General features: G+C 42.4%; 106 protein-coding genes, 2 tRNA genes, 2 rRNA genes, 1 pseudogene and 1 riboswitch (2 of these 112 running past the window's edge). Of the genes and pseudogenes, 30 read left to right on the forward strand and 81 right to left on the reverse strand.

Annotated features, from left to right (window positions below):
• The 4 genes from SJ2017_RS20380 to SJ2017_RS20395 form a co-directional block, all read right to left on the reverse strand.
• Positions 1-2,688 (reverse strand): 23S ribosomal RNA (locus SJ2017_RS20380) (it extends 204 nt beyond the left edge of the window).
• 319 nt (positions 2,689-3,007) lie between these two features.
• A tRNA-Ala gene (locus SJ2017_RS20385) sits at positions 3,008-3,083 on the reverse strand.
• Positions 3,084-3,147: 64 nt separating this feature from the next.
• Positions 3,148-3,224: transfer RNA gene (locus tag SJ2017_RS20390), tRNA-Ile, on the reverse strand.
• A gap of 73 nt (positions 3,225-3,297) precedes the next feature.
• Positions 3,298-4,840: ribosomal RNA gene (locus SJ2017_RS20395) — 16S ribosomal RNA — on the reverse strand.
• Together the 16S and 23S rRNA genes with 2 tRNA genes alongside form the textbook arrangement of a ribosomal RNA operon.
• 674 nt (positions 4,841-5,514) lie before the next feature.
• Between SJ2017_RS20395 and SJ2017_RS20400 the strand changes: the two genes are divergently transcribed.
• Positions 5,515-5,970, forward strand: a complete 456-nt coding sequence (locus SJ2017_RS20400; protein ID WP_055024226.1) for an RNA recognition motif domain-containing protein — start codon at positions 5,515-5,517, stop codon at positions 5,968-5,970.
• Positions 5,971-5,978: 8 nt separating this feature from the next.
• Here SJ2017_RS20400 and murI read toward each other — a convergent pair whose 3' ends face one another.
• Positions 5,979-6,767, reverse strand: coding sequence for a glutamate racemase (murI, locus tag SJ2017_RS20405; RefSeq protein ID WP_156003398.1), 789 nt, complete (start codon positions 6,765-6,767; stop codon positions 5,979-5,981).
• Positions 6,768-6,909: 142 nt separating this feature from the next.
• Between murI and trmA the strand changes: the two genes are divergently transcribed.
• Positions 6,910-8,007, forward strand: a complete 1,098-nt coding sequence (gene trmA / locus SJ2017_RS20410) for a tRNA (uridine(54)-C5)-methyltransferase TrmA (RefSeq protein WP_065110546.1) — start codon at positions 6,910-6,912, stop codon at positions 8,005-8,007.
• Between the two features lie 66 nt (positions 8,008-8,073).
• Here trmA and fabR read toward each other — a convergent pair whose 3' ends face one another.
• Positions 8,074-8,688, reverse strand: coding sequence for an HTH-type transcriptional repressor FabR (fabR, locus tag SJ2017_RS20415; RefSeq protein ID WP_080917167.1), 615 nt, complete (start codon positions 8,686-8,688; stop codon positions 8,074-8,076).
• 144 nt (positions 8,689-8,832) lie between these two features.
• Here fabR and SJ2017_RS20420 point away from each other — a divergent pair, with 144 nt between their 5' ends.
• The gene (locus SJ2017_RS20420; RefSeq protein WP_080917169.1) at positions 8,833-9,936 is read left to right on the forward strand and encodes an acyl-CoA desaturase; all 1,104 of its coding nucleotides are present in this window, start codon (positions 8,833-8,835) and stop codon (positions 9,934-9,936) included.
• 130 nt (positions 9,937-10,066) lie between these two features.
• Here the strand turns inward: SJ2017_RS20420 and SJ2017_RS20425 are convergent, their stop codons facing one another.
• From SJ2017_RS20425 to nudE, 4 genes are all read right to left on the reverse strand, one after another.
• The gene (locus tag SJ2017_RS20425; protein ID WP_080917170.1) at positions 10,067-11,932 is read right to left on the reverse strand and encodes an MFS transporter; all 1,866 of its coding nucleotides are present in this window, start codon (positions 11,930-11,932) and stop codon (positions 10,067-10,069) included.
• Positions 11,926-12,546 carry a TetR/AcrR family transcriptional regulator gene (locus tag SJ2017_RS20430; protein WP_080917172.1) on the reverse strand — a complete coding sequence of 207 codons (621 nt, stop codon included), beginning with the start codon at positions 12,544-12,546 and terminating at the stop codon, positions 11,926-11,928. The genes SJ2017_RS20425 and SJ2017_RS20430 overlap by 7 nt, the downstream gene beginning before the upstream one ends.
• 162 nt (positions 12,547-12,708) lie before the next feature.
• Entirely contained in the window at positions 12,709-13,518 is an 810-nt protein-coding gene (gene cysQ, locus SJ2017_RS20435; RefSeq protein ID WP_055024210.1) for a 3'(2'),5'-bisphosphate nucleotidase CysQ, read from the reverse strand.
• 111 nt (positions 13,519-13,629) lie between these two features.
• On the reverse strand, positions 13,630-14,178 hold the full coding sequence (nudE, locus tag SJ2017_RS20440; protein ID WP_065110542.1) for an ADP compounds hydrolase NudE: 549 nt from the start codon (positions 14,176-14,178) through the stop codon (positions 13,630-13,632).
• Between the two features lie 79 nt (positions 14,179-14,257).
• Between nudE and yrfG the strand changes: the two genes are divergently transcribed.
• Positions 14,258-14,923, forward strand: a complete 666-nt coding sequence (yrfG, locus tag SJ2017_RS20445) for a GMP/IMP nucleotidase (RefSeq protein ID WP_080917173.1) — start codon at positions 14,258-14,260, stop codon at positions 14,921-14,923.
• A 67-nt stretch (positions 14,924-14,990) separates the two neighbouring features.
• On the opposite strand, the gene SJ2017_RS20450 is transcribed toward yrfG, so the two are convergent.
• The 12 genes from SJ2017_RS20450 to gspC form a co-directional block, all read right to left on the reverse strand.
• Positions 14,991-15,752 (reverse strand): type II secretion system protein N, encoded by a 762-nt coding sequence (locus SJ2017_RS20450; RefSeq protein WP_080917175.1) that lies wholly within the window; start codon positions 15,750-15,752, stop codon positions 14,991-14,993.
• Between the two features lie 12 nt (positions 15,753-15,764).
• Positions 15,765-16,241: a type II secretion system protein M gene (locus SJ2017_RS20455; protein WP_080917176.1), complete on the reverse strand. Its 477-nt coding sequence runs from the start codon at positions 16,239-16,241 to the stop codon at positions 15,765-15,767.
• 1 nt (position 16,242) lies between these two features.
• Positions 16,243-17,445 (reverse strand): type II secretion system protein GspL, encoded by a 1,203-nt coding sequence (gene gspL, locus SJ2017_RS20460; protein WP_080917178.1) that lies wholly within the window; start codon positions 17,443-17,445, stop codon positions 16,243-16,245.
• 63 nt (positions 17,446-17,508) lie between these two features.
• Positions 17,509-18,510, reverse strand: a complete 1,002-nt coding sequence (gspK, locus tag SJ2017_RS20465; protein ID WP_080917541.1) for a type II secretion system minor pseudopilin GspK — start codon at positions 18,508-18,510, stop codon at positions 17,509-17,511.
• Entirely contained in the window at positions 18,510-19,244 is a 735-nt protein-coding gene (gene gspJ, locus SJ2017_RS20470) for a type II secretion system minor pseudopilin GspJ (RefSeq protein WP_055024204.1), read from the reverse strand. Before gspJ ends, gspK begins: the two co-directional genes overlap by 1 nt.
• Positions 19,225-19,593: a type II secretion system minor pseudopilin GspI gene (gene gspI / locus SJ2017_RS20475; protein WP_055024203.1), complete on the reverse strand. Its 369-nt coding sequence runs from the start codon at positions 19,591-19,593 to the stop codon at positions 19,225-19,227. Before gspI ends, gspJ begins: the two co-directional genes overlap by 20 nt.
• Positions 19,580-20,155, reverse strand: coding sequence for a type II secretion system minor pseudopilin GspH (gene gspH / locus SJ2017_RS20480; protein WP_065110537.1), 576 nt, complete (start codon positions 20,153-20,155; stop codon positions 19,580-19,582). Before gspH ends, gspI begins: the two co-directional genes overlap by 14 nt.
• Positions 20,156-20,175: 20 nt before the next feature.
• The gene (gene gspG, locus SJ2017_RS20485) at positions 20,176-20,610 is read right to left on the reverse strand and encodes a type II secretion system major pseudopilin GspG (protein ID WP_055024201.1); all 435 of its coding nucleotides are present in this window, start codon (positions 20,608-20,610) and stop codon (positions 20,176-20,178) included.
• A gap of 65 nt (positions 20,611-20,675) precedes the next feature.
• On the reverse strand, positions 20,676-21,899 hold the full coding sequence (gspF, locus tag SJ2017_RS20490) for a type II secretion system inner membrane protein GspF (protein ID WP_055024200.1): 1,224 nt from the start codon (positions 21,897-21,899) through the stop codon (positions 20,676-20,678).
• Between the two features lie 3 nt (positions 21,900-21,902).
• Positions 21,903-23,450 carry a type II secretion system ATPase GspE gene (gspE, locus tag SJ2017_RS20495; RefSeq protein WP_174567627.1) on the reverse strand — a complete coding sequence of 516 codons (1,548 nt, stop codon included), beginning with the start codon at positions 23,448-23,450 and terminating at the stop codon, positions 21,903-21,905.
• 7 nt (positions 23,451-23,457) lie between these two features.
• A complete protein-coding gene (gene gspD, locus SJ2017_RS20500) occupies positions 23,458-25,587 on the reverse strand; it encodes a type II secretion system secretin GspD (RefSeq protein ID WP_080917181.1) in 2,130 nt (709 codons plus the stop codon).
• 25 nt (positions 25,588-25,612) lie between these two features.
• Positions 25,613-26,533, reverse strand: a complete 921-nt coding sequence (gspC, locus tag SJ2017_RS20505; RefSeq protein ID WP_055024197.1) for a type II secretion system protein GspC — start codon at positions 26,531-26,533, stop codon at positions 25,613-25,615.
• 248 nt (positions 26,534-26,781) lie between these two features.
• Between gspC and hslR the strand changes: the two genes are divergently transcribed.
• From hslR to SJ2017_RS20525, 4 genes are all read left to right on the forward strand, one after another.
• Positions 26,782-27,180 carry a ribosome-associated heat shock protein Hsp15 gene (hslR, locus tag SJ2017_RS20510; protein ID WP_055024196.1) on the forward strand — a complete coding sequence of 133 codons (399 nt, stop codon included), beginning with the start codon at positions 26,782-26,784 and terminating at the stop codon, positions 27,178-27,180.
• A 32-nt stretch (positions 27,181-27,212) separates the two neighbouring features.
• The gene (hslO, locus tag SJ2017_RS20515) at positions 27,213-28,073 is read left to right on the forward strand and encodes an Hsp33 family molecular chaperone HslO (RefSeq protein WP_080917182.1); all 861 of its coding nucleotides are present in this window, start codon (positions 27,213-27,215) and stop codon (positions 28,071-28,073) included.
• A gap of 256 nt (positions 28,074-28,329) precedes the next feature.
• Positions 28,330-29,871 (forward strand): phosphoenolpyruvate carboxykinase, encoded by a 1,542-nt coding sequence (locus SJ2017_RS20520; protein WP_080917184.1) that lies wholly within the window; start codon positions 28,330-28,332, stop codon positions 29,869-29,871.
• A gap of 175 nt (positions 29,872-30,046) precedes the next feature.
• Positions 30,047-31,906 (forward strand): M14 family metallopeptidase, encoded by a 1,860-nt coding sequence (locus SJ2017_RS20525; protein WP_080917186.1) that lies wholly within the window; start codon positions 30,047-30,049, stop codon positions 31,904-31,906.
• 66 nt (positions 31,907-31,972) lie between these two features.
• Here SJ2017_RS20525 and SJ2017_RS20530 read toward each other — a convergent pair whose 3' ends face one another.
• Positions 31,973-32,311: a GIY-YIG nuclease family protein gene (locus tag SJ2017_RS20530; protein WP_080917187.1), complete on the reverse strand. Its 339-nt coding sequence runs from the start codon at positions 32,309-32,311 to the stop codon at positions 31,973-31,975.
• A gap of 135 nt (positions 32,312-32,446) precedes the next feature.
• Here SJ2017_RS20530 and moeA point away from each other — a divergent pair, with 135 nt between their 5' ends.
• From moeA to SJ2017_RS20545, 3 genes are all read left to right on the forward strand, one after another.
• Entirely contained in the window at positions 32,447-33,697 is a 1,251-nt protein-coding gene (moeA, locus tag SJ2017_RS20535) for a molybdopterin molybdotransferase MoeA (RefSeq protein ID WP_080917189.1), read from the forward strand.
• A gap of 9 nt (positions 33,698-33,706) precedes the next feature.
• Positions 33,707-34,489, forward strand: a complete 783-nt coding sequence (gene moeB / locus SJ2017_RS20540; RefSeq protein WP_080917190.1) for a molybdopterin-synthase adenylyltransferase MoeB — start codon at positions 33,707-33,709, stop codon at positions 34,487-34,489.
• Between the two features lie 73 nt (positions 34,490-34,562).
• Entirely contained in the window at positions 34,563-34,859 is a 297-nt protein-coding gene (locus SJ2017_RS20545; RefSeq protein ID WP_055024190.1) for a putative hemolysin, read from the forward strand.
• 21 nt (positions 34,860-34,880) lie between these two features.
• On the opposite strand, the gene SJ2017_RS20550 is transcribed toward SJ2017_RS20545, so the two are convergent.
• Together SJ2017_RS20550 and SJ2017_RS20555 are read right to left on the reverse strand one after the other, a co-directional pair.
• Positions 34,881-35,090 carry a DUF2986 domain-containing protein gene (locus SJ2017_RS20550; protein WP_080917192.1) on the reverse strand — a complete coding sequence of 70 codons (210 nt, stop codon included), beginning with the start codon at positions 35,088-35,090 and terminating at the stop codon, positions 34,881-34,883.
• A gap of 202 nt (positions 35,091-35,292) precedes the next feature.
• Positions 35,293-35,460 carry a YqaE/Pmp3 family membrane protein gene (locus tag SJ2017_RS20555; RefSeq protein WP_065110529.1) on the reverse strand — a complete coding sequence of 56 codons (168 nt, stop codon included), beginning with the start codon at positions 35,458-35,460 and terminating at the stop codon, positions 35,293-35,295.
• A 153-nt stretch (positions 35,461-35,613) separates the two neighbouring features.
• On the opposite strand from SJ2017_RS20555, the gene SJ2017_RS20560 reads away from it, so the two are divergent.
• The gene (locus SJ2017_RS20560) at positions 35,614-36,780 is read left to right on the forward strand and encodes a GGDEF domain-containing protein (RefSeq protein WP_080917193.1); all 1,167 of its coding nucleotides are present in this window, start codon (positions 35,614-35,616) and stop codon (positions 36,778-36,780) included.
• A 42-nt stretch (positions 36,781-36,822) separates the two neighbouring features.
• On the opposite strand, the gene SJ2017_RS20565 is transcribed toward SJ2017_RS20560, so the two are convergent.
• The 11 genes from SJ2017_RS20565 to moaA all read right to left on the reverse strand — a co-directional run bounded on the left by SJ2017_RS20565 (position 36,823) and on the right by moaA (position 45,167).
• Complete coding sequence (locus SJ2017_RS20565) at positions 36,823-37,518, reverse strand: TIGR01621 family pseudouridine synthase (RefSeq protein ID WP_080917195.1); 696 nt, start codon at positions 37,516-37,518, stop codon at positions 36,823-36,825.
• Between the two features lie 54 nt (positions 37,519-37,572).
• Positions 37,573-38,847: a sensor histidine kinase gene (locus SJ2017_RS20570; protein WP_244899817.1), complete on the reverse strand. Its 1,275-nt coding sequence runs from the start codon at positions 38,845-38,847 to the stop codon at positions 37,573-37,575.
• A 31-nt stretch (positions 38,848-38,878) separates the two neighbouring features.
• The gene (locus SJ2017_RS20575) at positions 38,879-39,556 is read right to left on the reverse strand and encodes a response regulator transcription factor (protein ID WP_055024186.1); all 678 of its coding nucleotides are present in this window, start codon (positions 39,554-39,556) and stop codon (positions 38,879-38,881) included.
• 42 nt (positions 39,557-39,598) lie between these two features.
• Complete coding sequence (locus SJ2017_RS20580) at positions 39,599-40,123, reverse strand: hypothetical protein (protein WP_080917196.1); 525 nt, start codon at positions 40,121-40,123, stop codon at positions 39,599-39,601.
• A gap of 84 nt (positions 40,124-40,207) precedes the next feature.
• Positions 40,208-41,314, reverse strand: a complete 1,107-nt coding sequence (locus SJ2017_RS20585) for an ABC transporter ATP-binding protein (RefSeq protein WP_055024184.1) — start codon at positions 41,312-41,314, stop codon at positions 40,208-40,210.
• Entirely contained in the window at positions 41,295-41,975 is a 681-nt protein-coding gene (gene modB, locus SJ2017_RS20590) for a molybdate ABC transporter permease subunit (protein WP_065110524.1), read from the reverse strand. Before modB ends, SJ2017_RS20585 begins: the two co-directional genes overlap by 20 nt.
• Positions 41,976-41,978: 3 nt before the next feature.
• The gene (modA, locus tag SJ2017_RS20595; protein ID WP_080917198.1) at positions 41,979-42,854 is read right to left on the reverse strand and encodes a molybdate ABC transporter substrate-binding protein; all 876 of its coding nucleotides are present in this window, start codon (positions 42,852-42,854) and stop codon (positions 41,979-41,981) included.
• A gap of 17 nt (positions 42,855-42,871) precedes the next feature.
• Entirely contained in the window at positions 42,872-43,357 is a 486-nt protein-coding gene (gene moaE, locus SJ2017_RS20600; RefSeq protein ID WP_080917199.1) for a molybdopterin synthase catalytic subunit MoaE, read from the reverse strand.
• A 1-nt stretch (position 43,358) separates the two neighbouring features.
• A complete protein-coding gene (gene moaD / locus SJ2017_RS20605) occupies positions 43,359-43,607 on the reverse strand; it encodes a molybdopterin synthase sulfur carrier subunit (protein WP_055024180.1) in 249 nt (82 codons plus the stop codon).
• A 39-nt stretch (positions 43,608-43,646) separates the two neighbouring features.
• Positions 43,647-44,129: a cyclic pyranopterin monophosphate synthase MoaC gene (moaC, locus tag SJ2017_RS20610; protein WP_055024179.1), complete on the reverse strand. Its 483-nt coding sequence runs from the start codon at positions 44,127-44,129 to the stop codon at positions 43,647-43,649.
• A gap of 57 nt (positions 44,130-44,186) precedes the next feature.
• Positions 44,187-45,167, reverse strand: coding sequence for a GTP 3',8-cyclase MoaA (gene moaA, locus SJ2017_RS20615; RefSeq protein WP_055024178.1), 981 nt, complete (start codon positions 45,165-45,167; stop codon positions 44,187-44,189).
• Positions 45,155-45,288: riboswitch (molybdenum cofactor riboswitch) on the reverse strand. (Overlaps the previous gene by 13 nt.)
• A gap of 208 nt (positions 45,289-45,496) precedes the next feature.
• On the opposite strand from moaA, the gene SJ2017_RS20620 reads away from it, so the two are divergent.
• Together SJ2017_RS20620 and SJ2017_RS20625 are read left to right on the forward strand one after the other, a co-directional pair.
• Positions 45,497-47,146, forward strand: coding sequence for an electron transfer flavoprotein-ubiquinone oxidoreductase (locus SJ2017_RS20620; protein WP_080917201.1), 1,650 nt, complete (start codon positions 45,497-45,499; stop codon positions 47,144-47,146).
• Positions 47,147-47,328: 182 nt separating this feature from the next.
• Positions 47,329-49,251 (forward strand): methyl-accepting chemotaxis protein, encoded by a 1,923-nt coding sequence (locus tag SJ2017_RS20625; protein WP_080917202.1) that lies wholly within the window; start codon positions 47,329-47,331, stop codon positions 49,249-49,251.
• Positions 49,252-49,331: 80 nt separating this feature from the next.
• On the opposite strand, the gene SJ2017_RS20630 is transcribed toward SJ2017_RS20625, so the two are convergent.
• The 16 genes from SJ2017_RS20630 to SJ2017_RS20705 form a co-directional block, all read right to left on the reverse strand.
• Positions 49,332-50,039 (reverse strand): MOSC domain-containing protein, encoded by a 708-nt coding sequence (locus SJ2017_RS20630; RefSeq protein WP_055024175.1) that lies wholly within the window; start codon positions 50,037-50,039, stop codon positions 49,332-49,334.
• Between the two features lie 29 nt (positions 50,040-50,068).
• Positions 50,069-51,526: a sensor domain-containing diguanylate cyclase gene (locus SJ2017_RS20635; RefSeq protein WP_080917543.1), complete on the reverse strand. Its 1,458-nt coding sequence runs from the start codon at positions 51,524-51,526 to the stop codon at positions 50,069-50,071.
• Between the two features lie 402 nt (positions 51,527-51,928).
• A complete protein-coding gene (locus tag SJ2017_RS20640) occupies positions 51,929-52,780 on the reverse strand; it encodes a PfkB family carbohydrate kinase (protein ID WP_080917203.1) in 852 nt (283 codons plus the stop codon).
• Positions 52,781-52,952: 172 nt separating this feature from the next.
• A complete protein-coding gene (locus tag SJ2017_RS20645) occupies positions 52,953-54,290 on the reverse strand; it encodes a coproporphyrinogen III oxidase family protein (RefSeq protein WP_080917205.1) in 1,338 nt (445 codons plus the stop codon).
• A 306-nt stretch (positions 54,291-54,596) separates the two neighbouring features.
• Positions 54,597-55,586: a formate dehydrogenase subunit gamma gene (locus SJ2017_RS20650; RefSeq protein ID WP_055024172.1), complete on the reverse strand. Its 990-nt coding sequence runs from the start codon at positions 55,584-55,586 to the stop codon at positions 54,597-54,599.
• A 74-nt stretch (positions 55,587-55,660) separates the two neighbouring features.
• A complete protein-coding gene (gene fdh3B, locus SJ2017_RS20655; protein WP_055024171.1) occupies positions 55,661-56,230 on the reverse strand; it encodes a formate dehydrogenase FDH3 subunit beta in 570 nt (189 codons plus the stop codon).
• Positions 56,231-56,258: 28 nt separating this feature from the next.
• Positions 56,259-59,114, reverse strand: coding sequence for a molybdopterin-dependent oxidoreductase (locus tag SJ2017_RS20660; protein WP_080917206.1), 2,856 nt, complete (start codon positions 59,112-59,114; stop codon positions 56,259-56,261).
• 17 nt (positions 59,115-59,131) lie between these two features.
• Positions 59,132-59,329, reverse strand: a complete 198-nt coding sequence (locus SJ2017_RS20665) for a twin-arginine translocation signal domain-containing protein (protein WP_055024169.1) — start codon at positions 59,327-59,329, stop codon at positions 59,132-59,134.
• Between the two features lie 800 nt (positions 59,330-60,129).
• Positions 60,130-61,140, reverse strand: coding sequence for a formate dehydrogenase subunit gamma (locus SJ2017_RS20670; RefSeq protein ID WP_055024168.1), 1,011 nt, complete (start codon positions 61,138-61,140; stop codon positions 60,130-60,132).
• Between the two features lie 50 nt (positions 61,141-61,190).
• Entirely contained in the window at positions 61,191-61,787 is a 597-nt protein-coding gene (fdh3B, locus tag SJ2017_RS20675; RefSeq protein WP_055024167.1) for a formate dehydrogenase FDH3 subunit beta, read from the reverse strand.
• A gap of 26 nt (positions 61,788-61,813) precedes the next feature.
• Positions 61,814-64,663, reverse strand: a complete 2,850-nt coding sequence (locus SJ2017_RS20680; protein WP_055024166.1) for a formate dehydrogenase subunit alpha — start codon at positions 64,661-64,663, stop codon at positions 61,814-61,816.
• Between the two features lie 17 nt (positions 64,664-64,680).
• The gene (locus SJ2017_RS20685; protein WP_055024165.1) at positions 64,681-64,881 is read right to left on the reverse strand and encodes a twin-arginine translocation signal domain-containing protein; all 201 of its coding nucleotides are present in this window, start codon (positions 64,879-64,881) and stop codon (positions 64,681-64,683) included.
• A gap of 131 nt (positions 64,882-65,012) precedes the next feature.
• A complete protein-coding gene (locus tag SJ2017_RS20690; protein WP_055024164.1) occupies positions 65,013-65,702 on the reverse strand; it encodes a TorD/DmsD family molecular chaperone in 690 nt (229 codons plus the stop codon).
• A 10-nt stretch (positions 65,703-65,712) separates the two neighbouring features.
• Positions 65,713-67,386, reverse strand: coding sequence for a 4Fe-4S binding protein (locus SJ2017_RS20695; RefSeq protein ID WP_080917208.1), 1,674 nt, complete (start codon positions 67,384-67,386; stop codon positions 65,713-65,715).
• A gap of 165 nt (positions 67,387-67,551) precedes the next feature.
• Positions 67,552-68,169 (reverse strand): DUF3306 domain-containing protein, encoded by a 618-nt coding sequence (locus tag SJ2017_RS20700; protein ID WP_080917209.1) that lies wholly within the window; start codon positions 68,167-68,169, stop codon positions 67,552-67,554.
• Positions 68,170-68,634, reverse strand: a complete 465-nt coding sequence (locus SJ2017_RS20705) for a DUF3305 domain-containing protein (protein WP_055024161.1) — start codon at positions 68,632-68,634, stop codon at positions 68,170-68,172.
• A 420-nt stretch (positions 68,635-69,054) separates the two neighbouring features.
• Here SJ2017_RS20705 and SJ2017_RS20710 point away from each other — a divergent pair, with 420 nt between their 5' ends.
• Positions 69,055-69,903 carry a formate dehydrogenase accessory sulfurtransferase FdhD gene (locus tag SJ2017_RS20710; RefSeq protein ID WP_055024160.1) on the forward strand — a complete coding sequence of 283 codons (849 nt, stop codon included), beginning with the start codon at positions 69,055-69,057 and terminating at the stop codon, positions 69,901-69,903.
• Between the two features lie 135 nt (positions 69,904-70,038).
• Here the strand turns inward: SJ2017_RS20710 and rlmF are convergent, their stop codons facing one another.
• Positions 70,039-71,178 carry a 23S rRNA (adenine(1618)-N(6))-methyltransferase RlmF gene (rlmF, locus tag SJ2017_RS20715; RefSeq protein WP_080917211.1) on the reverse strand — a complete coding sequence of 380 codons (1,140 nt, stop codon included), beginning with the start codon at positions 71,176-71,178 and terminating at the stop codon, positions 70,039-70,041.
• Between the two features lie 16 nt (positions 71,179-71,194).
• Positions 71,195-71,596, reverse strand: a complete 402-nt coding sequence (locus SJ2017_RS20720) for a flagellar basal body-associated protein FliL (RefSeq protein ID WP_055024158.1) — start codon at positions 71,594-71,596, stop codon at positions 71,195-71,197.
• Between the two features lie 78 nt (positions 71,597-71,674).
• Between SJ2017_RS20720 and SJ2017_RS20725 the strand changes: the two genes are divergently transcribed.
• Entirely contained in the window at positions 71,675-72,265 is a 591-nt protein-coding gene (locus SJ2017_RS20725) for a chorismate--pyruvate lyase family protein (protein WP_080917212.1), read from the forward strand.
• A 70-nt stretch (positions 72,266-72,335) separates the two neighbouring features.
• On the opposite strand, the gene SJ2017_RS20730 is transcribed toward SJ2017_RS20725, so the two are convergent.
• The 3 genes from SJ2017_RS20730 to SJ2017_RS20740 all read right to left on the reverse strand — a co-directional run bounded on the left by SJ2017_RS20730 (position 72,336) and on the right by SJ2017_RS20740 (position 76,320).
• Positions 72,336-75,200, reverse strand: a complete 2,865-nt coding sequence (locus tag SJ2017_RS20730; protein WP_080917214.1) for an immune inhibitor A domain-containing protein — start codon at positions 75,198-75,200, stop codon at positions 72,336-72,338.
• Positions 75,200-75,484: a hypothetical protein gene (locus SJ2017_RS20735; RefSeq protein WP_080917215.1), complete on the reverse strand. Its 285-nt coding sequence runs from the start codon at positions 75,482-75,484 to the stop codon at positions 75,200-75,202. Before SJ2017_RS20735 ends, SJ2017_RS20730 begins: the two co-directional genes overlap by 1 nt.
• A 242-nt stretch (positions 75,485-75,726) precedes the next feature.
• Positions 75,727-76,320 (reverse strand): YhgN family NAAT transporter, encoded by a 594-nt coding sequence (locus SJ2017_RS20740; RefSeq protein WP_055024154.1) that lies wholly within the window; start codon positions 76,318-76,320, stop codon positions 75,727-75,729.
• Between the two features lie 225 nt (positions 76,321-76,545).
• On the opposite strand from SJ2017_RS20740, the gene SJ2017_RS20745 reads away from it, so the two are divergent.
• The gene (locus SJ2017_RS20745) at positions 76,546-78,147 is read left to right on the forward strand and encodes a metal transporter (RefSeq protein ID WP_080917217.1); all 1,602 of its coding nucleotides are present in this window, start codon (positions 76,546-76,548) and stop codon (positions 78,145-78,147) included.
• A 161-nt stretch (positions 78,148-78,308) separates the two neighbouring features.
• Positions 78,309-79,070, forward strand: a complete 762-nt coding sequence (locus SJ2017_RS20750) for an NRDE family protein (RefSeq protein ID WP_080917218.1) — start codon at positions 78,309-78,311, stop codon at positions 79,068-79,070.
• 92 nt (positions 79,071-79,162) lie between these two features.
• Here SJ2017_RS20750 and SJ2017_RS21795 read toward each other — a convergent pair whose 3' ends face one another.
• Positions 79,163-79,585, reverse strand: a complete 423-nt coding sequence (locus SJ2017_RS21795) for a YybH family protein (RefSeq protein ID WP_240433852.1) — start codon at positions 79,583-79,585, stop codon at positions 79,163-79,165.
• A gap of 574 nt (positions 79,586-80,159) precedes the next feature.
• On the opposite strand from SJ2017_RS21795, the gene SJ2017_RS20760 reads away from it, so the two are divergent.
• Positions 80,160-80,732, forward strand: a complete 573-nt coding sequence (locus SJ2017_RS20760; protein ID WP_055024151.1) for a lysophospholipid acyltransferase family protein — start codon at positions 80,160-80,162, stop codon at positions 80,730-80,732.
• A gap of 27 nt (positions 80,733-80,759) precedes the next feature.
• Here the strand turns inward: SJ2017_RS20760 and SJ2017_RS20765 are convergent, their stop codons facing one another.
• On the reverse strand, positions 80,760-82,028 hold the full coding sequence (locus SJ2017_RS20765) for a mechanosensitive ion channel family protein (RefSeq protein ID WP_080917221.1): 1,269 nt from the start codon (positions 82,026-82,028) through the stop codon (positions 80,760-80,762).
• Between the two features lie 227 nt (positions 82,029-82,255).
• Between SJ2017_RS20765 and SJ2017_RS20770 the strand changes: the two genes are divergently transcribed.
• Entirely contained in the window at positions 82,256-82,795 is a 540-nt protein-coding gene (locus tag SJ2017_RS20770) for a TonB-dependent receptor (RefSeq protein WP_080917223.1), read from the forward strand.
• 104 nt (positions 82,796-82,899) lie between these two features.
• Here the strand turns inward: SJ2017_RS20770 and hutH are convergent, their stop codons facing one another.
• The 3 genes from hutH to hutC form a co-directional block, all read right to left on the reverse strand.
• Entirely contained in the window at positions 82,900-84,441 is a 1,542-nt protein-coding gene (gene hutH / locus SJ2017_RS20775) for a histidine ammonia-lyase (RefSeq protein ID WP_065110500.1), read from the reverse strand.
• Positions 84,441-86,114, reverse strand: coding sequence for a urocanate hydratase (hutU, locus tag SJ2017_RS20780; protein ID WP_055024147.1), 1,674 nt, complete (start codon positions 86,112-86,114; stop codon positions 84,441-84,443). The genes hutH and hutU overlap by 1 nt, the downstream gene beginning before the upstream one ends.
• Before the next feature lie 79 nt (positions 86,115-86,193).
• Positions 86,194-86,901, reverse strand: a complete 708-nt coding sequence (gene hutC, locus SJ2017_RS20785) for a histidine utilization repressor (RefSeq protein WP_080917224.1) — start codon at positions 86,899-86,901, stop codon at positions 86,194-86,196.
• A 227-nt stretch (positions 86,902-87,128) separates the two neighbouring features.
• Here hutC and hutI point away from each other — a divergent pair, with 227 nt between their 5' ends.
• Together hutI and SJ2017_RS20795 are read left to right on the forward strand one after the other, a co-directional pair.
• Positions 87,129-88,355, forward strand: coding sequence for an imidazolonepropionase (gene hutI, locus SJ2017_RS20790; protein ID WP_065110498.1), 1,227 nt, complete (start codon positions 87,129-87,131; stop codon positions 88,353-88,355).
• Positions 88,356-88,540: 185 nt separating this feature from the next.
• On the forward strand, positions 88,541-88,912 hold the full coding sequence (locus SJ2017_RS20795) for a metalloregulator ArsR/SmtB family transcription factor (RefSeq protein ID WP_055024145.1): 372 nt from the start codon (positions 88,541-88,543) through the stop codon (positions 88,910-88,912).
• A gap of 62 nt (positions 88,913-88,974) precedes the next feature.
• Here the strand turns inward: SJ2017_RS20795 and arrB are convergent, their stop codons facing one another.
• Complete coding sequence (gene arrB, locus SJ2017_RS20800) at positions 88,975-89,679, reverse strand: arsenate respiratory reductase iron-sulfur subunit ArrB (RefSeq protein WP_080917226.1); 705 nt, start codon at positions 89,677-89,679, stop codon at positions 88,975-88,977.
• A gap of 11 nt (positions 89,680-89,690) precedes the next feature.
• Complete coding sequence (gene arrA, locus SJ2017_RS20805; protein ID WP_244899740.1) at positions 89,691-92,255, reverse strand: arsenate respiratory reductase molybdopterin-containing subunit ArrA; 2,565 nt, start codon at positions 92,253-92,255, stop codon at positions 89,691-89,693.
• A 376-nt stretch (positions 92,256-92,631) separates the two neighbouring features.
• Between arrA and SJ2017_RS20810 the strand changes: the two genes are divergently transcribed.
• Positions 92,632-93,405 (forward strand): DNA/RNA non-specific endonuclease, encoded by a 774-nt coding sequence (locus tag SJ2017_RS20810; RefSeq protein WP_080917227.1) that lies wholly within the window; start codon positions 92,632-92,634, stop codon positions 93,403-93,405.
• 97 nt (positions 93,406-93,502) lie between these two features.
• Here the strand turns inward: SJ2017_RS20810 and SJ2017_RS20815 are convergent, their stop codons facing one another.
• Positions 93,503-93,952 carry a dCMP deaminase family protein gene (locus SJ2017_RS20815; RefSeq protein WP_055024142.1) on the reverse strand — a complete coding sequence of 150 codons (450 nt, stop codon included), beginning with the start codon at positions 93,950-93,952 and terminating at the stop codon, positions 93,503-93,505.
• A 207-nt stretch (positions 93,953-94,159) separates the two neighbouring features.
• Between SJ2017_RS20815 and mtnC the strand changes: the two genes are divergently transcribed.
• Positions 94,160-94,843 carry an acireductone synthase gene (mtnC, locus tag SJ2017_RS20820; RefSeq protein ID WP_055024141.1) on the forward strand — a complete coding sequence of 228 codons (684 nt, stop codon included), beginning with the start codon at positions 94,160-94,162 and terminating at the stop codon, positions 94,841-94,843.
• A 98-nt stretch (positions 94,844-94,941) separates the two neighbouring features.
• Here the strand turns inward: mtnC and SJ2017_RS20825 are convergent, their stop codons facing one another.
• Together SJ2017_RS20825 and SJ2017_RS20830 are read right to left on the reverse strand one after the other, a co-directional pair.
• Complete coding sequence (locus SJ2017_RS20825; RefSeq protein WP_080917229.1) at positions 94,942-95,961, reverse strand: Solitary outer membrane autotransporter beta-barrel domain; 1,020 nt, start codon at positions 95,959-95,961, stop codon at positions 94,942-94,944.
• Between the two features lie 2 nt (positions 95,962-95,963).
• Positions 95,964-97,193: a hypothetical protein gene (locus tag SJ2017_RS20830; RefSeq protein ID WP_080917230.1), complete on the reverse strand. Its 1,230-nt coding sequence runs from the start codon at positions 97,191-97,193 to the stop codon at positions 95,964-95,966.
• 153 nt (positions 97,194-97,346) lie between these two features.
• Here SJ2017_RS20830 and SJ2017_RS20835 point away from each other — a divergent pair, with 153 nt between their 5' ends.
• A complete protein-coding gene (locus SJ2017_RS20835) occupies positions 97,347-97,781 on the forward strand; it encodes an acyl-CoA thioesterase (RefSeq protein ID WP_055024138.1) in 435 nt (144 codons plus the stop codon).
• A gap of 255 nt (positions 97,782-98,036) precedes the next feature.
• Here SJ2017_RS20835 and SJ2017_RS20840 read toward each other — a convergent pair whose 3' ends face one another.
• The 10 genes and pseudogenes from SJ2017_RS20840 to SJ2017_RS20880 all read right to left on the reverse strand — a co-directional run bounded on the left by SJ2017_RS20840 (position 98,037) and on the right by SJ2017_RS20880 (position 106,354).
• On the reverse strand, positions 98,037-98,441 hold the full coding sequence (locus SJ2017_RS20840) for an acyl-CoA thioesterase (protein ID WP_080917232.1): 405 nt from the start codon (positions 98,439-98,441) through the stop codon (positions 98,037-98,039).
• A gap of 103 nt (positions 98,442-98,544) precedes the next feature.
• Positions 98,545-99,069: pseudogene (locus SJ2017_RS21800) on the reverse strand (lipase family protein); the annotation flags it as partial.
• 27 nt (positions 99,070-99,096) lie between these two features.
• Positions 99,097-99,333 (reverse strand): hypothetical protein, encoded by a 237-nt coding sequence (locus SJ2017_RS21805; protein ID WP_244899741.1) that lies wholly within the window; start codon positions 99,331-99,333, stop codon positions 99,097-99,099.
• Between the two features lie 153 nt (positions 99,334-99,486).
• Positions 99,487-99,984: a hypothetical protein gene (locus SJ2017_RS20850; protein ID WP_080917233.1), complete on the reverse strand. Its 498-nt coding sequence runs from the start codon at positions 99,982-99,984 to the stop codon at positions 99,487-99,489.
• Complete coding sequence (locus SJ2017_RS20855; protein WP_156003400.1) at positions 99,984-100,916, reverse strand: Ssp4 family T6SS effector; 933 nt, start codon at positions 100,914-100,916, stop codon at positions 99,984-99,986. Before SJ2017_RS20855 ends, SJ2017_RS20850 begins: the two co-directional genes overlap by 1 nt.
• 155 nt (positions 100,917-101,071) lie before the next feature.
• Positions 101,072-101,683, reverse strand: coding sequence for a GyrI-like domain-containing protein (locus SJ2017_RS20860; protein WP_080917545.1), 612 nt, complete (start codon positions 101,681-101,683; stop codon positions 101,072-101,074).
• A gap of 168 nt (positions 101,684-101,851) precedes the next feature.
• Positions 101,852-103,651 carry an AMP-dependent synthetase/ligase gene (locus SJ2017_RS20865; protein ID WP_080917236.1) on the reverse strand — a complete coding sequence of 600 codons (1,800 nt, stop codon included), beginning with the start codon at positions 103,649-103,651 and terminating at the stop codon, positions 101,852-101,854.
• A gap of 117 nt (positions 103,652-103,768) precedes the next feature.
• A complete protein-coding gene (locus tag SJ2017_RS20870) occupies positions 103,769-105,094 on the reverse strand; it encodes a hypothetical protein (protein ID WP_080917237.1) in 1,326 nt (441 codons plus the stop codon).
• Positions 105,091-105,936 (reverse strand): ABC transporter ATP-binding protein, encoded by an 846-nt coding sequence (locus SJ2017_RS20875; protein ID WP_080917239.1) that lies wholly within the window; start codon positions 105,934-105,936, stop codon positions 105,091-105,093. The genes SJ2017_RS20870 and SJ2017_RS20875 overlap by 4 nt, the downstream gene beginning before the upstream one ends.
• A 43-nt stretch (positions 105,937-105,979) precedes the next feature.
• Positions 105,980-106,354, reverse strand: coding sequence for a GntR family transcriptional regulator (locus SJ2017_RS20880; protein ID WP_080917240.1), 375 nt, complete (start codon positions 106,352-106,354; stop codon positions 105,980-105,982).
• 92 nt (positions 106,355-106,446) lie between these two features.
• Between SJ2017_RS20880 and SJ2017_RS20885 the strand changes: the two genes are divergently transcribed.
• The 4 genes from SJ2017_RS20885 (at position 106,447) to SJ2017_RS20900 (ending at position 110,292) form a co-directional block, all read left to right on the forward strand.
• Complete coding sequence (locus tag SJ2017_RS20885; RefSeq protein WP_420876292.1) at positions 106,447-107,997, forward strand: alpha/beta hydrolase; 1,551 nt, start codon at positions 106,447-106,449, stop codon at positions 107,995-107,997.
• A gap of 2 nt (positions 107,998-107,999) precedes the next feature.
• Entirely contained in the window at positions 108,000-108,734 is a 735-nt protein-coding gene (locus SJ2017_RS20890; protein WP_080917242.1) for an ABC transporter ATP-binding protein, read from the forward strand.
• Positions 108,735-108,840: 106 nt separating this feature from the next.
• Positions 108,841-109,989: an ABC transporter permease gene (locus SJ2017_RS20895; RefSeq protein ID WP_080917243.1), complete on the forward strand. Its 1,149-nt coding sequence runs from the start codon at positions 108,841-108,843 to the stop codon at positions 109,987-109,989.
• Positions 109,990-110,055: 66 nt separating this feature from the next.
• Entirely contained in the window at positions 110,056-110,292 is a 237-nt protein-coding gene (locus SJ2017_RS20900; RefSeq protein WP_055024129.1) for a hypothetical protein, read from the forward strand.
• A 27-nt stretch (positions 110,293-110,319) separates the two neighbouring features.
• Here the strand turns inward: SJ2017_RS20900 and SJ2017_RS20905 are convergent, their stop codons facing one another.
• From SJ2017_RS20905 to SJ2017_RS20920, 3 genes are all read right to left on the reverse strand, one after another.
• Positions 110,320-111,327 (reverse strand): GlxA family transcriptional regulator, encoded by a 1,008-nt coding sequence (locus tag SJ2017_RS20905; RefSeq protein ID WP_055024128.1) that lies wholly within the window; start codon positions 111,325-111,327, stop codon positions 110,320-110,322.
• Positions 111,328-111,733: 406 nt separating this feature from the next.
• Positions 111,734-112,267, reverse strand: a complete 534-nt coding sequence (gene mog / locus SJ2017_RS20915; RefSeq protein WP_055024127.1) for a molybdopterin adenylyltransferase — start codon at positions 112,265-112,267, stop codon at positions 111,734-111,736.
• Between the two features lie 131 nt (positions 112,268-112,398).
• Complete coding sequence (locus SJ2017_RS20920; protein ID WP_080917246.1) at positions 112,399-112,887, reverse strand: C40 family peptidase; 489 nt, start codon at positions 112,885-112,887, stop codon at positions 112,399-112,401.
• A gap of 368 nt (positions 112,888-113,255) precedes the next feature.
• On the opposite strand from SJ2017_RS20920, the gene SJ2017_RS20925 reads away from it, so the two are divergent.
• On the forward strand, positions 113,256-114,275 hold the full coding sequence (locus SJ2017_RS20925) for a LysR family transcriptional regulator (RefSeq protein ID WP_080917248.1): 1,020 nt from the start codon (positions 113,256-113,258) through the stop codon (positions 114,273-114,275).
• A gap of 111 nt (positions 114,276-114,386) precedes the next feature.
• Here the strand turns inward: SJ2017_RS20925 and SJ2017_RS20930 are convergent, their stop codons facing one another.
• A protein-coding gene (locus tag SJ2017_RS20930) for a LysR family transcriptional regulator (protein ID WP_055024124.1) crosses the window boundary here: on the reverse strand, positions 114,387-115,343 show its 3' portion. It continues 9 nt past the right edge of the window; the window shows 957 of its 966 coding nt (coding positions 10-966); the start codon falls outside the window, past its right edge; its stop codon occupies positions 114,387-114,389.

The following is a 115,343-nucleotide window of genomic DNA, read 5'->3' on the forward strand; positions in this document are numbered from 1 at the left end:
TAACAACCCGAACACCAGCGGTTCGTCCACTCCGGTCCTCTCGTACTAGGAGCAGCTTCCTTCAATCATCCAACGCCCACGGCAGATAGGGACCGAACTGTCTCACGACGTTCTGAACCCAGCTCGCGTACCACTTTAAATGGCGAACAGCCATACCCTTGGGACCGACTTCAGCCCCAGGATGTGATGAGCCGACATCGAGGTGCCAAACACCGCCGTCGATATGAACTCTTGGGCGGTATCAGCCTGTTATCCCCGGAGTACCTTTTATCCGTTGAGCGATGGCCCTTCCATACAGAACCACCGGATCACTATGACCTACTTTCGTACCTGCTCGACGTGTATGTCTCGCAGTTAAGCTGGCTTATGCCATTGCACTAACCGTACGATGTCCGACCGTACTTAGCCAACCTTCGTGCTCCTCCGTTACTCTTTGGGAGGAGACCGCCCCAGTCAAACTACCCACCAGGCACTGTCCCGAACCCCGATTAGGGGCCGCGGTTAGAACATCAAAACTACAAGGGTGGTATTTCAAGATTGACTCCACTCCATCTAGCGATTGAGCTTCAAAGTCTCCCACCTATCCTACACATGTAGGTTCAATGTTCAGTGCCAAGCTATAGTAAAGGTTCACGGGGTCTTTCCGTCTAGCCGCGGGTATACGGCATCTTCACCGCAATTTCAACTTCACTGAGTCTCGGCTGGAGACAGCGTGGCCATCATTACGCCATTCGTGCAGGTCGGAACTTACCCGACAAGGAATTTCGCTACCTTAGGACCGTTATAGTTACGGCCGCCGTTTACTTGGGCTTCGATCATGAGCTTCTCCGAAGATAACCCAATCAATTAACCTTCAAGCACCGGGCAGGCGTCATACCGTATACGTCATCTTGCGATTTTGCACAGTACTGTGTTTTTGATAAACAGTTGCAGCCACCTGGTATCTGCGACTCCCAACAGCTTAGAGAGCAAGTCTCATCACCGTCAGGAGCGTACCTTCTCCCGAAGTTACGGTACCATTTTGCCTAGTTCCTTCAGCCGAGTTCTCTCAAGCGCCTTGGTATTCTCTACCCGACCACCTGTGTCGGTTTGGGGTACGATTCCTACTAACCTGAAGCTTAGAAGATTTTCCTGGAAGCATGGCATCAACTACTTCATCACCTTAGTGACTCGTCATCAGCTCTCAGCCTAATGTTCACCCGGATTTGCCTAAGTGAACAGCCTACAACCTTAAACGCGGACAACCAACGCCGCGCTAGCCTAGCCTTCTCCGTCTCTCCATCGCAGTTAGCAAAAGTACAGGAATATTGACCTGTTTCCCATCGACTACGCCTTTCAGCCTCGCCTTAGGGGTCGACTCACCCTGCCCCGATTAACGTTGGACAGGAACCCTTGGTCTTTCGGCGTGGGGGTTTTTCACCCCCATTATCGTTACTCATGTCAGCATTCGCACTTCTGATACGTCCAGTGTGGGTTACCCCTTCACCTTCAACCGCTTACAGAACGCTCCTCTACCGCTTGCTCCTAAGAGCAAACCCATAGCTTCGGTGTATTGCTTAGCCCCGTTAAATCTTCCGCGCAGGCCGACTCGACTAGTGAGCTATTACGCTTTCTTTAAATGATGGCTGCTTCTAAGCCAACATCCTAGCTGTCTAAGCCTTCCCACATCGTTTCCCACTTAGCAATAACTTTGGGACCTTAGCTGATGGTCTGGGTTGTTTCCCTTTTGACGACGGACGTTAGCACCCGCCGTCTGTCTCCCGAGTAGTACTCACTGGTATTCGGAGTTTGCAAAGGGTTGGTAAGTCGGGATGACCCCCTAGCCTTAACAGTGCTCTACCCCCAGTGGTATTCGCTCGAGGCGCTACCTAAATAGCTTTCGAGGAGAACCAGATATCTCCGAGTTTGATTGGCCTTTCACCCCCAGCCACAAGTCATCCGCTAATTTTTCAACATTAGTCGGTTCGGTCCTCCAGTTGATGTTACTCAACCTTCAACCTGCCCATGGCTAGATCACTCGGTTTCGGGTCTACGCCTTGCAACTAAACGCGCAGTTAACACTCGGTTTCCCTACGGCTCCGCTATTCGCTTAACCTCGCTACAAAACGTAAGTCGCTGACCCATTATACAAAAGGTACGCAGTCACGGTCTCAAGAACCGCTCCCACTGCTTGTACGTATACGGTTTCAGGTTCTATTTCACTCCCCTCACAGGGGTTCTTTTCGCCTTTCCCTCACGGTACTGGTTCACTATCGGTCAGTCAGGAGTATTTAGCCTTGGAGGATGGTCCCCCCATATTCAAACAGGATGTCACGTGTCCCGCCTTACTCGATTTCATCTATGGTTAGTTTTCGTGTACGGGGCTGTCACCCTGTGCCGCTGTGCTTTCCAACACATTCCACTAACACCCCATAGACTTAAGGGCTAATCCCCGTTCGCTCGCCGCTACTAGGGGAATCTCGGTTGATTTCTTTTCCTTCGGGTACTTAGATGTTTCAGTTCCCCGAGTTCGCCTCATACAGCTATGTATTCACTGTATGATGACCACTTATGTGGCCGGGTTTCCCCATTCGGACATCGTTAGCTCAAATGCTTGTTACTAGCTCGCCAACGCTTTTCGCAAGTTACTACGTCCTTCATCGCCTCTGACTGCCAAGGCATCCACCGTATACGCTTAGTCACTTAACCATACAACCCAAATAAGTTTCAAAGAAACTTAAGTTGTACCGTAACTAGCTGGTTTATTACATAATTTGCATGTGAATTAACACTACACAAATTCGCCTTAGTTTTAGAATATTCAAGACACTTAATAAAGTGTTTTGAGAACTCAATGTATTACTAAAAAGGGATTAACTTCTCAGTAATACGATTTGTAATTAATACAACGACAGACATCATCGTATTAAATACTATCAGCTTTCCAAATTGTTAAAGAGCGGGCTTAAAAAAGCCAAAGATAAAACTGTCGTTTTATCTTTGGCGTCTCTATCCATGAGCAAGTAAATGGTGGAGCTATGCGGGATCGAACCGCAGACCTCCTGCGTGCAAGGCAGGCGCTCTCCCAGCTGAGCTATAGCCCCATTTACATGCAGTCAAACAAATTTACGTTAATACAAAATCTTGTTTAGGAGAAAACAAAGATTTTGGTGGGTCAGAGTGGACTTGAACCACCGACCTCACCCTTATCAGGGGTGCGCTCTAACCAGCTGAGCTACAGACCCAACGTAATTTGCTCTTACTTTCTATCAAGTAATCTGTGTGAACACTCAACAAACATTAAGTTAGTCGTATAGGTAAGGAGGTGATCCAGCCCCAGGTTCCCCTAGGGCTACCTTGTTACGACTTCACCCCAGTCATGAACCACACCGTGGTAAACGTCCTCCCGAAGGTTAGACTATCTACTTCTGGTGCAGCCCACTCCCATGGTGTGACGGGCGGTGTGTACAAGGCCCGGGAACGTATTCACCGTAGCATTCTGATCTACGATTACTAGCGATTCCGACTTCATGGAGTCGAGTTGCAGACTCCAATCCGGACTACGACGAGCTTTATGAGATTAGCTAGACCTTGCGGCTTTGCAACCCTCTGTACTCGCCATTGTAGCACGTGTGTAGCCCTACTCGTAAGGGCCATGATGACTTGACGTCGTCCCCACCTTCCTCCGGTTTATCACCGGCAGTCTCCCTAGAGTTCCCGCCATTACGCGCTGGCAAATAAGGATAGGGGTTGCGCTCGTTGCGGGACTTAACCCAACATTTCACAACACGAGCTGACGACAGCCATGCAGCACCTGTCTCAGAGTTCCCGAAGGCACCAATCCATCTCTGGAAAGTTCTCTGGATGTCAAGAGTAGGTAAGGTTCTTCGCGTTGCATCGAATTAAACCACATGCTCCACCGCTTGTGCGGGCCCCCGTCAATTCATTTGAGTTTTAACCTTGCGGCCGTACTCCCCAGGCGGTCTACTTAATGCGTTAGCTTGGGAGCCCAGTGCTCAAGGCACCAAACTCCGAGTAGACATCGTTTACGGCGTGGACTACCAGGGTATCTAATCCTGTTTGCTCCCCACGCTTTCGTACATGAGCGTCAGTCTTTGTCCAGGGGGCCGCCTTCGCCACCGGTATTCCTTCAGATCTCTACGCATTTCACCGCTACACCTGAAATTCTACCCCCCTCTACAAGACTCTAGTTCACCAGTTCCAAATGCAATTCCCAGGTTGAGCCCGGGGATTTCACATCTGGCTTAATGAACCGCCTGCGTACGCTTTACGCCCAGTAATTCCGATTAACGCTTGGACCCCTCGTATTACCGCGGCTGCTGGCACGAAGTTAGCCGGTCCTTCTTCTGTAGGTAACGTCACAGTAACAACGTATTAAGCTGCTACCTTTCCTCCCTACTGAAAGTGCTTTACAACCCGAAGGCCTTCTTCACACACGCGGCATGGCTGCATCAGGGTTTCCCCCATTGTGCAATATTCCCCACTGCTGCCTCCCGTAGGAGTCTGGGCCGTGTCTCAGTCCCAGTGTGGCTGATCATCCTCTCAGAACAGCTAGGGATCGTCGCCTTGGTAAGCCATTACCTTACCAACTAGCTAATCCCACCTAGGTTCATCCAATCGCGAAAGGCCCGAAGGTCCCCTCCTTTCCCCCGTAGGGCGTATGCGGTATTAGCAGTCGTTTCCAACTGTTATCCCCCTCGACTGGGCAGATCCCTAGGCATTACTCACCCGTCCGCCGCTCGTCAGCAAAGTAGCAAGCTACTTTCTGTTACCGCTCGACTTGCATGTGTTAGGCCTGCCGCCAGCGTTCAATCTGAGCCACGATCAAACTCTTCAATTAAAGTTTTTTTGAGACTAGGTCTCGGCTCAATGAATTCTGATTACATTATGCAGACTCGGAAGAATCTACATCCTGTTTGTTACATATTGCTATGAACACTCATCACTTACGTGATTCAGAAAATATTGATAATAATTTTGATTGCTGCATTCTTTACGAGAAAGAGTGAGCAATTTCGATTAACTCAACACCTGTGAGTGTCCACACAGATTACTTGATAAATTGTTAAAGAGCGTTAGCGCATCTCGGTAAGCCCGAGTGGCTAGGGATGCGTATTTTACGCAATTCCCGTATCGCGTCAAGTGATTTTTAAACTAATTTAAAAACTCTTTTCAGCGTCACTTTTCAGTGAACTGATTTGGCGTGTACACCATGCTATTGCGTGGTTTGCCGTGTCAGTGGATGCGCATTATAGGGAGATTATGAAACCGTGCAAGGGCTTTTTGCAAATTTTAAGATCGAATGAGGATCTTTTGTGCAGATCGTTTTATTTTTAACTATTATGACTGTTTTTATAGCAGTTTTATTCTATTTCCCTGACTTGTTATGAACTAATTATCGTGTTTTAAGGTCATTTTTTCGTCAGAGTATGGTGAAAGCGCTAATAATTCATTACCATAGCTATGCTTTTTAACAGTTATTTATCATTTTTCATTTTTATTAGAGATAAACTTATGCAGAAGTCATTTGTTATTACCTTAGTTACAGCGCTCATTGGCGCAGTTATCATTTATGCTCTATCTAGTAATGTTCAACTTGTTATATCTTTTATTGCAGGTGCAATGTTAGCTAGTCTTATTTTTACTTTCGTTCCTACTTCAACCGCAGCGGCTTCAAATGAGCCTTATGTTGGCCCAACTATGACACTGTATGTGGGTAACTTGCCATACCGTGTACATGAAGGTGAAGTGAAGAGTCTTTTCGGGGAGTATGGTCCTGTCAATTCAGTACGCTTAGTGAGAGATAGAAAAACAGGTCGCCGTAAAGGTTTTGGTTTCGTTGAGATGTCAGAAGCCGGTGCTAAAAAGGCGATGAACAAACTAAATGATTACAGTTTCCAAGAACGTACTTTAAAAGTAAGAGAAGCTAAATCACAAGAATCAGATCCAGCGGATCAAAATAAAGATTAGTTATATCGTTAGCTGGCTATGGAAAGACACTCAAGTTGTGTAAAGCCATAGTCAGTTAATGTCTGTTTTAGCCCATCCCCAATCTCAGCTGTATACCCAGCTTTTAAAATCACATCACAATTCTGACTCTTACTTTGACTACCTATCAAAAACAACACTCGTGTAGCAATCGCACTACCTGAATCAAGTAGTAATATTTTAGCACCTAAAACTTGTGCTATTTCTTGGCGTAAAAACGGAAAATGAGTGCAACCCAACACCACGGTATCGATAGATGAGTTTTGGATAGGCTGTAAAATCTGTTCAATTTTCTTTATATCAACACATTTTCGTCCCGCTTTGTCTTCTGCTATTAATACTAATTCAGAAGAGCCAATTAAATCTACTTGGCAACCACCCGCAAATTCAGTGATCAATTCTTGGGTATAGGCTCTATTGACAGTGCCTGGTGTAGCAAGCAATGCAATATGCTGGCTTGTGGTTTGTTGTGCTGCTGGTTTTATTGCTGGCACGACACCAACAACTGGAATGCTAAGTTGTTTTCTTAGTTCAGGTAACACTAAGGTACTTGCACTATTACAGGCCACAACAACTATCGAAGCGTTTAACTGTTTTGCTTGTGTAACAACTAACTTAACGCAGCCATCAATTAACTCTTGTTCACTTAAATCTCCATATGGCAAACGAGCATTATCAAATAAGTAATAGATATCATGCTGAGACAATTTTTTATGAACATGTTCAAACACAGATAAGCCACCTATGCCTGAATCGAAAATGAGTATGGGACCGCCCAAGTTAATCTCCATTGAATGGGGTTAATAAGTGAAATTCATCGATTTCTGTTGTTAATATTCTAAGACTTCGCCGTTCTACTGGACATCAACGGTGTGTAGTATAATATTTGCGCCCTTATTTTACAGCATATGGTGGAACAAAATGAATTTAGCAGCAATGGATCCTAAGAACTATGATGCGCAACTCGAACAAAAACGTGTCAAGCTTGAAGCTGCGTTTGCTGAGTTTACTCCGCCAAGTTTAGAAGTTTTTGGATCTGAGCCAGCTCACTACCGTATGCGAGCGGAATTTCGAGTCTGGCATGATGGTGACGACTTATACTATTACATGTTTGACAAAGCATTGAATGAAAAAGTTCGTTGCGAGCAATACTTACCCGCTGGAGCGCTTATCAATGAGATGATGACAGCATTGATGGAAGAACTTCGTCCAAACCATGCACTTCGCTTTAAATTATTCCAAGTCGATTTTTTATCTACTCTTAGTGGCGAGATCTTAGTCTCACTTCTTTATCATCGTCAATTGAATGATGAATGGCGAGAAGAAGCTGAACTCATGAAGCAGCGTCTATCTAAAAAATTTAATGTGAATTTTATCGGCCGTGCCCGCAAACAAAAAATTGATTTAGATAAAGATTTCGTGGTTGAGTCCTTAACTGTCAATGGTAAAGAATTACAGTATAAACAAATTGAAAATAGCTTTACTCAACCTAATGCTAAAGTGTCAGTTAAAATGCTTGAATGGGCTATTTCAACGACTCAAAATAGTACGGGTGATTTATTAGAGCTTTATTGTGGTAATGGCAATTTTTCAATTGCGTTAGCGCAAAACTTTGAACGTGTATTAGCAACTGAGCTAGCAAAGCCTTCTGTGGACGCTGCGCAATATAACATTGCTATAAATGATGTCGATAACCTTCAAATTATCAGAATGTCAGCTGAAGATTTTAGTGATGCAATGGCTAAAAAACGTCGCTATCGTCGTTTAGAAGGTATCGATTTAGACAGTTATAACTGTAATACCATATTTGTTGACCCACCGCGTGCAGGTATTGACGACAATACGCTTAGCTTAATGCAAAACTATGACCGAATTTTGTATATTTCGTGCAACCCTGACACGTTGAAAGCAAACTTAACCAAACTGAGTGAAACACATAAAATCACTCGATTTGCACTGTTCGACCAATTCCCATATACCGATCATATGGAATCAGGTGTACTTTTAGAGCGTAAATAATCACACTGCAATAAAAAGGCGATGCTGTGTAAACAGCATCGCCTTTTTATTGCCTGACAGCTTAATTTATTTAGTTTCTACTTTATGCTGTAGCGCTTCAGCACCTTTAGCAACCATGCGTAATTGTAAAACCAAATGATCCGCTAATACTTTTCTATCAGCTCGTTTCATATCTAATGCCGATGCGCCAGCATTAAACACTAAGGTCACTAAGGCTTCAGCTTGAACTCTCGCTAACATAGGTGTTCTACCAGCGGTAGCTTCAGTGTAATGAGACAACTCCGAAATAAAGTGCTCAATCTCTCTCGCAACAGCAGCACGAAATGCCGCAGAAGTCCCTGAACGTTCATGCAAAAGAATACGAAAAACATTGGGATTTGATTCTAGCACTTCAATGAAAGTATCAACTGATATACGAATAACACTGCCACCTGCTTCGGCACGCTGGCGACCTTTACGCATCATTTGTCGCAATGTCAGACCACCTTCATCGACCATGGTTAAACCGAGTTCATTCATGTCTTTAAAGTGACGGTAAAAAGAAGTTGGCGCTATGCCAGCCTCTCTTGCAACCTCACGTAAACTTAAGTTTGAAAAGCTACGCTCAGCACTGAGTTGATTAAAAGCGGCATCTACCAATGCACGACGGGTTTTTTCTTTCTGTAATGCTCTTACACCCATGTAAAGATCCATTTAGTAAATGATAGTGCACAGATAATACCGTTTTTAACAAAGAAACACAGCCCCATAAGGGTTGACCATATATTGAGGGTAAGTTAAATTAGCGTACAACTGTACGCCCAATAAGATTTTTGGATTATCTTAATGAAAAAACCACCGATTATTTGGTTAAACACATCACTATTTGCACTCACGCTATTAGGCGCTATTACTTTGGTTCCATGGCGTGGCATGATCCATGGATTTGAGGCCATCGAATGGATAGCATTTGTCGTGCTTGCTTTTGCAAGTGGCTTATCGATTACTGCGGGGTATCATCGCCTTTGGTCCCATAAAGCTTATAAAGCACATCCTGTTATGCGATTCTTATTTGCGTTGGGCGGAGCTCTTGCACTACAAAATAGTGCGCTGCATTGGTCTTCAGATCATCGAGTTCATCATAAGCACGTCGATAACAACGATAAAGATCCTTACTCTGCTAAAAAGGGGTTTTGGTACAGCCATATTGGTTGGATGCTACGCGAGTACCAAGCTAGTCGCTACCATGACTACAACAATGTTCGTGATTTACAAAAAGATGCCATTGTTATGTGGCAGCACAAACATTACTTATCATTGGTTGTCATAATGAATATTGGCCTGCCTGCATTTTTAGGCTGGTTAAATGGTGACATTATTTCAATGGTATTAATGGCAGGATTACTTCGCTTGGTTGTCGTACATCACTGTACTTTCTTTATTAACTCACTGGCTCACATTTGGGGCAGTCAGCCATATACCAATAAAAATACGGCTCGAGATAATGGTGTTATCGCATTATTAACCTATGGCGAGGGTTATCATAACTTCCATCATATTTTCGAAAATGATTACCGTAATGGCATTAAATGGTGGCATTACGACCCAACAAAATGGCTCATTAAGTCGATGCAATGGGTTGGCCTTGCAAGTGATTTAAGAGTGGTTCCTCAAGAACGAATAGAAAGTGCCAAATTACAAATGCAATTACTTAGAGCACAGGACAAAGTGGCGCATTTACCTAACTGTGACGAGATCATTGCTAATTTCCAAGCTGAATATGAACTCATGAAGCAGCACTTGATGGAATACTATCAAGCTAAAAAGAGTTTACTAGAAGCCAAGCGCAAAGAATTGAGCGTCCAGCAGCTAAACCTGCAAGTTGAAGAGTTAAAAGCACGCCTGTTAGCTCAAAAGAAAAACTGGAAAAGCTTAACCGCTGCATATTAACGTTAGTAATTATCAATATTGTGAAACGGCTACCTTACTCGGTAGCCGTTTTTTGTTTCGCCAGAATGAATGTCACAACACACATTCAGCACTCTGCCATGAGCATATACATTATCGGGTCATTGACCCTTTATGACTTGCGCTCAAACAACTCACTTACCTGCTGATGCAAACCATGGCGACCTAATTCAACTCCATTTACAGTCTCACCAATGTTGACTTCAACTCTTGACCAGAAACGCTTTGGTCTCGTCGTTAAAGCATGACCACCTTTATGGCTAAAGTATGATCCCCATAAGCCTTTTAACGCCATTGGTGTGACGGATACAGGGTCGGCAGCTAGGATTCTTTCAATACCAGGTCTAAACTCAGCAATATCGCCATCGGCGGATAATCGACCTTCAGGAAAAATACACACAAGCTCTTCGTTATTTAGCGCTTGATGAATGTGTTCAAATGCCTGCTCATAGGTCTTTTCACATTGTTTTGGCGAACAAATCGGAATAACACCAGCATGACGGAACAAATACTTTAAAAGTGGTATTTCACTAATAGACTTATCCATAACAAAACGCATCGGTCGCGTTGAAGATCCCATAATAATCAGTGCATCAACGTAACTCACATGGTTACACACAATAACACCTGCTCCCTGAGCTGGAATATGTTCACGGCCAGTTACGTTAACTCGGTACATGACATGGCTAAGAATATAGCTCACGAAGCGTTGAGCAAACTCAGGCACCTGTGAATAAACATACAAAGCCACCACAGTATTCAAGGCTGCAAGTAATAAGAATAGCTGTGGAATGCTCCATTCTAAGAGCCCAAGCAATACGATGGATAACACCGCTGCAGTTACCATGAAAAAGGCATTAACAATATTATTTGCTGCTATAGCTTGTGCACACTCGCCTTTTTCTGCTCTAGACTGAATAAAGGCATATAACGGAACAATGAACAGTCCACCACTTAGGCCCACCATAAATAAGTCAGCCATGACTCTATAATGCTGGGATGCAGCAATAAAAGTGCTAAAGCTATACACGGTACTCAAATCAACCGGCGCTGGCGGTATAGCAAAAATTAAATCCACACCAAATACCGTTAACCCCAACACGCCAAATGGAATGACGCCCAATTCAACATGACCATAAGAAACTCGCTCACAAATCCACGAGCCTACCGCAATGCCAATTGAAAATAACGCCAGTAATAGCGATACCACTGTCGCATCAGCATGAAGGTGTAACTTGGCAAAATTAGGAAATTGAGTCAGATAAGTTGCACCTAAAAACCAAAACCAACTGATGGCCAAAATTGCCATCCAAATACTTGGGGTTTGACGCACTTTAGCAATACTGCGCCAAGTACCAGAAAGTGGCGTAAAGCGAATTTTTTCAATCTTGCCTTGAGGTGGTAAAGCTGGAATTGCTCGACTTGATAGATAACCAATTGCAGCAAGAGTGACAACGGTTGCAGAAGCGGCTACTAAGCTATTATCACTCGCAACAATTAACCCTGCAGATAACGTCCCCACAAGAATTGAAATAAATGTCCCCATCTCAACCCAAGCATTACCAGTAACAAGTTCATTTTCTTTTAGCGTTTGTGGCAATAAAGAATATTTAACAGGGCCAAAATACGCAGACTGCGTGCCCATTAAAAACAGGAGTAATAACATCACCAAATAGCTTTGAGACAGAATAGCGACCGCAGCACATGACATGATAATAAACTCAATCAACTTTAATCGTCGTATGAGCATGGCTTTATCAACATTATCAGCCACCATACCTGCGTGGGCTGAAAACAAAAAGAAAGGTAAGATAAAAACACCCGCCGCCAGATTTACAAACATATTAACGCTAATGGGTAATTCGTTAACTTGGCTATAAGTCACCAATAGCAACAGCACATTTTTATAAATGTTGTCATTCAGTGCCCCAAGACACTGAGTAACAAAATAGGGAAAGAATCGTCTAGTGATTAACATGCTGCATCCTTGTTTTTTGTCATTCCTAAAATGTAGCCTTGTACATGACTACTGAGCATTGCTGGTAATTCGGTTTCAGTGGTAAATAACTTTCCATCAATCGCTAAGCAAGTTAATCCATGAATCCCCCCCCATAACACTCGGCTCATTAATGTAATTTGTTGTTCTGACGCTTTTCCAAAAACATGTTTTAACTGCTGCGAAATCAATCCAAATAATGAATCAATAGCGTGCTGATGACTAGATGACAATGACACATTGTCTGGCGCTGAAATTTCAAACACGAGCTTAAAGCCAGCCTTATGTTCAAAAGCAAATTGGCAATATCCATGTGCCATGGCTTCTATGATATTGATAGGTTCATCTTGAGAGCAGTCAACATCAAGATCGGCTAGGTGTTGGTATAAGTTCACCAAAACTCGCTCAGAAACACGTAAGAGTAATTGTTGATATGACCCATAGATATTAATTAAGGTACTAGGTGCATAGCCTATTTGACTGGCCACTTTGCGAAGTGACAAACCATCAAGCGAAGCTGCTTGTAAGTATTCCATGACTGCAACTATGGCCATCTCATTAATTTCTTCATGAGTATGTTCCTTCCTTCGCGCCATCATAATCCCTATTGTAATTAACTAATGTGGTTAAACTAACAACAAACAAAATAAAAAACAATGTTCATAATAATTTTTTATTCATTCAATAATCATAATGAGGCTTGTTCAGACACAAAAAAGCCCTCAATAGAGGGCTTAAGGCATAGTTGAATGCAAAAATTATTTAGTGAGAATATCATCCCAAGCTAAACTTGGACTGCCAACAACGATAAAGTTAGGGTTTTCGAGCGTTTCTCGTTCGTTATAACTCATTGGCTGTAAATTGATATCCATTAACGCGCCGCCAGCTTCTTCAAGAATAATTTGCGCTGCACCAGTATCCCACTCACCTGTTGGACCTAGGCGTACATAACAATCGGCTCGTCCTTCAGCAACAAGGCAACTCTTTAACGCTGCGCCACCAAGGACCACTAACTCACAACTATTAGGATGACTTAATAATTTAAGCACTGACTGCGGATCTTGACGACGACTCACTGCAAGTTTCAAACCTGACTGTTCAATGTCACCAATTTGTCTGCTCATGATGCGAACTTCATTCTTAGTATCACGCTTATACGCCCCAAGCCCAGCAATCGCGTAATAACAAACGTTTGTCATCGGCACGTAAACAATCCCCATAACAGGGCGATTATGTTCAACGAGTGCGATAATAACGGAAAAATCACCGCTGCCAGCGATAAATTCACCAGTACCGTCTAAAGGATCAACCAACCAATAACGCTGCCATTCAGCACGTTCTTCAAATGGAATATCGGCAGCTTCTTCACTCAAAATGGGAATATCTGGGGTTAATGCTGCGAGGCCGGCACAAATGATTTCATTTGCCGCTAAATCAGCTGAAGTGACAGGCGTATTGTCTGACTTAATTTCTCTGTCAAAGTCACCTTTGACATAAATATCTCGAATTTTTTGCCCTGCTTCAGTGGCAATTTTGATGACTTGTTCAATTACTTCTTCTGGCTTCATACCCACTCCAATCGCCAAATAATACGCTGAATACTGTCAAGTTAGTCCAACTTAGGCTTTTTTAGTAGCTTTCATCGGCTAATATTTTGTTTTTATTTTAATTAATAACCGCTATTTTGCTAAAAACTGCTGTGCAAGAAATAATGCACTGACACTTCGTGATTCAGAAAAGTCAGCATCTTCAAGCAAGGTTTGCCAATCTTCTAAAGGATATGGAATGACCTCTATTGGTTCAGGCTCATCACCTTCAAGGCGACTTTCATATAAGTCTTCTGCAATAAAAATCTGCATTTTACTGGCAAAGTAGCCAGGCGCTAAACTGAGCTCTTTTAATAAAGTCAGTTTGTTACTGGCAAAACCGATTTCCTCTTGTAGCTCTCGGTTAGCAGCCTCAGCGGCGTCTTCTCCAGGATCAATTAAGCCTTTAGGGAAACCCAGTTCATAATTATCGGTACCTGCGGCATATTCTTTGGCTAACAATAATTGACCTTGATGCACAGGGACAATCATTACTGCACCACGGCTACCGCCACTCATTCTTTCATATTGACGCTCTACGCCATTAGAAAACTTTAAGTGCAGCTGCTCAATTTGAAATAGACGACTTTTTGCTACTATTTCACGATGAAGGATGTCAGGCTTTTTATGCCGAGTTGTCATTAAAACCTCATATATGACGAATTTAGATAGACAAGTTACAATCTTACTACCCTAGCTATATTCTACAACTGGAATTTTCATGTTTCCTTGGCATAAGATAGACACAGTTTTACTCGATATGGATGGCACCCTACTCGATTTACACTTTGATAATCACTTTTGGTTATCTTTAGTGCCACAACAATTGAGCCAACAGCGGCAGATATCAGTAACCCAAGCGCAACAATTAGTCGAGCAATCTTACCAAAAGGTAGAAGGAACATTAGATTGGTATTGCATTGATTATTGGCAAGAAAAGCTTGGTTTGGATATTTTAACTTTGCATTATTCCTTGGCAGAGCGAATTCAAATGCGTCAAGACAGTATGCCCTTTCTTAATGCACTAAAAACAGCAGGGAAACAGCGGATATTAATGACAAATGCTCATCCCAAAAGCTTAGCATTAAAACTTGAACATACTGAACTTGCACACGGACTTGATGCAACTTTTTCAAGCCACGAAACAGGCTACCCTAAAGAGCACCCTAATTTTTGGGAGCATGCAATTCGTCAATTCAGTCTTAATCCAAGCCGTTGTTTATTTGTTGATGATAATGAGCACATTTTAGAAGCGTCGAAAAAAGCGGGAATTGGTTATCAACTTGGTATATCCAACCCTGACAGCCAAAAACCTCATAAAGACTTTGTCGACTTCCCTGCCATTCATGATTACCAAATGCTGCATCAGGATCTACTCGACGCGTAGATTACTTTTGGAATTAAAAACAAAAAAGGCATGTGATTAACATGCCTTTTCAATTGAAGCTGCCAGTCTACATACCTGGAATTACGCCGTTATAATTAATCGGGTAATATCCTTGGCTATCTTGCTTACCTAGGAAGGATAATGCTTGAGTAAGATCTTCTGGTTGTTCTGGTGTTGGCTTAATTTTAGCGCTGACAGAAAAGCGATTACTTTCGCCTAAACTTGCAATCCCTTCAATACCCATTTGGTTCATTGTGTCATCAGTATTTAACTGCACCATGCCATCAATACACTTCAACCCTAATGCAATGTTACCTAATGGATACTCTCCAAACTGGTTTTTTACATCAATACGATTTAAAAATAACTTACCTGACAGCTGTTCACACCATGGCTCACCTTGCTCAAGACGTTCAACAATCAAGCTAACATCACCATTCACTTTCGTTCTGAATGGCAGACGGCTATTACCTAACAAAAATGAATTTGGCGCTTCAAAACGTAAGTTTTCAGCTGATATACCTGATAACGCCCAAGTGATATCTCCTTGTCCACTAACTACTGTCGCACGATTACCAATGTTGACATCAAGATTCACTTGGCCAATAAACAATGCCCATGGGTTCATGTCCCAGCTCACTTGTTCAATTATGCGACGATCAATAGATACCAGCTCAGCATGACCTTGCCATAACGTGCCTGATACACCACTCACTTTTATGTTATTAGGTAACGGCGCAATGCCTACTACCCAATTAGCAGGAATGTAAGCCACCATAAAGGCGAGATAAATAACAACGCCTATTACTATTTTTTTAATCAAACTCACTACAATACCTGCTTACTTAGACAGCTGAATACGACGTACTTTGACAAAACCGGCCATATCAGACTCTGATAAATCCACACTTTCAAGGGTTAAGCCTTTTTGTTCAACCAGCTCATGTAAATAATTCAATAAGCTGTCAAAAGGCACATCATCCATCCACAACTGGATTTTATCACCCTGAGGCTGCATTCGTGTGATTTCTAACTTATATTGACCCGCAAGCTGATTGACCACAGAACTGAGGCTGCCAGTTGACGTTGGTTTTGAGCCTGATTGCTTCAAACCTGCGATTTTATTAGCCGTTTGTTTGACATAGTTGAGTGTTTGTAACTCTGATTGGTGCCTCATTTCAGCATTTTCAGCAGCTGAAGAAATCGGGCTCCAAATTCCCCAATATAAAATACCAATAATGACAAACACACCACAGCTGGCGACAAGCTGCTGCTCTCTGAGGGCTAAGCCTTTCCACCAAGCTTGCAAATTTTCCATCTTATTTGCCCCTCAATGTTAGGGTTGTATTCACTTCGTCTTCACCGCTATTGATTGCACCCATATCAAGGTCATATCGTGTTTCAACTAACTCTTTAAACTTATCGACTTGGTCATAAGTTTTGGCCGTCACTTGCATACGCAGTTCATTACGGTTGGCATCAAAACGTAAAGAATTTGGTTTTAAATCCGGTACCTTTTCAAAAGCATCTTTTAAGCCATCAAGCATTTCAAAAAATGCCGCTCCACCACCCTGGCCTTGCATACTGCGTAACTGAGAATCCATTTGCGAGCGGATATTAACAATACGATTAATACCTGGACTGACTCTTTTAAAAATCGCTTCACTTTGTTGCTTAACTTCAGCAGTTTGCGCTTCTAGCTGATAAATCGTTAAGCCTTTATTGACTAGAGATAAAACGATCGCTATCGCCATAATGATGGCGACATTACGCCATAACATTAAATGTTTACTGTATTCACGCTTTGGCTGATAAATGCCACTGAGTAAATTGATCGGCGCTTGGATAATGCCTTTAGCCAAAACCATCATAGGTAAATCTAAGGGTTTAGGCTCAACTTCCGCTCCCATAAAGACTAAATCTTCGCTGTAAGCTGCAATATTGAGGGGAGCTTGATCTTCTTGCTGTTCAGGCATCAGTTGAGGTAATGCAAAATCTAACCATGTTTTAGGCAGACTAACACCGCTTCCTTCACCCGTGCGTAATAACAGTTCATCACCCATATCCAGTGCCGCCCAGCGACACTGTTCTAATGGTAATGCTAAACAATCAGGTACGATACGTTTTACCTTCATACCGGCATCAAGCAGCCAAGATAACCAATCTTGCATTTGCTCATGGGCAACTGCAACCACGTTCAGTTGCTCACCATCACGTGGCCCAACGACAAAGTGCATATCTTCAACATCAGATGCAATCGTTTCTTCTAGCATAAAAGGCAATGCTTTCAATGCTTGGCGCTGGTTTTTCTCAGGTAATTCAATTTGAGTCAATGTCATGCTTGACGCTGGCACTAATACATCAACAGGGCGATTTCCAGCACGCTCAGTTAAACTTGATAGGCTTGCTGCATCACTTAACTCGCCAGAGGCGATAATTTCTTGCTCCTGCTCTGACCAAACTAGCCAAGAACATGGGCTTTCTGATGTTTTACCTAATCGGATAAAAAGCCGTTCAGACACTGTTACTCTCCACTGGCTGCAAGGGTTTCAAAAAACTGTGCAGCGGGTTGTTTCTCTTATTCATTACTGTTGCCCACCATACTGGCGAGTCAACACGTCAAATTTATCACCGCTTCGCTGTAGCACACTGTCCATTCTGAACATGGCATTATCAACTTTAGCGCCCGCTTTCAGTAAAAAGAAATTACTGTCCACTACAATACTCGATTTCATATTGCTCTCAGTCGCTAAACTGGCAAGCGTATTATTCTCCCAAAACTCTGCAGCAGTTTCGAAACCATCTGCAGGTCTTTGGTTAATCAAGCTTTCGGCATCACTCAATGAAATTTTGTTATCTAACATGCCAACAAGTAATGCGGCTTGTTCTACTTCAATGGTGTTGACATTCAATAACTGTTGGTTGTTACCTGGAATCGCGCAAATATAAGGTAATAACGTGGTATACACTTGCTGGTTATAGCCAATCACCGCCCTTAATTCACTATGATGACTCATCAAAGTATTCGCTGCTCGATACGGGATATTACGCGATTCATAATCCGCATCTTCAGCACCATAAGGCATAGAAACTGTGTCATCATCAATATAATCAACCAAGGTATGAGTCAGCCTTTCTGCACCAAACTCGTCCATCCCCAGTGCGACTAATAACGCTTTATATTGGCTTGCCGCTAAACTGAGCTTGGGCTGACCATTCTCAACCTCTGTCGAAGTCACAGATAACGCATTGATATTGAAACAGGAGCGCATATCCTGAATTTCGCCACCAATTTCACCGTACTCGGCAGGAAAAATAACATCAGCCAGTGCCCAATATTGTTGGCGATGCACAGTGCCATCACTGTCTTCCATATCTTGCTTTAAAATCTTTTTCGCTAACTCTTCTGCAGAAATAGCATACCAATATGCTTGGTCATATTGCGCCAAGTTTAACGTTCGGCGCATAGATAACTGGTTACGGCTGGTGATGTTGGTAGCGATAATCACAACCAATGCCACAATCAACAGTACAACTAATAACGCCACTCCGCGCTGTTTACGAAACCCCGGTAATTGTGACTTCATCATGTGTCGTCACCTTCAGTCTTTTCTCCGGTTTCATCAGTGTCGCTGCTATCGCTATTGTCACCGTTATTGCCACCACTATTACCACCGCTGCCGGTGCTTGAGCTATCTCCACCTTTAGGTAGTAAAAAACGACGTTCAATGGTGCCTAAGCCTTCAATCTCAACTTCCATCGCTATCGCAAGTGGTAAGGTAGAAGCATCAACTTTTCGCTCCCATTTATCACCTACAAAAAATGAATACTCAATGGAAACGACATCTTTCACGATTAAACTTTTTAACGGCTCTGCACCGACCTCTGGCTCTGGGTAAGGATAATACCAACGCTCTAAGCGGCCATCTTGAACAACATAAGCAACAGACTGCAAACTACCACGAGGTAACATGCCATCAGGATTCAACCAACCTAAGCGGAAAAACACCAAAGCTTCAGTTTCAGAATCCAGCATATTATCACCGGTTTGAAATACAGATGTTGTACGCTCACCATCAAAACCACGCTGAGTTCGCGCCACGATTTGGCCTAAGTCTCGCTCAATAATCCCAAACCCTTGTTGCAACGCTTTGAGTCGAACCGAAAACTCTTTGGTCGCTTCATCATTTTTCATCACAGTCGATAGCACAGCATTGGCGGCCAATCCGATCATGGCGAAAATGGCTATTGAGATCAGCATTTCTAATAGGGTAAACCCTAACTGATTATGCTTTTGTGATTTAACCTTCGTTGTGAACATAACTACTCACTTGGGCAACAGTTCGGTTAAACCTATCTTCATCGCTCACTAAAATTCTTATCATACGGAAATTGTCGTCTGTGGTTTTAACCACTTCTTGACGCCAATACCAATCTTTTCCTGCGAGTTCGACTTGGCCATTTTTAGTACCAAGTTCAGGAAATTGCTGAATTAATCTGGCTTCAACCATCTGATTACTCGCAACCCATTGCGCAAGGGTTCTTTCTTCTAATATCGGTAGGTTCGCCATTTGATCACCGATACTTTTCGTGACGGCAACGGCTGCAATCGAAAACACTGCTAACGCAACGATGACTTCGAGTAGCGTCATGCCTTTACAAGTCTTCATCGAAACTTCCTAGCGCTAATCGTCCCATTGCGTCACCGACAACTAAGACTTCAACTTCTTTGCCATTGGCATCATCAGTTAAAAAACTCAATTCAAATGTCGACATTTCACCGCTTGGAAATAACAAAATTTGCGGCTCTGGGTTTTTCTTCTTGTCTTCTTTGCTTTCATCAATGAGTGGCTCATCGAACCATGACTCATCTTCTTCATCGTCTTGTACTAATGGCAAACCGTCCAGTAGCAGGCTCATCATGACACCTTCCTCCATTTGTTGTGGAGCAAGCTGTCTATCGCCTGTTAGCGGTTCCCATTTACCGTCTTTGTAATATACAAATTGGTATTCATCTTCTTCTACGACAATCCCTAAAAACTGGCCACTGAGGATGGTTTCTTCAATCACTAACTCAGTGGTTGCTATAAATTGTCGAGCTGTTTTAGTTAACGCCTGCTCTGGTCCTGCTGTGCTCGTCGTCATGGTGACTGCTGCTGCAGTTAAGCCCATCAGCAGTGCAACCAATAACACCTCTAAAAGAGTGAACCCAGCTTGGCGTGTAAACTTCATTGAATTATCTCAAGCTTCCATTACTGGAAGTTTTGTAAATTCCAGTTACCAATATCGTCTTCAGTGCCCACTTGTCCGTCAGGACCTGCACTGAAAATATCGATACGACCATTCTCACCTGGGCTTAGTAGGTAATAATCATTACGCCATGGGTCTTGTGGTAAACGCTTTAAATAACCATCTGGACGGTAATTACGAGGCTCTGGCGAAGACGTTGGCTTTTGCACTAATGCATCTAAACCTTGGTCAGTTGTTGGGTATACACTGTTGTCTAAGCGGTACATATCCAATGCATTTTCTAAAGCTACAATGTCTGAAACTGCTTTTTGTAAATCCGCTTTATCTTTGTTACCCATTAAGTTGGGAACAACCATTGAGGCTAAGATACCCAGAATAACGATTACCACCATCACTTCTAAGAGGGTAAAACCACGTTGTTTACGATTGACTTGCATTGACGACTTCCTCCGATACGCACGACAAAGTGCGTGATAAAAATTACCTTAATAACCTAATCGGTTTAACCACTGATCAAGTTATTTAATTCTAAAATAGGCTGTAAAATAGCCATGACAATAAACAGCACCACTGACGCCATGCTAACAACAAGCATAGGTTCGAATACCCCTAATGCGATGTTCACATTAGATTCAAACTCACTGTCTTGGTTATCAGCAGCACGTTCTAGCATTTGCTCTAACTGACCACTTTTTTCACCCGATGCAATCATATAGAGCATCATAGGCGGGAAAAGTTTAGTATTTGTGAGCGCAGCCCCTAAACTAGTACCTTCACGTACTCTTGCAGTTGCATCATCAACTGCAGCGCGTACTTTCACATTCAATAATACTTCACTGGCAATTCTCATCCCTTCAAGAAGCGGAACAGAACTCGCAGACAAAATACTTAATGTTCGTGCAAAACGAGCGGTATTAATGCCCTTGCTGACCTTACCTATAACTGGCGCCTTTAATAACCAAGTATCAAAGTGCATCCGAAAGTTCGGTTTTTTGAGCATCTGCTTAAACAGTACAAACGCTGCGAATAACAGGCCTAGGACGACTAAGCCATATGCTTGCACAAAATCAGAAGCTAAAATCAAGAACTGGGTCGTTCCTGGTAACTCTTGCCCCATATGCTCAAATTGCCCCACAACTTTTGGGACAACGGCTGCTAATAATACGGCAATGACGCCAATCGCAACGACGGTCAATACAATTGGATAAATCATTGCTTGAGTGAGCTTTGACTTTAATTGCTGACGGCGTTCGGTGTAATCCGCTAAACGGTTCAATACCACTTCTAAATGGCCTGACTTCTCACCAGATGCCACCATTGCGCGATATAAATCATCAAAAACATGGGGATATTCGGCAAGTGAATCTGCCAAGCTATAGCCTTCAACAACACGAGAACGAACTGCCATCACTAGACTAGCAAGCCTGTCCTTTTCACACTGTTGACCTACTGCTTTTAATGATTCTTCAATCGGCAAACCAGCTGCAACCAGTGTCGCTATTTGGCGTGTAATAAGTGCTAACTCTGCAACTGAAATACCACGTTGGAATAATTTAAAGCCACCCGTTTTAGCTTTTGCTTCTTTCTCTGCAACCGGTTGTAGCTCTATTGGCATCAAGCGCTGTTCACGTAATTGACTACGTGCATGGCGAGCAGTATCAGCTTCAATGACGCCTTTTTGTTGTTTGCCATTGCTATCAAGGGCTTTATATTCAAACGCTGCCATTGATTATTCCTCGCGGGTCACGCGTAAAACTTCTTCAAGCGTTGTCACGCCATCAAGTACTTTACTCATGCCATCATGACGAATACTAGGAATGGTTTGGCGAACATACTTTTCAATGGCCAGTTCACCACGTCCACCATGAATAAGCTCTCGAACATTGTCGTCAACAACTAATAATTCATGGATACCAGTACGGCCTCGGTAACCGTTATGGCCACAGGCTTTACAACCATTGGCACGATAAATCACTCGAGTATCGTTCGCAGTGACGCCTAATAGCTCACGTTCTCGTTCATCTGGCTCATGCTCAATCTTACATTCATTACACAAGGTTCTGATTAGTCGCTGGGCCAATACACCAAGAAGACTTGAAGACACGAGGAAGGGTTCAACACCCATATCTTGTAAACGCGTAATCGCACCAGAAGCGGTATTGGTATGTAAGGTTGAAATCACTAAGTGACCAGTTAATGACGCTTGAACTGCAATTTGTGCTGTTTCTAAATCACGAATCTCACCAATCATTACAACATCAGGATCTTGACGCAGAATCGCACGTAAACCACGGGCGAATGTCATGTCGGCTTTCATGTTAACTTGCGTTTGCCCAATCCCTTCGAGTTCATACTCAATAGGATCTTCGACAGTCAAAATATTCGTATCTTTTGAGTTAATTTCAGTTAAGCCAGCATACAAGGTGGTACTTTTACCTGAACCAGTAGGGCCTGTAACCAAAATAATTCCGTGAGGCTTACGGATAATGGCATCAAATTGTTCACGAATTGACAGCGTCATACCTAACTGTTTCAAATCGAGATTACCGGTATTTTTATCCAGTAGACGCAATACCACGCGCTCGCCATGACTTGACGGCATAGTAGACACACGCACATCAACCGCTCGACCTGCTATACGCAACGAAATACGACCATCTTGAGGAACACGTTTTTCAGCAATATCAAGGCGTGCCATTACTTTGATACGTGATACCAACAGTGACGACAACTTGCGATTTGGCTTTAATACTTCTTTTAACACGCCATCGATACGGAAACGAACGACCAATTGTTTTTCGTACGTCTCAATATGGATATCCGACGCTTCTTCTTTAATCGCTTCTGATAATAATGCGTTAATTAACTTAATAATTGGCGCATCATCATCACCTTCCAATAAGTCTTCTGTTTGCGGCAATTCTTCGGCAAGAGTGAATAAATCCATCTCGTTACCTATATCTTCCATTAATTGCTGCGCTTCAGATGAATTAGCTTGGAAAGTTTGGGTTAACTTTGCTTCGAATTCTTCGACAGGTAATTGACTTAACACTAAGTCTTCACCAGCATAACGACGTACTTCTAACATCGCAGTCAGCGGCGTTTCACTGGTGTAATACAACTTCAGCGCATCGGCTTCTTTGGCTAATGCCAAGTTAAAGCGATGCGAAAAAGCAAACGGTAAGCGCTCACGACTGGTTGAGTGGAAGACCTCATCATTAAGCTCTTCCGATTCAATACCTAACTCGTTAGATACTTGCGCCAACTGCTCAGTCATTTCTGCTTCACTCATTGGCATCATCTTCTTGTTCTGCAGGCTGCTGATCTTTGGCTTTACTCTCGCTGATATGCTTTAGCGCTGGGTCGGTTTCACGCATCTTAGTTTCTAAACTCTTCCCTTCTTTGTAACGATTCAGTACTTCGTTAACTTCATCAGGCAAGTACGCTTCTTGATCCCACTCTTCAAGCATCGGCACATCAGTGTTTGGCATTAAGTTAACGCCACGTTCTTGTTGTTCAAGTTGCAATGCACGGAAGTAGTTGTACTTGCGGCCCGCAATGCCTTCCATGGTAATCCCGTCACGAATAATCGTCGGCTTAATAAATACCATCAGGTTCTTCTTTTTCACGCCACTTGAAGATGATTTAAATAAGTGACCAATGATTGGTAGGTCGCCTAAGAATGGCACTTTTTGCACTGATTCTTGAGTTTCTTCGTTAATCAAACCGCCTAAGACAACAATTTGACCTGAATCAGCCATTACAGTGGTGGTTAATCGACGAGTCGCAAATGTCACATCGACACCTGTTTTACCGTTAATACCTGACACTTCTTGTTCGATGGTTAACTTAACAGACGTTCCTTCGTTAATTTGAGGAACCACTTTTAACTTCACACCCACTTCTTTACGTTCAACCGTTTGGAAAGGGTTACTGTTACCATTACTTGAGTTTTGGCTACCTGTTAAAATCGGGACTTCATCACCAACAATGAACGACGCTTCTTGGTTATCTAGAGTTGTGATAGAAGGTGTAGCAAGTACGTTTGATTTAGTATCACTTGAAACAGCTTGAACTAGTGCACCGAAGTCACCAGCAGTGATCCCCCATGCCATACCATTCACTTTACCTAATGCTTGTGCCAATAAGGTAATATCACCACGGGTGTCTGGGTTTTCAGTACAGGTACCATTTTCAGTACAAACTGTAGTACCTTCTTCACCTTGAGCCTGCCAAACACCAGCACCGATTTCACCAATCGTTGGACCTAGGTTATTAAACTGAGTACCACCACCGGCTGTGGTTGCCCATTGCACACCAAAACCAACATCATCACCCTCGGCGACTTCTACAATGATAGCTTCAACTAATACTTGAGCACGGCGGATATCAAGTTGATTGACCACACTTTCAATTGTGCGCATTTGATCAGGATCGGCACTGATCACTAATGCGTTAGTATCAAGGTGCGCCATGATATTAATTTCTTTACGACGTTTATTACTGCTTTGACCCGCATCTTGATCAGATTGTAATTGCTCAGCAAATCCTGTTAATACTTCGACTAAATCCTCGGCTTTGGCATAACGTAAATATCTTACTTTCGTATTGCCCGTTGTTGCCTGCTCAGCATCAAGACGACGAATAAGTTCGACAACACGTTGGCGACTTTTTTCATCGCCACTAACAACGACAGCATTAGTACGCTCATCAGCAACAACTTTAGGCGCTTGACCTGGCATTTGTGCTTGATTAGCAGTTGAACGATAAAGGGTATCGATAATTCGAACGATTTCGCCAGCAGAGGCATACTCAAGCGAGACAACTTGAACTTCAGTGTCACCTTGTTTATCAACGCGGCGAACAATTTCGACTAACTTGTTGACCACGGCTGCACGACCAGAAATCATTAACACATTTGATGGGTCGTAGTTAACTACATTACCGCCACCCGCATTATCGTTTAACTGACGTAATAGTGGTGCAAGTTGTTTTGCTTCCGTGTTGTAAAGGGCAACAATACGAGTCACCATTTCATCGCCTAAACCAGGCTTACTATCATCAGCGACACGAATTGCGGCCGTTTTAGCATCTTTATCTTTAATGACCTTAATGACGCGGTTTTCCATTTCAACCACAGCATAGCCATAAACTTGCAGAACATTGAGGAAGAATTGATAGTACTGCTCATCATTTAATAAATCATAACTACGCACATTGATTTTGCCACGTACGGTCGGATCCACGATGATAGTTTTATTGAGGTTTTTGCCTACAATATTGATGAATTCTTGAATATCTGTGCCTTTAAAGTTGGCAGCATATTGTTCCGACCAAGCCGCTTGAGAAGCAAGCATTGCAATACCTGCAACAAACCCTGCTAATAACTTGCGTCGAATTCCATAACTCTTCATTATTTTCAATCCTCTACTGCCGATACTATTCAGGCAAACTAAATACTATTTCTACTAACTGCCCATCGCGTTCAACCATAACGCCGATTTCTGTTAATTCTTGTAACTGTGCCATTACTTCTAATGATTGTCCCATGTCGGTCAAATCATAGCCGTTAATGGATTTGGCTAAATCATTGGCTTTAAACCCAGCTGCGGTAAATAAGGTTTTATTCTTACCTGGGTTCAAGCGGTAGCCACTCACTCCGTCAGCTCCACGCACCGGAGAAATAGCTAAATAATCTGTTAATTTTCCTGGGTCTGCTAATAATTCATCACGCGAGTCGCTAATTTGCTGAGCAACTTCAGCATTTTGGCGGCGATCAATGCGCTGAACTTCACGATCTTTTTTAGCTTGTTGTAATGATTGGTTTGCCTGGCTTTGTGTGGTGTAGCTTAAGCCGTCTAGCATTAAGGTTTCGTAACGCCCAGCGTTAGTGATAATAATTCGGTCTGCATAGACTTCTTTTAATGAGGCCGATGTGCCTTTAATTTTATCGCCAAGACTATAGGTTTCTTGACTACCTTTCGATTCAATGACAGCAAGGCCATTGGTATCGGAAGTCGATGCAACCACACCAGTTAACAGAATAGACAGATTGGTTTTAGGGGCATCGGTAATTTGTTCGACGGGTGCAGGCTTTTTAGGGCGGCCATCGTCACTGGCATCTTTCTCACCAAATAATGACAACTTCTGAACACTACTTAGCTCCACTCGCTTCGCACTCGCAACGGATGTAGGTGAAGGTTGCCAAGCAACAGCTTGGCTATTAACTGGTATTAATTTCCAAGTAATCTGTGCTGTCAGTAATAGCACAATCACTAATCCCAACCAGAATACAGCGGTGCTTAACGGCTTTTGCGGTATCGCTGAAGCCTTCGTTATAATTTTATCTAATACATCCATATTCGGCTTGGACCCTCTATGCAGGTCGCTGTTCTAATTCTGTTAATTTAGGAAATACTGCATCATGCTAACCTACCCAGCTTATTGCAACAAGCCCGTAGCATATCGATTGGCGAAATTGCACCGAATATGCTACATTTGCGCGCCTAAAAACGCTGTGAGAAACACCGTTATTTGTGCGCTTTCCTACATTTTAAATATTAAAAATGTCAACCTTGTGAACTCATACCACTTTTGGGGGTGTTTAGATGGGCCAAGCTTCATCATCAGCAACATCAGTCAGACTCGATAAATGGCTATGGGCGGCGCGCTTTTATAAAACACGCTCGCTTGCAAAAGAGATGATCAATGGTGGAAAAGTACACTATAACGGTCAACGTACAAAATCCAGCAAGCAAGCTGAAGTCGGTGCCAAGATTCGTTTACGACAAGGCCACGACGATAAGGAAATAATTATTGCTCAATTGTCAGAACATCGACAAGGAGCGGCTATAGCACAGACGCTATATGAAGAAACAGCCGAAAGCATTAGTAAAAGAGAATTTAATGCCGAAGCCAGACGCTTAAATATTTTGAATAATCCTGCACCAGAAACCAAGCCGGATAAAAAACAGCGTCGTCAACTTATTCGCTTTAAAGATCTATAAAGACGATTAAAGCACAACAAACGAGAGTGAACATGAGCAAAGATATTTTACATCGCTACTTATTTGATAATGCCGATGTGCGTGGTGAGATGGTACAACTTGAAAAAAGCTATCAAGAGATTCTATCAGCCCATGAATACCCATTCGCATTGCAGCAACTATTGGGTCAATTAATGGCGGCAACGTCATTATTAACAGCCACAATCAAGTTTAGTGGTGACATTAGTGTGCAGCTTCAAGGTGACGGCCCTGTTTCGTTAGCCGTTATCAATGGCACTAATTTACAAGCGCTTCGTGGTGTTGCACGCTGGAAAGGTGAGTTAGCTGACGATGCATCCCTAACTGATCTAATGGGTAAAGGCGTAATGGTTATCACGCTGACGCCTGACGAAGGTGAGCGTTATCAAGGTATCGTTTCACTTGAAAACGAAAGCTTAGCAGCTTGCCTAGAAGAATATTTCAGCCAGTCAGAGCAATTACCTACTCGCATCACCTTATTTGCTGATGGCAAACAAGCTGCTGGTATGTTGCTACAAGTATTGCCGACTCAAACCGATGAAAACGAAGACTTCAACCATTTAATGGCCCTTACTGAAACCATCAAACAAGAAGAGCTTTTCACTTTAGATGCTGAAGACATTTTACATCGTTTATATCATCAAGAAGAGGTTCGCCTTTTCGATCCGGTTGATGTCACATTCAAGTGCACCTGCTCAAAAGAACGAAGTGCTAAGGCGCTAGCGACATTAGCACAAAACGAAGTAGAAACCATTTTGGCTGAAGAAGGTAAAATTGAAATGGGCTGTGAATATTGCCCAGCGGTTTACATTTTTGACAGTATCGATATTGCTGCAATTTTTGCAGGTAATTTTGAATCTACCACACAGCAATAACTGATCAACACAACACCAAAACTTTCACAAAAAAGCGCATTTAGCGCTTTTTTTGTGTAAAAAATCTATCTTAAAACTAAAAAATCACCCCAAATTACAAAAAAGTTACCAAACTGTTGGTTACCTGTATTGTTTATTACGTTACAATGACATCGCTAAATTAGCTTCAGCCTAAGCAAGCGATAACGTAAGTCATCCTAAATATAAATCGGCAACATAGACCGATAAACGACCTATTTACGACGGAGAAGACCCGATGACAGATGGAACAAACAGCGTACACTTCAACCTGACAAGCGCTGAATTAATTGAACTTGCTTTACAACGTAACGAAGGACAATTAACAGCCAATGGCGCATTAGTCGCTAAAACCGGTGAACGTACTGGTCGCTCACCAAATGATCGCTTTATCGTTCAAGAAGCCAATACCCAAGGTGATATTGATTGGGGTTCTGTTAACAAAGGTATAGCTGCAGATACTTTCGATGCCCTTTGGGGAAGAGTTGAAGCTTACCTTTCTGAAAAAGACATTTTTGTCTCAGAACTGGAAGTAGGTGCCGATGATGAGCATTATCTTCCTGTGCGTGTCACCACTGAATACGCTTGGCATCAAGTATTTGCGCGTAACCTATTTATCACTCCAACACATTTCAACCGTGGTAATAAAGACGTATGGCAAATAATGAACGCCCCAGAGTTTGTCTGTGACCCCGCTCGTGACGGTACTCACTCTGATGCGGTTGTGATGATCAACTTCGCCGATAAAAAAGTATTGCTAGCAGGGCTTAAGTACGCTGGCGAAATGAAAAAGTCGATGTTCTCTGTCCAAAACTTCTTATTGCCAGCTAAAGGTGTACTGCCAATGCACTGTTCTGCCAATGTCGGCCATGATGGTGATACAACCTTATTCTTCGGCTTATCAGGCACAGGTAAAACAACCTTATCAGCCGATCCAAAACGTTTTTTAATTGGCGATGACGAACATGGTTGGGCTCCGGGTGGCGTTTTCAATATTGAGGGCGGCTGTTATGCCAAATGCATCGACTTAAGCCAAAAAAATGAACCCGTTATTTGGGATGCGATTCGTTTTGGTACTGTACTTGAAAACGTCATGCTAGACGAAAATAGAGTGCCTGATTACACCAATACTGAACTAACCGAAAACAGTCGTGCAGCTTATCCACTTGAACATATTGCCCAACGTAAAGAAGAAAACCGCGGTGCAGAGCCTAATTCGGTCGTATTCCTAACATGCGATGTTTCAGGTGTCCTTCCGCCAGTTTCTGTGCTTACTAAAGAACAAGCAGCTTATCATTTCTTATCGGGTTATACCGCTAAGGTGGGGTCAACTGAAATGGGGTCAACATCTGCCATTCAATCGACATTCTCGACTTGTTTTGGAGCACCATTCTTCCCTCGTCCAGCAGGTGTTTATGCTGAACTATTGATGAAGCGAATCGAGTCTTTCGGTAGCCGAGTTTATCTGGTTAACACGGGCTGGACAGGTGGTCCACATGGCGTAGGTAAACGTTTTGATATTCCAACAACTCGTGCCATTGTCGACGCGATTGTCAGTGGTGAGCTTAAAGATGTGGAAACACAGCATATCGATAAGCTGAACTTAGCGGTACCCGTCGCAGTTTCTGGTGTTGATACTCAACTATTGAATCCAATTAACACTTGGGCAGATAAAGCTGAGTACAACAAATATGCACAGCAATTGGCAGAAGAGTTTACTGCAAATTTTGCCAAATATCAGGTATCTGATGCAATTAAAGCAGCAGGGCCCAATAGTTAGGTATTGCTAACTTTCATATTGTTTTATCTACACTAAGCCTCAAATGACATTGGGGCTTTTTTATTTGTTACATTTTAAACAACAAACAAAGCAACAACCTGCCCTTAACCTCTTGTCTCAATGTTGAAATAATTTATGATAAAACAACACACTTGCTCATTTTGTAGGGATATCTATGCGCCGCGTTTTACTTGCCAGCTGCATCATAAACTCACTTATTTCTTTTTCTAGCGTGGCGACACAGATCACTCCTCCTTCAGCAGGCTCTTTGCAGCTTAGTTCGGAATTTGCCAAACCGGTTTTTATTAACGATGTTATCTTGCCTCCCATTAAGCCTTGGAGTGGTTCAAGTGAAACGTTACTGCGATCTGCTGATCAATCTTGGTCAACGCCATTTGAACAAAACGGATTAACCACCAGCCCAAACTATGATGAAACTCATCAATGGATAACTAACCTTGTCGATAATAGTGAATTACTAACACAAGTTTCGATTGGGAAAAGTCCACAAGGGCGAGATATTTGGATGGTGGTTGCCTCAGAAACGGGGGCAACAACCGCCGCGGAATTATCACAAAGTAATAAGCCTACTGTGCTAGTACAAGCTGGGATACATTCTGGAGAAATCGACGGTAAAGATGCTGGGATGATGTTACTTAGAGACATCACTCAAGGTAATAAGGAACAATTACTGGATAAAGTTAACCTTCTGTTCGTGCCTATTCTGAGTGTCGATGCCCATGAACGCAGCAGTGAGTTCAATCGTGTTAATCAACGCGGGCCTGTTGATATGGGCTGGCGTACTAATGCACGCAACCTTAATCTTAATCGTGACTACGCAAAGTTAGACACCCTAGAACTACAGCATATGATACGAGCCATTAATATTTGGCAACCTGATTTATATATCGATGTGCATGTCACCGATGGCATAGATTATCAATACGATGTCACCTTTGGATATAACGTTAAAGAAGGCTACAGCCCAGCAAGTTTTGAATGGCTTGAAACCTATTACCGTCCTGAAATTGAATCGGCATTATCAGCTCAAGGGCACATTCCTGGTAAGCTAATATTTGCAATTGATAATACAGATTTATCAAAAGGCCTTTCTTATTGGAACCCAAGCCCACGGTTTTCTAATGGTTACGGTGATGCCCGACATTTACCCACTATTTTAATTGAGAACCATAGTTTAAAACCCTTTAAACAGCGTGTTTTAGGCACTTATGTCATGTTAGAGCAAACCTTGAAAACGGTAGCTAAGCATGGAACTAAACTCAAAGCCGCTATATATGAAGATAAATATCAGCATCCACAACGTATCCCCTTAACATGGGAAACCGTTGAGCAGCCTGGTTGGGACTTTAAAGGAATAGGGTACTCTTTAGAACAAAGTGAGATTAGCGGTAATGAGGTTGTTCGTTGGGACGGTCAACCAAAGTTATACCCAAATTTAACTGTCATGGGGAATACGCAGCCAGCTATTAATACCCTACGCCCCAAATATTATTACGTCCCAGCGCAGTGGCAACAAGTCATAGAAAGGCTATCAATCCACGGGGTGAGAATGACCACACTGACCAAGGCGAAAACAGTAAAAGTCGCGCAATATCAATTTTCCAATCCCGTATTTAATGCAAAAGACTACGAGGGTCGCCAACGTGTAAATGCCACCAGCAATAAAGTTAAGTTTGAAACTACACTCCCTGTCGGCACGGTTGAGATTTCGACCAATCAACCACTGGGCGATTTAGCAATATTATTGCTTGAGCCACAATCAGCAGATTCATTTTTCCAGTGGGGATTTTTCAATAGTATCTTTACTCGAACAGAATACATTGAAGATTATGCGGTAGAGCCAATGGCAGCCACTATGCTAGCAGAGAATGAAGCTTTAGCGAGTGAGTTTGCCCTTGCATTAAAAGATGAAGACTTTGCCAACGATCCTAAAGCCAGATTACGCTGGTTTTACGAAAGAAGTCCTTACTACGACAATCAATATATGAAGTACCCTGTATTACGTTCAAATTAGTCTTGGTAGGCTAAAATAGCGATACATTGCGTGCAAAAGGTAATTGTCCCAGCGCTTTGTATCGCTTTATTTCGGTTGATAGCTTGTGATTAATGCCAGCTTTTTTGTTCGAGACAGTTTTTTTACCGCAAGTTCACGTTTAGTGGCAGCACTGCGGTTGGCCACGGGTTCTTGATACACTAAATTAAGTGGCCCTTTACCACGTAAAAATTTAGCACCTTTTACTCCCTTTTCATGCTCACTAAAGCGGCGAGCAACATCTGTGGTAATCCCTGTATATAACTGCCCATCTCGACATTGAATCATATAAAGATACCAATTCGCTCCTTTCGCTTGCGACTTATCTACAGGCTTAGTTGACTGTGACGTTGACCCAATTGAGTCATCAGCTTGATTACTGCTCATCGATATAAAAAACCTTCGTTCGGATCATAGTTATCTGTGGCTATCATGGCATAATGCGGTATCAAAAATAAATCTTATGTTCTAAGCCTACCTTAGACAAACCACAACATGATGAACGTCATGTGAGGAGCAACGATGTCAACAAAATCTGATGCCTGTGCACAACCAGGCTTAATGGCACCCCAAGATGCAATTAACGCGCTTTTAGCACAAGTCAGTGTCATTGAAGATAGCGAGATGGTGGGCTTAAATGATGCTGTTGGGCGGATTTTGTCTGAAGATTTAGCATCATGTATTGATTTACCACCTTTTGACAATTCTTCTATGGATGGCTATGCCTTCCGTTTTGACGATTTAACAGGCGAGACAGCAACAACACTGACACAGGTCGGTACTTCTTTTGCGGGTCACCCATACACAGGGCCTATTAAACCCAACACTTGCATTCGAATCATGACTGGCGCCCCTGTGCCTGCTGGATATGACACAGTACAGATGCAAGAAAAGACTCAAGCGGATGGTGAAAGCATCACTATCGAACACCCTAGCGCCAAAGGCAATAGTATTCGCTATCGTGGTGAAGAGTTACTGGCAGGAACCAATGTATTAAAAAGCGGTACTCAAATTCGTGCAGCCGAAATGGGCGTACTGGCGACAATCGGAATTAGCCAAGTGCGAGTAAAGCGTCGCTTAACGGTTGCCTTCTTTTCAACAGGCGATGAACTCCGCCCTGTTGGTAGCGAGTTAGCACCAGGACAAATTTATGACTCTAACCGTTATTCAATTCAAGGTTTGCTAACTCAAGCAAATGTTGAATGGATAGACTTAGGTGTTATTGAGGATGATAAAGAAGCCATTCGTGGCGCTTTTAAAGAAGCGGCAGAAAGAGCAGATATGGTCCTTACCTCTGGCGGCGTGTCAGTTGGCGATGCTGATTACACTAAGCAAATTTTATCAGAAGAAGGTAAAATTACCTTTTGGCGTTTAGCCATCAAACCAGGTAAACCTTTTGCATTTGGTAAACTTGGCAACGCCGTATTCTGTGGTTTACCGGGTAACCCTGTTTCTTCAATGGTAACTTTTTATAAGTTCGTTTGGCCAATCATCAATAAAATGCAAGGGTTAACCCCTAAGCCAGCCTTAGTGGTCAATGCAACCCTATCAACGCCTATCCGTAAACAACCTGGCCGAGCCGAATATCAACGTGGTATTTTAAGCCGCAATGAGAACGGTGAACTTATTGTTGCTTCAACAGGTGGCCAAGGCTCAGGTATGTTGACCTCAATGAGTTTGGCAAATTGCTTTATTAACTTAGAGCAAGACCAAGGGGATATTGCCGCTGGTGCAACCGTTCACGTCGAACCATTTACCAGTGTGCTGTGCTAAGGAAATATCATGACTCAGATACCTCAAGATAATGAAGTCGATATTTTAACTGACAATGAAATGCTGCGTTATAGCCGTCAGATATCCATTAAAGCAATGGATATTGAAGGGCAAGAAAAGCTTAAACAAGCAAAAGTGTTAGTCATTGGAGCCGGTGGTCTTGGGTGCACGGTGACACAATACCTCGCTGTCGCGGGTGTAGGTGAAATGACCATTGTTGATTTTGACACTGTAGAGTTATCCAATCTACAGCGCCAAGTCTTACATCAAGATGCCAATATTGGCCAAGCAAAAGTCGACTCAGCCAAGCAAACACTTGCGCAATTAAACCCACTCATCACTATCAATACCATCAATCAATTTTTGGATGAGGATAGTATTGATGCGTTGGTTGCAGAACATGGGTTAGTACTCGATTGCACCGACAATGTTCAAGTCAGAGAGCAACTAAATCAAAGCTGCTTTAAACATAAAGTCAGCTTTATCTCAGCTGCCGCGATCAGAATGGAAGGCACTGTCACTGTTTTTGATTATCAAGCCAGCTCTCCTTGCTATCACTGTTACAGCAGTTTGTTTGGAGAACAGCAGTTGACCTGCGTCGAGTCTGGTATTCTAGCGCCAGTTGTTGGTCTCGTCGGCTGCATTCAAGCAACTGAAGCTATCAAAGCCATTAGCCAGTTTGGTCAAGGCTTAAATGGACGCATTTTAATGATTGATGCGATGACAATGGAGTTTCGAGAGATGAAACTACCAAAGCAAACTAATTGCTCTGTTTGTGGTGGAGAAAAGTAACAAAAACGGCAATTTGTGGTTATCTTGTCTATAGTTAAATAATGAAAAATAGCAGCGTAATCAGGATGCTAAAATGTTCATTGTTTTAAAGATAACCACTGTATTATCTTGCTTCAAAAAACACTGTGAGTTAATAAGCCCGCTTAGCTTGGCAATTTACAGTGTCATTTTAGGTAGCTTAACAGCCTGTTCAGGCGATGACATAACGCCGCTACATTCAACTAATCCTGCTTCGAATTATTGTTTAGATAACGATGGGACACTTGAAACCATTAAACACATCAATGGCGATATCTTGTTATGCACTTTACCTGACGGAGAAGTCATCGAAACTTGGGAATTATTTAGGCGGGATCACCAAAAAACCTAATCGATTTATAAGTGGTTAAACTTAATTTATGCCACTTTCAGCAAGTTTTACATCCTCAACACCTTGCAAATCTGCCGTTTCAGCACTAAGTAGTACTTTAGCTGCTTGTTCCTCTACTGCCCTATCCGCTTTTGAAATATATTTAGGTTTATTACTCGCGCCAGCCTTTTTCGCGTTGGCTTTTTTAGCTTTACCTTTTAGGGTTTGATTAATTTTTTTACGTCGGTTCATCTTAGTATTACCCTAAAGTACATATAAAAAAGCGGTTTCATTACAGCTCTGCCAGTCGAGGGGGGAATTTTACAATCTATACACCAAAATACCAATTCAAAATCGCTTCAACCATCGACGCAATTAAGAATTGGCCTTTCTGTTACAGCTACTCACTCATAAAAAGTGCTTGTTGCTCATTCGAGCTGTTGTCGCTAAATGCCTATTCTTGTATTACAACCCAAATGGCATGGAGTAAACCAGGAATGAAAAATAACAGACACAAGATAACGTTAATAAGTAAGTCTTTCCCCACACCTTTTTTCAAAAAAACCGCAACCGGTGGCAATAAAATAGCAATGATAATGAGTAATAGTTTATTTGTATCCATAAGTGTTTAATCCTTTATTTGTAAGTGAATCAATTTAATTACAGCTCAACTGCAACAATTTGTTAAACAGTTCAAATATCATTATGATGATTAAGAAATAAAATTTATCCTTGATTTTTAATCATTTAAGCTAATTGCTATGTAGAAGGTGCGATGATAGAAAACAGTAGCCTTATTCTCGTTCAAGTTATTTGCCTATTAAGCTTCGCAGCGACAATAGCTTGGACAGTTATGGTCACCCCAATGCGAGTTGCGCCTAGCGCAAGTTGGCGATTCGCATTAGCTAATTTTTCTATCTTGATAGGTATGTTGCTGTATACCCAGCGCACATTTGAACCCAGTTACCTGCATTGGCTCATTGCAGATAATATTATTCTAGTCGGTTTTTGCTTATTGCGCTGGGGAGCCCAGCGTTTATATCATCTCAATTCCAGTTATCAGTTTGATATTGGCGTATTACTGGTCACCTGTGGCTTCATGCTCATGGTACAACCCCAAGCAGAAAATGCGTCCTATCTCATGATCATCTTATCCTTGGCCGCCTCGGTGTTATTTTTCATGTTAGCCAAAGATCATTACACCGCTTTCAAAGCTAACTTTACCGCTTTTGCCACTTACTGGCTGGTTGTCCCTATTTTCTTAATTGGTTTATTGTTCTTTATCCGCTCGGTAATTTTAATTATCTATCCAGAAAAAGTAGCCACCTATGCAGCTTTTAACACTGAACAATCCATCCCTGTTCTTTGGACTTACATCGTCCTTATTTTAGTCGTCAACATTCTCATTATTGGCAACACCATTAATCGCCTAGTCGTTAAAATAATGACACTTGCTAACAAAGATCCTTTAACAGATCTTTGGAATCGAAATGCATTACAGAAAAAGTTAACCGCTGAACATGATCGCTGGCTGCGAGATAAAGTGATGTATAGTGTCGTGTTAATCGACATAGACCACTTCAAACAAATTAATGACACTCACGGGCATACCGCAGGGGATGAAGTATTAAAGCTGACCGCTAAACGGCTTAGTAAAGTGACTAGAAAAATAGACTTTTTGTGCCGTTTTGGCGGAGAAGAGTTTGTACTAATTTTACCTAACACCACTGAGCAACAAGTTCTTTGTGTTGCAGATAAGCTGCAACAGACGCTCGCAGAGATTGACTTTAAATGGCAAGGTACACCGATTCAAATACAAGCGAGTATTGGCTGTGTCACCATCACGGAATCACTAGCTGTAGATTCGCTATTACAGTTGGCAGATAAAGCGATGTATGAAGCAAAAGCCAGTGGTCGTAACTGTATCAAAAGTGCTAATTAGCCATACAGTCTCGGACATCAAGCTTGATTTTCCAACTTAAGCCTAAATCGCTGACGGTTTAGTTTTGGCTTTCGGCCAATCTAGTGCTGCCGGAGTCTTCCAATCACCTTGTAATTGCTTAATGACCTTTTCATTTGAAAAGATCTCACCAGAGACTGGAAATTGGTTTATGTGATAATGCTGCCCTTTGTAATAAAAATCTAATGCCATTGCATGCAAATAACAACGATCGCTTTGTTCGGCGCCATAAAGCGTGTCTCCAATTATCGGAACGCCAATACTGGCCAAGGCAACTCGTAACTGATGGGTTTTACCACTTAACGGTTTTAATAGGTACAGTCGCAAACCGTGTTCTAGCGAGTAAGAGAAAAACTGAGTGATAGCAGGATTCTCTTTGCTGCGAAGCAATTTATACATACTACGCCGAGATTTACTCATGTCACCGATAACCCAACCTTGCTTTTTTTTCGGTTTACCCTGAGCAATGGCGACATAGTATTTTTGAATACGATGATCAGTAAACAACGCGGTAAACTCCGCTGCAGCTTGGGCAGATTTGGCTAAAATAAGCAGCCCCGAGGTTGGTGTATCTAAACGATGAACACTAAATAGCTTAATACCTAAATCAGCCTCAACTTGAGCAACCACTCCTGCACTGCCATCTTGGCTGTGGAAATGCACATTAGGAGATTTATTGATCACAATAAAGTCAGGGTGTTGCTCAACGATTTGATACATAGACTGATTTCTGTTGGGGAAAATGAGTAAGGTTTATCTGTTTTACCAGCTGGCTTAAAACTGAATGTCGACAATCAAACCTGGGTGATTATCTTTAAGTTCAATAGTAGCATGATGACGGGATAAAATCGCTTTCACCATTGATAAACCAAGCCCTGTCCCCTTGTGGTGACGACTTGGGTCAAGCCTCACAAGACGCTCAAATACTCGCTCTTTGTCTTCGTCACTGATCCCGGGGCCGTTATCAATAATCTGCACAGTGCGCCCAGTTTGAACAATTTTAATCTCGGCATCTTCAGGCGCATATTTAATAGCGTTATCAACTAAGTTAAACAGCGCTTGGAATAACAAATATTTATCGCCTGAAATGGTCACATCATTAGCCACACTTAGTGACAAGGTTTGCTGCTTCGACTCCGCAACCACCTCTGCCATTTCAAACAAGTCTTCACATAATAACTGCAAACTCACAGGCTGTTTATCTAACGTCTGCTGGCCTTCTTCAATGCGTGTTAATGACAGCATCGCATCAAAAGTCGCTAAACAATGATCCAGTTCTTCAAGTAGCATAGCCGTGAGTTCTGGCACCTGTTCAGCTGGTTTACTCGGTAACTGCTCAATACCTATGCGCAAATGTGATAAAGGTGTTCGTAAGTCATGGGCAATATTATCGGTCACGCCTCGCACTGACATTAAATTATGCTCAAGCGTATCTAACACTCGGTTAAATTGTCCGGCTAACATGTCGAATTCATCTTGATTATGACTAACGGGCAAACGGGTGTCGTACTCGCCTTGTTCAATTTTCTCACTAAGTAAATTGTACTGTACCAATCGTCTTAAAATGGCTTTGGAAAACACAAAACCAACCGCAAGAGTGATGCCCAAAGTAAACGCAACCGCCCAAAAAGCAGCATTGATAAACTTCTCAATTAAGGCTGACAAATTATCGGTTCGAGTTGCAATCAGCATAGGCCCGTAATGGGTCATGACGATTCCGCCAGTGAGGATATGTAGCTTATCTGGGCCACCCGTCAAAATCGGAAAGTCACGGGTTTTAGGCAATAGCGGCATGTTGTCTGGCACAAAACTTAATGCACCAACCATATCAACACTGTTACGCCATGCTATGAGCGCAGTTTTGGGATCCGCTGCGCGTATTTGGGCTGCAAAGCTGCGACGGTCAACCGTTAAGGCTAACTGCTGATAACGTTGCATTTCTGTGGCAAGGTGCTGCTCGACTTGGTTTTCCTGTTCAATCACCAATTGCCGATAGAGCCCAAACACCAGTAACACAATGAGTAAGGTTACCAGTGTTGAGAAAATCAGCGTAATTCGCCAAGCACTACTTTGGTAGGGTTTAATTCCCTTTGCAAAGGCGATATCCAGCCCCTCGAACCGTTTCAATGATTTCAGGGTGGCCTAACTCTTCAAACTTACGACGTAATTTAGCAATGTGCACATCGATGACATTGGTGCGAGGATCAAAGTGATAATCCCATACTGCTTCAAATAACAATGTGCGACTGATAACTTGATTAGGGTGTTCCATCAGATACTTAAGCAACTGAAACTCTTTAGGTTGTAACAATAACTCGTGTTCATCAAGTGTCACTTTACGAGTCAACAACTCCATTTTTAAGTTGCCCACTTCCAAGTCTGTATTGGTTGCAGACGGAGCGTTACGCTGAATAAGCTTCTCTGCACGCACTTGTAACTCAGCAAAAGCAAATGGCTTGGTCATATAGTCATCACCACCAGCACGTAAACCTTTTACACGCTCATCCACATGGCTTAGTGCCGAAAGGATTAATACTGGAGTCTGGTTACCGTTATTACGTAATGCCGTAAGTAATGTAAGTCCATCAAGCTGAGGTAACATGCGATCTAAAATGATAATGTCATATTGATTATGTTTAGCTTGGTGCAAGCCATCATGGCCATTTGTCGCGGTATCGACTTGATATTGTTGAGCGGTAAAACCTTCAGCAACATATTGTAGCGTGGTTGCGTCATCTTCAACGATTAATACCCGCATAGTGCTATTCCTTCGTTTTACAGCATGAAATTCATTGTGAGTTTAGTCCCACTGCAATAATGGCAATGGGCGTAATTCTTCAATATCAAACGCTATCGTATGCTTACTAGAGACGTTCAGCAGTTTCAGCTCAAGATAGCTGATGGCAAGGTCGCGATCTAACTCAGCTTCAATTAAATACCCAGACTGATTTTCTTTTGCCAACTTAACTAATTCGGTAAAAGTCATGCCTTTTGAAATTAATACCTTGGCAGCCTTCACCTGATCTAAATCATCGGACTCAAGCGTCGTTAATTTCTTTTTCATCAAGGCGCCATCAACAGCAAAAAAAGACAGCTCAGTGATTTCACTGTCTTCAAGGTTGAGTACATCCACTTCATAGATTAACTGACCATTTTCCACATCCATATCAAATGAAGAAACAATACCGCGATAATCTAGTTCAATTTGTTCAATCACAGTTATCGGTTGCACGTATCCACCTTCAGACAACAAAGTATGCATACTCGGGGTTGCCATCACCATTGACGGGAACACAACTAGCAACGACAAAACGATACGGAACATGAAAGCCTCAATAAAGAGAATTGGAATAGTGATACTTTACCTAAGCCCGACAAAAGACCCAAGCTTTGTAAGATTAATAATTGATCATGATTCTAGTATATGAACTTGTTCAGATTTAAGTGCGATAGTCGTCTCTAATCCCGGTTTCAAGTTCAATTTAGTGGCCAAGTGAGAAGGAACATCCATATTAAAGGTCTCTTTCACATCCCGCATAGAGGCCTTAACACGCACAGATTCTCCCATGACCAATATCGAATCGATGACGATATCCAGTTTATTGATGCTACGGCATAATCGCCCACTGGAAATGGCATTAAAGCGAATACCTTGGTTTGGAATGACCCAACGTACCTGTTGGCCTATCGCCAACTCTGGCGCACTATCACTGGCGATGATCTGTTCGCCCATTTTCAACCAAGTGATATTGGCTTCCTCATCTCGCCCACTGACTTCGGCGTGAAATATATTACGCAGCCCCATTTGCCTTGCGACGGTTTCATTACGGGGATGGGACAATACTTCAAACGGCTCACCTTGCTGAAGCATATTTCCCTGACTGATAAGAATCATTTTATCGGCCAGCAACAAGGCTTCATTCATATCATGGGTCACCATGATAACGGGTATAGATAATTGCGATTTGAGCCGTGCAAGCTCGATATATAATCGCTCACGGGTTTCCCTATCTACGGCAGAGAAGGGTTCATCAAGTAATAACACCGAAGGCTCACGGGCTAATGCCCTCGCTAAAGCCACACGTTGACGCTGACCACCAGATAATTGCGCAGGCAACCTAGCAGGCAGTCCATGTAAGTTAACGCGTTCAAGCCAGTCTAAGGCCCTCGCTTTACGTTCGCTCTTAGGGATATGGTCTAAGCCAGAAATGACATTCTCAAGGGCTGTTAAATGTGGGAACAAGCCAAAATGCTGCGGTACATAGCCGATATGACGCTGTTGAGGCGATAAATGCAACTTAGGCTCACTCGCATACCAGTCTTGTCCGCCACATTGAATGGTGCCCTTTTCAGGTGAACTCAGACCTGCAATCATCCGCAATAAGGTGGTTTTACCTCCACCAGACGGCCCGACTACAGCCAGCACTTCGCCAGCCTTACAATCGAATTTGGCCGATAAAGGAATAGGAAGTTGCTGCGAAATATCGCAATGTAAATCAGCGTTGCGGGTTGGCATGCTGCCCCCCAATACGCTTTGATAAACTGGTAGTGATTGCCAGTACACTAATAGCAAAGACAAGCAGCACTAACGACATCGTACCCGCCGCTTCAAAGTCAAAGGCTTGCACACTGTCATAAATGGCAATTGAAATGGTTTTCGTTTCACCTGCGATATTGCCGCCTAACATCAATACCACACCAAACTCACCTAATACGTGGGAAAAACATAATACCACCGCAGTCAAAATCCCGGGCCAGATCATCGGTAATTCGATTTTGAGAAATATGCGCCACCAGCTCATACCACAGCATGCTGCGGCATCTGGAATATCATGGGGGATAGTTTCAAAAGCACGTTGAATTGGCTGAACAGCGAAGGGAATATTGACCAAGATAGACGCAATAACCAATCCGGAAAAGTTAAACACTAATTGTGCACCAGTAAATTGCTCAACCCATTGCCCAATAAGGCTTTGGCTGCCTAAGCCAACCAATAAGTAATAACCAATAACGGTCGGCGGCAACACAAGTGGCACCATAATCAAGGCTTCAACCCAAGACTTGCCTTTAAACTGGCGGTAAGCCAAAAAACGGCCAACAAATACCGCCATTGGGACTAAAATTAATACGGTTACACTGCTTAACTTGGCCGATAGCCACAATGACTGCCAATCCATAAATTACTCTTCCGCCACTTGCTGTCTTGGTTGTGGTGCACGAAGTTTAGGTTGATGCAAATGATGCTTGTCTGTCAGTGAGTCTGGAAAACCAAAACCGTAATTTTCTAATACGTCATGAGCCGCACTCGACTTCATGTATTCATAAAACGCTTTGGTGGTATCACCAGCTTTAGGGGTCATCACCATGCGTTGATTAATCGGTTTATATAAAGACTGCGGGATTTCAACATAGCGTCCCATTTTGCTGAACTGCGGCGCAGAAGCTAATGATAACGCCACAATACCACCTTGAGCAGAACCGCTAAGGGCAAATTGAGCCGCCTGAGAGACATTTTCACCCATAATGATGGTTGACTGCAGTGCTTCCCAAAGGCCTTTGTTTGTTAATAGCGCTTGAGCACGTTCGCCGTAGGGAGCGTGAGCTGGATTAGCAATCACAAAACGTTTAATTTCGCCTTGCTCAATTGCCGCTTCAAGACCTGCAAGTTGTGGATCAAGGTTTAAAGAAGAGTTATTAGGCGCAACAAGGGCAAGTTTACCAATGGCATAAATATCACCATCAGAGTCAGTTTTACCGACTTTATGTAACTGCTGTACATAAAACTCATCAGCGCTAAGCAGCATTTCAAAAGGCGCACCATGTTGAATCTGCGCAACAAAATTACCAGAAGAACCGTAAGACACTCTAAGCTTCAGGCCCGTTTCAGCGGTAAAGTTCGCCACAATTTCATCTAAGGCAAACTTGACATTCGATGCTGCAGCAATCGCAGGGGGTTTGGCTGCTTGTGCCGAGAATGACATTAAGGTCATCAAACCTATGACCCCACTCAACACTAAAGCTTGAATACCCTGCGACAAACGGCAACTCACGGTCATAAACTTAGTGTCCTTATTTACTTAACATCATTCCACATTGATGCAGCTTGTTCGTCAGAGTCGCGTGCTTCAACCCAGTTATTGCCTTCTTCACCGGCTTCTAATTTCCAAAATGGCGCTTTGGTTTTTAAGAAATCGATTAAGAATTCACACGCTGCAAATGCCGCTTTACGATGCATACTGGTGACACCGATAAACACGATTTGCTCGCCTAGTTCCATACGACCTACACGGTGAATAATCGTGACATAGTTTAGCGGCCAGCGCTCATAAGCTTGCACCGCTAATTGGACTAATACCGCTTCTGTCATACCAGGATAATGCTCAAGGGTCAGATCCGTTACCGCACTGCCATCATTAAAATCACGCACTTTACCTGCAAAGGTCACCACAGCGCCGTCACTGTTGTCAGCCGCAATAGCAGCGTATTCATCGGCGACATTAAAATCGGCCGTCTGAACACGGACGACTTGTTTTGGGTTTGTTTCTTTACTGGCCGTCATATTAACCGCCTGTCACTGGAGGGAAAAAAGCAACTTCATCACCATCAGCAACCGCAGCATCCCATGCGCTCATGGTTTGATTCACGGCAACAAGTAGTTTGTCTGAAGACAAGACTTTCGCCCATTTCTCATCAGTCGATGCCAATGCTTGGCGTAACTGCTCGGTGTTTGTGATCCCTTCAGCTGAGATTTCTGTTTTGGCTGTACCCAGTAACTCTCTAACTTGTGCAAAAAATAAAACCTGAATCATGACAATGTCTCTTTAAATATTTTGGATGCCAGCGAAAAATTAATCTTCAGCTTGGAAGTGACCTGATTTACCACCACGCTTTTCGAGTAAACGTACTTGGGAAATAATCATGTCTTTTTGAACCGCTTTACACATGTCGTAAATCGTTAACGCCGCCGTTGATGCAGCCGTTAATGCTTCCATCTCAACACCGGTTTTACCAGAAAGTTTACATAAACTGGTAATACGAACGCGGTTGTGTTCTGGTTGAGCTTCTAAGTCCACTTCAACTTTCGTCAACATAAGTGGATGACATAGTGGGATTAAATCTGAGGTTTTTTTAGCAGCTTGAATACCTGCAATACGGGCTGTCGCAAACACATCACCTTTGTGATGGCTGCCACTCATGATCATTTCTAACGTACTTGGCGCCATTTCAATGAATGCTTCAGCACGCGCTTCACGTTCAGTAATGTTTTTCTCTGTCACATCGACCATGTGCGCGTTGCCATCGGCATTGATATGGGTAAAACAATTGCTCATGCTAACTTGCCTTATAAAATCTAGATGTCAGTTAGGGATTGAATTTAGCAACCAAGATTAGCCACCAATTGATGCTAAATGTTTGGTTACGCCTGTTATCCCTTGATGTAAATAATGGGTTTCTTCTTTTTGCGCTAACTGACTGTGTAAACGCTCAATTAACTCTGCTCGTTGAGATTCGTGTTGCAATAAATCTCGTAAGTCCAAACCATTTTCGGTAAATAGACACAAGTGCAATTTACCTTTGGCTGAGACTCGCAGGCGATTACAGCTAGCGCAAAAGTTTTTGGCGTACGGCATAATCAATCCGATACGGCCTTGATAATCTGGGTGACTAAAGTTTTGTGCAGGACCATCATCTACGCTAGGTAAGTCATATAACCAGCCTTCTGACTCAAGTTTTAACTTGATATCAAGGCCAGCTAAATGGTGTGCGTTAAAATAATCATGACCCAAGCCCGTTTCCATGAGTTCAATAAAGCGCAAATCAATCGGTGTGCTTTTGATCCAATGTAAAAAACGTGGCAAATCTTTGTCATTTAAGCCTTTTAACAATACGGCGTTAATTTTAATTCGCTCAAATCCAGCATCCAATGCAGCATCGATTCCGCGCATGACCTCATCAAATTTGTTTTCACCAGTAATTTGGTAAAACATCTTAGGATCAAGGCTATCAACTGAAACATTAATGCGTCGCAAGCCTGCGTCGTACCATTCTTTAGCATGTTTTTCGAGACGATAACCGTTGGTTGTCATTGCAACAGTATTAATGTTGTCATTGTCGGCAACAATACGAACGATATCGGTAAAATCTTTTCTTAGTGTCGGCTCACCACCGGTAATGCGGATTTTTTGCGTACCTACCTCGCCAAACGCAGCCACTAAATTTTCTATTTCATTTAGCGCAAGGAACTTAGGCTTGCCATCAGGCTTGTAGCCATCAGGGAGGCAATAGGTACATTTGAAATTACAAACGTCAGTGACTGACATCCGCAGATAGTGAAATCTTCGACCAAAGCTGTCTTGTAGTTGGGACATGTTAACCTTTCCAAGTGTGGGAGGTAAGCGCATTTCTTTACTCACCCCGGTGGCATTATTACCACGGCTAAATACCCGTATCTGTGGACGTAGGATATAGAGCTCGGAGAACCGTCAACCTTGATTATAGGCCTAAAATCACTCGGATCAGTACCTTTTTATGACAATTTGTCCCAGTTTGAGCAAAATCTGTAAAGATTTGCGAGCTAGCTCACGAGCTCAAAATCGCAGTTGCTACTGTGACCTAAGTCATTTTTGAGGTAAGGTGAGTAAAACAAAAAAACAACAAACCCGCCATAAACCGGGAAACGAAGATCAAAGGTGAGATGATGGAACGCGAATCTATGGAATTCGATGTAGTAATAGTCGGTGCAGGACCTGCCGGACTCGCTACTGCATGTCGATTAATGCAAATATCACAAGATGCAGATAAAGAAATGACCGTCTGTGTGGTTGAAAAAGGCTCTGAGGTTGGAGCGCACATCTTATCAGGTGCGGTTTTCGAACCTAAAGTATTGGATGAATTGTTCACAGATTGGCGAGAATCCGATATCCCTTTGAATACCAAAGTGACTCACGACGAGATTTATTTACTTAGCTCAGAGTCAAACTCCAAGTTAATGTCGAACAGCTTAGTGCCTAAAACCATGCATAATGAAGGCAACTATATTATCAGCGTCGGGAACTTAACCCGCTGGCTAGCTGAAAAAGCCGAAGGCTTAGGCGTTGAAATTTTCCCAGGGTTTGCTGCAAGTGAAGTGCTGTTTAATCAAGATAACAGCGTAAAAGGCATTTTAATTGGCGATATGGGCGTCGGCGCTAACGGCGAAGAAAAAGACAGCTATATGCCAGGTATGGAATTACATGCCAAATACACCGTCTTTTCTGAAGGTTGTCGAGGCCACCTAGGTAAAGAGCTAATCGCAAAATATCACCTTGATAACGGAAAGACCCCACAGCATTATGGTTTAGGTTTTAAAGAGATCTGGAAAATTCCTGCCGAGCAACATCAAGAAGGTAAAGTTGTCCATACTGGTGGCTGGCCATTAAACCAAGGTACTTCAGGTGGCGGATTCCTATACCACATGGAAGACAACCAAGTTGCGGTAGGTTTAATCATCGACTTAAACTACAAGAACCCTCACGTCAGTCCATTTGACGAGTTCCAACGTTATAAGCAGCACCCTGTGATCAGCCAAACACTGACAGGTGGTGAACGCTTAACCTACGGCGCGCGCGCAATCGCGAAAGGCGGCTTAAACTCACTACCAAAAATGAGCTTCCCTGGTGGTCTTCTGATTGGCTGTGATGCTGGCACCTTGAACTTTGCCAAAATTAAAGGCACTCACACTGCAATGAAGAGCGGTATTGTGGCAGCCGAAACCTTAGGTGAAGCCTTAATGGCTGGTGTTGAAGCGGGTAAGGATCTTGATTGTTTCCAAACTCGTATCGAACAAAGCTGGTTACACGAAGAGTTATTCCAATCACGTAACTTTGGCCCTGCTCTGCATAAGTTTGGCACTTATTTGGGGGGCGCATTTAACTTTATCGATCAAAACTGGTTTGGCGGCAAGTTCCCAATCACCTTGCGAGATGAAACCCCAGATCATGCAGAAATGGGCTTAGCGAAAGACTTTACTCCTATAAAGTATCCAAAACCGGATGGTAAATTAAGCTTTGATAAACTGTCTTCTGTTTATCTTTCAAATACCTATCATGAGGAAGATCAGAAGTGTCATTTGCAACTTAAAGATGCCTCAATTCCTATCGCGGTAAACTTAATAAAATACAACGAACCAGCGCAACGATACTGCCCTGCTGGCGTGTATGAAGTCGTCGCTGAAGGTCCTGAAAACAAGTTTGTGATTAATGCGCAAAACTGTATCCACTGTAAAACCTGTGACATTAAAGACCCAAGCCAAAATATCACTTGGGTCACACCAGAAGGCGGCGGTGGTCCAAACTATCCAAATATGTAGTTGATATCCTTAGTATCACTTAAGCAAAATTGTCACTTGAACAAAACGCACTATTAATTGGTGCGTTTTTTTATTGTATAAATAACCTATTACCGCAAAATTAGCTCAAGACCACATAAAACCTATTTAATTATCCCGCAAATTGCCGATATTAAACATATCGAACTTATTAGGTTGTCCGAATGAATCAGCTAAAACATCTATCCATTAAACAAAAAATCTTATTCTCGATGATCTTTGGCGTGGTGTTTTCAACCATGCTAGTGGGAGTACTGAGCCAGCGTAGCGCGAAAGTCGTTGTTGAGCAGCGTATGATTGATTCAGAACTGCCGAGCTTATTGATGCAAATACGTCATAAATTAGAGCTTGATATTAACAACTTGCTCAATGCCGCAGAACAACTGGCAAAAAGCCGAATGCTACTGGATTGGGTAGAGCAAGGTCGTCCCAATGATAGAGAAGACGATGTGATTGCCCAGTTAGGTGATATACAAGCACAGTATCAGTTAGTACAAGCCTCCTACGCGGACCGTGAAACAGCAGCTTATTACACTCAAGATGGTTTTCTTCGCGTTCTTAATCCGCAGCAAGATAGTTGGTTTTTCGACTATCTCAATAGCGGACAGGAGCGAATGCTGAATGTCTTTACTGAAACAACTGGCGAAGTAAAACTGTTTATCAACTATCAGCAACCTAATGGCCGAGGGTTAGTCGGTTTAGCTAAATCTCTTGATGATATGGTGCAACAACTTGCTTCATTCAAGATTGAAGATAGTGGCTTTGTTTATCTTGTTGACGCATCAGGTAGCGTGAAACTTCACCCAGATCCGAACAAGATAGGTAAAGCCAATTTAAGTGGGTTTTATTCTGGCACCAATAGCCAATCTTTATTAGCTAAAAATGACTTTAACTTAATGCGCATTGAGGTTAATGGTGAAAGTAAAATGGTGGCAAGTAGTTATATTCCTGCTATGAACTGGTACTTAGTTGCGGAAGTGCCTGAGTCTGAGATTTTTGCCCTACTCGATAAAGCCGTGTACCAAATCATACTTGGTACCATCATTATCGCAGTGTTCTTTATTATCGTAGCAAGTGCTGTTGCTTCTTCAGTGAGTCGCCCTATTGCTAAGGTTGCCGAACTGTTTAAAGATATTGGCGAAGGTGAAGGTGATTTACGTCAACGTCTTCCAGTTGAAGGTCATGATGAACTGGCTCAGCTGGCAAAAGGATTTAATAGCTTTATCACGAAAATACAAGAATCCGTCATTGAAGTGGCTAGAACCAGTGAACAACTGAGTTTATCCGCCAAAGATGTTTCAGCCCAAGCAAACCAAACTTTAGATGACAGCCAGCAGCAAAAAGATAGAACCATTATGGTTGTCACCGCCATTAATGAAATGGGAGCAACGGTCAATGAAATTGCCAGTAATGCAGCCCAAGCAGCGGTAACGGCTAAAGAAGCAGATACCGAATCCTCTGATGGACAGCAAGTGGTAATGAGTGCAAGGAGCACCATTAATCAACTTTCAAATGACGTAGAACAGGTCGGTGAAGTGATTGAGTCATTGGCGACTCACACTAAGTCTATTGGCGGTATCTTAGATGTGATCCGCGCTATTTCAGAGCAAACCAACTTACTGGCACTCAACGCTGCGATTGAAGCTGCACGTGCAGGAGAAGCTGGTAGAGGGTTCGCAGTGGTTGCTGATGAAGTTAGAAGCCTTGCTTCACGTACAGCGGATTCAACTAACGAAGTGCAAACCATGATTGATAAATTACAATCTGAAGCCAGCCGTGCTGTTGTTGCAATGGAAACATCTCGTAATCGTTCTCAAGAAGGCGTTAACGCTGTGGATGAAGCGAGCCAATCACTTAGCGGTATTAGCCAGCAAATTGCATCAATCAGCGATATGAACATTCAAGTGGCAGCGGCAACAGAAGAGCAATCTACCGTTGTCGAAGACATTAATCGTAATGTCACTGAAATCAACGACATTACTCAGCGCACAGCTGATACAGCCAAGGCCGCAGCCCAAGCCAGTGAATCACTGAATAGCTTAGCAAGTCGACTTGATGTGTTAGTAGCCCGATTTAAAATTGAATAAACGGATGCTTTAATCAGAGACGAAAAACGCACTATACAGTGCGTTTTTTATTGCGATTTAATTGATGAGCAAGTTAAGATTTACTCAACAGGCTCACCTTCTGGGCCATATAAACGATACTGCCAATTCTCAATGGTTTGAGTATCGATACGCTTTTGCATACTGGTAACCCAATTATTAGCCAGTCCTTCACACTGCATCAGCAGTTGATATTGCTCGGCATCGACTTCTGGTAAGAAATAGATTTTCATTGCTTGCGCAACACTGATATCAGATTTACGCTCAATGAGGACGATGCTATCGCTAGCGTTAATCTCACCCGCTTGTAATACCCGATAAAACCAACCACACATGCGACTCTCTTGCATGGCGAGAGCAAATTTAGGATGGCCGAATTGCTGATTTAGCTTAAAGCAAGGTGAGCGTGGCTGCGTCACTTGCAACAGTACTTCGCCAATTTGAATAATATCGCCAATATTTACCTGAGACTCATCGAGTCCGACGGTACTAATATTTTCACCCATCGCTGGCACGTCTTTATGATTGCTGATGAGATCCCAGCGACGATATTGCCCATAATGTTCTCGAGGGAAATGATGTAATACTCGCTCTTCGCCACCATGATGAATCGGATCCGCTTGAGCATCTCCCTCAACTTGATGTTGATTAACCTTCAGTACTTGCATGGGCAATTTGTTGTTCATCCCACTGTCGATACTGCCTAAAGAATTAATTTTATCCCCACAAAATAATCCTGATATTTTGCTTGCTAACACATGGCCTGCCATGACTACTCTCTCATTGTTAAAGCGCTACTTTAATAAGATAAAACCACCTGATTTCGACCTTGTTCTTTCGCTTGGTAAAGGGCGATATCAGCGCGATTTACTAACTCTTCTGGTTTTTCTGTCTTGCGATGTTCAGCCACCCCACAACTTAAGGTGACACTGATTTTACTCCCATTAACCTTGATGGTTTTCGCTGCGACTGACTCTCGCATTTTTTCAGCCAACTCATTAGCTTGACTGATATTGGTATTAGCCAATAAAACTAAAAACTCTTCGCCGCCCCAGCGACATAACAAGTCGGCATCTGTTAAATGGGATTTAAGCACATTCGCTGCAGATTGAATGACAAGATCGCCAATGTTATGACCATATTGATCATTCACTTGTTTAAAGTGGTCAATATCGAGGATCAGCACTGACATAACTGTGCCATCTACCACTGAGCGAGATAGTGCCTGAGCAAAGTAATCTTCAAAAACTTGTCGATTGGCTGCACCAGTTAACTTGTCTGTGGATGCCATTAACTCTAACTTTCGCTGATATTTACCTATAGTCATATTGGCAATAAACAATATCCCTAAGGTCACAACCAAACTCAAACCAATATTAATCCAAAACGTCGTTAGTAGTTTTTTCTCTGCTTGCACTTCGTCTTGTTCTACCATCAAGTACCATTTGAACTCTTCAACTAAGCGGCTGTTTAAGTAAATCGTTCTGTTATCTCTATGGTAAGAAAATGATGCACTAGGACTGGTGAGAATTCGAGTCGCCAGCTTTTCTAGCCCTGCACTACTCTGTAATGTGGTAGCACCTTCAAATCCACTGCTGTGCAGTTTAATATTGCCCTGCCTATCGGAAAAATATACTCGGCGGTTATAACGTGTTTGGTACAGATCTATCAGTTTTTTAACTCGCTCAACGGCAAGTCCGACTCCAGTAACACCGATAAAGTTACCCTCAAAATCATAAACTTTGTAGTTTACATAAATCACGGTACGATTTTTATCAGCAGTATCGGTATCAATATTAACTTCGTAGTCTTCATCTTGCGGCAAAGAGCGCACTCGAAAATACCATGCATCGTCATTAGAGACGTCTTCTATTTTTCTCAGAACCCCTGAAGAATGATAATAATTTCGGCTCGCTTCTGATACAAAAAAACTGGTCACTGTATCGTATTTGTTTTGAATTTCTCTCAGGTAGCGCACTAGCTTTTCAGGTTGCTGCTCATCATTAATCGTCCAATCACGGACAAAGGTGTCTTGAGCCATCAAAGATGAAATAAAGATAGGGCGTAATAAATCTTGCTGAATTTCGGAATAGATATTGTCACTGGTCAGTGGCAATGTGTTGTCTTCAATCTGTTCGCTTAACGAGTCATGTGCAACTTGATAGCTAATACTGCTTGTTACTATAAATGCAGCCAAAAGTAGAATGGATAATATCCAGATAAAACGTTTTTTATCGTTCCAAACTTTATTTCCCATAATGCCCCTAATAACTTCATCGCGCATAAATTCAGGCGAACCCCAGAGAACGGGTTCCTGCGAATATGTTAACTCAATGTAAATACTAACTGAAAAGCCTAAGTGACGCACCGATTTTCCAATTAGTTTTCAATTTGCTAACCGCACTCAATTCGTCAGCGACAAAAATGAATAAAAAAAGCCCTGCAAATGGGGGAATGCAGGGCCGTAAGATCAAACAGAATAAATAGGGTTGTAATTAACTTCCAGGAAGTAGGAAGAGTACAGCTAAAACGCAATCTCCGATGAAAAAGACTAAGCTTTCAACAAATTACGGCGAAAGTATAATCTTGCAATATGACAGATTAGCGACACAAAAATGACGAAACGATGAAGCTGAATGTGTACGGCCTAGGCCCACCTCTACTCAGATTCTGGCGCAGTTAAATAGTGTTGCAAGCACTGTCCTGGTACTGAACTAGGGGTCGCAACCGCGAATGCTGCCCAACGAGCCCCTTCTTCCATCGCTTCTTTAATACCTCTTTGCTGACACAAGTAATGGATCAGTCCTGCAGCGTAGGCATCGCCAGCACCTGTTGTATCAACAACCTCAGCTAATACTGCAGGCACATGCACTTGTGCGTCTTTGCTATAAGCGACTGCACCATTTTCACCGTCTGTGACCACAAAATATTGTAAAGACTCACCAGCAATTTGCTCGGCAAACTCCCATTTATCTCCAATACAACGACCTTGCATATCAGTGATTGAAGCAATAAGCACATGACAAGGACGAACGCGTTCATCTTTGGCTAATTGAGAGACGACAAGGCAATCGTTTAACGCCGAAGTCGTCCAGCCACTAATGCCTTTTGCTGATGAATTAGTATATAGCGCATCAAACTGCTGCCATTTCGGCGGAGAGGGTAATTCAAAAACTGGCCGTTGTGGGCGAATGATTGTGCGCTCGCCATCAGGCGTCATGACCAACAACATTTCACATGTGGTTCCTTCAAAACGCTCGACAAGCCGACAATCCAACCCTTGAGTACTGGCTTGCGCCAATATCCAGTTACCCACCTTATCATTACCCACTTGGCTCACTAAAGACACCGAATGCCCTGCCCATACCAAGCCGATGCCTGTATTGGCACCGCCGCCGCCCAAACGTGAGCCGCCGTCTTGATAATGAAAGCGACCACCTGTTTGCAGTGGTTTATCAAGCTGCAGAAGTCGGTCACAATTGATATTGGCAAGGAGTAATATATTAGCCATAGCGCTCTCTGTCTGAATTATTCAACCGCAATGAAACCATCTCAATGGAACCACAGTCATTTGAGTGATATCAAAATCAGTATACTGCAAAAACAAAAAAGGCAGTGAAGATTATCACTGCCTTTAATTTCACGATATTTGCTAGACGATATCAGCTGATTATAGCGAAAGCTTATATGTCTTCTGGTCTGAGTGGTTTGCGTAATTGTGCACGGACATTATCCATACCAGAGTAAAACTCTTTCATCATCAGCAAGCCCATCATTTTACCATTATCGGTCCAAATCAAATTATCTGGATCGTTCGGGTCATTTTTAATTGCGCCAATCGCTTTCATTGAAGCCATTTCTTTAAACAAGGCAGTGTCTAAATTCACACCAAAGGTTTCACGGAAATATTTACGTGATAAACGGCCTGAGAACATACCTAATAAGAAGCGATATTGCATGACTTCTTTTTTGCCGTATTGCTTTTGTTGCTCAACGCCCATCAGGCCGTTCTCAACACGCTCTTGATACTTTTTCAGCGAGAAAGTATTCACGTATAAGGTGTCATCCAAGAAGCTGAAAGAGCCTGAACCAACCCCTAAGTACTCATCATAATCAATAACATACTCATCAAAGCCTTCGTTGTTGGCTTTACCAAATGCCCAACCTGAAAGTTGCGTATATTGACCGTTTAAGCTGTTAAGGATTTGACGATATTGACGGGCCATATCACCGTGCGGCGCAGCCAGTTTACCCTTGACGCTTTTACGTGTTTGGTGAGTAATCATCAATGGATAAGTAGTAATTTGGCGTGGGTCTAATTTAGATGCCATATCCAAATCATGCTGGATGATTTCATCTGTTTGACCACGGAAACCGAAAATCAAATCGACATTAATGATAGGGAATAGCTCTTTAGCCGCCATGATTTTATCGAACGTCTGCTGACCAGTACCAAACTTTTCAATTCGGTCTGTCATGGTCAAGATATCATCATTAAAGCTTTGTACACCAATAGACATACGGTCGACTAAGCCTTCTAACTGCTTGAAGCCTTCGCTATCGAGATGCTGAGGATCGGATTCACACGATACCTCTTTAATATTTGGGAATAAGGTTTTTGCATGTTCAATGGTACGTGCTAACTCATCTTCTAATACCGTGGTAGTCCCGCCACCGATATACATAGATTCGAAGTCATAACCTAAATTTTTCACCATATCCATTTCTTTACGTAAAGAAACAAAATAGCGACGGGCTTTGTCTTCTTTAAATAAGAAACGGTGGAAAGTACAGTAAGAACACAAGGTATGACAAAAAGGCACATGCGCATAAAGCATGTACTTTTTACCTTCAACTGGCTTTGGCATCATTTCAGCAGATACAGTGTCCAATCGTAAATTACGATCAACATAAAACTGCATCACTTTCTCCATCGCACTGATCATCCAGTCTGGCGTGGTAATGTTCGCTTGATAAGGCGACTGAATAATGGTGTCTGATGGTTTAATTATTGATGACATAGCATTTCCTACCTTAAGAATGAGCAGACTCGCAGCTCATAGCTGCAGTGTGAGCAGAATACTTTTAAATCACTGACCTTTGTGTGAACTATCTATAACTTAACGTTGAATAACAAGCCAAGGAGTTAATTTTTACCAAGGAGATCACAGATTAGCACCTGTTAAATAATTAATCACTAATAAACAATATCACTATGTTAATTATAAGAAATGTCTATGTTTAAATTTTGATCTATCAAAGTCAGATACAAAAATACCCTCAAAAGCGATGCCATTGAGGGTATTTTTACTTAAATTCCAAGACGACTAGTCTCTGTATTTAAGCTCGCCTTTTTCTTTGATTTCATCATACCAAAGGTTGTGATGCTGCTTAGCCCACTGCTCATCACAGTAACCAGACACCATACAATCCATACCACCTTCAGACATAGCTGTTGCCATGAAGATGTGAACGATAGAGAAAGCACAGATAATAATTGCACTCACTGAGTGAACAACAAGAGCAAGTAAGCTTAGGTTACGGCTTGGTTCAAATAAGTTCGGGAACAGTAATAACATTCCTGATACTGAGATGAATAGACCGAATAGAGCAAATGCCCAGAACCATAGTTTTTCACCTGCGTTAGCAAAGCCAGCGTCAGGGTGCTTACCTTTAAATGGACCGAAGTTAATGTAACCACCAACAACCATCATCCATTTAATGTCATACATTTTTGGCATTTGGTTTTTAGCCCAAAGAACAACCATTAACGCCCAACCCAACATGAATGGGATAGCCATGTAATCATGGATTTCTTTAGACAAATATACCATGCTAGACCACATTCCTTCACCGATATACGGTTGGAAGAAGAAACGGCCAGCCAATAGCACTAAACCTGTCAAAATCAATAACATACATGGAATAGCACCAAGCCAATGTATTGATACGTCAAATTTAGACCAGCGATACACCATCTTACCGGTGAAACCACCGTGTAATTTTGAAATACCGTTTATTTTGATAAACAGTAAGAAGATGATGATCATACCAAATAGCGCAGCCAATAACGCTGGCGCTAATAAGTCACTACGAAGTTCGAATACACGTAAATCATAAGTATTGATTGGTTGTGCATGGAACTCACTTGTCGATGTGGTACGTCCCTCTACACCGTCTTTAAGCTGTGCCCATAATTGCGCATTGCCATCTTGAACGGTAAGAGATTCTTCACCACTTCCACTAGCGTGTGCGAATGTCATAACACTGAACATCAATGCGATAACAACGCCAATTTGTTTGAACCACTTGTTCATATTACATCCTCTATGCTATTTGATGCCTAGGTTGCCCTAGGCATCATAGCTAAGCTGACTAACACGTCTGGAGATTAACCCCAAACACCTTTGTTAGCTCCGCGGTAAGCAACACGCTCACGGAAGATAGCAGAAACAATTTCTGCATCACCAGCAAGTAGAGACTTAGTTGCACAAAGCTCAGCACACATTGGAAGTTTACCTTCAGCAACACGGTTAGCACCGTACTTCTCACGCTCAGCATGAGAATGATCTTCTTCAGGGCCACCTGCACAGAAAGTACACTTGTCCATCTTGCCACGGCTGCCGAAAGCGCCAGACTGAGGGAACTGTGGAGCACCGAAAGGACATGCATATAAACAGTAACCACAACCGATACAAGTATCTTTGTCGTGAAGCACAATGCCGTCTTCTGTTTTGTAGAAACAGTCTGCAGGACATACTGCCATACAAGGTGCATCACTACAGTGCATACATGCTACTGAGATAGACGCTTCACCACGCTCACCATCATTGATAGTTACTACGCGACGACGTTGAATACCCCACTCTAAAGCAGAGTCGTTTTCGTTTTTACAAGCTGTGACACAACCATTACATTCAATGCAGCGCTTGGTATCACATAAAAATTTCATTGTAGCCATTTGGCAATTCTCCTAGCTTAAGCTGCAATTACGCTTTTTCAATTTGACAAAGCGACGCTTTGGTTTCCTGCATTTGTGTTACAGGGTCATAACCATAGGTCAGTGCAGTGTTAGCTGATTCACCTAGTACGTAAGGAACAGTGCCTTCTGGGTAGTTAGGTGCAAGGCTTTCACCGTGCATTTCACCCGCGAAGTGGTATGGCATCCAAGTAACACCAGGCTTAACGCGTGGAGTAACCATTGCTTTAATCTTGATGCGTCCGCCTTCAGCACCTTCTAACCACACTGTATCGCCATCACGTAGACCACGTTCTGCAGCATCAGCAGGGTTGATTTCAACAAACATTTCTTGTTGAAGCTCTGCTAACCAAGGGTTAGAACGAGACTCTTCACCACCACCTTCGTACTCAACAAGACGACCAGATGTTAGCGCAAGTGGGTACTTAGCACTGTTGTCGTTGTCTTGAATTGTTTTGTACAGCGTAGGTAAACGGTGTACTTGCATATCTGCGTACGTTGGATACTTAGATACTAAGTCACGACGAGGCGTGTATAACGGCTCACGGTGAACAGGTACTTGGTCAGGGAATGTCCAAACAATACAACGAGCTTTAGCGTTACCGTAAGGGATACAGCCGTGCTTCATTGCAACGCGTTGGATACCACCAGAGATATCAGTCTTCCAGTTTTTACCTTCAGCGTGAACTTTCTCTTCAGCAGTTAGTTCATCGAACCAGCCAAGCTGTTTAAGCATGTCTGCAGTGAACTCTGGGTAACCATCTGTGATTTCAGCGCCTTTAGAGAAGCTGCCTTCAGCAAGAAGGTTCTTACCTTTGTATTCGATACCGTAGCGTGCACGGAAGTTACCGCCGCCTTCTAACACGTGTTTGTGCGTGTTATATAGGATTTGAGTACCTGGGTGCTTCTGCTCTGGAGTACCCCAACAAGGCCAAGGTAAACCGTAAGTTTCGCCTTTAGCAGGTCCGCCAGCAGCTTCAAGTGTCTTGTTGCTGAACGTGCCCCAGTTTTGAGTGTGCTCTTTGATACGCTCAGGGCTTTGACCTGACATACCAATTGTCCACATACCGCGGTTAATTTCGCGAGTGATGTCTTCAATAACTAGAATGTCATTTGCATCTTTAGCTATACGCTTAGTGTACTGTTCAGCAAAACCAAGTTTTTGAGATAGACGGTACATGATCTCAAGGTCAGTTTTTGATTCAAATAATGGCTCAACAACTTTTTCACGCCATTGTTGTGAACGACCAGAGTTAGATACTGAACCTTCAGTTTCAAACTGAGTACAAGCTGGAAGCAAGTAAACGCCGTTTTGACGACGGTGCATAACACCAGCCATAGTTGGGAAAGGATCCACAACAACAACAGTGTCCATCTTGTCTAGTGCTTCACGAACATCATCTTGACGAGTTTCAGTGTTAACTGATTGCCCCCAGAAGAAGCCCATGCGTACACGGTCTTTTTGCGCTAATTTTTCAGGTGTTTCTAAAACACCGTCATGCCAGCGTGAACAAGGAATACCAGGAGTATTCATTGGCACACGGCCAAGGTATTCATTTTGGTCGAAACGGCTAGAAACCCAATTTCTGTCTAGGTCCCAAACGTTTGTCCAGTGATCCCATGCGCCAGAAGTCAGGCCGTAGTAACCAGGTAAGTTATCAAATAATAAACCTAAGTCAGTTGCGCCTTGAACGTTATCGTGACCACGGAAAATGTTTGTTCCGCCGCCTTTAACACCCATGTTACCTAGTGCTAATTGAAGGATACAGTAAGCACGAGTGTTCGCATTACCGACGTGATGCTGAGTACCACCCATACACCAAACAACAGTACCTGGACGGTTATCTGCCATCATTTTCGCAGCTTGGTAAACTTCTTCTTCACTACAACCAGTGATGTCTGCAACTTCTTTCGGTGGGAACTTCTTCACTTCTTCGCGAATAGTTTCCATTTCGAAAACACGTTCTTGGATGAACGCTTTGTCTTCCCAACCGTTTTCGAAGATGTGCCAAAGCATACCGTAGATGAATGGGATATCAGTACCTGGACGCAATGCACAGTGAAGATCTGAATGTGCAGCAGTACGTGAGAAACGAGGGTCAACAACGATAATCTTAGCGTTGTTTTTCTCTTTCGCGATTAAGATATGCTGCATTGCAACTGGATGCGCTTCAGCCGGGTTTGCACCGATGAAGAAGATTGCATTTGCATTCTGGATATCGTTGAAAGAGTTAGTTTGCGCACCGTAGCCCCAAGTGTTAGCAACACCAGCTACCGTGGTAGAGTGACAAATACGTGCAGAGTGGTCTACGTTGTTCGTGCCCCACATTGCCGCAAATTTACGATACATGTAGCAGCCTTCGTTCGAGAACTTAGCACTACCCATAAAGTAAACTGAATCAGGACCTGACTCTTCACGAATATCAAGCATTTTGTCGCCGACTTCGTTGTAAGCTTGTTCCCAAGATAATTTCTTCCACTTGCCATCAACAAGTTTCATTGGGTACTTAAGACGCTTTTCACCGTGACCATGTTCACGTAAAGCAGCACCTTTAGCACAGTGACCACCAGCGTTGAATGGGTGATCGAATGCAGGCTCTTGACCTGTCCAAACGCCATTTTGTACTTCAGCGTATAAACCACAACCAACAGCACATGCAGAACATACAGTACGTTTGATTTCAGTTGGCGCATCATGAGGTACATCATGAGCTTCTGCTCTACGCATCATGCCAGTGCCCATTAGTGAAGCAGCGGCGATACCACCAGTAGCAATACCTGCATTCTTCATAAATTGACGACGGTTGATACCGAGCGACTTGGTAGCAGCTTTAGGAGCTGCGGTAGACTTGCGAGTTAACTTCATCGCTTATTTCTCCTGAATTAGCCGCGTAAGCTATCGTAGTAGCTACGAATATGCGCAGTTTCTTTGTAACCGTTAGAATCTTTCTTGCTAACGTTACTCTCGGTTGCTTGAGCCACACTCACACCAGTTACGGCGATGGCTGCTGATGCAGCGCTACCTACGGTGATGGCTTTCAGCAAAGATCTGCGATTCAGATCAGGCTGTTGCTTCTTCATCTTTACTCCCGGTTTAAATCACACCAACTCTGTGGTTGATGCCCTTGTAGGCCTTTACGGTCACTAAACACCATTTGTAAACAAATGGTTAACTAAGTAGGCCAGAAAGGTAAAAACACTTCTAAATGAATAATATCCACAAATTTACGTGGCTAATATATAGAGAGATAACGAAGAAAAAATTGATCTAGCACCTGTTCATATTCCAAAAAAAGACACGGAAAGTAGAAAGCGTTAACTAGGTCAAATTTTTATCATGAGCATTATGGAAGACATCTAGAACGGGGTAAAAAATAGCCAACAACAAATGTTAAAAAAATTAACATAGTGACTGATTTATAAAGAAATAATCTCACTTTGGTATTGAGAATTCTTATTATTTACTTATAGCTATTTGAGCTTAAAAGCTTATTCAATAGTATTTTTAGCTATGAAGGAATATGACCAGGTGGAATTGATAAATGTTGATGACATCATTAACAATCACATCACCTTCTCTCTTATTACAACCGATTTTACCGGTGTGAAAAACAAGAGGCTGACAACCAATTAATCCACTATCTTCATCGTCCAGCCTAAACGGTAAACAGGAGCTCCAACACGATGCAGCAACAAGGTAATCAGACTGATTTTTTACAAACAGAAATTGGCAAGATTATTGAGTGAATGACAGGAATAACGACTGACATTATTTACAATTTTGATACGTCAGCAGCTTATTTTATATCAATCCAATAAAAACGCCCCAAAGCAATGTGTCTTTGAGGCGTTTTACTCGCTTAGTTATTTACTAATGAGCTTTAGTCTTGATATTTCAACGTACCGTTGGCTTTAATCTCATCGTACCAAAGGTTGTGATGCTGGATTGCCCAGTTTTCATCACAGTAGCCTGAAATCATAGATTCCAAACCGCCTTCACTTAATGCCGTTGCCATCCAAATATGCACAATCGTAAATGCAATTAAGATCGCCGCGCTCACTCCGTGAACCAGTAACGCAACCATAGACGCTTCACGTGGTAAGTCTAAACCAGGTAGCACTAACATCATGCCAGAAACACTGATAAATAGACCAAAGAAGACTAATGTCCAAAACCACATTTTCTCACCAGCGTTAGCAAAACCACTGTCTGGATGCTTACCTTTAAATGGACCGAAGTTGATATAACCACCTACAACTAAGAACCATTTAATGTCATACATCTTGATGGTTTGTAATGGCATCCACTTAACGATACACATAAGCCAAGACACGATAAATACTGGACCAACCCAATCATGCACTAGCTTACAAAAGGCAATAATACCAGCCCAAATGCTATTACTAACGTACGGTTGAATCGCAAATTTACCCAGTAAAATCACTAAGCCTGTCAGCATTAAGATTAAACACGCAATGGCCATAATCCAATGCAGCCAAATGTCTGCCTTCGACCAGCGCTCGACCATTTTGCCAGAGAAACCTTTGCTTAATCTTGCTGGACCATTAACAAAGTAAAAGATTAAGAAAGCACCAAATACACCCACCAACGCAAGCGCTACTGCTGGTGTAATATACTTATCTCTTAGTAATCTTCCTTCGTTGCCGCCAACATTAATTAGCACCCCAGGTTCGATACCTTGAGCTGTGGTAAAGCCTGAGTCACCGGCCTTAACTGCTCGCCATAAATCTGCTGGGTTTTCTTTCCCTGCCTGCTGCTTACTTGATTGTTCATCTGCCGCTAACGTTGTGGTCGCAAAACCCAACCCCATCACCAGAACTAACAGAGCAAATAAGCTACGCAGTGATTTGTTTAACTGATTGTTTAACATTGTCACTCCTTGCTTGGTTACGGACCACTGTCCGTAACCATTTGCACTGCCTAAACCATATCACCCGTTTTAGGATCGTAGCCCCAAATAGTATTTGGGTTACCACGTTTTGCCATACGTTCACGGTAAATGGTAGATACAATTTCAGCATCACCAGCAAGCAAGGCTTTGGTTGAACAAAGCTCCGCACACATAGGTAATTTGCCTTCAGCAATACGGTTTGCACCGTACTTCTTGCGTTCAGCTTCTGAATGGTTCTCTTCTGGGCCACCGGCACAGAAAGTACACTTATCCATTTTGCCTCGGCTGCCGTATGCAGTCTTTTTAGGGAACTGCGGCGCACCGAAAGGACAAGCATAGAAGCAATAGCCACAACCAATACACGTATCTTTGTCGTGCAAAATTAGACCGTCTTCGGTTTGATAGAAACAATCCGCCGGACAAACGGCCATACAAGGTGCATCGGTACAGTGCATACATGCCACTGAGATTGATGCTTCGCCTGGTTCACCATCATTGATAGTGACCACACGGCGACGTTGAATTCCCCACTCTAGAGCGGAATCGTTTTCGTTCTTACAAGCTGTGACGCAACCGTTACACTCGATGCAGCGTTTGGTGTCACACAAAAATTTCATGACTGCCATAATGGCTTATCTCCTCATCAAGTTAATTAGGCTTTGCTGATCTGACACAAGCTAGACTTAGTCTCTTGCATCTGAGTCACAACATCATAACCATAGGTCATCACGGTATTGGCAGACTCGCCGATAACGTAAGGAACCGTTCCTTCTGGGTAGCTCTTCTCTAGGCTCTTGCCTTCGAATACACCCGCAAAGTGGTATGGCATGAAACACTCACCAGCAATGACTCGTGGAGTCACCATTGCTTTAACTGTGATCTTAGCGCCTTCTGGACTGTGAACGAATACGTCATCACCATCACGTAAGCCGCGATCTGCTGCATCTGCAGGGTTAATCTCAATAAACATTTCTTGCTGTAATTCTGCAAGCCATGGATTTGAGCGGGTTTCTTCACCACCACCTTCATACTCAACTAAACGACCCGTCGTCACTGCCAATGGGAAGTCTTTTGAGAAATCTTTGTCTTGAATTGTCTTATACAAGGTTGGAAGACGTGCAACCATACGGTCTTCGTAAGTTGGATACTTAGACACTAAGTCACGACGAGGGGTATATAATGGCTCACGGTGAACCGGGATATCATCTGGGAAGTTCCAAACAATACAACGGGCTTTCGCATTACCGTAAGGGATACAACCATGCTTAATCGCAACACGTTGAATACCACCAGAAATATCAGTTTTCCAGTTTTTACCTTCAGCATGAACTTTCTCTTCGGCGGTTAAATCATCCCACCAGCCAAGCTGTTTAAGCATGTCAGCGGTAAATTCAGGATAACCGTCTTGAATTTCGCTGCCTTTAGAGTATGAGCCTTCAGCAAGAATGTTGTTACCTTCATGCTCAACACCGTAACGAGCACGGAAGTTACCACCACCGTCTTTCACTTCACGGCCCGTGCGGTACAAAATTTGTGTACCAGGGTGCTTCATATCTGCAGTCCCCCAACATGGCCAAGGTAAACCGTAAGTTTCACCTTTTGCTGGGCCACCTGGTGCTTCTAGGCTTTCAATATCGAACGTGCCCCAGTTTTCTTGGTGCATTTTCAAGCGCTCAGGACTTTGACCTGTATAACCAACAGTCCACATACCTTTGTTGAATTCACGAGTCATATCTTCAATCAACGGCTCATCGCCATTCACTTTAATGTGCTTACAGAATTCAGCATCGATGCCCCATTTTTTCGCCAGCTTGTACATGATTATGTGGTCAGCTTTTGATTCAAATAATGGCTCAATAACTTGAGTACGCCACTGCAGTGAGCGGTTAGATGCAGAAACAGAACCATATGTTTCAAACTGAGTCGCAGCAGGCAGTAGATATACGCCATCTGTACGCTCATGCATAACACCCGCCATGGTTGGGAATGGATCGACAACCACTACCGTATCCATTTTGTTCAATGCTTCACGCACTTCACGACCACGGGTTTCGGTATTGACTGATTGCCCCCAGAAGAATGACATACGAATGTTATCTTTCTGCGCAATCTTAGATTTGTCTTCAAGTACACCATCATGCCAGCGTGAGCATGGGATACCCGTCGAAGTCATTGGGTCTTGACCTAAGTGTTGGGCTTGGTCGAAGCGGTTTTTAACCCATTCGTAATCAAGATCCCACACATTACACCAATGCTTCCAAGAACCGGTCTTCAAGCCGTAGTAACCAGGTAAAGTATCGAATAGTAAACCAAAGTCGGTTGCACCTTGTACGTTATCATGACCACGGAAGATGTTAGTACCACCACCTTCAACACCCATGTTGCCTAGCGCTAATTGCAAGATACAGTATGAACGCGTGTTCGCATTACCGACGTGATGCTGAGTACCACCCATACACCAAACCACAGTACCAGGCTTAGTCTCTGCAAGCATTTTAGCCACACGGCGCATTTGCTTTTCAGGTACACCGGCAACATTTTCAACTTCTTGTGGATTCCACTTTTTCACTTCCTCACGGATACGTTCCATACCGTATACACGTTGGTCAATGAATGTTTGGTCTTCCCAACCGTTTTCAAAAATATGCCACAACAAACCATAAATGTAAGGAATATCCGTACCTGGACGGATATGCACGAACTCGTCAGCTTTTGCTGCAGTTCGGGTGAAACGAGGGTCGACTACGATAATTTTCGCGCCGCGCTCTTTACCTTCAAGGATGTGTTGCATTGAAACTGGGTGAGCTTCACAAGGGTTCGAACCGATGAACATCATCGCTTTCGATTTACGAATGTCATTAAATGAGTTCGTTTGCGCACCATAACCCCAAGTGTTTGCAACACCGGCTACAGTGGTAGAGTGACAAATACGTGCAGAGTGGTCGACGTTGTTCGTGCCCCACATTGCCGCTAATTTGCGGTACATATAAGCTTGTTCGTTCGAGAACTTCGCACTACCCATGAAAAATACTGAATCAGGACCTGACTCTTGACGAATATCTAAGGCTTTTTGGCCTACTTCTTCAATCGCTTGTTCCCAAGAAAGTTTTTTCCACTTACCGCCTTCAAGTTTCATTGGATACTTAAGACGCTTTTCACCATGACCATGTTCACGCAGTGCAGCACCTTTAGCACAGTGGCCACCAGCGTTAAATGGATGATCAAATGCAGGCTCTTGACCTGTCCATACACCATTTTGAACTTCAGCATAAATACCACAGCCCACTGAACAGTGAGAACAAATAGTACGTTTTACTTCGGTAGGTGCATCATAAGGTACATCTTTCGCTTCAGCTTTACGCATCATGCCTGCGCCCAGCATTGAGGCTGCAGCAATACCACCTGTTGCCAATGTGGCTGATTTCAAAAACTGGCGACGATTGAGTCCAAGTGCAGGTTTATCTGCGACTTCAACTGTCTCTGTTTTGCGGGTTAATCGCATCACATATTCTCCTTTAATTACTTACTACGTAAGGTGGCGTAGTAACTACGTACATGGTCTGTTTCTCTATAACCATCACTTTTATCCACACTTGATGTGGCTTCTGGTGAGGCAGCTAGAGCTTGTCCGCTAACAGTAGCAACTGCGCCAGCGGCACTACCGACAGCCAATGCTTTAAGCATTTGACGACGATCCATGACGGAAGCTTGCTTCTTCATAGTCTCTCCTTAATGTAACGCTAAAATAAAAGGGTCTTGTTTACCCTAGATTAAGTGGGAGTCTCCTCCCGTTTCGGTCTACGCCACTTACAATGTCAGTGGCGTAAATCTTTGCCCCATCAATCACGAAATTAAGATGCTAATTCGTTTGTTGAAGGTTCAATTTTCTCTGCTGACTCAGCGGCTTTAGCTTCAGCCTCACTGCCTGGGCAGTTCACTGGAATATCTAAGCTAAGCTGTTCAAACTCATTAGCTTCAATTTCAAAAAAGGCTTTTGCCAGTTTTGCTACTGGTGCGTAAAAGGCTGCACTGGGAGTTTGTTCTAATGTGTCGCAAAAACGCGCAATCCAACTACCAATATGGCGTTGGTAGAAAGCTAACTGACGGTAACCAGGAGCCTCTAAAATTAATGTACCCATGACTTCACATAATGCAGCCACATGATCTTCTGGCTCTTTTACTTCGTCTTCACGAGCAAAACCTAATTGCAGTAAATCTTGACGTAAAAGGGCTAATGGCTTGTCCATTAGTGAGCCTGTCATAAACCAACTTGCGTATGGCAATACTTCACCACGACCCACGCCGTAGAAAATATTGAAGTATTCTTGCTCAAGCTCTTCAGCGGTATACTTGGTCGCAGCTTCTTTCAAGCCAAGCCAAGCCGCTGTCATGTCATTGTCTTCTTCAGCATCAACTTCAAGCTCAGCTAAAAATGCGAGCAACTCGGCGTTAGGCTCGCGACGTAACAAGGCTGCCAATATTTGGTAAATATCTGCCCGTAGCTGATCGTTTTCTGAAATTTCTCTAACTAATTCGGTCATATCTGATCTCTTATCGAAGTTGCTTCTCTGGGTCTTCAAGAATGTCTTCAAACATATCTTTTACGCGGCAATCACCACACATTTTTAAACGCTCAACATTGGCATTAAATGCAGAGTGTCCACCAATCATATCTATCATTCTGTGTACCATTGACTGTGTCGCAAATGCGGTACCACAGCGAATACACTCAAATGGTGGTTCTTCTTTTAATGTTTGGCGTTGCTGACGTGAGGCTTGGTCTAAGTTGATTTGCGAAGTAATGCTAATCACATTTTCAGGACAAGATGTTTCACATAAACCACATTGAACACAGTCTTGCTCAACGAAATGTAATGCAGGTTTATCACCACCATCCGTTAAAGCTTGAGTTGGACATGTCGCCACACAAGACATACACAAGGTACATTTGTCAGCATTCACTTCCACTTTGCCGTATGGCACATTACTCATTGAAATACAGGTATCGCTTGCTGCAGCTTGCTGATTCAAATGATCCACTGCGGCGTATAACGTTTCACGCTTAGTTGTTGGCGTAAATGCTGCTGGTACCGTTAGTGGCCAGTCTAAGCTAATCGCTAATTTATCATTCAGCGCAGAAAGCATACTCGGGTCAATTAAGCTGATGCGTTGAGGCTGGCCCATTTCATCTAAAATGGTATTAGCAAGCGACAATTCACCGTTTAACATTTGCGTTAATGTTGGTGCAGTTGCGTCAGTGTTAAGAATCAACACTTGGCGAGCGCCCCAAGCAAGTGATGACATCCAATGGTCGATGCTAGCAACTGTAATTTCTTCTAACTCAACAGGGATAATGTCCCCGACTAAATCAGCTGTAATCAGCTCAGCACCAACACCACTGTCATGGAATAAAATCACTGGAGCAGCTTGGGCTTGCTCAAGGTAGCGGCTGATCAGTTTTTGAATGTAACTATGGAGAGCTTGTGGCGTAGGTAAATCAAAAGCGATGGCCCCTGTAGGACATGCGTTGGTACAACTACCCGCACCATGACACAAGTAAGGGTCAATTTCGATTTTGTCTTCAATGCTACTAATAGCATCTGCTGGGCAGAAGTTTAAACAGCGATTACAACCATTAACGCCATTGCGATTGTGGGCACAAATATCACTGTTAACTTTGACATAGCGTGGCTTATCAAACTCACCAACTAAATCAGGAATTTGTGTTAATGCATCAGCAAGCTTCTCTGCATCCTGACCTACGTAAAAATAACCTGGTGGCAGCATTTCAAGGTTCAAACATGGCGCCATGCTTAAATCTAAAACGATATCAAAATGTGGTTTACGAATAGCAACAAGGCTAAGTTCAGCAGCTTTGCTGTCTTGGCCTTCGCTTTCTACCGTCACTTGGAATTGGCCTAAAAAGCCTTTTACTGAGATAAGTTTGTTGTAATAGCTTTCACTATTAACTGCTGCATTCATTACTGCTTCAAGATGTGCTTCATCTTGGCTAGTAATGGCTTCATTTGCCAAAATGACGACATTCGCCATATTGGACAATTTGTCTGCAGCTAATCGAGCCAGATCTTCTGGGCCGATAACCAGCACATTTCCTTCAGTAGTATAACTGACGGTAGGTGGAATCAAGTTTTGAATAACTTGAGTCTGTGCTAATACCTGCTGGCGAACTTGTTGCAGTTCAAGCGGGGTTTGACTATTGCTCACATTGCATTCCTGAACAGTTTTCAACGTTTGATGGACTTACTTAGCACTGTATTCCTTTCATCATTAACTCTTTCATCAAGCGAGTTAATCACTTCTGCTAAAAACAATAAGTACGACATCTACCACGTTAAAATAGTGGACATTAAATTATCGACGTTTTCTGACCTAAACTTGGCGCTGAGGCGATATCTCTGCCTCTGAAGCCATAACCAGATCATCACTCTGGTTAGTCGGGTCAGTCTTCGCGACTAATTCACTCTTTTCACTTAATACTTCTTGCGGGGCATCAGTTGCATCACCAACTGTGTCATCTCCCTCGCTTGCTAGTAACGCTTCATCTTCAGCTTTGTCTTCATCTTTCATGACGTTGCGGAAAACTTTTTTCGCCAACTCAGCTGAAACGTCAGGGCTCAACTTAGGTTGGTTACTGTAATCAAGGGCATACTCAAGTAGGCCATCAATTTCGTTATACTGTGGTTGTTTCCATAAAGCCTTTAAGGCTGCAGATTTTGCAGCAGGAGAAACATTCGCTCCCATAAACGATGCAAAACTACCACCAACCTCGATTTTTTCTGGATCAGGTAAATCTTCAGCTTCAAGAATTTTTTCTGGTTCAGCCGTCTCAACAGTGTGCGCATCAACTGTTTCAGTGTCACCTTCAGGGCTTACCTGCTCAGTTTCAGTTGCCTGTGTTTTTGCTGCTAAATCAGCAGCAGCTTCAGCTTCAACCTGCTCACGACGCTCAGTCCAGCGAGAAAAAAATCCTCTTGGTTTATCGCTCATTTAGTGGCTCCGAAGGTGATTTGTGCTTGGGCCTTGATCCTTGCGGCGATTCACATGTTTACGGCGCTTAGCTGAAATCTCAACTTCTCCATGACGCGTTATAAAAGCTTCAACCCAACAAGCCAGCGCTTCTGGCATTGGGATATTTAATACCGGTGTTTCAGACTCTAAACAGCCTGCTGCGACGTTTTGGTCACAAGATATTGAAGTCGGAATTAACGTCCCGTCATCCAGCTCATCACAAACGATGTATAACATGGTGTTATCCATATCGAGATTGATGCGGTAACTACCACGCTCATCTTTGTGCAGCTCAAATAACACCAGCGTTGCTCCTTCTGGTGCCTGATGAGAAGCAGGGACGATTTGATCGACCTCCCACGTCACCGACGGCCAGCGACCAACCATTTTTTCCACTTTTTTCAGTGAAACGTAAATAGGCCAAACATTTTCAGTATGTTGCATAAAAGCTTTGCCTTATGAAATCAGAAAACAACAAGAAACAAACAAATAACCAATAAATACATAATGTTATTTAACAACCTTATGACTTTGAATACTGGGGTTATTAGGTTTTGTTTCCTTTATGCGTATAGTGCTGCAAAAATAGTGCCAGAAGGATTGATTACTAAAGTTTGACCTAGATCGCTAATTCCACTTTAAGAGTAGGACAATTTGTCCATATTGCTAATTTTAATAGGACATAAGGCTACGTTAATTAGCTATCACTGATAAACATTGGTGTTAGATCACGCATTTACAATCTACTTACTATTGGAGGTATAAAAGTTGCTATGCTGATAGGCAGTTAGTTTTAATCACGATTTTCGTCTTAAATACCGACATTATTGGTATCAGATGACACAGTCAGAGGCCGCTACGTAAATGACCCAAACCAATGCCACAGCAAAAGCCCCACTTAAACTTGTTAAAACCCAAGCCGAAGTCCCACTGACTTTGCCAGTAAAAGCAATCAATGAACTGGGCGAAAGTATTGATAAGTTTGTCGCCTGTGAAAGACCCTTAACTGTGTACCTCAACTGGCAACCCATTGTGACCTTAATGACACTGGGAGCTAAGCCTGAATCATTAGCATTGGGATACTTAAAAAACCAAGGTTTTGTGAGCGATGCCAGCTTGTTAGAGTCAATTATTGTTGATTGGGACGTCAATTCAGCGGCTATTTTAACCGCTGAAAAAACAGCAGATTTAGAAGAAAAACTATCAGAAAAAACCGTCACATCGGGGTGTGGTCAAGGCACGGTTTATGGTGGCTTTATGCAAGGGCTTGATGATATTAACTTGCCGACACCTCAGCTTAAACAGTCAGTATTGTATAGCTTACTTAAAAACATTAACGCCTATAACGAGACTTACAAAAATGCCGGTGCTGTTCATGGCTGCGGTATTTGCCAAGATGATCAAATTCAAGCATTTATCGAAGATGTAGGCCGTCATAATGCGGTTGATACACTCGCTGGCGATATGTGGTTAGCAGGTGAAAATGGCAACGATAAGATTTTTTATACCACTGGCCGTCTAACTTCAGAGATGGTGATCAAAGTGGCTAAGATGGGGATTCCGGTTCTGCTTTCTCGCAGTGGGGTTACACAGATGGGACTCGAATTAGCACAAAAAATGGGTATTACCATTATCGCACGTGCTAAAGGTCGTCATTTCTTGGTCTACCATGGCGCGGAAAACATCGAATTTGATGCCAATAAAGCCAAGTAATTCGCTGTGATGAGATAGGCCTGTATTTGACTATTATTGGCCTAGCTCTTTTAAGCATTTCTATTAATCAGCTCTGTTAAAGAGTGGCCCTTATTGATAACAAGCTCGCAATGGGCTTGTTATCGATTGAATAACTCACTTCATATCGCGAAATTTAGCCCACTGCTCACGCTGCTTTTCGGTTAAAAAACTCCATGCAAGTACGCGAGTAATCTTGTTTCCCTGCTGCATCTCAATGGTTTTAACCGTATCTACAGACAATTTATCGAGTAAGGCATAACACGGTTTTAAGTTTTCAGATTTAGAAATTAACGAACTAAACCATAAACATTGAGTTCCAAATTGTTGGCTTTCTTTAATCATATTAGCCAAAAACTGTTGCTCGCCGCCTTCGCACCATAACTCAGCTTTTTGTCCGCCAAAGTTCAGCTTAGGGTCTGTTTTAGATGACTCTGCACCAGTTTTACCTTGATGAAGGTTCGATTTCATTCTCTTGGCGCGATTTGCTGCGAGGTTAGCATTTTTCTTGATGCTGCCCTTAGTCGCGTCTTCAAGTGAGCGATGAAACGGCGGGTTACACATAGTCAGATCAAACCGTTCATCAGCATTGATAATGCCTGAAAAAATGGCACTCGGGTTAGCTTGTAAACGTAATGATAACTTTGAGGTTAGTGACTTATTTTGTTCAGCAATTTTAGCCACATTACTAATGGAGATAGGGTCTATATCACTGGCAACAAACTGCCAGCCATATGACTGGATACCTAATAACGGATAAATACCATTGGCACCCGTTCCAATATCTAACGCTGTCACCTTGGCACCTTTTGGCACCTTGCCGTTGACACTTAATAAATCCGCAATGTAATGCAAATAATCAACACGACCTGGCACAGGTGGACACAAAAAACCTTCAGGAATATCCCAGTGTTCAATGTCATAATCCAGCTTTAATATCGCGGCATTGAGACTCTTTACTGCTTCAGGATCTGCAAAGTCTATTGATAAATTTCCATAAGGATTAGTTTTAACAAAGTGGGACAATTTGGGACACTTTTTAATAAGTGATTCAAAATCATAACCTTGCAAATGTTTATTTCGAGGATGTAATGCTTTAGGTTGCAATCGCCCAGTGGTGAGCTTCTGCTGCGACTTTTTGCTGTGCTTATTGATCGATTTGGTCTGTCGGCGTTGACTCTTGACTGGCTTGTTATCAAGTTTAGCGTTTTTCGAATGCTTTGCTGCGCCTTTAGAAGGCGCCTTAGATGCTGTCACAGATTCAGTGCTCTATTTAATCGTACAAATACTTGGTAAACAGTAAATTCACTACTAATTCACTACCCGTTTCTTCTGCGAGAAGCCTGTTAACCGTTTCATAGCACTCACGGCGAATGTCTTCACGACCAGTGAGTGACTTCACTTTATCTTCGGCTTGATTACCTAACACTTCAACAATGGCTGAGCGTAATAAAGGGTCATGATGTTCAATTAGCAATAAATGGTCAGGATCTTTCACCATCAATTCGACACCGATTTTAACAAAACCTAACTTCTTACGATTAGAAATATAGTTAGTGACAATATCAGGTTCAAAACCATAATAAGCAAAATTTTCTAAGGCTTTTTCATCTGCGCTTTGCACATTCATTGAAAATATCAGTGAAAGAAAAATTGCGTATACGTACTTTGCCATCGTTAATCAAACTCCATTATTGATATAAGCGTTGTCGTGATAAACTGCACCCGTTTTGTAAATTTTAACGAGTAATGAATGACAGTAACCAGCTTAAGCTTTCCATACGGTGAATCTATTCAATGGTTTTCACCTGAGAACTTCCATTCTATGCCAAAAACAGCTTTAAAAGAATGGTTACTTGCCACTGGCAGTTTAACTCAAAAATTAAAAAGCTGTTGCCAAGATTTTGAAGTAAAGGTGTTAGGCGAACACCTGACGAACCCTTTAGCAGGTGAATGCCCTAATCAAAGCCGAGTATGGGTCAGAGAAGTGCTACTTTGCCTTGATGGTAAACCTTGGGTATTTGCACGCACGTTGATTCCAGAGAGCCTTACAGAACATCAGCAACATAACTTTAAACGTTTAGGCTCTAGGCCGCTTGGTGAGTTACTTTTTTCGAGTAATGATATTGTGCCAGGCAAAATCGAAGTGGCTGAATTCGAGAGCTGTAGTAAGTTAGCACAACTAGCGACGAGTTTATCTCAAGCTGTATCGGAGCCATTATGGGGACGCCGTCGCTACTTTACTTTGGCAGATCAGCAAATCATTGTGAGCGAAATATTTCTCCCTGCCGCAGTAAAAATTATCAATAGTGAATTAGCACCTTCAATGGCTTGCACGGACTGATAAATCGTTTTATTTACAACTAAAAAAGGCATGGTAAAGACCATGCCTTTTATTATTTTGCATCAGTTTATTATCTACAGCTCTGCCTTTTTCGCATCAATAAACTCAGCATGAACAGTGATAACCAGCCTAGGCTACCTCCACTACTTTCACCACTATTATCGGGTGCATCTTCAACAACTGCAGGTAAGAAAAATGTCCAGGCACTTTTTTCTACATTGCCCTTTTCATCAGTAACAGTGAGTATAATCTGATATTCACCTTCAGTTGTATAAGTGTAATTAGCAGGGTTTTCACCCGTTAATGTCGTGCCATCACCCATATCCCATGAATAATCTAATGCACCAAAGCCACCAGTTGTATTATTGGTCATTTTGACGGTCATATTGTTACTGCCCACAATGGCAATAGAAAAATCAGCTGTAAGCTCAATCACCACTTCAACAATACGACTATAACTGGCACTGATACCTGTTGAGTCTGTCACGGTTAGCGTCACAACAAACCCGTTAGAACTACTATAGATATGTGTAGGATTAGCTAAATCACTGCTAGCACCAGCTTCACCAAAGTCCCAAACATAACTGTAGTCACCATCACCTCCCTGCACTGATGCGGAAAAAGCAGCCTCAAAATCAGTCACAACAACATCAAAATCCACTGTGATTTCTGGATCGTCTGGATCTGAGACAACAATATTTCTGCTGAACTCGACAGTCGCAGTTTGGCTACTGGTCGACTGAGCGGTGACATCCATACTCAAGCCTAATTGTTGTAATACCATGCCTGATTGCGGCTGAAGCGGTGCACTAAAGTCGTTACTATCGTCAAACTGACTTTGATTACTTAAATGATTATCTGAACCATAAGCCGTTTGCGGATACAGGCTAAAACTTGCATCGCGCACTTGCACATCACTACTGCCATTCATAATCAAGTTTTGGTCAGCATCGACAACACCGATTAAACTATAGCCTGCATGCTCACTGACATTGTTGTCTTCGTAATTGCTGTTTTCTAGCCATAACAATACGCCTGGCTCATAGCCAATATTTTCTAACCCTTCGTCAAGGCCTTGATAATTGCGAAGCTGTGCAATATAGCGCTGCGGTAAGCCTGGGACGGTATCATCAATGCGAGCATAACCATCTACATTAACCGATGACACGGTTTCGGCGTCATCACTGAAGATCTCACTACCTTCAGCCGTGAGTGAAATATTGTCGACTAACATCCCAAAGCCACCTACGGCTTGATCTGTGATGTAATTAATTTGCAGTTCCACGCTTTGACCTGCATATGCAGATAAATCATATGTCAGCTCAACCCACGCATCACTGCCGCTTCCACTACTGATGTCGGATGATTTCCCTGATATATAGTGATTAACGTTGTTATATAGCGGATTATTAGCAGTTGTATGATTACCTGCGATTGCAACATTGTTAATCAGCACCTGGCTATAATCATAATCAACTTCAATATCCCACAATGCATAAAAACTCAGCATTAAGGGAGATTGCGCAGGCAAATCAAGATCAATCGTCATGGTATTGGTCATCATGTGCCCTTTACCTGAGTAGTATTGATATTCACCAGCATAAGGCGCTTTAAAAGCAATGTTAGTTACTGGTAGCGGAATCGATAATTGATTCACTTCTTCGGCATTCACCGCACTGACAAGATCAGCACTTAAGCCTGTTTCACCAATTTCTGCCCAATTAATAGTGCGCTCATTGACCCACTTCCCCTTATAACGTTCTTGCAGGTATGAACGTGCATATGGGCTAAAACCTGACGGTTTGGTGCCTGGAATATATGTCCCACCAGCAGCTTGCCCTACCCAAGTACCTCCAGCCATTAGCGACCAGCTCCCTACTGGTGAGCCATCACCGCCGTAGCTTGTATCATATTCGTCTGGCAGACCTAGATCATGGCCAAACTCGTGGGTAATCACCCCTGAGGCTGAGTCGATAGGCTGCACGGTATAACCGTAGACCTTCATTGATGTACCAGGAATCGTGGAGCCAAATGTACTTGCGCCAACAAAAAATCGATGCGACCAAATAGCATCAGTGCCTAGCACGCCACCACCGACTTCCTCACCTAAGCTAGAATGAAAAATAACGATGTGATCGATCATGCCGTCGGCTTCATCGAGATTGCCGTTATTATTTAAATCATAAGGATCTTCAATATCAAATTGCGCAAGCTCCGCCGACGTCATACCTGCAACCGCTTTCGTAACAGCTTCCATCACCAGTTCAGGCACTGCAACATCATTGTCATTATTATCAGCATCATTACCGCCATAGTAAGCAGCATTATTATCAGCGGTTACCCAGCCTTTGACTTCTCCGTTGAATGAAAAGGTTCCGCCAGATGCTTGATCAAAGTATTGATAAGCCGTTTGTAGGTTTTCACCGTTTGGTCCTGCAAAGCCGCTAGATGAAAATAAAATGTCTTCATAATGCGTTACAGCATAATCGCTGTAATACATTGCAGTGTCAGATGGGGTTAATTGATTATCGTTGTAAGGTAAGTCCGGAAAATCAACTAATACAGCCAAGACATTCACGGCTTTTTCAACATCACTATCGGCCAATGTTGATACTGCTGCGACATTTTGTTGCTGCTTTTTATTCGCTAAAACCTGATTAATTCGTTTTGTTTGATTTAAAGGAACCGCTAAGTTATTTGCCCGTGCTTTACGGGTAAACTCTGCAACAGCTTGCTGCTTTTGCAGCTCGGTAGCATCAGGGCTTAACTCACCACGTTTGGTTAGCCAGTAAATAATTTGCGGCTCATTGATAACACCGGCATCGGCAGGTGACGTGTATTTAACAGGTGCAGCGATTGAAGAAGCACTCAATGCTAATGACAAAGTCAGTGCTAACGGAGTAAAACCTAATTGAGAATGCTTAAAACTAACCATTATAACGACTTCCCTTTGTGACATTTTTTATAGGCATCATTGCGTTTAGCAATATATTCATTAATAACAGCTTGCTGTTGTGCCTCAGTCATTTCAGGCGTGATATCACCTCGGTTTAGCAAGTTGTTTCTAATCCCTTGAGTATTTAATGGAGGTGGCGTTGCACCGCATTGTATTGTTGGTTTAGGGGCAGTCTGTTGTTGCGAGGCCGATTCAGGCATTGCTGCTTGATGACTACAAGCCAACAAATTTGCGCTCAAAAGTACCAATAAAGTCCGTTTCATAATTCAACTTATAACAGTGTAGATTAACTGAACATTAACAGTTATTACCCAGCGATTACAAACAGGCAGATAAGGTTTTTTGTCTCCGCTCCAACGCCAATGTTCACACAGGTAGACAGCTGAGGTAACATACTGATTATTAAGTTAAATTACAGCCTGTTGTCATCAAACAGTAAAAACAAAAAAGGCCGCTATTGCGGCCTAATAATACGAAGTTATCCTAAAACAAGATCATTTGCTGTTTATGCAGTGCTCTTCATGTAGCTCGACACACCATCTAAGAACATTTGTACAGATATCATCACTAGCACCATTCCCATTAAACGCTCTACCGCTGTCAGGCCTTTCTCGCCTAAAATGCGGGTAAAGACTTTATAGAAGAGTAATATCACCGCACTCACCCCCCAAGCAGCGACTAATGCAATAGTCCAATCTGTCATTCGTGAGCTGTCACTATGAGCAAGCAATATCAAAGCTGCTAGCACTGACGGCCCCGCCATCAAAGGAATCGCCATTGGCACAATAAAAGGTTCTTCACCCGCTGCTAAACCTACAACCCCACCAGGCTGCGGAAAAATCATTTTAATCGCAATTAAAAATAAGATAATACCACCAGCAATACTGACGGATTCTTGGCGTAAATTAAGGAAGTTGAGAATCGCCTCACCAGCAAATAAAAACAACAACATAATCGCTAGAGCAATGAGTAACTCACGTATCAATACACGGCGACGCTTTTTAGGCTCTATGTGACGCAAAATTGATGCAAAAATTGGTAAATTCCCTAACGGGTCCATGATTAAAAACAGCATCACAGCGGCTGAAAATATGTCCATTACATTTATTCTATTAATAATTAACAAAGAATCGCCATTGTATACTTAATACTGCGATATTGGAGGTATGAGCAGTAAATTTGTTTATATACTCACGATTTTGGCTATGCTTTACCGTGTAAATTCTGATGATGATGAATAATCAAGCACCACAAGTATTAAGTTAATCCAAATACTAGGATATACTTGATTGTTTTTTCCGTTTCTTAGATTCTTTTGGATTCCATGCTCTATCTAGTTGCCAGCTGTATCGCACTTTTATTCGGTCCGCTTTTTTATCGTTATTTCTCTTCAGGAAGTGGCTTACAAAAAGGCCTGGATGGATTTATTTTCGTCTCGTTAGGCGGATTAGTGCTAATCCACATTTTGCCTGAACTCCTTGAACATGGCGGTATCATTACCCTGTTGTTTGTCGTGTTCGGTTTATGGGGACCAACTGCCAGTGAGCGCTTATTTCATCGTTATTCTGAAATCACCCACAATGTCACGCTTACATTAGGTATTGCCGGCCTTTTGCTGCATACCATTACCGATGGCGGCGCGATGGTTTTAGCCCAGCAGGAAGGTAACTCCATATTGCTAGCCTTGGGCGTCATCATGCATCGTTTGCCTGTGGGGCTCGCTATTTGGTGGTTATTGAAACCGCAAGTTGGCACGCAATGGGCCAGTGTCGTTCTTACTGCAATGATGGTATTAACAGGTGTTGGCTATTTTGCCGGAGAACAACTGCTACAACATTTGAGTATCGAAAATACCGTGTACCTGCAAGCATTTGTTACAGGTTCTATTTTGCATGTTGTATTACATCAACCACATGGCAATCAAAATGATGATCGTCAAGGACGTTACCAATATCAAGCAGGCATTGGCAGCCTATTAGGCGTAGCCTTACTAGCAGTATTATTGCTAGTGGATACGGGTGGCGACGCTCATAGCCACCATAGTCATGGCTCAGGGCAATTTTTAAATTGGATACTGACCATTTCGCCTATTTTGATATTAAGCTACCTTATTGCTAGCCTGCGCTTTAAGGCCGGATTAACACCGCAAAATGAGCGCCTTTCTAGCCGTTGGCTGCAACGTCTCGCTGGCCCAGAGGCCTTAATTATTACTTTGCTGTTATTGGGCCCTTGGTTTGCGATATATCAAGCAATTGAGTTACTAATCATTGGCGCATTACTCAGTCTAGGCAAGGTTGAGTTAACCGATCCACACGAAAATCTTCCGCAATCCAGCTGGCGCTTTGGTTTTGCTCATTTAGTGGATAGAAGCGCACCTTGGATTGCATTAAGCCTGATATTGGCTAATTTAATTGGTCACCCATCAGTACACCTTGAGCACCCAGCACTGCAAGTTTTCTTACTACTTGTTGTATTCCTACCTATGCGCTTTTGTAACCTAGGCGCTGCAGTATTGGCTTTATCGCTTGCGTATAGTGGTTGGCATAATGTGGCTGTGGCTTTTGCCTTAATCGCAGCGCCAGTGCTGAGTATCAGTCAACTTAAACTGATGAGTTGGACAATGCGTATCGCTCTAGCCTCTGTTATCGCTTTAGCATTATTATTCGCCAATATTTACTTGGTTGATTGGCATCAAATGCTCACCTTACCCGATACCGTAAATGTGGCTGCAGTGATCATTGTCGGGCTGATTTTTAGCGCTTGCTTGTTACGTTTAGGCCCAAGGAAGTTTCTCAGCCGTTTAATGATTCAGTTCAATGCTCATAATCATGACCACGCACACGGCCATTCACATAGCCATACACACAGTCATCAACATGATGATAGTCAACACACTGGCCATCAGCACAAAGAGCATAAGCACTAACAACCAGCTGCGCTCTCGAGATCATCGAGAGCGTTTGTCTGTTGCAAATCAATTGCCTCTCGCTATTAACTTAATAGTGAACTTGCTCCTCAAATAAGCAAAACTTGTCCACTACGGCTTTTAGGTTATGATGAATTATCATCCTTAAAAAAGTCGAATCTATGTGCATCTTATTCATTGCTGTCGACATGCATCCTAAATGGCCACTTATCGTATGTGCCAATCGAGATGAGTTCCACCACCGACCTACCGAGCCTGCTCACTTTTGGCCACAAGATGCCACAACACAAATTTTGGCAGGTAAAGATCTTCAAGCAGGTGGAACCTGGCTTGGGGTAAATCAATTAGGCAATTTTGCAGCGCTAACTAATATTCGCCTTCAAACCAGTGAAGATGGAATGCGCAGTCGAGGCGAATTAGTACTAAAAGCGCTCGCTGATGACAATACCTTCAACCCGCAATGGCTTGCCCAACATGCTGATAACTACAGCCCTTTTAATTTGGTCTATCAATACGACAAACACTTATGGTGCTTCAATAGCGTCACGGCAGAAAATACACAACTCAAAAAAGGGTTTCATGCCATCAGTAACGGCGCATTAGATGATGTGTGGCCAAAAATGGCTAAAGGACAAATGGCACTTGAACAACATGTACTAAAACATGCCGCTCCCGACATTCCCCACATGCTTGAGCTAATGCGAGATCAAACACAAGCGCAAGACAGCAATTTACCCGATACTGGCATTGGACTTGAGTGGGAGCGGTTACTGTCGGCTATTTTCATCAAACATCCTGAATACGGTACTCGTTCCACCAGCGTAGTACTTCAAGATTGTCGAGGAAATATAGAATTGACAGAAGTGCGTTATGACGGCAAGGGAAGAAATTTAGGCCAACAGCAATTCACTATTAGCCTCTAAGCTGAAGATAACCCTTCTGACTAAAGCCGTGACAAAGATTAGCTCCTGTACATTAAAAACGGGATCTATTTAGTGGTGCAAATAACATGTGATCAGTCCGAAGAATGATCATGGGTAATGACCCATTTATCATCAATACGCTCGATTAATAAGGTGAATACACCACTGGGTTTATCTTTCGCACGCTCAAGTGTCCAGCGTCCAACTACGAGTGCGGCATAATTACTGAGCATTTTGATTTCACGTACATTAAAGCTCAATTTCCCCATACGTTCTTGTGTCGGATAACTGCGTTTGTAGCTACTTAATATTGAGTCCCAGCCATAATTGTATTTGCCATTAGACACAAATCGCAACTTATCGCTTTTCCAATAACCTTGCATATAGGCATCAATATCACCACTGTTCCATGCTTTTTCTTGATTCGAAATAACCGCACGGATCCTATCGGTCGGAATAGCACTATTCGAATTCACCTCATCAAGGGAAATCGAGGCTGTATCTTCAGGGTTAATATCCACTGCTGCGACGGGGGTTGTCGGCGTATAGATGTCAGGTTGCTTTTCTGCCTCGCTTTTGAGTTCATTGACAGCATCATCTTGCGCTGCAGTTGCTACTTTATCAGGCGCAGTTTCGCTTTCGACAGGCGAAATTGCCCCCGTTTCTACAACTTGATCTGTCACCGGCTTTAACGGAACCGTTTTCAGCACTTGTTCGGTTTGCTCCGCCAAAACAACATCATTGTCAGATTTAGCTGCAGTCACTTGAGTATCATCGTTAACCTTAGCGTCATTCGCGACAGCCAGTACTAGCGGCGACATACAGTATGCCATTACACTAAGGCAAAAAATTGTAAGGTGCTTCACACACTCTCCTTGTCATGACTAAGTGTTGATATTCCATTTAAGGCATGCCAACTTAGTACTTTTGTATGATTATTCTCGGCCAAATAAGCACGTTCATTATCTGACTTTCTATGAGTGACAAACTAATATCATTCACTAGCACTGCAGAATTAATCATAAAATATTTCATTATCTTATCGTTAGATTCTAACGTAAATAGTAACAATAAACTGGAAAATACCCCATGTTTCGCAAATTTTGTTTATGGCTTCTCAAAATAAATCACTGGCAATTTAAAGGGAGCGCACCACATCAAGGGCAGTTCATTATGGTCGTTGGCCCACATACCAGTAATTGGGATTTCATCATTGGTATTATTGCCCGTTTCGCCTTAGGTATTAAAATTCACTTTCTAGGCAAACATCAATTGTTTTTACCCCCTTGGGGCTGGTTCTTTAAATTATTAGGTGGCAGTCCAGTAGACCGAAGGAAAAATAACAATATGGTTGATGCCGCTGTGGCATTGTTTGCAGCAGATCCACAATATAAATTGGCATTAGCTCCTGAAGGGACTCGAAGCCCTGTCACACGTTGGAAAACTGGCTTTTATCATATTGCCGCAAAAGCTAAAGTTCCGATAATTACCGTCGGCCTCGACTTTGCTCGTAAAACCATTGTGATTAATCAACCGATGAATACCAGTGGCGATATGACCGCAGATATGAATCAAATTTTAGATTTTTTTCGAGGAATTTCAGGTCAGCACCCTAAAGTTATTCCAGAATACATACCTGCAAAAACAAAAAAGTCGAGCTAGTTAAGCTCGACTTTATGCGTAATGAGATTAATGTGCAGCGCTTTCAGGCTTGATGCTGCGAATATCTTCACCTGTCGGATTTTGGAATGCTTTCAAGCCAAATTCTGGCAGAATAGCAAAAATATGATCAAATATATCCGCTTGTATTCCCTCATAAAATGCCCAACGAGTATCATTGGTAAACACATACAGCTCAATCGGTAAACCTTGAGTCGTTGGCGCTAATTGGCGCACCATTAAGGTCATATCCTTATGAAGTTTATTATTATTTTTAAGGTAAGCATCTAAATAAGCACGGAAAGTCCCGACATTGGTTAATCGTCTGCCATTCACTGGCATTTCAATATCGCTCACTTGTTCATTCGCATGGTTAATTTCAGACACCATTTTCGGGAAATAGTCTTTTAAGTAGTTCACCTTAGATAACCGCGTCATATCTTCTTCGGTTAAAAAGTGAATACTATTAACGTCGATATTGAGTGAGCGCTTGATTCGGCGTCCGCCCTTTTCTGACATTCCACGCCAATTTTTAAACGCATCAGACACCAATGCATAAGCTGGGATCATCGTGATCGTGTTATCCCAATTACGCACCTTCACGGTATTTAAAGAGACCTCGTCAACAGCACCATCGGCGCCGTATTTATCCATTTGGATCCAGTCACCTTTACTCACCATGCGGTTAGCTGCAAGCTGAATACCTGCAACAAACCCTAAAATGGTATCTCTAAATACCAACATCACTAAACCTGTAGCGACACCTAAACCACTCAAGAAATAGATTGGCGACTGATCCGCAATAACAGAGATTGAAATGATAAAACCAATAAAGAAGAGAAACAGTTTAAATAGCTGCACGAAACTTTTAACCGGTAGTCGGCGACTAATTTGTCTGACATCGGCAATTTCATTCACTGCATCAAGGCATGAATAAATAGCTCGGATAACAAAAATAACCACGAGAACACTCATGGCTCGGTCAATAATAGTGCCAAGCAAGTCTTGGTGAGTCAGAATAATGGGTATCAACAAATCTAATACCATTATGGGTATCAATAGCGCTAACTTCTCCAATACGCCGTAGCGCATAAAGATATCATCCCAAGTCACTGCTGACTTACGGATCATGGCATTGACCGCTTTCACAAACACCTTGCGAGTAATGTAATACGCAATCGCTGCAATCAGTAGACTAGCAAACAATAAAATTGAGGTTGCGAGGCCATCTGACGGCTGGCTATTTACCCCAACTTCTAATAACCATGCGGCGATATCTGAACGTAACTCGTTATCCACTATTGATTCCTTTAGCACTTGAAAACACTGACTAACATAGCATATTTCTCGCAAGAGCAATGATAATCAATTATATGACACTGACACATAAAACCGCTCACTGACATGAAACAAGTCGCTAACAATTAACCCAAAATCAACGACAATGTCGTGAAAGATACGCGCAATTATTGACCTCCAGCCTTTAGCAACTAACAATAGCGCCATCTAATCAGGTAGAGGTTTACATGAAACAAATTTGGCTCACTTTACTATTCACTTTTAGCTTAGTCGCATATAGCCAACACGCCCAAGCAAGCACAGAGGAACCTCAACAGTTCAAGCCTTCTGTTGCCCTATTAGTCGACTATATTGATACTCGTGGTGACATGTTTGGTGTCACTATTGCAGCCAAACACTTTGACCCTGATTATGCGGATTGGGGATACTATATCGGCTATGCATGGGGCAGTGAGTACGATATTGATGTTCCAGAACCTGGCGAAGGCTATGCTAAAGAGTACATGTGGCGTTTTGGTTTGAGCTATAGCTTAACTCAAGATTTAAGTGTGTACGCTGGCGCCACGGCGTTTATCTACGAAGAAAACACCACAGATAATATCGTCCCACTGATTGTTGGTGCTGAGCCTGTTTGGGAGCGTGAACGTCAAAAGGACTGGGGAGCGGAAGTCGGCCTCAGATACACCATTATGAATGGCTTTGTGATTGGTGCAGGTTACGATACCAACTCAGAAGCAGCGGTCATATCCATTGGTGTCACCATGTAATATTTCCCCAATAAAAATCCCTAATAAAAATCCCTAACAAAAAAGGACCTTGCGGTCCTTTTTGTTATCACTCTCACTTAGTCAACGCACTACATCATCGACATTTAAAAGCTCGCCAATAAACCCGCAGGCAGATAACGGTTAAAACTCGCGCTGTATAGCAAGTCTGTTGCATTATCGATATCAGGCGCAAAGAAACGGTCTTTATCATAATACTCAACAACTTCTCGTAACTGCGCTTTCGCACTCGCTACAGCTTTACTTGGCTGTAATGGCTTGCGGAAATCAAGCCCTTGCGCCGCAGCAAGTAATTCAACCGCCAATACACCTCGTGTATTTTCAGACATATCACGCAAACGTCGAGCAGCAAATGTAGCCATCGAAACATGATCTTCTTGGTTGGCAGACGTCGGCAGACTGTCTACTGATGCTGGGTGAGCATAAGTTTTGTTCTCTGATGCCAGCGCCGCAGCTGTCACTTGAGCAATCATAAAGCCAGAGTTAACCCCACCATTTTCCACCAAAAATGGCGGTAGTTTTGACAAGCTAGAGTCAATCAGTAGCGCAATACGACGCTCAGCTATCGATCCCAGTTCGGCGATGGCAATAGCAAGGTTATCGGCCGCCATAGCAACTGGCTCCGCATGGAAGTTACCACCAGAGATAATATCGCCTGTATCTTGGAATACTAATGGGTTGTCAGTCACACCATTAGATTCAACCGCCAACACCTCAGCCGCATGACGTATTTGGGTTAAGCATGCCCCTAATACCTGTGGCTGGCAGCGCAGTGAATAGGGATCTTGTACTTTTTCGCAATCAACATGGCTTTGGCTAATCTCAGACTCATCACCTAGCAAATGACGGAAAATAGCTGCTGAGTCAATTTGACCTTTTTGGCCTCGTGCAGCATGAATACGTGCATCAAATGGACTGCGACTGCCCATGGCAGCCTCGACACTCATTGCACCAATCACGGAACTGGCAGCAAAGAGGTCTTCAGCGTGGAATAACCCTTCAAGCGCCAATGCTGTTGATGCTTGGGTGCCATTTAATAAAGCTAAACCTTCTTTAGCAGCGAGCTCAATTGGCTCAAGCCCAGCAATTTCAAGCCCTTCTGTCGCTGTGATGATTTGACCTTGGTAGCTCATTTCACCTTCACCAAGTAACGGCAGACACATATGTGACAAGGGGGCTAAGTCACCTGATGCACCAACTGAGCCTTTTTCAGGAATACATGGATAAACACCCGCATTGACCAACTGAATAAGAAAGTTAATCACTTCTAATCGGATACCTGAAAAACCACGGCTCAGAGAGTTAATCTTCAATACCATCATCAATCGCACAGTGGCATCTTGCATATATTGCCCAGTACCAGCAGCATGAGAAAGCACGATAGAGCGCTGCAGTAATTGCAAATCTTCTGGCGCGATTTTAGTGTTGGCTAATAAGCCAAAGCCCGTATTAATACCATAAACCGTGCGGCCTTCATCTAAGACTTGTTGCACTAACCCAGCACTGGTATTGATGTCTGCAATCGCTTCATCTGCTAAGGTGATGTTCACTGAAGCACGGCTAATTTTACGTAACTGAGCCAGTGATAGCGTACCTGGGTTCAGTAATAATCTATGTTGTACCGTCATTACTTCACTCCTTGCATTGGTAAATCTAGACCTTGCTCTTTCGCGCAATCAATGGCGATATCGTAACCAGCATCAGCATGTCGCATAACACCTGTTGCTGGGTCATTCCACAACACGCGTCCTAAACGCGCAGCAGCGTCATCACTGCCATCTGCCACAATCACCACACCAGAATGTTGACTAAAGCCCATACCAACGCCACCTCCATGGTGCAGCGACACCCAAGTTGCGCCGCTAGCAGTATTTAATAAAGCATTCATTAGTGGCCAGTCTGATACAGCATCAGAGCCATCAAGCATCGATTCCGTTTCACGGTTTGGACTAGCAACAGAGCCAGAGTCAAGATGATCACGTCCAATCACAATCGGCGCAGATAATTCACCATTTTTCACCATTTCGTTAAATGCTAAGGCTAAACGTGCACGGTCTTTTAGCCCTACCCAGCAAATTCGCGCCGGTAACCCTTGAAACTCAATACGCTCACGGGCCATATCTAACCAATTATGCAAATGCGGGTTATCAGGAATTAACTCTTTTACCTTGGCATCGGTTTTATAAATATCTTCAGGATCACCAGATAAAGCGACCCAACGGAAAGGGCCAATCCCTTCACAAAATAATGGACGCACATATGCAGGAACAAAACCTGGGAAATCAAAGGCATTTTCAACACCTTCTTCAAATGCCATCTGACGAATGTTATTACCGTAATCGGTGGTAGCCGCGCCTGCTGCTTGCAGCGCTAGCATCGCGTTAACTTGAACAGCCATCGATTGTTTAGCCGCTTTAACTACAGCAGATTCGTCAGTTTTACGCATTTCAGCAGCGTGCTCTAACGTCCAGCCTTGAGGCAAATAACCATTTAATGGATCGTGCGCAGATGTTTGGTCAGTGACCACATCTGGCGTCACACCGCGCTCAACTAATTCCGCAAAAATGTCAGCAGCATTAGCGAGTAGTCCGACAGAAACAGGTTTGCCAATGGCATTAGCTTCATCAATCATGGCCAAAGCCTCATCTAATGAGGTCGCTTTCTTATCCACATAACGAGTGCGCAGACGGAAATCAATACGCGTTTCATCGACTTCACATGCCAATACTGAATAACCCGCCATGGTGCCAGCAAGGGGTTGTGCGCCGCCCATACCACCCAGGCCGCCCGTTAAAATCCACTTACCTGCTGCATTGCCTTCAAAGTGCTGTTTTGCCATCGCGACAAAGGTCTCGTAAGTGCCTTGAACAATCCCTTGAGTACCAATATAAATCCACGAGCCTGCGGTCATTTGGCCGTACATGGCCAAGCCTTTTTTATCCAGCTCGTTGAAGTGCTCCCAATTAGCCCAGTGTGGAACTAAGTTTGAGTTGGCAATAATCACTCTCGGTGCATTATCATGGGTTTTAAATACGCCAACAGGTTTACCAGACTGAACAAGTAAGGTTTCATCGTCTTCAAGACGTTGAAGCACTTCAATAATTTTGTCATAGCATTGCCAATCACGAGCTGCGCGGCCAATACCGCCATAAACCACTAAGTCTTCAGGTCGCTCAGCAACATCTGGGTGTAAGTTATTCATTAACATCCGCATTGCAGCTTCAGTTAACCAGCTTTTACAGGCGAGTGTCGTGCCGTGAGGTGCGATAATATTACGGCTAGGGTCGTGTCTATTACTCATTATATTTCCTTCAATTATCTTCAACTGTTAACACTCAAAGGTGCTAAAGCCTGACTTTTTTGTTTTTATAAATGACAATCTATCGGTTAAACGTTAAATGACCACCTAGTCTGAATTGACTGCCGGGGTGAGTTAATCGAGCAAAACTCACCACCCCTTTTCGAGACCAAGTGCGACGTAAAATTTGTAAGCAAGGTTCTGTAGGCTCAATGGCTAAACGCTGTTGGGTTTGCTCATTGGCAATAACGGCTTCAATGGTATGGCGAGCTTCGGTTAAGGGAGCGACTTTAGATAAATACTCGTGAGGCGTAAGCAGATTGAAATCTTGTTTTAAATAGTCGGGGATCATTTGCGGATTCACATAACGCTCTTCCACTTGCAAAGGTTTATCTTGTTCGCAATGCACCAATACTGAATAAAAAACTGGGCTGCCTTCTTCAAGCCCTAACGAAATAGCCACTGCACTGGGTGCACTTACTTGTGCCAATTCAAGTTGCTTAACACTGTAGCCATGCCCCCTGTCTTTAATCTCATCGGCAATATTGCGAATGGCTAATAACGAAGACTGCGATTTAAGCCCCGCAACAAAAGTACCTAATCCTTGACTGCGCTCTAACACTCCAGATTCCACCAATTCTGTTAATGCACGACGTGCGGTCATTCGACTACAATCAAACAACTCAGTTAACTGGTTTTCAGAAGGCACGCGATCATTCTCTTGCCATTCGCCCGCTTCAATGCGCGCTAAAATGTACTGCTTAATTTGTGCAAATTTTGCTAGTGCCATCGTCTTATCCAATTGAGTAAAATGTGTTGTAGTTGCACGCGCTAGAGGGTTTATTAGTGGCAAGCGATAAGGTTTTCATGAATAGAACTGCCTAAAACTTGCTTATTTTGGTGAATTAACCCACGTTACGATTAAAAACTCGGCGTTAACCTTACCTTGTATATACAAGTTAAAACAAGTATTGTTTTGCCTTAATCGAATAATTAATTTTACGCTCAGGAGTTGCCATGTCGTGGGACCACGTTTGGATTGACGTTAATATTGCTACTATGGATCCAGATAATTCAGCAGCTTATGGCGCTATCACTGATGCCGCTATTGCAGTTAAAGACGGCAAAATTGCTTGGCTTGGACCGCGCAAAGAATTACCTGACTTTGATGTATTTGATATGCCCGTATATCGTGGTCGTGGCGGATGGATAACCCCTGGCCTTATTGATGCCCATACTCATTTAGTGTTCGCAGGCAACCGTGCCAACGAGTTTGAAATGCGACTTGAAGGCGCAAGCTATGAAGATATTGCTCGTGCTGGAGGAGGTATCATTTCGACAGTTAATGCTTGCCGTGAAGCGGAAGAAGCTGAATTATTCGATCTCGGCCGTCAACGCCTCAATGCTCTAGCCAAAGAAGGGGTGACGACAGTTGAGATTAAATCAGGCTACGGATTAAATACCGAGACGGAAGTGAAATTACTCAAGGTTGCACGTGAACTAGGGCGCAATCATCATGTCGATGTAAAAACAACTTTTCTTGGCGCTCATGCTATTCCACCAGAATATAAACATGATACAGAGGCCTATGTGGATCTCGTCATTAACGAGATGTTGCCTGCCGTTATTGAACAAAACCTTGCTGATGCAGCTGATGTTTTTTGTGAAAACATTGCCTTCAACCTTGACCAAACAGAGCGAGTATTAACTGCCGCAAAAACGGCAGGCCTCGAAATAAAACTTCATGCCGAGCAACTGTCTAATATGGGCGGTTCGACGATGGCCGCTAAGTTGGGCGCAAAATCAGTCGATCATATTGAATACCTCGATGAAGCTGGCGTTAAAGCACTTGCAGAAAGTGGCACCTGCGCCACCTTGCTACCTGGAGCGTTTTATTTTCTGCGTGAAACGAAAATGCCACCGATTGAACTATTACGTCAATATAACGTGCCGATTGTGGTTGCTAGCGACTTTAACCCTGGCTCATCGCCTATTTGTTCCACCTTATTGATGTTGAACATGGCTTGCACTTTATTCAAACTCACCCCAGAAGAAGCATTAAAAGGAATAACGGTAAACGCAGCCAAAGCGTTAGGAATAGAACAAAATGTTGGTATGCTTGCACAAGGTATGCAGGCCGATTTCTGTCTTTGGGATATTGCCACACCAGCTCAATTGGCCTACGCCTATGGAGTGAATCCGTGTAAAGATGTCGTCAAAAATGGTGTGCTAGTTCATCAATAATCCTGCATTAATATCAACATCTGAAGAGGGAATTAGTACTCCCTCTTATTGGGCTATAGTTGGGCTATAGTTGGTCTTTAGCCGCTCTATAGGCTCACTACAACTCGCATCAGCTCAATATTTTTGAATTGACTAAATGGCCTAAAACTCATAAGGTGACCAAAATTTTTCAACCTGTTTAGACCATGACTTCTCAGCTAACACCCATTGGCCTTTTTAAATCTTTATCAGACCCAATACGTCTATCAATTGTGATGCTCTTAATTGCAGAAAAAGAGCTATGTGTGTGTGAATTTACCGAAGCACTTGATGAAATACAGCCTAAAATATCCCGTAATCTTGCTCTACTAAAAACAGCGGGTCTTGTGGTAAACCGTCGACAGGGGCAATGGATTTATTATTCTATCAATACGCAACTGCCATCTTGGGCAAAAACAGTATTATCAGAAACCTATAATGGCAATAAAGCACTGGTTGCAGGCCCGCTAGCAAAACTCAATTTAGTCGGTAAAAATGAAGATAGACCTCAAATATTATGTTGTGGTTCGACAAAGTAAATAACAGAAAACACGAGAAAGAGATGCTGGCGAACCTAGCATCTCTTTTTTCTCCAGTAACGTTAATACAGGGTTTTAACATTAAAGCTGCGAATATAATACACATTCGGTTTAGTACCAGCATCAATATTCAATTGTTGTGAAGGGTTCATTTTTATCAAACGTGCCGCCTCACTACTTGGGTCGTCAAAGTCTCCAAATACTCTTGCACCTGATGGACATGCCGTCACACAAGCTGGGCTCAATCCCTTATCTAATCGATGATCACACAAGGTACACTTTTCAGTGGTTCTTCTTGGGCGAACTTCAGGATAAGTATCACCACGCTCAGGATTCATATACGGGAAGGTTTTAATATCCACCTTCTTCAATAATGCATGTGGAGAAGCTGTCGCCCCCGCCACTAAGGCTTCATCATCTTGCCAATCACGGTGCGGTACTTGTTTGTTATAGCTAATCACGCCATATGGACAAGCACGTTCACACTTCCTGCAACCAATACATTTATCATTATCTTGCAGCGTTAATCCACGCTTGTCTTTATACATTGCACCTGTTGGACACACTTCAACACAGGCAGCATTAGTACAGTGATTACACATAGTTGGAATATAGCTGTACTTCACATCAGGGAAGCGCCCTTCTGTTTTAGTAATATGATCCGACCATTTGACGCCATCAGCAGTGTTATTTTCGGTTTTACAGGCTAAATCACAGCCACCGCAACCTACGCATTTTTGTAGGTCAATTACCATTCCGAGTCTCATAATCTCTTACCTCAGGCTTTTTTTACGTTAATGCGAATATGGCCATAGAAAGCAGATGCCCCACTTAATCTGTCATATCTATCTGCGATGATGTCGTTGTTTGAACCACCTCTCGCTTCTTTACCAAATGTTTTGCTCGCATGGCGGCCATAAGCCCAATGCCCTTGACCAAAACATTTAGCCACAGTGCCAGGTCTCACTCCCTCCCAAAGCGCGACGGTACATGTCAATTCACCTACAGGGCTGGTAACCACAATCGCATCACCGGTTTTAAGGCCGAGCTTTTCACCATCTATCGGGTTAATCTTTGCCGTGTCTTCGTTGGCAATATCCCCAGGATCGACATCTTTAAATTCATGGAACCATGGTGTATTAGCTGAGCGGCCTTCTTTGCTTAAACGAGATTTTTGATCCACTAGCAGTAATGGATATTGTTTCTCGTCACCAAAGCGATAAGGATCTTCGTAATGCGGTACAAATACCTCTTTTCCTCTTGCATGGTAGTCACACGCTTTCATTACGTCATCAACACTCACGTGATGATTTTTTGCATGCTTGTTCAGAGCTTTTTCGAGGGTTTTACTGTAAAACTCAAACTTGTGGGTTTCGGTTTTAAACTTACCCCAGCGGCTTTTGAGTTCATAAGGATGACTGTTCCACACGCCTTTATCGGTAAATTCTTTCCAAGACGTCATGTTGTCACCATATTTGGCAGCACCGTCAGTCCACAATGGTGACGTCACGTATTTCACCAATAGCTCACCAAAGTCTTTTTCAGTTTTTGCAGGCTGCTTCGTTTCTGGATCCAGTAACTGCTCGTTGATATAACGCCAAGGCATATCAAACCCTTTATCAGCCAGTTTTTTTGCTAATAAATAAGGGATTTCTGACTCATCGTCTTTGGTATTCCATAAACGATCTATCGACGGTTGCTGTACCGATACTTGATGGACACCATTACCAATAGAATCCAATACGCCCCACTTTTCAAACATATGATGGTTAGCAGGTAATATGATGTCTGCAAACCAACTGAATTCTGAAATATTGGTGGTCACATGAGCCATAAAGTCGAGTTGGCTTAATGCTTCATTCCAACGCTGGCCTTCAGGTGATGAGAAATTAAAGTTGTTGAAGTATGCCAACATGACTTTAATGTCATACGGATCAGCACTTAGCATGCCGTTAGGCGTATTGCTGGTGACAACACCACCGCCTGGCTTACCTTTTTTAAGCGCAGGAAACGCTAAGGTGCCACGCTGGTCAATTTTAGGGTGCTTAACCCCTTTTTTTGCCACCGCATCAAGGTAAGGTTTCGAATCAGGGAAGCTCTTATTCAGCTTGATTTTATTAGCAGGGAATAAACCGCCTTTATTATCAATACCACCAAATAAACCATTTAATGCATGACAAGCAAGTGAAGTGTAAGTACCACGGGTGTGCATAACAGCACCACGAGATGTCCACACTTGTACCGCGGGGGCCGCTTTGCCCATATCGCGCGCAATATTGATAATGGTATCAGCAGGAATATTAGTGACAGACTCTGCCCATTCAGGAGTGTAATCTTTTAAGCTGATGTTCCACCAATCAACCACGCCATGAGTATGTAGCTCATTAAATGCAGCAGCATCAACGTCTTGACCCGCAATGAACTGGTTTTGCTTATTAGCAAAATCCCCCACAAACGGCTTATGCCACAGACCTTCAACCAAGGCAACATGGGCAATGGCTAAGGCTAAAACGCTGTCTTGAGCTGGTTCAATTGGGATCCACTTATGTGCCTTACTGGCTGATACTGATAAACGAGGATCGACAACCACAACTTTAGCGCTATCTAATGCCGCGCCCCATATCTTTGAGTAGTATGAAACTTGACGATTACTCGCAATGGGGTCAGCACCAAATGAAAGAATAAATTTGGTATTTTCAACATCGTACTGATTGTAGCCCCAGTTACCATCTTGATAGTAAGGCCCCATTTTATGCGCTTCTGCACAAATTGAACTATGAGAGATATTATTCGGTGAACCAATCATCTGAGTAAGATGCTTATACATCAGTTCATTGATATGAGAATAGCGTCCACGAAGTAAGGCGTATTTATGAGATTCATCTGCGGCTCTTAGAGCAAGGATTTTATCTGCAAGTAAATCTAATGCCTTATCCCACGAAATAGGCTTAAACATTGGATCATGCTCTTTACCCTTTCTAGGGTTGGTTCGCATAAGTGGTGTTTTTACCCGATCTGGGTCATACACTTGTTGAAGACTTAAATGCTGTCTAGGGCAACTCGCTTCACCATGTACTTTTGAATTAACATTGCCTCGTATTTTTACTGCTCTGCCATCCATTACGTACACTTGTTTAGCACACCAAGAAGTACAGCCTTGGCAGGTTGTGCCGACCCACTGACCTGTACCTGTAACTGTATCAGCAGCTGGTAACTCATGCTCAATTCCCTTCATCACAGGTTCAATTGAACTCGAACTACTACATCCGATCCCAGACAGTGCAGCACCTGCCACCGAGGTTTTTAATAACGCTCTTCTACCTGTATCTACTTTATTGCTCATCTCAATCCCCTTTGAACACAACACATATGATGAACCATATATATAACTATTCATATATATACATTTGTAAATACTTTTTGAAAAGATATATCTAAGGAGGTAGTTCACAGTTTTAAAAATAATCAAAATTAATGCGACCTAAGTAATAAAATCGTCATAATTTTCTGATTTTTTTCTAATGAAAAAGTCGATGCTAATACATTTTTTGCTTAACCATTAACCATAAATAGACACGTAAAATAACGGGTTACTTTACGATTCATAAATTCACAGCTTAACCCCTAGCACTCACTTTCTTAAAAACGTCACACCTTTGTCATACCTATCTGCACAGAATATTAGCGTCAACTTATCTACTATTTTAAAAGGACTAAAAATGAGGATATTTTTCTTACTTGGTGCATTACTGATTAGTCATACAGCATTCGCGGCTGATAATTGCAGTCGCTACGGTTGTCCCAGTGGTGCTGCATCAAATAACGATCTGATTAATCGTGCTATATATACAATGAGTAATAACCGCACGACTAAATTTGCCGACTGGGTAGCTTATAAAGTCACCCCAAACAGTATTGATGGACCAAGTCGCTCACGCAGTTGGAAATCAGACCCCAATATAGCTAGCGCTTATACGCTAGAAGCCAGTGATTACAAAGATGCGCATGCAATATTACAGACTGACAGAGGCCATCAAGTGCCTCTAGCAAGCTTTAGTAATACCAGTTCGTGGAGCCAAACAAATTATTTATCAAATATCACTCCGCAAAGTTCTAATTTAAACCAAGGCCCATGGGTCAAACTGGAAACAGCGGTTCGCAACTTAGCCCGAAGTGGAAAGCAAGTTTATGTCGTCACTGGTCCATTATATGAATATTACTTTGGTACGCTGCCTCAAGCCGACGAAAACCATCGAATCCCTTCGGGGTACTTTAAAGTTGTCGCAACGATTAGTCATTCAGGATACGTCAAAGCAAGCGGATTTATCATGGAGCAAAATAGTGGGCGTAATGATTATTACTGCAACAAAGAAGTCACGATAGACCAAGTTGAATCACGAACTGGACTCAATATATTGCCTGGGATGTCGAACAGTAAAGCTTACGCTGTTGAATCAAAATTGGGAGGGATTAGCGCCGATATTGGCTGTTAATCAGTATAGATATTAACACTGGAGCTTACTTTAAAGCCTAATAAAATGCCGACATTTGTCGGCATTAATCATCTAAAAACACTACAAGCCAAATTGATTACTCGTCTTTTAATGCATCAACAGGTAACCAATTCACTTTAACACCTGCTTGCAAAAACATATCTTGGCTAATTTTAATTTTATCGCCCCAGCGAGATAAGAAATCTTGGCTTTGCTCTGGGCAATATACCCCAGTAATCCCTGTTTGAATGATCTTTGCAGCACAATTAGGACACGGGAAATGGGTCACCCAAATATCGCAGCCATCAAGATCACGCTTAGCAAATAAAATCGCATTCTCTTCTGCGTGCAAGGTCTTGAGTAACTTCATATCACGATCATCAGTTTCAGCGCTGTCAGAAATCCCATGGGGATAACCATTAAAGCCGACAGAAACAATACGATTATGCTTAGTGATCACCGCACCCACTTGAGTTGACGGATCTTTACTCCATGATCCTACAAGCTCAGCCATCTGAAAAAATCGTTTTGCCCATTTTGAAATCATAGCGGCTCCCCTTTTGTTTGCTGAGTGTGAACTTGGCTTTTATCTATTCATAATACCTAAAGTTAGCAACATTGGCAGCAAATTACAGTGGAATATCATTGATTTGAGTATTCCTCTACTTTGTTATTACAAATTGACTAGCCATCAGACCTAATAAAGCTTAGGATCTTGAGCAAGCACATTTAAGGATTGGAGTACGTAGACACTATGGGTATTAGAGCGATTATCGTAGATACAGCTGGCACCACGACTGATCTAGATTTTATTCACGATGTACTATTCCCTTATTCAAAAAAAGCCATGGGCGATTTTCTGAGTAAGAATCAACATAACCCATTGGTTGAATACTGTATTAGTGACGTACGTGATCTTGCTTTAGAACAAGACGCCTCTATCGAACGTGTTACAGAAATCCTGTCACAGTGGATTGATGAAGACCGTAAAGCGACACCACTTAAGACCCTTCAAGGGCTAATTTGGAAACAGGGATACGCTAGTGGTGAATTTACTGGTCATATCTACCCGGATTTTATCGATGCGATTCCACGAATTGAAGCGGCAAACATCCGTATTTACAGTTTCTCTTCTGGCTCAGCTGAAGCGCAAAAAATGCTATTCAGTCACAGCGATGCAGGTGATTTAACACCTAAATTCAGCGGTCATTTTGATACCCGTACGGGTAACAAGTTAGATAAACAAGCTTACTGTAATATTCTCAATACCGTGAGCTTAAGTCCTAAACAAGTCTTGTTTATCTCTGATGTGATTGAAGAGTTAAAAGCCGCTGACGCAGCAGGGTTACATACTTGCCAAATGGTGCGTTTTGACAATCAAAAAACCGCTAAGTTTGCACAAATTAGCGATTTCTCGGCTTTACCTATTGATTGCTAAGCCTGCAAATTCAGCGTTGTAACCCATACGCGCTTAACGCCCTAATAAAAAACGACCCAAAGGTCGTTTTTTATTATCTGGCACATAACGCTAGTGGGTTAAATCTCTTCATTAAAAAGCAACACCACACTGCCACCACTTAATACGCTATCAATATTCACCGTCACACCAATACCAATGTTGGTTAACCATGATGATAAAGACGGCGTTTCAACGAGCCAGCCTAAACCCATTTCATAATAATGATTCGTCCCCATGCTATCGACTGCATCACCGGTTAAGTCTATTCGCTTAAATAAAAAGCGCATTTCATTGCGATAACCCATCAGCTCAGGCAGTGGGTAATGATAAATAAATGTATTACTAAAACGGCCAACATGGGGAGTACCTGTTTGTTCAGGTGAGTCTGCATTGACGATATTGCCAAAAGCGTAATTAACACGGCTTATAAACTGCCACTTATTTTCCCAAAGCGTGCCTTGATAATGTAATTCAAGCGTAGGATCTACCATCCAGGCATCGAAAGAAGTATTAAATACCTCACCATCAAAGTCTTGACGCAGTCCCTCAAGTGCTGGGCTATAGTCAAAATGATTTCGATACCAAATATAATGACCACCTAAGCCAAGCTGCAACCACCAATTCGAAGATAACTCATACCGCCAGCGCTGCTCAGCAGATAATAGATAACTTTTTTCATCGAGCTTTTCAGTCATGTTCGCTTGATCAGAGAGTTGTAAAGATTGTTTCGAATTAATAAATGAGAACTTCACAAAGCTGGCCGTTTGCCAATCAGGTGATAGCTCAAGCCAATTGCTTTCCCAAGGGATCGAGTAAACGCTTAATTCCTTGCGGCGTTGAATGGATTCTTTAGACCCAGTATCGATATTATCCAGATCCACAATGTTACTGGGATCAAAATTGACAACCCCTAAGGTCACTAAGCCCGCATCCGACAACACAATCGCAGTTGCAATGTTGCCTTTAGTGATATCACTTAAACTTTGATCCACTGTGATATCCGTATTGGCAAAAGCTAAATGACTTATGAGTGCAAGAATGCAACTAAAGCCCCAGCGAATAACCATAGGAGAATTACCGATGCTGAACGTTTTCATGGCTAACCCTTTGCTGGAAATGCGGGTGAAACACAAGCTTTAACCAAAAACTCGTAACCATAACGACTAGCTTTTGCGTCAGTGGGGGTAATTTCTAAAATCTCATAGTCATTTAACTCAATCACTTTACTATTCAATTGAGACTCACAGCGAGAAAATTGATTACCCTCAAAATAATAAATAAAATTGGCAATCGTCATTCTTACCATCAAGCGATAACTCTCTCGAATAATATCGTAACGTCTCTCAGCCGCCTCATCTGCCCCAACACTCAAACGCTTCACTTCGTTTTGCTGCACTTGTTTAATTGATTGTTGTACCGCATCCTCAATCACCTTTTGAGTGCTCGAGGCGATATCTGGAGGAGTATCTTCGTTAGAAGTTGCAGTCACAGAATCAGGAACAGAAACAGGTGCAGGCTCAGTAGAGCTAAGGTTTTCTATGTCATTATTCTCAGCAGCTAAAGTTGTTTCAGCCTCTCCCTCAGCCTTACCTTCGACAATTTTCGCACCAACGGCTGACAGTTTTTGCAAACCCGCATCAATATCTTCAGGTTTTTCACCTGTTTCCTCTTCTAACAATTTGATCATTTTTGCTCTGGGATCACTACTTTCAAAGGTGTTTTCAATATCACTTAATAAATACAGGTTAGCTAACACCACATACGCCAATATCATTCGTAGCAATATCGTGCGTTTTCGATAATGCTCACTATTAGTAAAACGTATAGATTTAACACCAAGCAAGCTAAGTACTGGCATCAATACAAAATAAATTGGGATGACAGCTTGCAGCAGCATTAAGGCGACGCCGCTCACCAATACGAACCATACTGGCATATACAGCAAAATCACTAAGTTGTGGGTATAGGTTAAATGATCCGCATCAACACCTGAAACTTCATTAACGACAGAGGCTGCCCACACTAACGAAAAATTGGCAATAATGGCGTAAAATAATAGCAAAAAGGCTTTACCCGCCAAGCTATGCCAAGTCTTAGAAAACAAGGGCCAAAACTCAATCATCATTGCAATCATCGCAATGATCCCCACCATAGTCACACCTTCAGTGGTAAACATTAATATGAAGGCAATGAAGTACAGCTTTTGCGCCACTGTTAACTTATTGATGATGGATTTAAGATAGCCCAATATTGCGCTTGGCAAACTTGCTAATGTGATTCCCGGTTTATACAAAAGCTGCATAAGGCGAGGATAATTTATTGATTTCAATCGATGCATTCCATAGCAAAACATTGTTTAACATCATCAAAACATATTGCTCTTTTGATAGCAAAATATTCCCAGCTTGTTGAAGCCTTCATTGCCTGTTACTCTGAATAAAAATCAAACAAGCGTTTAACTTTAAAAGGGACAGCCAATACAATGGAACAGTTTATTCAGCAGCATTCAATTATCACTGAAATTCCAGTGGCATGGGGCGAAATGGACGCATTAAACCATGTGAATAACGTGGTGTATTTTCGTTACTTTGAAACCGCAAGAATCGATTTTTTCAGCCAAATTAATATGATGGACGATCTTGCTAAGACATCCATAGGCCCAGTACTCAGCGAGACTCATGCTCGCTATAAACGCCCAGTCACCTTTCCAGACACCTTGCTAGTCAGTGTCAGCATCAGTGATATTCAACAAGATCGTTTTGTCATGCATTACCGTATTTTCAGTAAAGCGCAACAAGCAGTGACAACAACAGGAACGGCTAACGTAGTGATGTTTAACTTTAAAACAGGTCAAAAAGCCACTTTAACGCCTGAGCTATTAGATGCCCTCAAGCAGCACGCTGAACCGAGTGAGTAACTATTGGGTAGCTATTGGGTAGTTATTGGATAGTTATTGGGTATTTATCGAGTAATCATCGAGTAAAGCTTCAATCGTCACCGAATAAATTGCGAAGAAAAGCCGCATAACATCACTGTTAATGCGGCTCTTTAAATTTGATTCAACTTGCTTTAGTTTTTTAATAGCCCAACACTGTAACTGCCCAAGCTTTGTGTTGCCACGATATTGACCAGTGACACCTGATAACGAGAAATCAAATCTACAATTGCGTTATCACTCACCCGTTAAGGCAGCAAGCTGCACCTTAACCTCATCCGACATTGGTTGACTCTTTTCCGTCTGATAGTTGTAATGCACCATAGTGGTTTTCGCTTCTGCAGTTTGGCGGCCATTTTGCCAACAGCTTTGTGCAATTTCAAAACTACTGTTACCCACTCGGCTAATGTGAGTCTTGACTGTCACGTCAGTGCCATAAAAAGTCGGCGCATTAAAGACAATATTAAATCCCGCAATAATCATGTTCCATTTAGTTAGATCTTGCCCTGGATTAACAATATCAAACACAGGATCTCGTGCGGCCTCAAACCACACTGGAATGACGGTATTATTGATATGCCCTAAGGCATCGGTTTCACAAAACCTTGGGGTAAGGTTTAGGCTAAACTGGGTGTCTGACACAGAGGAAGTCCTTTTATTATTGTTATTATCTCGCCAGCAATATCGCTAAAGTTGGCGTCTACGATCAGCAATAGCTTAAGCTACCACATCAGTAGAGTCACCCTTAAATATCATCAAAAAAATCTTTATTACGAATGTACTTATGCATGTAATGAAAGGCAAACGGCGACACAATCCAGCTTACAAAGCTCATCAAAAAGCGTTTTATCGGCGGCGTATTTTCATAGATACGTTCGTTATGCAGCCAGAGCATTTTACCCACATGAAAGAAAATTCCCGGAAGAGGCGGCAAGAAAGTCACTACGTCGATATCACAGCAAATACGATAAGTACGCCGTTGTAATAAATACGCTTTTTGGAAACTCTTAAAACCTGGAGAAGGCTGACCAAAGGTCACCACACGTTTAATTGAGTTCGGGTATAAGCGCTCTAATCTGTCAGCAGCTAAAATTGCCATTGAGCCGCCTGAAGAGTGCCCTGTCAGGGATATTCTTTTACCCGCTACAATCAATGGGTATAACACCATCTGCAGTTGAGAAAACAAACTGATATTGGGATCGTAATGAGGCGGAATCGGATTGGTTTTCTGTTCTAATAAATAATCATATCCAGCATGGACATTATACTTAGTATCAGCAAACTGTTTGGCTTTAGGTCAGCACTGGCAGTTTATCAGCCACTCATTCATGGTTTGAGAACCGCGAAATACCACCAGCACTTCTTTTTTATCTGCATGCCACATTATCCGAGCACAAATATTTCCCCAGCGGTTTGCTATCTCATGGTAATACTGACGGGAAAAACCAAGCTTCTCTGGGGCAAAATCTGCCCGATAAGTCACCTTGCATAGCACGGCATAACGTTCGTATTGATAGCGTTTCAGTTTTTTCAAAGTGACTGATTCAGTGAAATATAACTGAGTTAAGGATAAAGCGCTTTTGTGACATTAGCATGATGTGGTGATTAAAACTTGAGTTGCAAGGAAGGGACAATAAGGGAGCTTTAGCACTCCCTTTGATTAGGCCTATGAGCGAAATTTAAATCACTATTTCCGCTTCGACTTAAATGCTTTTATCTCTGCTTCCAGCTCAGCTAAAGCTTCTTTACGGTCTTCCATAGCGTCAAACTGATATTCGACAAATATTTGATAGTGCTTGCTATTTAAAAGATAGAATGTAGACAGAGCGACCCCCATACCAAAAAAATAAATGGGAATTGTTTGTGTACTTGAGTCCATGAGTAATACTGACGGTAAAAATATAACAAACAAAATTGTCAAATATCGCTTAAAAATTCTAACAGCCAAAAAGGAACCTTTCACCACTGAAAAGTTTAAACCGCTAAATATTAAAACAGTTATTAGCAAATAAAGGAGTGTCCACTCGGCATTAATATCCAAATAAAAATCTAATATGACTATATTTAAGGTTCCAACAGAAAATAACATTAACATCGTAGTCGCTAAAAAAGCCAAAATGGATTTAGTCGGTGGCAATAGACCAACAATATCATCGTCATTCTTAGGCGTATTACTCGGTTTCATTAATCAGAAACCTCTTCATACACACCAACAGCCAATGTTTTTATTGTTCCCGATAACGCACTGCCAGAAAAGCTCAATGAAGCACCTATGGCATCTTTAAGCTGCAAACGGAATGAATTTGTAATCTGTATTCCTGAATACTTTTTTATCAACCCTTTCCTGTTAAGTGACTTTATTAGTCGACTAGAAGCGCCAGGTAAATTTAGACGAGCAATCTCTTGATTTACTCTTTTTCTTTCAGGGCGAGATAAACCCTTTAATATTTCAATTGTACTTTTTGTTGTACTCAACTGCATAACTTTAATCGTTTTAATAGTAGCAACCGCTGCAGCACCTGCACCAGCTAGTGACACTAAATCCAAAGCTGTGGATGCGTTTGTATACCACTCTTGAGTGTCTAAATAATTATTAAGTTCAGGATCTTTGATTTCACCATAAGTTCGAACCATACCATTAAAGCATTGAGCAGAACTAGCTGCTGAAGCGCCGACAGCTAAATAAGTAATAGCAGCGCTCGTACCACCAGTTAAAGGTACTGCCGCACTGCTACCTAATACAACAGTCCACCCAATAACCGCTGCACCACAACTTAATACTGTACCTGCAACTTCGGATACCAGCCTAGACTCTCGAATATTACCTTGACTCCCTTTTAGGTGCGCAGCAAAAGACGATTGGTTCATTTGAGCTGGGGGCTCTCGCAAAATGATTTTGATAGGATTAATCTGGCATATCGCTTCAAATTTACGCAGCTCGACAATATTAAATTTACTGTCGATATACACAACTCCTGCTCCGGTAAGGCCTTGTATTGCGTCAATTCTGGCAAATAGGGTTTTGAAATCAATTTCTGCATTAAGTCGCGAGCTTAACTGATTTTCATAAAAAGATTGGGTGCTTGATTTAAAAAGTGATTGTCCATTTGCCGACATTCTTATGGGTCCTTCCATTTAGAATTTTGAAATGCCTATTGTACTGCCCGCCTTCTTATTGACAATTATTATAAAGTATTAGGAATTGAACTTTATACTCGCAATGGGTGTAACATTGCCTAAACGACTATTAATAAATTCTGTTCTTTTTCATGTTATGTAGAATAAGGCTGTCTAATCACTGTTTTCCAATTCTCGGGCGCTGCACGGCGAATATCGGATAAATAGATCTCGTGATGTTTCCCTGACAAAGTAAAGCCAGCTGATTCAATATAATCATGTACTTTAGCCACTGTTGGGCCTTCTTCTGAAAAGGGGCCAAGATGCAGAATTTGCGCGCATTGACCTTCACTAAAAGATTCATATCGCACCAGTTCAATCGCCGCTAATGACTTTTTCAGCTTCACTTGCCTTATCGCTTCTACCACTAATTCTTTATCCACAAGCTTTGGCTGCATGATCATCATGGTCCATTGCCAGTTGTGTTTATTGTCATTAATAAAGTCATCCATGTCGTCAGCCCACCACAAGCCTTCAAGTGGAAGTACGCCATAATCAATCGCAGTAGCTCCTTTTTTGATCATAAACTTAATCGTATAAGCAACCGAGTACAGTGCTTCAATTGCTTGCTGATATTGCTCACTCCCAGGTTCACCTTTGCCATCGACCATCAAATAATACATAGACGGCACATCCACTGTCGCCACTTGCTTTTTAGAAGGAAGATAAAGGTGTTTTAACTGTTTTTTATAATCTACTTTTTCCATTATCCACTCAAAATTAGCATGATTCATTTGTCCATTATGACGCTCAAGGTTATCCAATACCAAGAATGATTTTTAAAATAGCGCCATAAAAAAGGACACCCTGAGGTGCCCTTAAATTCAATCAATCATCAACATTTAATAATAAAGTTTAATGAATTCACATATCACTTAGTATGAAGTGCCATACATGGCGTTAATTTCAGTTTCATACTTTGAGTAAATCTTCTTACGACGCAGTTTCATGGTTGGGGTAATTAAGCCCGACTCCATCGAAAAGGCTTCTGGCAGTAAGGTAAATTTCTTAATTTTCTCAAATCCCGCTAGCTCGTGTTGTAGCTCTTTCAAACGTTGCTCAAAATGCTCTACCACTTGGCTATGGCGTAACAGCTCTATTGGGTTTTCAAACTTAATCTCATGTTCTTTAGCCCAAGATTCAAGTGACTCAAACGCAGGTACAATTAACGCCGATACATAGTTACGGGCATCTGCCACAATCGCCACTTGTTCGATGAACGGGCAACAGCTCACTTTACCTTCAACACGTTGCGGTGCGATGTATTTACCATTCGAGGTTTTCATTAGCTCTTTAATGCGGTCGGTGATGTATAGGTTACCTTCAGCATCTAACATGCCTGCATCACCGGTTTTTAACCAGCCATCTTCAAACGCTTCTTCAGTATCTTGCGGACGGTTAAAGTAACCACGCATCACGGTGTCACCACGTACTAAAATTTCGTTATTAGCACCGATTTTCACTTCCATAGCACTCAGTGGTTTACCGTTTGACCCTGATACACGGTTATCAAGGGTATTACAGGTAACAGTTGCACAGGTTTCTGTCATGCCGTATCCGCAAAGGATTGGTACACCAATACTATGGAAGAACCCGCCAACATTGACATCTAATGCTGCGCCGCCAACTGGCATAAACTTAAGACGACCGCCTAATACATTCTGTAATTTGCTGAATACTAATTTGTTGGCCAGCTTCCATTGCACAGATAATGCGGCGCTGGCTTTCTTGCGACCTTGGCCGACTTCAAACTGGCGTGAACCCACACCAATAGCCCAGTTAAATAGTTTTTGACGTATTGCTGGTGCACTGTTCACTTTGTCATGCACAGCGCTATACACTTTTTCTAAGAAGCGCGGCACGACACATAAGGTATGCGGTCGAACTTCAGCAATCGCTTCTTTAACGCGGTTGGTATCTGCAAGATAAACATTATGACCACCACGACACAGTACATAAAAACTCCAACCACGTTCAAACACATGGCTAAGTGGTAAGAATGCCAATGAGACATCACCCGCTTTAAAAGCAATTTCTGTATCGTGTTGTTCGATCATCGAGGCAATATTACGATAATCCAGCATCACACCTTTAGGAACGCCAGTCGTACCAGAGGTATAAATAAGGGTGAGTAAATCATCAAGATTGGTTTGCGATAAACGCAGCTCAAGTTCAGCTTCGCTTGCAGGCGTTGTCTCTGCAATCAGGATATCGTCAAAATGGAAATGCTCATCTGAGGCCAGCTTAACACTGCTGTCAAACACCACGACATGCTCAACAGTTGGACACTGTGCTTGGATTTTACATGCTGTTGCGTATTGACTCTCATCACCTGCAAAAATGACTTTAGCGCGGGCATCATTAACGATGAAAACAGCTTGTTCCATTGGGCTTGTTGGGTAAACAGGTACGACTACGTTTCGTGCTTTAAGTGCGCCAATATCTGCACATGTCCATTGTGGGCTGTTTTGCGCAACGATAACCACTTTTTCTTGGGCTTGTAGACCAAAATCAATTAACAGCTGTGCCACTTTATTAGTAATAGTATCAAATTGGCTCCATGAAACTTTGTTCCAAGGGGCTGCCATCTCAAATCCTTCGAGTGCGATGTTATCTTCTAATGCTGTGCTTTGCTGCTGTAGAAGTCTGACTAAATGAAATTGTTCGAGAGACATTAATAATTACCTTTTAGCTTACAAGTGTTCCGCTTTTTGGCATTCTACTTTAAGCCATACAGAAAAATAAGAGTTTTTAGTCTAAATTAGCGTCAATTCACAGATTATCGCTACATTTTACAAACTGGCAACACCATTTTTCCATAGTTTGTGTTTACTGATAACGAGTAAAAGCCCCATTAACAGCAGTAACCCGAGATCTCCCCAGTAATAGCTGGCAGTTATCATGCCTTGTTCTCGCAAGTCCACTAACGAGGTCGAAAGCCAAACTGAATGAACAATCACAATCAGCATGGTTAAACTAATTTGTAATACTGAGCGGCTCATTGCGCCCAATGCTAATGCCATACCTGAAGCCCAAATCGTGCTGGCGACGATATGTAAGCCTGCCAATAAGGTCATCTGTGCATTAAATAATGCCGACACCAATGTAATGACAGTAATGATACTCAGCACAATGACCAATAAATGAAGCTGTGCTTTGAAAAATTGATCAACTAATCCACGTTTTCCGCTAAAGGTCGGTAGCATAAATAAGGTTTCAGCTGCGCGCCAACGTTGCACACGTGTCCAGTGAATTAAACTGCACACCATAATCAACATTTGCGATAACACCATAATCACAGGGACTTCTGCATCAAAATAAGCTGACAGTAAAATAGCGATAATGCTTAATATCGGTAATACCAGCAGTAACATCCCAAGCATAGGACCAATAAAATAACTGGCGGGGTGCAAAAACTGGGTTAATTTTATAAACCAGCGATTCTGCCCTGCAATAGGGCCGATCATCCAACCGGTTTCTAACCCATTTAAGTAAATACTGCGGGCATGAGGGTTCCAACTAAAGCGTTGCAGTTTTCTATAAATTAATGCCCCTAATACCACTGGCAATAACGCTAAGAAGTGGCCAACCTCAACAGGTAAAGAGGCTATTACCTCAGGTAAGATAGGCAGAATAACAAAAACAAAAACGGAAAAGTTAAAGCGTTGAGGTCGATTCAAACACGCAAGAATAAAACCCATTCCAACGCTAAGATAAGCTAACAAAAAACCAATATTGATTGGCTGCGGGCTAAGCAATAAAACACTGATGCAAGTTAACATCATCACGATAAACACGAGTGCGGCTTGCTGCTTTACTCGTTGGTAATATCCAGGAATTAACACGCCTTGCTCATTGGCCGACAGTTTGATGAACTGCCAGGCAATTGCCACTGAAATAGACAAAATACACATGCCTAGAGCAATACTAATTACGTCAACTTGTTCAGGTTTACTAATGATTGCCAGTACAGCAAGACCGATCCCCAATAGCGCTACCAGCAAAAAACTTACACTACCAAAATCACGACACCACAATGAATAAAATCCATTAAGGCACTGTTTTACGCCGATGGATTCAGGTGATCGTTTTGTCGGGTTCACATGGGAATGATTCATCGATGTAATTCCATGAATAATTGATCCAAATTTAAGGAGCTAACTTGACTTGAACCGGGTATTTCAAGTTGATTTTCATTATCCACCAGCACCTGTTGTTGATAACGGTTTAATACTTTAACCCCTTGCGGCAGCGTTTGGTTTTCGCCTAGATGAACTAAACTCACCTCTTCACGCAATGCATCAATTTCTTTAAATAGCACCAACTCACCGCGTTTAATCAATGCAACATGACTTGCCACACGCTCTATATCTGAGGTGATGTGAGATGAAAATAACACAGCAGAACCTGACTCTAAGGCCAATTCGAATAAATCCCCCATGAATTGACGACGTACAATGGGATCTAAACTCGCTACTGGTTCATCGAGCATAAGCAATTGCGGACGATAAGCCATTGCCATAATCAAGGCTAATGATTGGCGCTGCCCAACCGAGAGCTTTTGCACTTGTTGTTTAGGGTCAAGGCCAAATCGCTCAAGCCATTCTGTTTGTAAACGTTTATCCCATTGCGGATAAAAGCTACTGTGTAACTCTAACGCGCTCGCAATAGTAAAACCTTCGTAACCAAATGGTTGCTGAGGTACGTAGCCAATTTTAGCTTTCGCTTGAATAGATAGGGATGCAGCAGGCTCGCCTAAAGTTGAAATACTACCAGACTCAATATCAACAATGCCTAATGCAGCACGCATTAACGTCGATTTACCCGCACCATTTTGACCTAATAAGCCTACGACCATGCCAGCTGACAAGCTAAAACTTAACTGTTTAAGCACCACATTATCGTCAAAACACTTGTCGACTTGGTTGAATTTTAAAATTGCCTCAGTACTGATATCCATTTAACGTATTCCTTGTTAACTTACTGCTGTTATGGCTTTTTTATTATTGTTTCCACTGAGTTGCCACTAACGCTTGCAACTCCTCAAGGCTGATACCTAATTGCTTTGCTTGATTGATTAGATCAAGTGCTTGGGGGACAAGTAATTGCGGACCCGACGTGTCATCGCTAGATTGTCTGTTCGCGACTCGAGTAGGTTGCCCACGTCGACGTTCAAGCCAACCTTGCTCTACTAATTGTTGAATCGCTCGTGACACTGTCATTGGATTCACGGCTAAATGTTCGGCCAGTTGTCTCACTGATGGCAACACTTGATCCACTTGTAGTTGGCCACCCACGATTAATCGCACAATTTGCTCATGCAATTGTCGGTAAATGGGTTCGCCACTACTGGGGTTGACTTTTATTAGTTCTAGCATTAGCCTTTACTTACTGTATTAATACATTGATACACCGATACACTAATGTTAAGTTACCACAATCATCCTGAAATGCAAAAAGGAAAGATGTAATGAACATCGGAAAAGTTATGTTGCAAGGAACCTATAACAAGGTAAGCAATGCCCATTGGCTGACAACAAAATCAAAGCTGATAAGCGCCGTTCAAGTTGGTTTACTGTCTATGATGAGCTTATCTGCTGTGGCAGATGAAAGCACTGTTACTATTGAACAAGCTCCACTTTCAGCGTGTTATGTTGATGGTTTATCTGAGCAAGTGCAGTGCGGCTCATTATTATTGGCTGAAAATCCAGCCAAGCCTGATGGCAAGAAAATCACCGTTCATTACGCTGTATTACCAGCGATTAAACCCAGCTTTAAAAAACAAGCCATGCTTGCCATTGCTGGCGGACCAGGACAATCAGCCATTGAAAATGCCGCAGGGTTTGACCGCGTACTGGCTAAAGTCCGTCAAGATCGCGACATTTTATTGATTGACCAACGTGGGACTGGGCAATCTAATATCTTAGCCTGTGATGATGACGATATGTCAGTGCTATCGTTTAATGATGACGATATGGACTATGTGAAAGACACTCAAGCCTGCTTAGATGAAATAGATGCTGATGTCACTCAATATGGCAGCTTAACGGCGTTAACTGACTTTGAAGCTATTCGCCAACACTTAGGTTATGAAAAACTGCATTTATATGGTGTATCGTACGGTACCCGTATGGCGCAGCTATATATGCGTGAACATCCAAATGCGATCGCCACCGTGACTTTAGATGGTGTTGTACCAATGCAGCAAAGTGTTATCGCTATTGGTGAAGCCATCGATAGAGGCTACGCCCTTCTTTTTAAAGACTGTCAGCAAAACAGTTTATGCGGTCAGCAATTCCCGGATCTTGAACAAGATTTCATCTCTGTCGATAATCAGTTAGCTGAATCCCCAGTCAAGACACAAGTACGCGATCCACAAACTGATGAGCTAACCAGCTTTTTGCTGACTCGAGGTAAATTTAACGGTGCGATTAGAATGGCGCTATACATGCCCAACATTCGCTCGTTAACGCCCCATGCAATTCATCAAGCCGCTCTGGGGAACTACCAACCCATATTAGGCATTTACACCTTAACCTCAGATAGCACAGGTATCGCCATGGGAATGCACGCCTCTGTAGTTTGTGGCGAAGACATTCATCGCATCACAACAAGCATGCGCGAACAAGCACAAGACTCTTACATGGGAGGCACCATGATAGAAGGACTAGAGGCAACGTGCAGCGTGTGGAATATGCCGCAAGTAGATAACAGCTTTAGCGATGCTATCGCAAGTGACATTCCTACCCTCTTGCTTTCAGGTGAGCTAGATCCTGCAACGCCACCAAGCTGGGGCGATATGGCCACAGAAAAACTCACTAATGCTAAACATTTTGTCTCTGAATTTGCTACCCATGGCGTGGCTTATCAAAGCTGCGGTAACGATCTCATCGCAGATTTAGTTAGCAGTGGCTCGATAGATAACATTGACGGTAAATGCTTAGAAAAGGATGTCCGTAGAAGCTTTTACTTAAATGCCAACTCAGTTGAAACCCTTTCAGCTGACGCTGAGGAAGAATAATCATGATTACTGTATCGAATTTATCGAAAAAAATTGGCGACGTACAAGCACTGGATAACCTCAGCTTTAGTGCTCATGACGGTCATATTACTGGACTACTTGGCCCAAATGGCGCGGGTAAAACCACCTGTCTACGAACAGTGTTTGGCTTATTAGCGGCAGATGAAGGCCACGCCGAAATCGATGGTATTGATGTTGCCAAAGAGCCAACAAAAGCAAAAGCACAATTGGGCTTATTCCCAGACCCATTTGGTTTATATGAGCGATTATCGCCAAGAGAATACATTAGCTATTTTGCCGAACTCAGCGGCATGTCAAAGACTGACGCTAAACAAGCAACAGCCAATGTCATCGCGCAATTAAAACTCGAAGATATTGCCGACCGCCGATGTAAAGGTTTCTCACAAGGGCAACGCATGAAAACTGCATTAGCCCAAGCGATAGTGCACCAGCCAACCAACATCATTTTAGACGAGCCAACACGTGGCTTAGATGTCATGAGTACCAGGTTACTGCGAGATATTTTGATTGAGCTTAAAAAAGCAGGCCATTGCGTGTTGTTTTCAAGCCATGTGATGCAAGAAGTGGCCGCTTTATGTGACCAAGTCATCGTGATGGCTAACGGTAAAGTGGTTGCCACAGGTAGTCCAGAAGAGCTTTGCCAACAAACGGGTGAAACCTCACTGGAAGAAGCCTTTATTAAACTCATCGGTACTGACGAAGGGATCGCAGCCTAATGAATAAGCCTGTCATTATAACTGCAATGGTGTCGATACCATTGCCATACCCATTGACGAGTAAAATGAGTCAAGTGTTATCGACTAACGAAGGGATCTCAATCTCATGAAAACAATTATAGCGATGGTTCGCAAAGAACTGATTGATGCCATGCGTGATAAGCGCTCTGTCATGGCGGGTCTTTACTACGCAATCGGTACACCTTTATTAATGTGCGGTATGTTCATGGTATTAATCGGACAGTTGTCGACCCCTGAAGATCTTAATATCAAGATCACCAATGCCGACAACGCGCCTGATCTAGTCCGATTCTTAAATAATCGCGGCATTAACGCTTCAACTGACGAAGGGGTTGCAGCTAAAGATGTCAAAGATATCGAGCTCATCATCAGTGATGATTATGCAGCGCACATGGCGAAAGCCAAGCCTGCTGAAATCACCTTAATCGCCGATAACTCAAATGAAAAGCTACAGCAATCCATTCGCAGAGTTGAAAACCAACTGCAAGCCTACAGCGGTGAAATGGGCAGCTTACGCCTCATTGCACGTGGGATTAACCCTGCTGTTGTGCAGCCAATTAAAGTGGTAGTAGAAGATCAAGCAACGCCAGACTCTAAAGGCGGCTTTATTTTAGGAATTGCCATTTTCACCATGATTTATTCGGTGTTTATCTCAGGCATGAACTTGGCTATTGATACCAGTGCGGGCGAACGTGAACGTAATTCATTAGCACTGCTATTAAGCCACCCTATTAGTACGCGCCAATTAGTACTAGGTAAAATCATTGCAGTCACCTGCTTTGCATTGCTGGGCTTATTGCTGATTTTAATCGTGTCTAAATTTGCCTACACCTTTGTGCCTTGGCAAGAGCTTGGCTTTAGCGTAAATATTTCGCCAGACTTTATGGGGCTAATGCTATTTATTGGCATTCCACTCGCCATTATGGCGGCAACATTACAATTGTTTGTGTCATTTATGGCCAAAACATTTAAAGAGGCTCAGTCCTATCTCACCATGGTGCTGTTTGTACCGCTCGCCTTATCTATGGCAGCAAGCTACAACATCGCCCCTGATGTACTGGAATGGTTACCTGTTTCAGGCCAGCAGCAAGCCTTAATGGCCTTTATTAAAGGACGCGAAATCCCGATGCTGCAATTACTGGTGTCATCTGCAGCCACACTGGTACTGTCAATTGCACTTGCATTTGGTTTAGAAAAACTGCTGAAAAGTGAAAAAGTGGTATTTGGTTTGTAGCCTATGCCCTCGGGCTGGTTCAACTCACCTTGAACCAGTCCACTCAATCTAGACAAGGAGTCCATCATGGAACAAGAATACGCAATCTTAGCATTAGTCATCATCATCACCGTGGGCACCACTGCCACAGAAATGTTTAAGCATTATGTAAAGTCAAAAACGAGCAACTTAGCGGATAACCATAGCCATGAGTTAGACGCGCTACGCCAGCAAAATAACGAGCTCAAGCAACGTATTGCCACGCTAGAGAAAATTGTCACTGAGCCAGAGTATGATTTAAAGCAGCAAATTAATTCACTTTAATTGGCACTCAAAGCCCAAAAAGTATCGCTAGCAGCAGGTATGAGTATTAAATTTTTGTCGATAAGCACGCGGGCTTAACGTGGTGAGTTGGATGAATAGTTTTCTAAATGAGCTAACATCCTCATACCCGACCCGCTCGACAATTTGCTCAATGGCCAATTCTGTTGTTTCTAGCAATCTTTTTGCTTCATCTACTCGAAGGCGCTGCATATAGCTCGCTGGCGTTTCATTCACGGCTTTTTTAAAGCGCCTAATCAACGTGCGTTTGCCTACAGCAAATTTATCTGCAATATCATCTAGTAGCCAATGTCGGCTCAAATCAGCCTGCATCCATCGCTGTACGTTATGTATTAATTCATCTTTATGCTGTTCAGGATTAATCGCCATTGTCATAAAGGGTTGTTGAGAGCTGCGATTAGGATCGATCAGCAATATTTTCGCCATCTGCTGCGCCATTTGTTCACCTGCTAAAATCGAAATAAGATGCAGCGCTAAGCTTAAATTGGAAGTTGTCGCACCTGCGGTATGTATATGCCCATCAGACACCACCAATGAATCCATACATAACTGCACATCTTTAAAGTTGCGCTCAAACATCTCGCTAAGCCACCAAACCGTTGTTGCGCGCCTTTGGTTTAATAAGCCAGATGCAGCAAGTAATAATGTTGCTGAACAATAAGCTGCAACGGGCTTTTCAGCAGCCGAAAAGCGCGACAGTGGTGCTATTAAAGGTTCAAAATCGGTTAAAAATGCTTGAAATTCAGTTCGGTTAGTCACAAATGCAGAGGCGAGTATGACGGCATCAGCCTGCAAAATATCATCAGGATGCGCTAGCCCTTTGGCTGGCACTTCAAAACCTTGATTGGTTTTTACATTATGACCGTCAGCTGAAATCACATGACAGTGAAACAAGTCTTCTTTGACATCCTGATTAATACGGCGCCAATAGGCATTACAAAAACTAAATACATCTAAAAAGCTCACCAGACCACTCGCCACCACGTTACCCGCCGCTAAAATATAAATTGTTTTCATCACGACCCCAAAATGTCACTTTTGACTTTATATTTGTCAATAATGACACTTAAAATCGATTTGTCTAGTTTTTATACTGTTAATCACAGTGAGTCATTAGCAGTAAGGACACAAGTCATGAAAAAAGTCAGCCAGCATATAATTATCAGTCTGAGTTATCTCGCCGTCAGTTGGGGATTATTACTATCAGTAAACTTCAATACGCCGCCCAATGTATTTACTCACCTGATAGCGATTCCCTTTCTCGCCATATTTACTGGCTATAGCGCCCACTTAATCTTTAGAAAAGGGTTGTAACAGTTATTGAAAGCCCATAAAAAAGCGCATTGCAGGCTAACATCCCGCAATACGCTTAATAATGACTACTAGGTGAGTAATCTAGATAACCTGAAATCGGCTTAAAAAGTTATTTTGCTTTCGGTCTGAATGGCTTAATCACAGACTCATCACACTCTAAAAATGGACCATCCATTAAATCAATGCAGTATGGAATTGCTGGGAATACCGCATCTAAACATTCACGAATTGATTTTGGCTTGCCAGGTAAGTTAACAATCAGTGAGTCACCTCGTAAACCAGCTGTTTGGCGAGATAAAATAGCTGTAGGCACAAACTTTAATGATTCAGCGCGCATTAGCTCGCCAAAGCCTGGCATCATGCGATCACATACTGCTTCTGTCGCTTCAGGAGTCACATCACGCTTCGCAGGACCTGTTCCACCGGTGGTCACAATCAGACTACAATTTTGTTCGTCAGCCATTTCAATCAATGTGGCTTCAATCACTGCAGTTTCGTCAGGAATAACCTTATAAACAGGTTCCCACTCTGATGTTAAATATTCATTTAGCACATCAATAATGGCTTTTCCCGATAAATCTTCATACACACCTGCACTTGCACGGTCACTTACCGTAACAATACCGATTTTAGCTTTGGTCATGACGAGGTCCTTAAACTTGATCATTAAAATTACTGTAAGACTAAATGGATTTTTAGACTTTAGATGCGGCTAAAATACCACAATTTTATCGCTGAAGCGGAGAGATTGATCAAGAGTTACAGCGATGAAAGCTATAAACGGCTGGCAAACCAATATCTGGGTTTCCAATACACATTATCCATACTCGAAATCATCACGCCTTTTTTAGTCGAAACATGCAAAAAACGATGGCCAGATAAATACACCCCAACATGACGACCACGTCCTGTGGTTTTGAAAAAGACTAAGTCACCGCTTTGAAGATCACGCTTATTAATGCGTGTACCCAGGTGAGTTTGCCCTTGCACTGTGCGTGGCAAACTTGGGCCGACGAGATCTTGATAAGCCACATACACTAACCCTGAACAATCTAACCCTTTTTTAGTCAGCCCACCTAAACGATAAGGTGTCCCTTGCCATTGCTGATGAAACTGCAGCAGTCGTGCTTCATTCCATAAGCGTTCATCAGCTTTGGGAATGTCAGTTGATGCTTGAGTGCCTGTCGGCAAAGGCAAATCGACTTGAGCAGCACATGCGGTCAGAAAAAAACATACAAATGTGATAACGGCTCTTAATACCATACATTCATTTCCATCTAGTTTATCGCCTTATATCAGCATAACTATTTGTACAAACCATTTAGGTTAGTCTAATTATAATTGATTCAAATGAAATCTTATAAAACTCGCTACGAATATCTCGCACCTAAACACTACAGCCGAACAAAAAACCAGCAAAATTAACATACAAACTGTCAACAACATGGTTACAACAACACATACAACAATCTCAATTGTATTCCCTATCTTGCTGAATAATATAGTATTTAAGTATTATATTTAGCTAATAATACCCCTAAAGAGGTAAACTGTGAGTTGCATTCGATTTAGCACCATAGTGATGTGATAACTTCGCAAAAGATGAATAACTCAAACGCTTGGTAAAACTCATGGAAAAACAATTATCAAGGCTAGATTACTTTACGCTTAAAGTTCTGATTGGCCTATTTGAATATAAAAATGGTAGCGTTGTAGCTGAAAAACTCAACAGCACCCAGCCAAAGGTGAGCCGTGCACTCAGCACAATGCGAGAAGTTATTCATAATGAATTGTTTATTCGCCAGCAATACGGTCTTCAACCAAACGCCATGGCTGAACGTTTATACCCTTTAGCCAAAAATATCATCAGTGCATACGATGATATGGCTACGGCCGCAAAGACCCAGCCTGAAAATGATCTCGTACTCCATATCTGCGCTCCCGAGCAAATGTCGATGTTTCTTTTAGAATCGATTGATAAAACCAGCGAGATGTTAGGCGTTAGTCATATTGTTGATATCCACCCATGGACAGAAAGTGCTGAACAAAAAATTGCACAAGGAAAAATAGACTATGCTATTTCTTCTTTTCCTTTTAGCCATGACAATATAATCAATAATAAGTTGGGTGATATTGAGTTCTGGTTTTTAGCGGTACGTAAAGGGCATCCAATCCTACAGCAGCCAATAACCCTTGAAAGTATTCTTAAAAATCGCCTAGTATTCATCCATAATGGCCCCACATCAGCGCTTACTGAAATCGTGAGTCGTTGCAGTGAAATCACTCATTTGAAAGCAGACATCAGTTTGATCACATCAAGCCTTGTCATGGCATTTGAACGTGTCGTTAACTCAGATGATATTTGCTGGGCTCCTTCGGTCTTCCCATTTGAATTAAGTAAACAAAGAGATGACATTGAGCTCATTGATATGACCGAGTTCTACTATACTCACCTTCAAACCCCCGCAAATATCGTTGCCCCCTGTCATTACTTACAATGTCATGAAGCTAAAACATCAGAGTTCACTGCGTTATTAATAGAAAACATGACCGATAATTTGAAAAAATATCAACAAACATATCGAAATATGAATATCAGTAATATTCACAATGATGAAGTGACAAGTAATGAAATAGTTGCTGCGGAATAAATACAAATAAGAATCAATAACAATTAGATTCTATTAATTTTAAAAAGTTAAAAATAATAAAGCCACTCAACATTAATTAAGTGGCTTTTTTATTCAGTTTTATATGAGCAATTAGTGAAGCGCTGAATGTACCAAACCTTGAATTTTTTCAGTTAACCATTGCAAGTTAGCTTCATGATTATTTTTATTATAAATCATATATAGCGTCGGTACTTTTACTTCCATATATAATCTATCAGATTCAACTTCAGCTAAACGACATGCGTGTAAACCTGGCGTTGTATTGATCATGTTATATATCGAGCTATATGGTAGTAAAGCAACCGCATTAGTTTGTCTTAAATACTCAAATAAACTGGATACACCATTTAAATCCATTTCAGTATTAAGCGGTATTTTTCTACGATAACAATACTCTTGAAAAGCACTCATTCGCTGTTCTGCATCACCAACATTACTATTAACGTAAGGGTATTTCGCAATTGACTCTAACGTTATTTCTTCTTTTAGAATTGGGTGTTTCTCATCACAAATTAAAAATAGCTTATTCAATTTCTTTAAAGGTAATACTGCTAAATTATCATCTATGCTTTCCAAATTATCTATTGCTTTGCTACAACAGATACCAATATCAATATCCCCAGAGACAATATGATCAAGTGAAGACTTATTCCATGCAGAGATATTAAAATTGACATCTTTTCCTGCATCTCTAATGGACGTAAGCAACATCTTAGGAAAAGGAAAAGAAACAAGATCTGGCGCAACAATCTCAAAGTTATGAATATTATCAGCTATCGCTTCACCATTCAGCTGCTGCAGGCTGTTCGAACATTCAAGTATCTGCTTAGCAATCGGATAAACTTTGCCTGCAAACTCATTAGGCACCAAGCCATATTTTTTGCGAATAAATAGCTCATTACCAAAAATTTCTCGTGCATGCTTAAGGCAACGACTTATCTTGGGTGCTGGCACATTCAATTTATTAGATACAAATGTCGCAGACTTGTTCTCATACAGATTAACTAGAATATTGATACTCAATAAATCTAGGTCACTATAACTAAT

The sequence above is a fragment of the Shewanella japonica genome (assembly GCF_002075795.1).
GTDB lineage: Bacteria > Pseudomonadota > Gammaproteobacteria > Enterobacterales > Shewanellaceae > Shewanella > Shewanella japonica.

Bases quoted from the DNA above. Each gene is read 5' to 3' on its own strand.
- arrA (WP_244899740.1), bottom strand. From the start codon at position 92,255: ATGAGCAATAAAGTAGATACAGGTAGAAGAGCGTTATTAAAAACCTCG.
- SJ2017_RS20555 (WP_065110529.1), bottom strand. From the start codon at position 35,460: ATGGATACAAATAAACTATTACTCATTATCATTGCTATTTTATTGCCA.
- SJ2017_RS20725 (WP_080917212.1), top strand. From the start codon at position 71,675: ATGACAGTAACCAGCTTAAGCTTTCCATACGGTGAATCTATTCAATGG.
- SJ2017_RS20710 (WP_055024160.1), top strand. From the start codon at position 69,055: ATGACCCAAACCAATGCCACAGCAAAAGCCCCACTTAAACTTGTTAAA.
- SJ2017_RS20700 (WP_080917209.1), bottom strand. From the start codon at position 68,169: ATGAGCGATAAACCAAGAGGATTTTTTTCTCGCTGGACTGAGCGTCGT.
- SJ2017_RS20745 (WP_080917217.1), top strand. From the start codon at position 76,546: ATGCTCTATCTAGTTGCCAGCTGTATCGCACTTTTATTCGGTCCGCTT.
- arrB (WP_080917226.1), bottom strand. From the start codon at position 89,679: ATGAGACTCGGAATGGTAATTGACCTACAAAAATGCGTAGGTTGCGGT.
- moaD (WP_055024180.1), bottom strand. From the start codon at position 43,607: ATGATTCAGGTTTTATTTTTTGCACAAGTTAGAGAGTTACTGGGTACA.
- SJ2017_RS20425 (WP_080917170.1), bottom strand. From the start codon at position 11,932: ATGTTAATCACTAGACGATTCTTTCCCTATTTTGTTACTCAGTGTCTT.
- SJ2017_RS20870 (WP_080917237.1), bottom strand. From the start codon at position 105,094: ATGAATCATTCCCATGTGAACCCGACAAAACGATCACCTGAATCCATC.
- SJ2017_RS20630 (WP_055024175.1), bottom strand. From the start codon at position 50,039: ATGGCAGGCCATGTGTTAGCAAGCAAAATATCAGGATTATTTTGTGGG.
- SJ2017_RS20665 (WP_055024169.1), bottom strand. From the start codon at position 59,329: ATGAAGAAGCAACAGCCTGATCTGAATCGCAGATCTTTGCTGAAAGCC.
- SJ2017_RS20730 (WP_080917214.1), bottom strand. From the start codon at position 75,200: ATGGTTAGTTTTAAGCATTCTCAATTAGGTTTTACTCCGTTAGCACTG.
- SJ2017_RS20900 (WP_055024129.1), top strand. From the start codon at position 110,056: ATGGAACAAGAATACGCAATCTTAGCATTAGTCATCATCATCACCGTG.
- SJ2017_RS20795 (WP_055024145.1), top strand. From the start codon at position 88,541: ATGACTTCTCAGCTAACACCCATTGGCCTTTTTAAATCTTTATCAGAC.
- SJ2017_RS20420 (WP_080917169.1), top strand. From the start codon at position 8,833: ATGAAAAAACCACCGATTATTTGGTTAAACACATCACTATTTGCACTC.
- SJ2017_RS20520 (WP_080917184.1), top strand. From the start codon at position 28,330: ATGACAGATGGAACAAACAGCGTACACTTCAACCTGACAAGCGCTGAA.
- SJ2017_RS20860 (WP_080917545.1), bottom strand. From the start codon at position 101,683: ATGGAAAAAGTAGATTATAAAAAACAGTTAAAACACCTTTATCTTCCT.
- SJ2017_RS20815 (WP_055024142.1), bottom strand. From the start codon at position 93,952: ATGATTTCAAAATGGGCAAAACGATTTTTTCAGATGGCTGAGCTTGTA.
- SJ2017_RS20670 (WP_055024168.1), bottom strand. From the start codon at position 61,140: ATGTTAAACAATCAGTTAAACAAATCACTGCGTAGCTTATTTGCTCTG.
- gspC (WP_055024197.1), bottom strand. From the start codon at position 26,533: ATGGATGTATTAGATAAAATTATAACGAAGGCTTCAGCGATACCGCAA.
- SJ2017_RS20825 (WP_080917229.1), bottom strand. From the start codon at position 95,961: ATGAAAACGTTCAGCATCGGTAATTCTCCTATGGTTATTCGCTGGGGC.
- hslO (WP_080917182.1), top strand. From the start codon at position 27,213: ATGAGCAAAGATATTTTACATCGCTACTTATTTGATAATGCCGATGTG.
- SJ2017_RS20735 (WP_080917215.1), bottom strand. From the start codon at position 75,484: ATGAAACGGACTTTATTGGTACTTTTGAGCGCAAATTTGTTGGCTTGT.
- SJ2017_RS20835 (WP_055024138.1), top strand. From the start codon at position 97,347: ATGGAACAGTTTATTCAGCAGCATTCAATTATCACTGAAATTCCAGTG.
- SJ2017_RS20620 (WP_080917201.1), top strand. From the start codon at position 45,497: ATGGAACGCGAATCTATGGAATTCGATGTAGTAATAGTCGGTGCAGGA.
- SJ2017_RS20850 (WP_080917233.1), bottom strand. From the start codon at position 99,984: ATGAAACCGAGTAATACGCCTAAGAATGACGATGATATTGTTGGTCTA.
- SJ2017_RS20810 (WP_080917227.1), top strand. From the start codon at position 92,632: ATGAGGATATTTTTCTTACTTGGTGCATTACTGATTAGTCATACAGCA.
- trmA (WP_065110546.1), top strand. From the start codon at position 6,910: ATGAATTTAGCAGCAATGGATCCTAAGAACTATGATGCGCAACTCGAA.
- SJ2017_RS20905 (WP_055024128.1), bottom strand. From the start codon at position 111,327: ATGAAAACAATTTATATTTTAGCGGCGGGTAACGTGGTGGCGAGTGGT.
- hutU (WP_055024147.1), bottom strand. From the start codon at position 86,114: ATGAGTAATAGACACGACCCTAGCCGTAATATTATCGCACCTCACGGC.
- SJ2017_RS20890 (WP_080917242.1), top strand. From the start codon at position 108,000: ATGATTACTGTATCGAATTTATCGAAAAAAATTGGCGACGTACAAGCA.
- SJ2017_RS20455 (WP_080917176.1), bottom strand. From the start codon at position 16,241: ATGGAAAATTTGCAAGCTTGGTGGAAAGGCTTAGCCCTCAGAGAGCAG.
- SJ2017_RS20645 (WP_080917205.1), bottom strand. From the start codon at position 54,290: ATGTCATCAATAATTAAACCATCAGACACCATTATTCAGTCGCCTTAT.
- SJ2017_RS20680 (WP_055024166.1), bottom strand. From the start codon at position 64,663: ATGCGATTAACCCGCAAAACAGAGACAGTTGAAGTCGCAGATAAACCT.
- SJ2017_RS20640 (WP_080917203.1), bottom strand. From the start codon at position 52,780: ATGGCTAATATATTACTCCTTGCCAATATCAATTGTGACCGACTTCTG.
- modA (WP_080917198.1), bottom strand. From the start codon at position 42,854: ATGACCGTGAGTTGCCGTTTGTCGCAGGGTATTCAAGCTTTAGTGTTG.
- SJ2017_RS20580 (WP_080917196.1), bottom strand. From the start codon at position 40,123: ATGTTCCGTATCGTTTTGTCGTTGCTAGTTGTGTTCCCGTCAATGGTG.
- mog (WP_055024127.1), bottom strand. From the start codon at position 112,267: ATGACCAAAGCTAAAATCGGTATTGTTACGGTAAGTGACCGTGCAAGT.
- moaC (WP_055024179.1), bottom strand. From the start codon at position 44,129: ATGAGCAATTGTTTTACCCATATCAATGCCGATGGCAACGCGCACATG.
- fabR (WP_080917167.1), bottom strand. From the start codon at position 8,688: ATGGGTGTAAGAGCATTACAGAAAGAAAAAACCCGTCGTGCATTGGTA.
- SJ2017_RS20750 (WP_080917218.1), top strand. From the start codon at position 78,309: ATGTGCATCTTATTCATTGCTGTCGACATGCATCCTAAATGGCCACTT.
- SJ2017_RS20685 (WP_055024165.1), bottom strand. From the start codon at position 64,881: ATGAAGAAGCAAGCTTCCGTCATGGATCGTCGTCAAATGCTTAAAGCA.
- moaA (WP_055024178.1), bottom strand. From the start codon at position 45,167: ATGTCCCAACTACAAGACAGCTTTGGTCGAAGATTTCACTATCTGCGG.
- SJ2017_RS20530 (WP_080917187.1), bottom strand. From the start codon at position 32,311: ATGAGCAGTAATCAAGCTGATGACTCAATTGGGTCAACGTCACAGTCA.
- SJ2017_RS20720 (WP_055024158.1), bottom strand. From the start codon at position 71,596: ATGGCAAAGTACGTATACGCAATTTTTCTTTCACTGATATTTTCAATG.
- gspJ (WP_055024204.1), bottom strand. From the start codon at position 19,244: ATGTTCACAACGAAGGTTAAATCACAAAAGCATAATCAGTTAGGGTTT.
- SJ2017_RS20895 (WP_080917243.1), top strand. From the start codon at position 108,841: ATGAAAACAATTATAGCGATGGTTCGCAAAGAACTGATTGATGCCATG.
- SJ2017_RS20565 (WP_080917195.1), bottom strand. From the start codon at position 37,518: ATGTATCAAATCGTTGAGCAACACCCTGACTTTATTGTGATCAATAAA.
- SJ2017_RS20770 (WP_080917223.1), top strand. From the start codon at position 82,256: ATGAAACAAATTTGGCTCACTTTACTATTCACTTTTAGCTTAGTCGCA.
- moaE (WP_080917199.1), bottom strand. From the start codon at position 43,357: ATGACGGCCAGTAAAGAAACAAACCCAAAACAAGTCGTCCGTGTTCAG.
- gspF (WP_055024200.1), bottom strand. From the start codon at position 21,899: ATGGCAGCGTTTGAATATAAAGCCCTTGATAGCAATGGCAAACAACAA.
- hutH (WP_065110500.1), bottom strand. From the start codon at position 84,441: ATGACGGTACAACATAGATTATTACTGAACCCAGGTACGCTATCACTG.
- gspI (WP_055024203.1), bottom strand. From the start codon at position 19,593: ATGAAGACTTGTAAAGGCATGACGCTACTCGAAGTCATCGTTGCGTTA.
- gspH (WP_065110537.1), bottom strand. From the start codon at position 20,155: ATGAAGTTTACACGCCAAGCTGGGTTCACTCTTTTAGAGGTGTTATTG.
- hutI (WP_065110498.1), top strand. From the start codon at position 87,129: ATGTCGTGGGACCACGTTTGGATTGACGTTAATATTGCTACTATGGAT.
- SJ2017_RS20625 (WP_080917202.1), top strand. From the start codon at position 47,329: ATGAATCAGCTAAAACATCTATCCATTAAACAAAAAATCTTATTCTCG.
- hslR (WP_055024196.1), top strand. From the start codon at position 26,782: ATGGGCCAAGCTTCATCATCAGCAACATCAGTCAGACTCGATAAATGG.
- hutC (WP_080917224.1), bottom strand. From the start codon at position 86,901: ATGGCACTAGCAAAATTTGCACAAATTAAGCAGTACATTTTAGCGCGC.
- gspD (WP_080917181.1), bottom strand. From the start codon at position 25,587: ATGAAGAGTTATGGAATTCGACGCAAGTTATTAGCAGGGTTTGTTGCA.
- SJ2017_RS20575 (WP_055024186.1), bottom strand. From the start codon at position 39,556: ATGCGGGTATTAATCGTTGAAGATGACGCAACCACGCTACAATATGTT.
- SJ2017_RS20925 (WP_080917248.1), top strand. From the start codon at position 113,256: ATGGAAAAACAATTATCAAGGCTAGATTACTTTACGCTTAAAGTTCTG.
- SJ2017_RS20885 (WP_420876292.1), top strand. From the start codon at position 106,447: ATGAACATCGGAAAAGTTATGTTGCAAGGAACCTATAACAAGGTAAGC.
- SJ2017_RS20690 (WP_055024164.1), bottom strand. From the start codon at position 65,702: ATGACCGAATTAGTTAGAGAAATTTCAGAAAACGATCAGCTACGGGCA.
- SJ2017_RS20525 (WP_080917186.1), top strand. From the start codon at position 30,047: ATGCGCCGCGTTTTACTTGCCAGCTGCATCATAAACTCACTTATTTCT.
- yrfG (WP_080917173.1), top strand. From the start codon at position 14,258: ATGTTTCCTTGGCATAAGATAGACACAGTTTTACTCGATATGGATGGC.
- cysQ (WP_055024210.1), bottom strand. From the start codon at position 13,518: ATGAAGCCAGAAGAAGTAATTGAACAAGTCATCAAAATTGCCACTGAA.
- fdh3B (WP_055024171.1), bottom strand. From the start codon at position 56,230: ATGGCTACAATGAAATTTTTATGTGATACCAAGCGCTGCATTGAATGT.
- SJ2017_RS20880 (WP_080917240.1), bottom strand. From the start codon at position 106,354: ATGCTAGAACTAATAAAAGTCAACCCCAGTAGTGGCGAACCCATTTAC.
- gspE (WP_174567627.1), bottom strand. From the start codon at position 23,450: ATGACTGAGCAGTTGGCGCAAGTATCTAACGAGTTAGGTATTGAATCG.
- SJ2017_RS20920 (WP_080917246.1), bottom strand. From the start codon at position 112,887: ATGGTATTAAGAGCCGTTATCACATTTGTATGTTTTTTTCTGACCGCA.
- SJ2017_RS20545 (WP_055024190.1), top strand. From the start codon at position 34,563: ATGTTCATTGTTTTAAAGATAACCACTGTATTATCTTGCTTCAAAAAA.
- modB (WP_065110524.1), bottom strand. From the start codon at position 41,975: ATGGATTGGCAGTCATTGTGGCTATCGGCCAAGTTAAGCAGTGTAACC.
- gspK (WP_080917541.1), bottom strand. From the start codon at position 18,510: ATGAAGTCACAATTACCGGGGTTTCGTAAACAGCGCGGAGTGGCGTTA.
- nudE (WP_065110542.1), bottom strand. From the start codon at position 14,178: ATGACAACTCGGCATAAAAAGCCTGACATCCTTCATCGTGAAATAGTA.
- SJ2017_RS20705 (WP_055024161.1), bottom strand. From the start codon at position 68,634: ATGCAACATACTGAAAATGTTTGGCCTATTTACGTTTCACTGAAAAAA.
- moeA (WP_080917189.1), top strand. From the start codon at position 32,447: ATGTCAACAAAATCTGATGCCTGTGCACAACCAGGCTTAATGGCACCC.
- SJ2017_RS20660 (WP_080917206.1), bottom strand. From the start codon at position 59,114: ATGAAGTTAACTCGCAAGTCTACCGCAGCTCCTAAAGCTGCTACCAAG.
- SJ2017_RS20430 (WP_080917172.1), bottom strand. From the start codon at position 12,546: ATGGCGCGAAGGAAGGAACATACTCATGAAGAAATTAATGAGATGGCC.
- SJ2017_RS20740 (WP_055024154.1), bottom strand. From the start codon at position 76,320: ATGGACATATTTTCAGCCGCTGTGATGCTGTTTTTAATCATGGACCCG.
- SJ2017_RS20855 (WP_156003400.1), bottom strand. From the start codon at position 100,916: ATGTCGGCAAATGGACAATCACTTTTTAAATCAAGCACCCAATCTTTT.
- SJ2017_RS20650 (WP_055024172.1), bottom strand. From the start codon at position 55,586: ATGAACAAGTGGTTCAAACAAATTGGCGTTGTTATCGCATTGATGTTC.
- fdh3B (WP_055024167.1), bottom strand. From the start codon at position 61,787: ATGGCAGTCATGAAATTTTTGTGTGACACCAAACGCTGCATCGAGTGT.
- mtnC (WP_055024141.1), top strand. From the start codon at position 94,160: ATGGGTATTAGAGCGATTATCGTAGATACAGCTGGCACCACGACTGAT.
- SJ2017_RS20875 (WP_080917239.1), bottom strand. From the start codon at position 105,936: ATGGATATCAGTACTGAGGCAATTTTAAAATTCAACCAAGTCGACAAG.
- SJ2017_RS20635 (WP_080917543.1), bottom strand. From the start codon at position 51,526: ATGGGAAATAAAGTTTGGAACGATAAAAAACGTTTTATCTGGATATTA.
- gspG (WP_055024201.1), bottom strand. From the start codon at position 20,610: ATGCAAGTCAATCGTAAACAACGTGGTTTTACCCTCTTAGAAGTGATG.
- SJ2017_RS20760 (WP_055024151.1), top strand. From the start codon at position 80,160: ATGTTTCGCAAATTTTGTTTATGGCTTCTCAAAATAAATCACTGGCAA.
- moeB (WP_080917190.1), top strand. From the start codon at position 33,707: ATGACTCAGATACCTCAAGATAATGAAGTCGATATTTTAACTGACAAT.
- SJ2017_RS20865 (WP_080917236.1), bottom strand. From the start codon at position 103,651: ATGTCTCTCGAACAATTTCATTTAGTCAGACTTCTACAGCAGCAAAGC.
- SJ2017_RS20585 (WP_055024184.1), bottom strand. From the start codon at position 41,314: ATGCCAACCCGCAACGCTGATTTACATTGCGATATTTCGCAGCAACTT.
- SJ2017_RS20560 (WP_080917193.1), top strand. From the start codon at position 35,614: ATGATAGAAAACAGTAGCCTTATTCTCGTTCAAGTTATTTGCCTATTA.
- SJ2017_RS20400 (WP_055024226.1), top strand. From the start codon at position 5,515: ATGCAGAAGTCATTTGTTATTACCTTAGTTACAGCGCTCATTGGCGCA.
- SJ2017_RS20550 (WP_080917192.1), bottom strand. From the start codon at position 35,090: ATGAACCGACGTAAAAAAATTAATCAAACCCTAAAAGGTAAAGCTAAA.